This is a genomic window from Kocuria sp. UCD-OTCP (genome assembly GCF_000349605.1).
Taxonomy (GTDB): Bacteria; Actinomycetota; Actinomycetes; order Actinomycetales; family Micrococcaceae; genus Kocuria; species Kocuria rosea.
Genome location: NZ_AOSQ01000021.1, coordinates 1 through 81,912, shown reverse-complemented (window position 1 = coordinate 81,912; position 81,912 = coordinate 1). Strand labels below are relative to the sequence as shown.

Here is an 81,912-nt window from a genome sequence, read left to right as displayed (position 1 = left end):
CCCCGCCTGGGGCACGGACGGCGACCACCCGCACCTGACCGGGGAGTTCCTGCTCAACACCGTCGAGCTGGTCACCGGGGTGTGCCGGGACGTCGCCCACTCCACCGAGCAGCTGTCCACCATGCTGGACGAGATCCGCAAGGTCACCGACCCGCAGGGCCTCGAGGTCTTCGCCGCCGGCACCCACCCGTTCGCCCGCTGGCAGGACCAGCAGGTCACCGACAAGCAGCGCTACCACAAGCTCGTGGACCGCACCCAGTACTGGGGCCGGCAGATGGTCATCTACGGGGTGCACGTGCACGTGGGCCTCGACTCCCGGGCGAAGGCGCTGCCCGTGCTCGACGGGCTGCTGACCTACTACCCGCACCTGCTGGCGCTGTCCGCGAACTCGCCCTTCTGGGCGGGCGAGGACACCGGCTATGCGTCCCAGCGCTCCATGATCTTCCAGCAGCTGTCCACGGCGGGGCTGCCGTACCACTTCCCGTCCTGGGACGCGTACGAGCAGTGCATCACGGACATGATCGCCACCGGCATCATCGAGGAGATGAGCGAGGCCCGCTGGGACGTGCGCCCCGTGCCCCGGCTGGGCACCGACGAGGTGCGCTTCTGCGACGGGCTCTCGACCCTGTGGGAGGTCGGGGCGCTCACGGCGCTCACCCAGTGCCTCGCGGAGTCCATCTCCCGGGACGTGGAGGCGGGCCGGCCCCCCGCCCGCCTGAAGCCCTGGCACATCCAGGAGAACAAGTGGCGCGCCGCCCGCTACGGCCTCGACGCCGAGGTCATCACCGACCCGCGCAACGTCGAGCGGGACCTGCGCACGGACCTGACCGCGCTGCTCGACCGGCTGGAGCCCGTGGCCGCGCAGCTGGGCTGCTCCCGCGAGCTCGCCGACGTGGAGCGGATCCTGGAGCAGGGCGCCGGCTACCAGCGCCAGCGCGCGGTCGCCCGGGCCCACGACGGGGACCTGCACGCCGTCGCCCTCGACATCGTCCGCCGCACCCGGGAGAACGACTGACCCGCCCGCCCGGCACGCCCCGCTGGACGCGGGGACCTGTTCGTCCCTAGGTTGCAGGCATGACGAACACGACCGGCACCGGCCCGGACCCCTCCGCCCGCCACGCCCCGCAGGACCACGGGGTGCTGCAGCTCGGCGCCCTGCACCCCCCGCTGGAGGAGGCGCTGGCCGCCGAGTTCTCCGCCCTGCGCCTGCCCGAGGACCCCGCCGAGCAGGACCGCTTCCTCGAGCGGCACGCCGGCGACGTCAGGGTGGCGGTCGGCTCCGGGCGCACCGGCGTGGGCCCGGACCTGATGCGGCGGCGGCCCCGGCTCGAGGCCGTCGTCCACTTCGGCGTGGGCTACGACGGCACAGACGCTGCCGGGGCCGCCGCGCGCGGCATCGTGATGAGCAACACCCCCGACGTCCTGACCGACGCCGTGGCGGACACCGCGCTGGCCCTCTACCTCGACGTGCTGCGCCGCTTCTCCGCGGCGGACCGCTACGTCCGGCGCGGGCAGTGGGAAAGCACGGGGAACTTCCCGCTGGGCCGGCACGCCTCCGGACGGCGGGTGGGCGTGCTGGGCCTCGGCAGGATCGGCCGGGCGGTCGCCGTCCGGCTGGAGGCGCTGGGCTGCGAGATCCACTACCACAACCGGCGCCCGGCCACCGGCAGCGGATACGCCTACCACGGGTCCGCGGCGGAGCTGGCGGCCGCCGTCGATGTGCTCGTGGTCGCCGTCCCCGGCGGCCCGGACTCCGCCGGGACGGTCGGCGCGGAGGTGCTGGACGCCCTCGGCCCGGACGGGTTCCTCGTCAACGTCGCCCGCGGCTCGGTCGTCGACGAGCGGGCCCTGGTGGCGGCGCTGCAGGAGGGCCGGCTCGGCGGGGCCGGCCTGGACGTCTTCGCCGACGAGCCCCGCGTGCCGGCCGCCCTGCGCGAGCTCGACACGGTGGTGCTCCTGCCGCACGTGGGCAGCGCGACCGTGGAGACCCGCCGGGAGATGGCCGAGCTCGCCCTGCGCAACCTCCGCAGCTGGCTGGCCGTCGGCACCCTGGTCACCCCCGTGCCGTGAGCGGCCCCGGCCGGCTCAGACGGAGACGGTGGTGACCGGCAGCGACGAGTCGGCGGCGAAGTCCAGCCCGGAGGGCGCACGGCCCTCGGCCACGACCCGGGCGGCCAGCGCGGCGACCATCGCCCCGTTGTCCGTGCACAGGGGCAGCCGGGGGATCACCAGCTCGATCCCGTGCGCGGCGCAGCGCTCGGCGGTGAGCTCGCGCAACCGGGAGTTCGCGGCCACTCCCCCGCCGAGCAGCAGCGTCCCGAGCCCCTGCTCGGTGCACGCGAGCACGGCCTTGCGGGTGACCACGTCGGCCACCGACTCCTGGAAGGACGCCGCGACGTCGGCGACCGGCACCGGCACGCCCCGCGCCTCGTAGCCCTCGACGACCCGGGCCACGGCGGTCTTGAGCCCGGAGAAGGAGAAGTCGTAGCGGTGCGGGCCGGGCCGCTCGGCGGAGCCCATGTACTTGCCCGCGCTCAGCCCGCGGGGCAGGCGGAAGGCGGTGGGGTCCCCGTCCCGGGCGGCGGCGTCGATGGCCGGGCCGCCGGGGTAGTCGAGGCCCAGGACGCGGGCCACCTTGTCGTAGGCCTCACCGGCCGCATCGTCGATCGTGGCCCCGAGCAGGCGCACGTCCCGGGAGAGGTCCTCGACGGCGAGGATCTCGGTGTGCCCCCCGGAGACCAGCAGCGCCCCGAGGCCGGGCGGCAGCCCGTCGTCGAAGTCGCCCTGGAAGCCCTCGATCCCGGAGTCCTCGAGCAGGCCCACGCTGACGTGCGCCACGAGGTGGTTGATCGCGTAGAGGGGCTTGCCCGTGGCCACGGCGAGGGCCTTCGCGGCGGCCGTGCCCACCATCAGGGCCCCGGCCAGGCCGGGTCCGGAGGTCACCGCGAGCGCGTCGAGGTCCGCCAGGCCCACGCCCGCCCGGTCCAGGGCCTCGCGCAGGGCGGGGACGATCGCGTCGAGGTGGGCGCGGGAGGCGATCTCGGGGATCACGCCGCCGAAGCGCACGTGCTCGTCCATCGAGGAGGACACCACGTTGGCGAGCAGGGTGCGTCCCCGGACGATGCCCACACCGGTCTCGTCGCACGAGGACTCGATGCCCAGCACGAGGGGTCCGTCGGTCATGGGGTCTCCTCCGTCGGGGCGGCCGGGATGTCGGTGGCGGCCGGGGTGTCGGTTCCGGTGAGGTCGAGGCGCATGATCAGCGCGTCGGCGCCGTCCCGGTAGTAGCGGGGGCGGGTGTGGATCTGCTCGTAGCCGAAGCGGCGGTAGAGCTGCTGGGCGCGCGGGTTGTCGGCGCGGACCTCGAGCAGCACCTCGGTGGCCCCGAGCTCCCGGGCCTGCGCGTGCAGGGTGCGCAGCAGGGCGGAGCCGATCCCGCGTCCCTCGTGCTCGGGGACTACCGCGATGGTCTGCACGTCGCCCACTGGACGGATGCACATGAGCCCCGCGTAGCCGACGATCACGCCGTCCTGCTCGGCGACCCAGTACCAGCACACGGGCTGGGCGAGCTCGGCGAAGAACATCTCGAGCGGCCAGGCGTCGACCGGGAAGAGCCGCCGCTCGAGCGCGTGCACCGCCGCGACGTCCGCGGGGACCATCCGGCGCAGCGTCCAGGAGCCGGGGGCGGGGCTCACGCGCCCGCCCGCTTCCGGGGTCCGGGGACCTTCGCGTCGGACTCGCGCAGGTACAGCGGGGTCGTGTCCGGGGACAGCGCCTCCCCGCGGGCCGTGCGGCGCGCGGCGGCGAGGCCCAGGGACGACGCCGTGGGCTGCGCCGCGGCGAACTCCGGCACGGGCCGGGCCAGCCGGTCCGCGTAGATCCCCGCCCCGCGGCCGTAGGCGGGCAGCTCCGGGAGCTGCTCGGCGGCGGCCACGCCCGGGCCCCCGGTGCGCCGCGGGCCGTCCTCGGTCGCGGCGAACCGGGCCCAGTAGACCTCCCGGCGCCGGGCATCGGTGAGCACGAGGAACTCCTCGTGACCGGCCGCCCGGGCGGGCCCGGCCGCGTCCTGGGCGAGGGCCTCGAGGCTCATGAGACCGTGCAGCGGCACGTCCCACGCGAAGGCGAGCGCCCGCGCCGTCGCGATCCCCGCGCGCAGGCCGGTGAAGGGCCCGGGGCCGGTGCCGACGAGGACCCCGTCGAGGTCGGCGCCGGTGACGCCGCGGCCGGCCAGCAGGTCGCGGACCGCGGGGGCCAGGACCTCGGCGTGGGAGCGGGTGTCCGGGCTCGCGTAGGAGCCGAGGACCTCGCCCGCACCGGTGACGAGGGCGGCGGAGGCGACGGCGGAGGAGTCCAGGCACAGGAGGAGCACCCGACCAGTGTAGTGCCCGCCCCCGGGGGCGCCTCCCGGCTCAGTCGAGCCGCGGGGGCCCGTCCGCCCAGCGCGGGCCGATCCCCGTGAGGGTGATGCGGCGGGGCTCGTCGTCCTCGTCCGGGTCCTCGTCCCCGGCCGCGCCGGGGACGAGGGGGTCGGTACCCACGGCGCGCTCCAGCACGATCTCGAGGCGGGAGTCGGCCAGGTGCTCGACCTTCCCGGCCCCCCACTCGACCACGGTGACGGCGGTGTCGGCCGTGTCCTCCAGGTCGATGTCGTCGACCTCCGCCGCGGAGCCCAGCCGGTAGGCGTCGACGTGCACCAGGTCCGGGCCGCCGGGCCGGGGACCGTCCGGGACGTTGGGGTGCCGGCGGACCAGCACGAACGTGGGCGAGATGATCCCCGCGCGCACCCCCAGGCCCCGGCCCAGCCCCTGGGTGAACGTGGTCTTGCCCGCGCCGAGCTCGCCGGTGAGGACCAGCAGGTCCCCGGCGCGCAGCTGGGCGCCCAGCCGCTCGGCCAGGGCCTGGGTGCGCCCGGGCCCGTCCACGGTCACGGTCCGGGTCCACTCGCTCATGCCTGCTCCTCCGCCGCGCCCGCCGGGCCCTCCGCGGCGTGCAGGTGCACCCGGGGCACGCGGGGCGAGACGCGGGTGACGATCTCGTAGTTGATGGTGCCGGCGGCGTCCGCCCACGCGCTCGCCGAGGGGTTCTCCCCCGCCCCGAACAGCACGGCCTCCGCCCCGAGCAGCCCGTGCTCGGGGGCGGAGCGTCCCGGCGCGCCGAGGTCGACCACGATCTGGTCCATCGCGACCCGGCCGACCTCCGGGTAGGTGCGACCCTGGATCCGCACGGGTCCGCCGGTGCCGGAGCGCGGGACGCCGTCCGCGTAGCCGAGCGGGACGAGCGCCAGGGTGGTGGGGCGGTCGGTGACGTAGCTCAGCCCGTAGGAGACGCCCTGGCCCGCCGGCACCTCCTTGACCGCGCTGACCGTGCTCCGCAGCGTCATGGCGGGCACGAGACCGAGCTGCTCCGGGGTGCGGTCCGCGAACGGGGAGAGCCCGTAGAGGGACACCCCCACCCGGACCATGTCCAGGAGCATGTCCCCGGGGCGCTCGAGCCCGGCGGCGGAGAGGAGACCGGGCGAGTTCGCCGCGTGCCGCAGCCCGGGCCGGAGCCCGGCGGCCCGCGCCGTGGCCACGGCCGCGCGGAAGCGCTCGAGCTGCTCCCGGGTCTCGGGCCGGGACGGCTCGTCGGCGACGGCGAGGTGGGTGAAGACGCCGACCACCCGCACGAGCCCCTCGGTCTCGGCCTGCGCGGCGGCCCGCACGAGCTCGGGCCAGAGGGCCTCCGGCGCGCCGTTGCGGCCCAGGCCGGTGTCGATCTTGAGGTGGATCCGGGCGGTGGTCCCGAGCGCGCGGGCGGCCGCGGCGATCGGGGCGAGCTCCCAGCCGCTGACGCCCAGCTCGACGTCGGCGGCGAGCGCCGCCCGGAAGTCGGTGTCGACGGTGTGCAGCCACGCGAGCACGGGCGCCCCGATCCCCGCGGCGCGCAGGGCGAGGGCCTCGCCGACGTGGGCGACGCCCAGGGCGTGGGCGCCGGCCTCGAGTGCCGCCCGGGCCACGGGCACCGCACCGTGGCCGTAGGCGTCGGCCTTGACCACGGCCATGAGCCGGGCGGGGGCGGCGAGGTCACGGAGCCGGCGCACGTTGGCGCGGACGGCGGCGAGGTCGACCACGGCGCTGCGCTCGCACCGGGGCGGAGGGGGGAGGGCGGATCCGGACGGGGCGGCCGGGACGGGGTCTGGACGGTTCACGGCTCCCATTGTGGCACCGCCGCCCCCGGGCCCGGACCGGGGCCCCGGGCCCGGCGGCTAGAGTTGAGCCGTGTCCGCCGCGCCCCGCCACGTCCTGCTGATCAGCCTGCACACCTGTCCCCTCGAGCAACCGGGGTCGGGGGATGCGGGCGGGATGAACGTCTACGTGCGCCACCTCGCCGAGGCCCTGGTGGACGCCGGCCACACCGTGGACATGGCCACCCTCGACCGGGGCCGCGGCGCCCCGGCCGTCGCCGGCGTGCGGCGCACCCGCATCCGCGAGGGGCTGCGGCTGCTCACCGTCTCGCTGCCGGGTGCCGCCGGGGCGAGCAAGGAGGACCTGCCCGGGTTCACCGCGGCCTTCGCGGAGGTGCTCCGCGCGGAGGCCGACCGGCCCGACGTCGTGCACGCCCACTACTGGCTCTCCGGTGCCGCGGGCCGGGAGCTCGCCGACGGCTGGGGCGTCCCCCTCGTCCTGACCCTGCACACCACGGCGCTCGGGAAGAACCTGCGCGCCCGGACCGGGGAGGGCCTCGAGCCGGCCTCCCGCGCCGAGGCCGAGGCCGGGCTGATCGCCCGGGCCGAGGCCACGGTGGTGAACACCCGGACCGAGGCGCTGCAGATGATCGAGCTCTACGACGCCGACGCGGGGCGCCTGACCGTGATCACCCCCGGAGTCGACCTCTCGGCCTTCTCCCCGGACCCCGCCCCCGGCGAGCCGCGCCGCGCCGACGAGCCGCCCCCCGGCTCACCGGGGCGCCCGCTGCGGATCCTGTTCGCCGGGCGCCTGCAGGCGCTCAAGGGCCCGCACGTCCTCGTCGACGCGCTCGCGCGGATCCGGCGGACCGACCCGGGCCTGCCCGTGGAGCTGGACGTCGTGGGGGTCGGCACCCGGGGCTTCACGGCCGCGCTCCGGGAGCGCGTGCGGGAGCTGGGGCTGGAGGACGTCGTGCGCTTCGGGCCCGCCCTGCCGGCCCCGCAGCTCGCCGCCCGGATGCGCCGGGCCGACGTCGTGGCCGTCCCCTCCTCCTCCGAGACGTTCGGCCTCGTGGCCCTGGAGGCGCAGGCCTGCGGCACGCCGGTGCTCGCCACGGACGTGGACGGGCTGCGCACCGCGGTGCTCGACGGGCTCACCGGCCGGCTCGTGCCCGACCGCGACCCCGGCTCGTGGGCGCGGGCCGTGGTCGAGCTCGCCGGCGACCCGGCCGCCCTGGAGCGCATGGGCCGGGCCGCCGCCCGGCGCGCCGAGGGCCACTCCTGGGACCGCACCGCCCTGGCCACCGCGGAGGTCTACGCCCGGGTCCGCGCCCGGGCGGGGGTACGCGACGGTAGCGGCCGGCGCCTGAATACACTCGAACGGTGACGACCTCCCCCCTCTCCCCCGCAGACCTCGCCCGCCACCTCGACGACAACCGCATCACCGGAGCGGTGGCGACCTCCCGGGAGGCGAACCTGCGCAACATCCAGGGCTTCCTCGACGGCGACCAGCACCAGCACATGGGCGTGGTGCGCACCCGGGACTGGAGCTTCGACGACGTGTTCGCGCTGATGCGCGACCGCGTCGGCATCTCCCCCGACCGGGCCCATGCCGAGGGCCAGGACACGATCTCCGCGGAGCTGGCCGTCGCCGGGCTGGAGCGCTACGCGCGGGTCCTCGGCGAGGTGGTCGCCGCCGGCGGGCGCGTGCTCTTCGCCACCGGCCACCCGGCCGGCCTGTTCCCGGTCTACGCGCAGCTGGCCCGGGTGGCCCGCCGCGCCGGGGCGCACGTGGTGCAGGTCCCGGACGGCTTCCCGTTCGAGGACGGCGACGTCCGGCAGATCGAGAGCGTCGTGATGGTCGAGCAGTACGGCGGGCTGCGGCACACCCACTTCCCCGGGCCGATGTCCCTGACCCTGGAGAAGCTGCGCCGGGACGGGCAGAACCCGCCCGACCTCGTGGTCGCCGACCACGGCCTCGCCGGGGCGGCCGGGTCCCGGGGGCTGCGGACCATCGCGGTCGCCGACTGCAACGACCCGGGCGTGTTCGTGGCGGAGGCGCAGGGCCAGGTCGAGGTCGCCGTGCCGCTCGACGACAACCTCCCGCCGCGCGTCTACGAACCGGTCACGGCGTTCGTGCTCCACCGCGCCGGCCTGGCCGACTACCTCTGAGCCCCCGGAGCACGGGACCCCCGCACCGGCAACGGTGCGGGGGTCCCGTGCTCCGGGGGCGGCGGGCTCAGCGCTCGCGGTCGCCGCGGATGAAGGCCTCCAGGTCCGCCCTGGCCACGTCGTCGGGCAGCTGCTCGGCCGGGGACTTCATGAAGTACGCCGACGCGGAGGTGAGCGGGCCCCCGATCCCGCGGTCCGCCCCGATCTTCGCGGCCCGGATCGCGTCGATGATCACCCCGGCCGAGTTCGGGGAGTCCCACACCTCCAGCTTGTACTCCAGGGAGATCGGGGCGTTGCCGAACCCGTGGCCCTCCAGGCGCACGAAGGCGAACTTCCGGTCCTCCAGCCACGGCACGTGGTCCGAGGGCCCGATGTGCACGTCCTTCGTCCCGAACTCCTTCTCCACGTTGGAGGTCACCGCCTGGGTCTTGGAGATCTTCTTCGACTCCAGCCGGGTGCGCTCGAGCATGTTCATGAAGTCCATGTTCCCGCCCACGTTGAGCTGATACGTCCGGTCCAGCACGTACCCGCGGTCCTCCATGAGCTTCGCCAGCACCCGGTGGGTGATCGTCGCCCCGATCTGGGACTTGATGTCGTCGCCCACGATCGGCACTCCGGCGTCGGTGAACTTCTGTGCCCACTCGTCGGTGGAGGCGATGAACACGGGCAGCGCGTTGACGAAGGCCACCCCGGCGTCGATCGCGGCCTGGGCGTAGTACCGGTCGGCCTCCTCCGAGCCCACCGGCAGGTAGGACACCAGCACGTCCACCTGCGCCTCGCGCAGGGCGGCGGCCACGTCCACCGGGGGCACGGCCGACTCCTGGACCATCTCCCGGTAGTAGGATCCGAGTCCGTCCAGGGTGGGCCCGCGCTGGACGGTGACCCCGGTGTGCGGGACGTCGGCGAAGACCAGGGTGTTGTTCTCCCCGGCGCCGATCGCCTCGGAGAGGTCGTACCCGACCTTGGCGGCGTCGACGTCGAAGGCGGCCACGAACTCGATGTCGGACACGTGGTAGTCGCCGAAGACCACGTGCATCAGCCCCGGCACGGTGGCGGCCGGGTCGGCGTCGGCGTAGAAGTGCACGCCCTGGATCAGTGAGGAGGCGCAGTTGCCGACACCGGCGACGGCCACGCGAATGGGATGGTGGGACACGGGACTCCTTTGTCTGGTCGTCTGGGTCCCGTCCCCGGCGCCCGGCCGGGCAGGACCCAGCGCTCCAGTCTAGTGCCCGCCGCGGGCGGGTTCGGCCCCGGGGCCGGCCGGCGGGCTCACAGCGCACTGAGCAGCAGGCCGAGGGCCAGCACGAGGAACAGCACGCCGGCGGCGAGCTCCACGGCCGCCCCGTGCCGCCGGAAGCCCGCGGCCAGCCGCTCGACCGAGCCGACCCACGCGACCGCGGTGAACCAGGCGAGGCCCACGGCCACGAGCAGCGCGAAGACCAAAGCCGCCTCCCACCACAGCGCGCCCGCGGGGACCACGTTGGCGAACAGCGCCACGAAGAAGATGATGGCCTTCGCGTTCGAGAGGTTCGTCACGAGTCCGAGCACGAAGGCCCGGCCGGGGGTGACGGAGCGCCCCGGCGGGGCCTGCGGCTCCCCCGGGACGCTGCCGGGCCCTCCGCCCGCCGCGCTCGGCACCCGGTCCGGCACGGCCCGGGCGGCGAGACCCGCCCGGATCCCGCTCACCCCCAGCCAGCCGAGGAACAGCGCCCCGGCCACCTGGATGAGCCGCTGGAGCGTGTCCGCCTGGCCGATCAGGACGGTCACCCCGGTGAGGGAGAGCGTGATCCACACGAGGTTGCCGGTCATCACCCCCACCGCGGTGAGCACGCCGGCCGCCCGGGAGCCCAGCGACGCGTTGCGCAGGATCACCAGGACGTCCGGGCCGGGGGCGACGATCCCTGCGATCCACAGCCCGAGCAGGGCGAGGTACTGCGAGGCCTCCACGGCTACCGGGTCCCGCCGCTCACGCGGTCTTGGAGTCGCGGGCGCCCGCCCAGATGTTGATGTCGGAGTCCGTGGCCAGCCGGTCGATCGACTCCAGCTCCTCCGGGGTGAAGGAGAGGTGGTGCACGGCGCCCACGCTGTCCTCGAGCTGCTGCGGCGAGGACGCGCCGACGAGCGCGGTGGTGACCTGGCCGTCCGCCTGCTCGCGCAGCACCCACGCGATCGCCATCTGGGCCAGGCTCTGCCCTCGGGCGGCGGCGATCTCGTGCAGACCGCGGACCTTCTCCAGGGTCGTGCCGGTCAGCCACTCCGGGTTCAGGGACTTCTCCGCGGCGGCCCGGGAGCCCTCCGGGACGCCGTCCAGGTACCGGTCCGTGAGCATGCCCTGGGCCAGGGGGGAGAACACGATCGAGCCCATCCCCGTCTCCGTCAGGGCGCCCAGCAGGGAGGTCCCCGACGGTCCGGGGGACTCGATCCACCGGTTGAGCATCGAGTAGGACGGCTGGTGGATCAGCAGCGGCGTGCCCAGCTCCCGCATGATCTGCTGGGCGCGCAGGGTCAGCTCGGCGTTGTAGGAGGAGATCCCCACGTACAGGGCCCGCCCGGAGCGCACGATGTGGTCGAGGGCCCGCATCGTCTCCTCGAGCGGGGTGTCCGGGTCCGGGCGGTGGTGGTAGAAGATGTCCACGTGGTCCAGGCCCATCCGCTGCAGGGACTGGTCCAGGGAGGACACGAGGTACTTCCGGGAGCCGCCGAAGTGGTACGGGCCCGGGCCCATGGTCCAGCCGGCCTTGGAGGAGATCACGAGCTCGTCCCGGTACGGCGCGAGGTCCTGCGCCAGGATCCGCCCGAAGTTCAGCTCCGCGGCGCCGGCCGGCGGGCCGTAGTTGTTGGCGAGGTCGAAGTGGGTCACGCCGAGGTCGAAGGCCCGGCGCAGCGTGGCGCGCTGGGTGGCGAGCGGCTTGTCGTCGCCGAAGTTGTGCCACAGCCCGAGCGAGATCACGGGCAGCTTCAGCCCGGAGTCGCCCACGCGGCGGAAGGGCATGGTCTCGTAGCGGTCGTCGGCCGGGAGGTAGGGGACGTCGGGTCCGTAGGTGCGCACGGGGGCCTTTCGAGGGTCGGGGAGGTCGTTCGGTGGACGGCGGAGAGGGCTCAGTAGCGCACCACGGCGGCGCCGTGGGCGGGCAGCGCGGCGACGCCGCCGCCGCCGGAGCCCGCGGTCAGCGACACGTCGCCGGAGCGGTAGAGCACCTCGGCGTCCGGGCGGCCGGGGAAGGGCACCTGCGCGGGCCCGGCGCCGAAGTTCAGCAGCACCGCGACCCCGTGGTCGGAGCCCGGGGCCGTGGCACGGCGCAGCACGAACCAGCGGGCGTCCTCGTCGAGGTCGGTGCCGATCGTGTCGAAGCGCGGGTCGGTGAGCTCGGGCACGGCGCGCCGCAGCGCGATGAGCTCGCGGTAGGCGCTCAGCACCCGGGTGTGGTCGTCCCGGCCGAGTTCGTCCCAGTCGAGCTTCGAGTTCGTGAACGTGCTCGGGTCCTGGGGGTCCGGGACCGTGTCCTCGTCCCAGCCCATGGACGCGAACTCCGCCTTGCGGCCCTTGGCCACGGCCTCCCCGAGCTCGGGCTCGGGGTGGGCGGTGAAGAACTGCCACGGTGTGGACGCGCCCCACTCCTCCCCCATGAACAGCATGGGGGTGAACGGCTGGGTGAGGAGCAGTGCGGCGCCCAGCACGAGCTGGTCCGGCGTGAGGCTCGCGCTGATCCGGTCCCCCGCGGCGCGGTTGCCGATCTGGTCGTGGTTCTGGATGCACGTGACGAACTGCCACGGGCGCACCCGCTGCTTGTCGACCGGCCGCCCGTGGTGGCGGCCGCGGAACACCGACATGGTGCCGTCGTGGTAGAACGCGTCCCGCATCACCTTGTCGAGGGTGCCGAGGGCGGCGAAGTCTGCGTAGTAGCCCTGCGTCTCCCCGGTGAGGGCGACGTGCGCGGCGTGGTGGAAGTCGTCGAGCCACTGCCCGGTCATGCCGAGGCCGTGGGCCGTGGTCGGCGTGATCATCCGGTGGTCGTTGAGGTCGGACTCCGCGACGGTGAACAGGGGCTTGCCGGTCTCCACGCCCACGCGCTCCACGAGCTCGGCGATCTCCTCGAGGATGTGCACGGCCCGGTGGTCCTGCAGGGCGTGCACCGCGTCGAGGCGGAACCCGTCCACGTGGTAGTCGCGCAGCCACATCTCGACGTTGTCGAGGATGTAGTCCCGCACGCCGTCCGAGCCCCAGCCGTCGAGGTTGATGAGGTCGCCCCAGGTGCTGGAGCCGGGCTTGAAGTAGTCGGCGAACAGGGGCAGGTAGTTCCCGGACGGGCCCAGGTGGTTGTAGACGACGTCCTGGATCACGCCGATCCCGCGCTGGTGGCACGCGTCCACGAAGCGCTGGTAGGCCGCGGGCCCGCCGTAGGACTCGTCCACGGTGTACCAGAGGACACCGTCGTAGCCCCAGTTGTGCTCGCCGTTGAAGCCGTTGACGGGCAGCAGCTCCACGAAGTCCACGCCGAGCTCCACGAGGTGGTCGAGCCGCTCGACCGCCGAGTCGAGGGTGCCCTCCGGGGTGAACGTGCCGGGGTGCAGCTCGTAGACGACGGACCCGGCCAGGGTCCGCCCGGTCCACGCGGCGTCCCCCCACCGGTGCGCGGAGGGCTCGAACGTGCAGGAGAGGTCGTGCACGCCCTGCGGCTGGCGGCGGGAGCGCGGGTCCGGCAGGACCTCGGAGACCTGCGAGCGCTCCTGCGCCGTGCCCTCGTCGAAGGTCTTGCCCAGGAGGTAGCCGTAGCGCACGGTGCCCTCGGGGACGTCCGCGCCGTCGGGCAGGGTCCACCAGCCGTCGCGGCGTGCCGCCGTGCCCGCAGGGCAGTCCTCGGGCAGGTCCGCGGCGGGGATCATGTCGTGGTCGTCGCCCTCGATCCGCACGGTCACCGTCCTGGCGTGCGGGGCCCAGACGTCGAAGCGGTTCAGGTGCTCGCGGGTGTTCATGGGGCTCAGGAGTCCTTCCGGCGCAGCAGCGCCACGGGGTAGTCGGCGAGCAGCCGGGACAGCGCCACGGTGCCCGAGTGCGTGCGGCGGGTCAGCAGGTCCTCGAACCCGCCCGCGGGCAGCTCGAGGGTCTCGCCGTCGAAGCCGCCCGCGGCGGCGAGGCCGAGGGGCAGGCGGGTGGCCACGGTCACGGCGCCGCCGCGGTCGAACGCGAACACGTGCCCGGCCAGCGGGCCGGACGCGGTCAGCGGGGTGTAGCCGGTGAACAGCTCGGGATGGTCCCGGCGCAGCCGCAGGGCGCGGCTGGTGACGAGCAGCTTGGCCGCGCCGTCCGGTCCCACGGCGGGGATCCCGTCGGCGGTGCCGCCCACGGGGGTGTCCAGCCGGGCGAGCCCGGCGGCCCGGGCCCCGAAGTCGACGGGACGGCGGTTGTCCGGGTCCACGAGGGACTCCGCCCACAGCTCGGAGCCCTGGTAGACGTCCGGGACGCCGGGCATCGTGAGCTGGACGAGCTTGGCGGCGAGCCCGTTCGCCCAGCCGGCCGCGGTGACGTGCTCGGCGAAGCCCTCGACGACGGCCCGCATCTGCGGGTCGTGGTGGACGAGCTCGACGAACCGGGTGAGCCGCTGCTCGAACCCGGCGTCCCCGTCGACCCAGGCGGTGGAGTTGCCGGCCTCGCGAGCGGCCTTGAGGGCGTAGTCCAGCACGCGCTCCTGCGAGATGGGCCAGGCGCCCACCACGGCCTGGAGCACGAGATTCACGAGCGGGCCGTCGCCCACGAGGGCCCCGGCCTGCTCGGCGAGCTTCTTGACGGTGCCGACCACGCCGGCCCACTGCTCCCCCGCCTCGGCGAGCACGGTGATCCGTGCCCGCACCGCCTCGGAGCGCTTGGTGTCGTGCGTGGACAGCGTCGTCATCGCGAGGGGCTCCTCGGCGGCCCGGCGGGCGAGCTCGGCGTGCGCCTCCTCGGGGGTCACGGCGAAGTGCGACGGGTCGCCGCCCACCTCGGTCAGCGAGGTCAGGCGGGGGAAGCGGTAGAACGCGGTGTCCTCGACGCCCTTGGCCATCACCATCCCGGAGGTCTGCTGGAAGCGGCGGGCGAGCTCCCCGAGCCCGGCCTCGTCCGTGGCGTCGACCCCGAGCAGCCCGCCCAGGGTCCCGATCGCGCCGGCGAGGTCCGGGCGCTGCTCCCGGGCGGCGTCGAGGGCAGCCCACAGGTGCTCGGCGCCCTCGGGCAGGTAGCTGCGGTAGACGGGGAAGTTCGCGAGGATCTCCGCCAGGGCGTCCTCGGCGACGGCCCGGTCCAGGCCGGCGTCCCCGGGCACGAGGCGGGCGAGGCGCCGGACCTCGGCCAGCAGCGCGCCGTCGGCCATGGCGCGCTTGGTGCCGTGGATCATCTCGTCCCAGTGCACGGGCTCCCCGCCCCGCAGCCGGGCGTCCAGGCTGGTGAGCGCGTACTCCCCGGCCGGGTCGGTGAGCAGCCGGTCGATCACGCCGAGGGCGTCGTAGCCGGTGGTGCCCGCGGTGGCCCAGTCGCGGGGCAGCCGCTCGCCGGGCTCGAGGATCTTCTCGACGACGACGTAGGCGCCGCCCGTGAGCTCCTTCAGCTGCTCGAGGTACTGCCGCGGGTCGCGCAGCCCGTCGGGGTGGTCGATGCGCAGGCCGTCGACGAGGCCCTCGTCGATCCACCGCTTGATCTCCGCGTGGGACTCCTCGAAGACCTCCGGGTCCTCGACGCGCACGCCCGCGAGCGTGGCGACGGTGAAGAACCGGCGGTAGTTGAGCTCGGCGTCGCCGCGGCGCCAGTTCACCAGCTCGTAGTGCTGCCGGTCGTGGACGTCCTGCGGGTCGTCGCCCTCCGCCCAGGTGCCCTCGGCCAGCGGGTAGACGTTGTCGTAGTAGCGCAGCGTGCCGTCCTCGACCCGCAGCTGCGCGAGCTCGTCGTCGCCGTCGCCCAGCACGGGGATCAGCACCCGGCCGCCGCCGGACGCCCACTCGACGTCGAAGGCCTTCGCGTACGGCGAGGCCTGGCCCTGCGCGAGCAGCGACCACCACCAGGGGTTCTGCTCCGGGGCGGCGACGCCCTGATGGTTGGGGACGATGTCCACCAGCACGCCCATGCCGCGGGCGTGGGCGGCGTCGGCGAGCGCCTTGAGCCCGGCGGCGCCGCCCCGGACGGGGTCCACCTCGGCGGGGGACGCGACGTCGTAGCCGTGGTCGGAGCCGTCGACGGCCCGGAGGATCGGCGACAGGTAGACCCAGTCCGCGCCGAGGTCGTGGAGGTAGTCCACGAGCCCCGCGGCGCGGTCGAGCGTCAGGTCGGAGGTGATCTGGAGTCGGTAGGTCGAGATAGGTGTGCGCACCGCACCAGTCTGTCGGCCCGGCCCCGGAAACGCCAGCAGGCTGTCGACCCGTGTCCGGGTCGACAGCCTGCTGGGGCCGTCAGCTCACTGGTCCTGCGGCGTCTTCGCGTACGCGGCCACGGAGGCGGCGACCGACGCGTCGGGCTCCTCCTCGGGGGCCTCGTAGGCGCGCAGCACGACCATGGACTTGCCGTCCAGGGTGATCGAGGTGCGGGCCTTGCGGATCTGGCCGTCGGCGTACTTGCCCGCGGTGTCGATGACCTCCTCCCACTGCCGGCCGTAGCGCACCGGCGGGAGCTTGACCTTCACGGGCTCCGGGTTGGAGTTGAAGTACACGATGAAGTTCACGTCCGTGATGGGCCGCCCGCGCATGTCCACGCCGGCGATGCCGTTGCCGTTGAGCCACATCCCGAAGGACCGGGACAGGGGCTCGTCCCAGTCGGCGGGCTTCAGCGGCGCGCCGTCCGTGGTCAGCCACGCGATGTCGGGCATCGGGCGGCCGGTGTCGTCCGCGTCCATCTCGACGGGACGGCCGTCGAAGAACTCCGAGCGCCGGAAGGACGGGTGGTCGTGGCGCAGGTGGGTCACGGCGGCGACGAACTCGGTGAGCGGGCCGTCCATGGTGTCCCAGTTGATCCACGACAGCTCGTTGTCCTGGCAGTACGTGTTGTTGTTGCCGTCCTGCGTGCGGCCCAGCTCGTCGCCGTGCAGCACCATGGGCGTGCCCTGGGACAGCAGCAGCGTCGCGAGGTAGTTGCGCTGCTGGCGGGAGCGCAGGGCCAGCACCTCGGGGTCGTCGGTGGGGCCCTCCACGCCGCAGTTCCAGGAGCGGTTGTGGGACTCGCCGTCGTTGTTGCCCTCGCCGTTGGCCTCGTTGTGCTTCTCGTTGTAGGAGACCAGGTCCCGCAGCGTGAAGCCGTCATGGGCGGTGACGAAGTTGATCGAGGCGAACGGCCGGCGGCCGCTGTGCTCGTAGAGGTCCGCCGAGCCGGTGATCCGGGAGGCGAACTCGCCGAGGGTCGCGGGCTCCCCGCGCCAGAAGTCGCGCACGGTGTCCCGGTACTTCCCGTTCCACTCCGTCCACTGGGGCGGGAAGTTGCCCACCTGGTAGCCGCCGGGGCCCACGTCCCACGGCTCGGCGATGAGCTTCACCTGGGACACGACCGGGTCCTGCTGGACGAGCTCGAAGAAGGTGGCCAGCTTGTCCACGTCGTAGAACTCGCGGGCCAGGGCGGAGGCGAGGTCGAAGCGGAAGCCGTCCACGTGCATCTCGGTCACCCAGTAGCGCAGGGAGTCCATGATGAGCTGCAGCGAGTGGGGGTGGCGGACGTTGAGGGTGTTGCCGGTGCCCGTGTAGTCCATGTAGAACTTCTGGTCGCCCTCCACCGTCCGGTAGTAGGCCTGGTTGTCGATGCCCTTCATGGACAGCGTGGGGCCCATGTGGTTGCCCTCGGCCGTGTGGTTGTACACCACGTCGAGGATCACCTCGATGTCGGCCTGGTGCAGGGCGCGCACCATGGCCTTGAACTCCTGGACCTGGCCGCCGAGGTCGTTGGTGGAGTGGTACTCGTTGTGCGGGGCGAAGAACCCGATGGTGTTGTAGCCCCAGTAGTTGCGCAGCCCCTGGTCGAGCAGGGTGCTGTCCTGCACGAACTGGTGCACGGGCATGAGCTCGATGGCGGTGACGCCGAGCTTTTTCAGGTGCGCGATCACCGCGGGGTGGGCCACGCCGGCGTAGGTGCCGCGCTGGTCCTCCGGCACCTCGGGGTGCTGCTGGGTGAGGCCCTTGACGTGGGCCTCGTAGATCACGGACTTGTGGTACGGCGTGCGGGGGGTGCGGTCGCCCTCCCAGTTGAAGAACGGGTTGATCACCACGCCCATCATCATGTGGGGGGCGGAGTCCTCGTCGTTGAACGAGTCCTCGTCGCCGAAGTCGTAGGAGAACAGCGCCTGGTCCCAGTCGATCTGGCCGGAGACGGCCTTGGCGTAGGGGTCGAGCAGCAGCTTGGCGGAGTTGAAGCGCTGGCCCTCGGCGGGGTTCCACGGTCCGTGCACGCGGTAGCCGTAGCGCTGCCCGGGCTGGACGGTCGGGAGGTAGCAGTGCCAGACGTAGCTGTCCTGGGCCGCGACGTCGATGCGGGTCTCGGTGCCGAGCTCGTCGAACAAGCACAGCTCGACCTTCTCGGCGCCCTCGCTGAAGAGGGCGAAGTTCGTGCCGGTCCCGTCGAAGGTGGCTCCGAGGGGATAGGGCTGACCTGGCCAGACTTCCATGGGGGATCTCCTGTCGTACCGCCGGGCAGGGGTCACCGTCAGCGGGCTGGGTGTTGGGGCAAGTGGCATCGATCTTAGCCCGGACCGGAGGCGCCCGTGTCCCCGGGGCGGTCCGCCGGGGCCGGGACCGCCGGCTCAGCGGTCCCGGCGCAGGACCGTGCGCACGTTCGCGGACAGCGCCGTGGGGGGCACGGGGCCGAGGCCCTCCAGCCGGGAGGCGTAGCCGTGCACGGCCACGGCGAGGGCGGCGGCCACCGCGCGGCGGGTGTCCCCGCGGGCCCAGTCCCCCGCGGCGGCGAACGCGTCCGGGTCCTCGGCGCTGCCGGCGAGCGCTGCGCCCATGATGCCCGCGAGGGTGTCCCCGCTGCCGGCGGTCGCCAGCCACGGGCTGCCGTCGGCCTGGGAGAACAGCGTCCCGTCGGGGGACGCCACCAGGGTGGTGGCGCCCTTGAGGACGACGACGGCGCCGGTCGCCTCCGCGGCCGCGCGCGCCCACCGGGCGGGCTCGGCCTCGATCGCCGCCCGGTCCGGCGCCTGCCCGCCGCCGCCGAGGGCGGCGAGCCAGGCGAGCACCTGCTCGAGCTCCCCGGCGTGCGGGGTGAGGACCTTGCCGGGGCCGAGGGCGCCGTCGGCGGCCGCCCGGGCCGCCGCGTCGAGGGCGCCGGCGTCGACGACGGCGGGGATCGGGCCCGCGAGCACGGCGCCGATCCGGGACTCCTGGGCCGCGTCGCCCACCGCGCCGGGGCCCACGACCCACGCCTGGACGTGGACGTCGTCGGGGTGGTCCTCGGAGGCGACCACCTCGGGGCTGGTCAGGCACACCAGGGAGCGGGTGGCGGCGTCGCCGAGGTGGCGGACCATGCCGGCGCCGGCGTCCACGGCGGCGCGCGTGCACATCAGCGCCGCCCCGGGGTAGGTCGGGGAGCCGGCCACGACGCCCACCACGCCCCGGGAGTACTTGTGCGAGGCCGCCCCCGGCCGCGGCCACAGCGCCGCGACGTCGTCGGGCTCCAGGCGCCGCAGCGCGGGGGCGGGCAGGGCGTGCTCGATCCCGAGGGGCACGGTCCGCACCTCGCCGCACCACCGGTCCCCCGGCGGCAGGAACAGCCCGGCCTTGGCCCCGCCGAACGTCACGGTGACGTCCGCGGCCAGGACCGGCCCGGCCACCGCACCCGTGTCCGCCGAGACGCCCGAGGGGACGTCGCACGCCACGACCGCGGGGGCCCCCTCCGGGGGCCACCGGTCCAGGACCGCGCGGACGAGCTCCGCCGCCGGCCCGCGCAGCCCGCCCCGGGCGCCGGTGCCCAGCACGGCGTCGAGCACGAGGTCGGCGCGGAGCACCTGCTCGGCCGCCTCCTCGAGGGCGGGCCCGCCGTCCCCGGCGCGCAGCACCCGTCCCCCCGCGGCCTCGAGGGCGGCCCCGCCCTCGGGGTGCAGCCGGTCGCCGAGCGCCACGGCGAGCACGGAGGCGCCGCGGCTCGCCAGCTCCGCCCCCGCCCACAGCCCGTCCCCGCCGTTGTTGCCGGTGCCGGCGAGCACGACCACGCGCGCTCCGGCGACCCGCCCCCGGCGCCCGCGCAGGCGCTGCGCGCCGACGAGGGCCAGGCCGTGGGCGGCGCGCCGCATCAGCGCGGGGCCCTCCCCGCGCTCGAGGAAGGGCGTCTCGGCCGCGCGCACCTGCGCCCCGGTCCAGGCGGCGATCACGCCTGCGCCCCGTCCCCGGTGCGCTCGGCGATGACCATGGCCATGGCGATCCCGCCGTCGTGCGTCATGGTGAGGTGCCACCGGTCGATGCCCTGCCGGCGCGCCTCCTCCGCCACCGTTCCCTCGGTGCACAGCAGCGGGGCACCGGAGGGGTCCTTCTCGATCCAGCAGTGCTGCCAGATCATCCCGGGCGGCGCCTTGAGCGCCTTCGCCGCCGCCTCCTTGGCGGCGAAGCGCGCGGCGAGCGAGCGCACGTGCAGATCCCGCTCGAGCGGGGTGAACAGCCGGGCCACGAGGCCGGGGGTGCGGGCGATCTGCTCCTCGAAGCGGGCGATGTCCACCACGTCGATGCCGGTGCCGATGATCATGGTCCCCAGCCTAACGACCGCCGGCCCGCCGCCCGGGAGGAACCGGGGCGGCGGGCCGGCGCAGCGGCGGGCGCGGACTACTCGACGGTGACGGACTTCGCGAGGTTGCGGGGCTGGTCGACGTCGTAGCCCTTCGCCGTGGCCAGCTCGCACGCGAAGATCTGCAGCGGGACCGTGGTCAGCAGCGGCTGGAGCAGCACCGGGGACTGCGGCACGCGGAAGATGTGGTTCGCGTAGTCGGCGACGGCCTCGTCCCCCTCCTCCGCGATGACGATGGTCACGGCCCCGCGGGCACGGATCTCCTGGATGTTGGAGACCACCTTCGCGTGCAGCGAGTCCCGTCCGCGCGGGGAGGGGACGATGACGAACACCGGCTGGCCCTCCTCGATGAGGGCGATCGGCCCGTGCTTGAGCTCGCCGGCGGCGAAGCCCTCGGCGTGGATGTAGGCGATCTCCTTGAGCTTGAGCGCGCCCTCGAGGGCCACCGGGAAGCCGACGTGGCGGCCCAGGAAGAGCACGGACGAGGCGTCCTTCATGGACTGCGCGAGATCCTTGACCGCTGCCTGCGCGTCGATGACCTGCTGGATCTTGGCCGGCATGGCCTCCAGCTCGGCGAGGATCTCCCCGATCTCGTCCTTGTACTTGTTGCCGCGCAGCTGGGCCAGGTAGAGGCCCAGGAGGTAGGCGGCGGTGATCTGGGCCAGGAACGCCTTGGTCGAGGCGACGGCGATCTCGGGTCCGGCGTGCGTGTAGAGCGCGGCGTCGGCCTCGCGCGGGATCGTGGAGCCGTTGGTGTTGCAGATCGCCACGACCTTGGCCCCCTGCTCCTGGGCGTGCCGGACCGCCATGAGGGTGTCCATGGTCTCGCCGGACTGGGACAGGGCGACCACCAGGGTCCGCTCGTTGACGATCGGGTCCCGGTAGCGGAACTCGTGGGCGAGCTCGACCTCGGTGGGGATCCGGCACCAGTGCTCGATCGCGTACCGGGCGACCTGCCCCGCGTAGGCGGCGGTGCCGCAGGCCACGACGACGATCTTGTCCACGGCGCGGAGCACCGCCTCGTCGATCCTGAGCTCGTCGAGGACCAGGTTCCCGTCCGGATCGGTGCGGCCCATGAGGGTCTGCTCCACGGCGGCGGGCTGCTCGTTGATCTCCTTCTCCATGAAGGACGGGAAGCCGCCCTTCTCGGCGGCGGCCGCGTCCCACAGCACCTGGAAGGGCTTGCCGTCCGCGTGGTTGCCGTGGAAGTCGGTGATCTCGTAGTCGTCGGCCGTGATGGACACGACCTGGTCCTGCCCCAGCTCCACGGCGCTGCGGGTGTAGTCGATGAACCCGGAGACGTCGGAGCCGAGGAAGTTCTCGCCCTCGCCCAGCCCGAGCACCAGCGGCGAGTTGCGGCGGGCGGCGACCACGCGGCCGGGGTGGTCCACGTGCACGGCGAGGAGCGTGAACGCGCCCTCGAGCCGGCGGCAGGCGACCTGCATGGCCGCGGTCAGGTCCTGGTCGCCGAGGTCGTTGTAGGTGTCGGCCAGGAGCACGGCGGCGACCTCGGTGTCGGTCTCCGAGCGGAACTCGTGGCCCTTCTCGATCAGCTCGCGCTTGAGCTCGGCGAAGTTCTCGATGATGCCGTTGTGGATCACGGCGAGCCGGCCGCCGTCGACGACGTGCGGGTGGGCGTTGACGTCCGACGGTCCGCCGTGGGTGGCCCAGCGGGTGTGCCCGATGCCGGTGGTGGAGCGGGGCAGCGGGCTGTCGCGCAGCTCCTGCTCGAGGTTGAGCAGCTTGCCGGCCTTCTTGCGGAAGCCGACGGTGCCGTCCGCGACGACGGCCACGCCCGCGGAGTCGTAGCCGCGGTACTCGAGGCGCCGGAGGCCCTCGACGAGGACGTCCAGGGCGTCGTGCCCGGAGCCGGTGCCGGGCACGTCCGAGCGCTGGGAGGAGGGGCCCACATATCCAACAATTCCACACATGCGCTTCACAGTACCGCATGGATCTCGCCCGGCCGGGCGCACCGGACCCGGCGGGCCGGGCCGTGTTCTCGCCTCTTCTGGGGACACGGCCCGTCCCGCCTGTGGGCCCTTCCGTGGGGCTCGGTCAGCCCCGGCGCTCCCGGACGGCGTCGGCCACCAGCGCCTCGAGCGGCGGGAAGAGCGGGTGCCCGGCGTCCAGCCCCGTGATCTCCCGGACGGCGTCGGCCGGCTCCAGCGTGTCGAGGAGCTCGCCCAGCCGGACGGCCTCCGGGTCGTCGGCCGGGTCGAAGCGCAGGGCGGCCCCCACGGCCGCCTGCAGCCCGTCGGTGCCCAGGCCCCGTTCGGCCAGCTCGGCCGCCGGGCCCACGAACCGCTCGTGCCGGCCGAGCTTGCGCAGCGGGGCGCGGCCCACGCGCTCCACGGTGTCGGGGAGGTGCTCGTTGGCGAAGCGGTCGAGGATCTTCGCGACGTAGCGTCCGTGCTCCTGCTCGTCGAACCCGTGCTTCGCCACGAGCAGCGCCTGCGTCTCCGCGAGCGCTGCCGCGACCCGCTCCCGGATCCCGGGGTCGGCGATCGCCTCCGCGATGCGGTGCCGGCCGGCCCGGTAGCCGAAGTACGCGCACGCGGCGTGGCCGGTGTTGACCGTGAACAGCTTGCGCTCGATGTAGGGCACGAGGTCGTCGACGTAGGTCGCCCCCTCGATGGCCGGCTCGCCCCCCGCGAACGGGGTGCGGTCGATGACCCACTCGTGGAACTGCTCCACGACCACGTCGAGCCCGCCGCCGTCCTGCTGGGGCACGATCCGGTCGACGGCGGTGTTGGCGAACACCGCCCGGCGGTCGAGGTCCTCGCCGCCGTACTCGGCGCGGACGGCCTCGGCGAGCAGGTCCGTGGCGGACAGGGCGTTCTCGCACGCCATGACCGCCACGGGGGATGCGCCGTCCGGGCGCGCGGCGATGCCGCGCGCCACGAGCGGCGCCACGAACTTGAGGATGTGCGCGCCCACGGCCGTGGTGACCACGTCCGCCGTGGCGATCTCGGCGACCACGGACTCCGGGTCGTCCGCCGAGTTGAGCGCCCGGTACCCCTCGACGACCGTGTCGCGGGAGCCGGCGCCGACCTCGTGCACGGTGTAGCTGGGGGTCGACGCCAGCGCGTCGATCAGCGGGGCCGCCACGTCGGCGAACACGACCTCGTAGCCCGAGCGGTGCATGAGCAGGCCGACGAAGCCGCGGCCGATGTTGCCCGCCCCGAAGTGGACGCACTTCATCAGTCGTTCACCTTCCCCAGCAGGTCGAGCACTTCGTCGGCGGTCCTCGCCTCGTCCAGCTGGCGCACCTTCTCCTTGTTGCCGAAGATCTTCGCGACCCGGGAGAGGATCGCGAGGTGCTCGTTGTCCTTGCCGGCGATGCCGATCACCCAGGTGACGGGCTTGCCGTTCCAGTCCAGGCCCTCGGGGTAGCGCACGACCGACAGGGCCGAGGAGCGGATGCTGTCCTTCGCCTGGTTGGTGCCGTGCGGGATGGCCAGGCCGTTGCCCATGAAGGTGGACACCGACTCCTCGCGCTCGTGCATGGAGGCCACGTACGCGTCGGTCACGGCACCGGCCGCCACCAGCAGGCCGCCGGCCTCGTCGATGGCCTGCGCGGCGTTGCGCGCGCCGCCGTCCATGACGATCCGGTCCCTGGTGAGGATGGTGGCGTCCCCGGACGTCCCGGCGCCCTCGCCCGGGTCCGCGGCCACGGTGTCGCCGCCGGAGGCCGCTCCCCCGCCGCCGGCCGTGGCCGCCGCCGCGCCGCCGCCCGCCGGGACGGCGGCGCCGTTGCGCTGCTGCACGGCCTCGACGATCTCGTCGTAGCGGGGGCTGCCCATGAAGTTGTCGACGGTCACCACCGCGGCGCTGGGCACCTTCGGCCGGGCCCGCGTGGCCAGGTCCTGGTGGGTGACCACGATGTCGAAGTCGTCGGTGAGGTTGGCGATCGCCGCGTTGGTGACCTTGACGTCGGCGAACCCGGCCGCCTTGACCTTGTTCCGCAGCACGGAGGCGCCCATCGCGGAGGAGCCCATGCCGGCGTCGCACGCGAACACGATGCGCTGCACCGGTCCGCCGTCGGCCAGCTCACGGGCGGGGGTCCCGCCGGTGTCCGCGCCGCCGCTGGTGCCGACGATCGCGGAGGACACGGAGCTCTTCTTGCCCTTCATCCCCTCCATCCGGGAGGTGGCCTCGGTGAGGTCTCCCTCGCCCTTGTCCTTGGAGGCCTTGAGGATGATCGAGGCCACGAAGAAGGACACGGCGGTCGCGGCCGTCACCGCGAGGGCCACGCCCACGTAGCTGTCGGTGGTGGCCTGGGCGAAGATCGCGATGATCGAGCCCGGGGCGGCCGGGGCGCGCAGGCCCGCGTCGAAGAGGGTCAGCGTGAAGATGCCCGTCATGCCTCCCGCGATCGCCGCCAGGATCAGCGCCGGCTTCATCAGCACGTACGGGAAGTAGATCTCGTGGATGCCGCCCACGAAGTGGATCAGGGCCGCGCCGGGGGCCGAGGCGCGCGCGGCGCCGCGGCCGAAGACCGTGTAGGCCAGCAGGATGCCCAGACCGGGGCCGGGGTTGGCCTCGAGCAGGAAGAGGATCGACTTGCCCTCCTCCAGGGCCTGGGCGGTGCCCAGGGGGGTGAGGATGCCGTGGTTGATCGCGTTGTTGAGGAACAGCACCTTCGCGGGCTCGATGAGGATCGAGGTCAGCGGCAGCAGCCCCCGGGTGACCAGGAAGTCCACCGCCGAGGCGGCCGCGTTGGAGAAGGCCAGCACGGCGGGGCCGATCAGGAAGAAGCCGAAGATGGCCATGGCCGCGGCCAGGATGCCGGCGGAGAAGTTGTTCACGAGCATCTCGAAGCCGGGCTTGATCTTCCCGTCCCAGATGGCGTCGACCTTCTTCATCACCCACGCGGTCAGCGGGCCCATGAGCATCGCCCCGATGAACATGGGGATGTCGGTGCCCACGATCACGCCCATCGTCGCGATCGCCCCGACCACGCCGCCGCGGACGTCGTAGACCATCCGCCCGCCCGTGTAGGCGATCAGCAGCGGCAGCAGGTAGGTGATCATCGGGCCGACCAGGCCCGTGTACGGCTCGCCCTCGGCGTTCTCGCCGAACCCGCCCAGCGGGCCGAAGGGGGTGAAGCCCGCCTCGATGAAGAACGCGGTGATCAGCCCCCAGGCGATGAACGCCCCGATGTTGGGCATGATCATCCCCGAGAGGAACGTGCCGAAGCGCTGCACGTGCGCGCGGGCCGCCGTCGACCGCCCTCCCGCCGGTGCTGTGGTCTCTGAGGTCGTTGCCGTCGCCATGGTCCTGTCCTGACTCTCGAGCGGGGTGGTCCTCCACCGGCGGAGCGCACGCGCCGTGCACTGCTGTGAGTTCTCTCACGGCGAATACCGGATCGAGACCAAATCTACACCCGGGTACGGGGCCTGTCTCCGGTACACCTCGGGCGCCGGGGTGCGGTCTAGACTGTGGTCGATGACCGCATCTACGCTGAGCGAACGCGCCTCGCCCTTCGTGGAGCTCGACCGGCAGACCTGGTCGAGACTCTCCCACGAGATCGACGTTCCCCTCACCTCTCGGGAGATCGAGAACCTGCGCGGCCTCGGCGACCGGCTCGACGTCGCGGAGGTCCGCGAGGTGTACCTCCCCATCTCGCGGCTGCTGACCCTCTACGACGAGTCGTCGAACCGGCTCAACGCCTCGACCAACGCGTTCCTCGGCGAGGAGCACGCCCGGACCCCGTTCGTGATCGGCATCGCCGGCTCCGTGGCCGCCGGCAAGTCCACCACGGCCCGCCTCCTGCGCGAGCTGCTGTCCCGGTGGCCGTCCACCCCCCACGTGCAGCTCATCACCACGGACGGGTTCCTGTACCCCAACGCCGAGCTGCAGCGCCGCGGGCTCATGGACCGCAAGGGCTTCCCGGAGTCCTACGACCGCCGCGCCCTGCTGCGCTTCGTCGCCAAGATCAAGTCGGGCGCCCCCGAGGTGCGGGCGCCCAAGTACTCGCACCACAGCTACGACATCCTGCCCGGCGAGGAGGTCGTGGTGACCCGCCCGGACGTGGTCATCATCGAGGGGCTCAACGTGCTCGCCCCCGCCAAGGTGGGCCCCGGGGACCGGGCCGCCCTCGCCCTGAGCGACTTCTTCGACTTCTCGATCTACGTGGACGCCCGGCCCGCGGACATCGAGCGCTGGTACGTGGAGCGGTTCCAGGCCCTGCGCTCCTCCGCGTTCGCCGACCCCGGCTCCTACTTCCACCGCTACGCCGACCTCTCCGACGAGAAGGCCGTGGCCACCGCCACCGGCATCTGGCGGCGGATCAACGAGCCCAACCTGATCGAGAACGTGCAGCCGACGCGCGGCCGCGCCCGGCTGATCCTCTCCAAGGACTCCGACCACTCGATCCGGCGCGTGCTGCTGCGCAAGAACTGATGGACGCCCTGCGCGCCGGCGCCCTCCTGCTCACCGCCGCGGTGCTCGTGGCCGGGTGCGCACCTGATCCCGGGGCCGCTCCCCCGGCCCCGCCGGAACCCTCCGGCACCACCGCGGCACCGGCCGCGCCCGCCCCGCCCGGGTCCGGTCCTGCGTCCGTGCCGGCTCCGGCGTCCCCGTCCGGGCCGGCGTCCGCCTCCGGCACGGCGTCGCCGGCACCGGCGCCCACCACCGGCCGGGGGCCGGGACCGCGTCCGGAGCTGGACGACCCCGCCTCGCTCGCCGTGGTGGTCAACAAGCGTCGGCCCCTGGACCCGCAGGACTGGGCACCCGCCGCCCTCGAGGACCTCGAGGGGCACCTGCTGCGCCCCGAGGCGGCCGCCGCGGCGCGCACGCTGCTGGCCGCGGCCCGGGCGGACGGCGTGCCGGTCCGGATCGTGTCGGGCTACCGCTCCTTCACCGAGCAGTCCCGCACGTACGCCGGGTGGGTGGCGCAGAAGGGCCCGGAGGCCGCCGACACGGCGTCCGCCCGCCCGGGTCACTCGGAGCACCAGACCGGGCTGGCGGTGGACGTCGGCGAGGGCTCCGGGTGCGACCTGCGCGTGTGCTTCGACGGGACGGCCACCGCCGCGTGGGTGGCCGAGCACGGGCCGGAGCACGGCTTCGTGGTCCGCTACCCCTGGGGCGAGCACGGCACCACCGGCTACTGGTACGAGCCGTGGCACCTGCGCTACCTCGGGACGGAGCGGGCCCAGGAGCTCGCGTGCTCGGGCGCCGCGACGCTCGAGGAGTTCTCCGGCCTGCCGCCGGCCCCGGACTACGGACCACCCGCGCCCGGCTAGTCTGTGGCCATGCTCAAGGGATTCCGGGAATTCATCATGAAGGGCAACGTGCTCGACCTGGCCGTCGCCGTGATCATCGGCGCGGCGTTCGCCCAGGTCGTCAACGCCATGGTCGAGGCGGTGCTCATGCCGCTCATCTCCGCGCTGGTCGGCTCGCCCAACTTCGACTCGTTCGCGGTGCTCACCGTCAACGGCAACGACATCAGGTTCGGCGTGCTGCTCACCGCGCTCGTCAACTTCCTGCTCGTGGCCGCCGCCGTGTACTTCGCCATCGTGCTGCCGATGAACAAGATGATCGAGGCCCGCAACCGCCGGCTCGGCATCGATCCCACCCAGGAGGAGGCCGACGCTCAGGTGCAGCTGCTCACCGAGATCCGCGACGCCCTGCGCCGACGCACCTGATCCCGGTCCCGCCGGTCCCGCCGGACGCCGGAGGCCCGCACCGTGCGCACGGTGCGGGCCTCCGGCGCCCGGCGGGACCGGCTCAGACGGTGAGGGCCAGCTCGCGCTCCACGACGGACGCGAGGAACTCCGTCTCGGCCCGGGCGATCTCCTCGGAGGCCGCCTCGACCATCACGCGGACCACCGGCTCGGTCCCCGAGGGGCGCAGCAGCACGCGGCCCGTCTCGCCGAGGCGCTGCTCGACCTCCGCGACGGCCGCCTGCACCCCGGGGTTGGAGCCCACCGCGGTGCGGTCCACCCCGCGCACGTTGAGCAGCACCTGCGGCAGCCGCGTCATCACGCGGGCCAGCTCCGCGAGCGGTGCGCGGGTCTGGGCCACGCGCGAGGCCAGCATCAGCCCGGTCAGCAGCCCGTCGCCGGTGGTGGCGTAGTCGGACATGATCACGTGGCCGGACTGCTCGCCGCCCAGGTTGTACCCGTGCTCGGTCATCGTCTCGAGGACGTAGCGGTCCCCCACGGCGGTCTCCCGAACGTCGATGCCCGCGTCCCGCAGGGCCAGCTTGAGGCCGAGGTTGCTCATCACGGTGGCCACGAGCGTGTCCTCGACGAGCCGGCCCGCGTCCTTGAGCGCCAGGGCGAGGATCGCCATGATCTGGTCCCCGTCGACCTCGCGGCCGGTGGCGTCCACGGCGAGGCAGCGGTCGGCGTCGCCGTCGTGGGCGATCCCGAGGTCGGCCCCGAGCTCGACGACGGCCCGCTGGAGGGGCTCCAGGTGGGTCGAGCCGCAGCCGTCGTTGATGTTCAGGCCGTCGGGCTCCGCGCCGATGACGTGCACCTCGGCGCCCGCGCCGCGGAAGGCGTCCGGCGAGACCCCGCTGGCGGCGCCGTTGGCGCAGTCCAGGACCACGCGCATCCCCTCGAGCCGGTGCGGGATGGCCCCCACCAGGTGCAGGACGTAGCGGTCCTCGGCGTCCGTGAGCAGGTGGATGCGCCCGACCCCGGCGCCGGTGGGGCGCCGGAAGTCGCCGGACTCGAAGACCTGCTGGATCTCGTCCTCCACCCGGTCCGGGAGCTTCCGCCCGCCGTGGGCCAGGAACTTGATCCCGTTGTCGGGGGCCGGGTTGTGCGAGGCGGAGATCATCACGCCGAAGTCGGCGTCGAGGTCCGCCACCAGGTAGGCCAGCGCGGGGGTCGGCAGGACCCCGGCGTCGTGGACGTCCACGCCCGAGCCGGCGAGACCCGCGGTCACGGCGGCGCTGAGGAACTCCCCGCTGGCCCGCCCGTCCCGGGCGACGACCGCCGTGGGGCGCCGCCCCTCGCGTGCGTGGCCGTGGCCGAGCACGATCGCGGCGGCCTGGGCCAGGTCCAGGGTCATGTTGGCTGTGAGGAGGTCGTTCGCGAGCCCGCGCACGCCGTCCGTTCCGAATAATCTAGACATCGCCCCCATCCTACGTTCCCCGCGGCCCGGACACCGGCAGGCGGGCAGAAACGAAGGGACCCCGTCCGACACCGGTGTGCACCGGGTCGGACGGGGTCCGTGACGCTGGGGCGGGCCGGGAGGCCCTCCGATCAGCGCTTCGAGTACTGCGGAGCCTTGCGGGCCTTCTTGAGACCGGCCTTCTTGCGCTCGATGACGCGCGGGTCGCGGGTCAGGAAGCCGGCCTTCTTGAGGGTCGGGCGGTTGTTCTCGAGGTCGATCTCGTTCAGGGCACGCGCCACGCCGTGGCGCAGGGCACCGGCCTGGCCGGAGGGGCCACCGCCGTGGATGCGGGCGATGACGTCGTAGGCGCCCTCGAGCTCCAGCACCTTGAAGGGGTCGTTGACCTCCTGCTGGTGCAGCTTGTTCGGGAAGTAGTTCTCCAGGGTGCGGCCGTTGACGGTCCACTGGCCGGAGCCGGGGACGACGCGCACGCGGGCGACGGCCTCCTTGCGGCGGCCGACGGCCTGGCCGGAGACGGTGAGGGCCGGGCGCTCGGCGGCGGCCTCGGTCTCCTCCGCGGGGGAGGACTCGGAGGTGTAGCTGCTCAGCTGCTCCTCGCCGTCCACGATGTTCTGCTCTTCAGTATTCTGAGCCACGATTTTCCTCGCTCGTTTCTGTCGTAGGCCCGGTTACTGGGCGACCTGGGTGAACTCGAAGGTCTGCGGCTGCTGGGCACCGTGGGGGTGCTCCGGGCCGGCGTAGACCTTGAGCTTGGACATCTGCTGGGCGGCCAGCTTGTTCTTCGGGAGCATGCCACGGATGGCCTTCTCCACGGCGCGGACCGGGTGCTTCTCCAGCAGCTCGGCGTAGGAGCTGGACTTGAGCCCGCCCGGGTAGCCGGAGTGGCGGTAGGCCCGCTTCTTCTCGAGCTTGGAGCCGGTCAGGGCCACCTTCTCGGCGTTGATGATGATGACGAAATCACCGGCGTCCACGTGGGGAGCAAAGGTCGGCTTGTGCTTTCCGCGCAGCAGCGTTGCGGTCTGGCTGGCAAGGCGACCCAGGACGACGTCGGTGGCATCGATGACGTGCCACTGGCGCTGGATGTCACCGGGCTTCGGGGTGTACGTACGCACGTTAGTTTGCCTTCGTTCGGGTTATCTCGGTGGCGCTAGTTGGGATCACGCCGTTTCTCGGTGTGCCGTCCGGGGCTCGGGTGAGGGCCGAGCTGCATCCGGTGCCCGAGACCCCGGTGCACCGGACCGCCAGGCGTCCTGCAACGGGACAGCGGATCCGGGTACACGTGAACCGAGGCGGGACACGCACAACAGCACCCCACGGTACCGGATGGAGCGGCCAAAGACCACTCGGGCCATACACCCGGAGGGTGCGGCGGTCAATCTCCCCGCGGGCGCCCGGGCCCGCGGAGGCTCACGCTCCGCCGTGCCGGGGCGTCCCGGGAGCGTCGCGGGGATCTCCTCGGAGCTCCTCGCGGGCGGGGTCGCCGAGCGGGGCGCGTCGCGCCCGGGTGCGCTCGGCCCGCTCCCCCAGGGCGGCGTCCCCGGGATAGCGGACCTCCTCGAGCACGAGGGCGTGCGGCGGGGCCATCAGCGCCTTGGCGTCCCGGACCCGCTCCGCGAGCCGGCGGCCGAGCCAGTCGGGGTCCTCGCGGCCCGCGCCCACGCGGGCGGCCGCGCCCACGACCGAGCGGACCATGTGGTGGCAGAAGGCGTCCGCCTCGATGCCCAGCAGCACGAGCCCGTCCCGGTCCCGCTCGACGGACACGTCCAGGACCTCCCGCACCGTCGTGGCGCCCTCCCGGGGGCGGCAGAAGGACAGGAAGTCGTGCAGCCCCAACAGCTCCTGCGCCGCCCGGGCCATGACGGGGACGTCGAGCACGTCCTTCGACCACCACGTCAGGTGCCGGGTCAGCGGGTCCCGGCCCGCCGCGCCGTCGTCGATCCGGTAGCTGTAGCGCCGGGAGACGGCGGAGAAGCGGGCGTCGAAGCCGGCGGGGGCGGCGCCCGCGCGGCGGACCACCACCGCGCCCGGGCACTCGGGCAGGCCCTGCGCGCGGCGGCCGCGGCCCAGGACGTGGGCCAGGGCCCCGGTGAGGCGGCGTTCGAGCGCCCGTCCCGGGTCTTCGTCCCGGCCGCGGGCGAGACCGGTCCACTCCGCGGGGGCCAGGTCCAGGTGCGCCACCTGGCCGCGGGCGTGCACCCCGGTGTCCGTCCGGCCGGCCACCGCGACCCGCACGTCCCGGCGGACCAGCACGGCGAGGGCGTCCTCCACGGCCCCCTGCACGGTCGGCAGGCCCGGCTGACGGGCCCACCCGGCGAACGGCGCGCCGTCGTAGGCCAGGTCGATCCGCACGCGCACGGGGGAATCGGACGGGCTCATGGTCAGCTCCTGGGAGGGGGTGGTGGGGGGTGCGGCGGGCACGACGACGCCGCCGGGGACCAGGTCCCCGGCGGCGTCGCGGTGTCCGTCCGTGCGTCGTCCGGTCAGCGCAGCTTCTGCGCGGCGGCGCCGCCGGCCGGCTGGAAGCCGGCGGCCTCGGCGTTGGCCGGCGAGTCGAACCAGATCTCGGCGGTGGTGCCCGCGTACCAGCGGGAGCCGGGCACGTGGTACTTCATCGAGTTCTTGTTGCCCTTGACCTCGAAGCCCTCGGGAGCCTCGCCGGACTCGAGCGGGGCGCGCGAACCGGGGAACTCGGCGTCGGAGTTCTCGGCGGCGACCTCGGCGGCCTGCTCGGAGCCGACCTCGGGGGCCTGCTCGTCGGCGGGGATCTCCTCGGCGGCGACCTCACCGGCGGTGGAGTCCGCCGGGGTGTCGACCGGGGCGGCGGGGGCCGGGGCGGCCTTCTCGGTGGCGCGCTCGGCCTCGGCCACGGTGGCCTTGGTCGCGACGGGCTCCATCACGAGCTCGATGACCGCCATGGGGGCGTTGTCGCCCTTGCGGTTGCCGATCTTGGTGATGCGGGTGTAGCCGCCGTTGCGGTCCTCCATCGCCGAGGCGATGGTGGTGAACAGCTCGTGCACCACGGACTTGTCGGTCAGCTGCGCCAGCACGCGACGGCGGGCGGCCAGGTCACCGCGCTTGGCGAAGGTGATCAGGCGCTCGGCGTAGGGACGCATCCGCTTCGCCTTGGTCACGGTGGTGGTGATGCGCTTGTGCTCGAACAGCTGCTGCGACAGGTTCGCCAGCATCAGGCGCTCGTGCGCGGGTCCGCCTCCGAGGCGGGGTCCCTTGGTGGGAGTAGGCATGGTTGTTGATCTCCTGGAAGTGTGTCCCGGCCCGGGCGGGCACCCGTCGGGACGTCAGCGGGAAGGACTAGTGGTCGTCGTCGTCGAACGGGTTCTCGTCGTCGATCGCGGCGGCGCGAGCGGCGAGGTCGAAACCGGGGGGCGAGTCCTTGAGGGACAGCCCGAGGTCGACGAGCTTGGCCTTGACCTCGTCGATCGACTTGGCGCCGAAGTTGCGGATGTCCATCAGGTCCGCCTCGGAACGGCCCACGAGCTCACCCACGGTGTGGATGCCCTCGCGCTTGAGGCAGTTGTAGGACCGCACGGTGAGCTCGAGGTCCTCGATGGGCAGCGCCATGTCGGCGGCCATCGCGGCGTCCGTCGGCGAGGGCCCGATCTCGATGCCCTCGGCGGCCGTGTTGAGCTCCCGGGCGAGACCGAACAGCTCGACCAGGGTGGTGCCGGCGGAGGCCACGGCGTCACGCGGGGTGATGGCCTCCTTGGTCTCCACGTCCAGGACCAGCTTGTCGAAGTCGGTGCGCTGCTCCACACGGGTGGCCTCCACGCGGAAGGTCACCTTCAGGACGGGCGAGTAGATCGAGTCGACCGGGATGCGGCCGATCTCCGCGTCCCCGGCCTTGTTCTGGGCGGCGGAGACGTACCCGCGCCCGCGCTCGATGGTCAGCTCGAGCTCGAGCTGGCCCTTCGCGTTGAGGGTCGCGATGTGCAGGTCCGGGTTGTGGATCTCCACACCGGCCGGGGCCGTGATGTCCGCGGCGGTGACGACGCCGGGGCCCTGCTTGCGCAGGTAGGCGACGACGGGCTCGTCCTGCTCCGAGGAGACGGCGAGCTTCTTGATGTTGAGAATGACCTCGGAGACGTCCTCCTTCACGCCCTCCACGGTGGAGAACTCGTGGAGCACCCCGTCGAGCCGGATGCTGGTCACGGCGGCACCGGGGATCGAGGACAGGAGGGTGCGGCGGAGGGAGTTGCCGAGGGTGTAGCCGAAGCCGGGCTCGAGCGGTTCGATCACGAAGCGGGACCGGTTGTCGGCCACGACCTCTTCAGAGAGGGTGGGGCGCTGTGCGATGAGCACTGATGTTTCCTTTCAGCGGGCATCCGCTATATGACGCGCGCAAATGGTGGAAAACAGTTGATGGGTGCGGACCGGTGCCCGGTCCGTTGTCGGCATGCGCACCGGGACCCCGCAGGGTCCCGGTGGGCGTGCTCACATCAGACGCGGCGGCGCTTCGGCGGGCGGCAACCGTTGTGCGCGCTCGGGGTGACGTCCGAGATGGAGCCGACCTCGAGGCCGGTGGCCTGCAGGGAGCGGATGGCGGTCTCGCGCCCGGAGCCGGGGCCCTTGACGAACACGTCGACCTTGCGCATGCCGTGCTCCTGCGCGCGCTTCGCGGCGGCCTCGGCGGCCATCTGGGCCGCGAAGGGGGTGGACTTGCGAGAGCCCTTGAAACCCATCTCGCCGGCGGACGACCAGGAGAGGACGGCGCCGGAGGGGTCGGTGATGGTGACGATGGTGTTGTTGAACGTCGACTTGATGTGGGCCTGGCCCTGGGTGACGTTCTTCTTGTCCTTGCGGCGGGGCTTGCGGGCAGCCGCTGCGCGAGTCTTCGGGGGCATGGAGATCTCCTACAAAGTTCGGGAAGAGTGGTGGTGGGCCGCTCGGGGGACCGCGGGGTCCTGGCGCACGAGCGGCAGCGGGCTACTTCTTCTTGCCGGCGACCGTGCGCTTCGGACCCTTGCGGGTGCGGGCGTTGGTCTTGGTGCGCTGACCGTGCACGGGCAGGCCGCGGCGGTGCCGGATGCCCTGGTAGCTGCCGATCTCGACCTTGCGGCGGATGTCGGCGGCCACCTCGCGGCGGAGGTCACCCTCGACCTTGTAGTTGTCCTCGATGTAGTCGCGCAGCTCCACGAGCTGGGCATCGGTGAGTTCGCGCACGCGCAGGTCGCCCGAGATGCCGGTGGCGTCCAGGGTGGCGAGCGCGCGGGTGCGACCCACGCCGTAGATGTAGGTGAGCGCAATTTCCAGCCGCTTTTCGCGGGGGAGGTCGACGCCTGCGAGACGAGCCATATCGGCGGTTCTCCTTGTGGTGTTCCAGAGGTCTGGAGCATCGCTGTCCGGTCGGGGACGTCATGTCCCCTCCGGTCCCCGGCCTCTGTACCGGGGGCGCCCGCCTGGATCTCTCCGGTCGGGAGCGGTGCCTTTGTGGATCCACTTGCGTGGGCAGCTCGGGGCGGGTCAGCCCTGACGCTGTTTGTGGCGCGGGTTCTCGCAGATCACCATGACCCGCCCGTTGCGGCGGATCACCTTGCACTTGTCGCAGATCGGCTTCACGCTCGGTTGGACCTTCATCGCATTCCTTCGCGTCGTTCTCTCGAGTGGTGTGCGGCCCGGACGGCCGCCGGTCCTACTTGTAGCGGTAGACGATACGACCGCGGGTGAGGTCGTACGGGCTCAGCTCCACCACCACGCGGTCCTCGGGGAGGATCCGGATGTAGTGCTGTCGCATCTTCCCGGAGATGTGGGCGAGGACCAGGTGACCGTTGTTCAGCTCAACGCGGAACATCGCGTTGGGCAGAGCCTCGACCACAGTGCCTTCGATCTCGATGACTCCGTCTTTCTTGGCCATATCCTCCGCTAACTTCAGGTGCCCCCCGCCGGGGCGGCGAGCAGGGTTTCGGGTGTACATCGTCGTTAAACGCCGCAGCGGACCTGTACGCGCGCACCATCACCGTTCGTGGTGCACGGTGAGGGTCGGCGTGGTCCGAAGTGTGCGGAATCGCTGGAGCACAGACAACCAACAGGACACTCTACGGGATCGGGGGCGCCTCCCGCAACGCGGGAGGCGCCCCCGGGGAGCGGTGCCGGGGACGACGGCGCTCAGACGGTCGCGGCGAGCTGCCCGCAGGCCCCGTCGATGTCGGAGCCGCGGGTGTCCCGCACGGTGGTGGGGATGCCGTGGGCCCGGAGCCGCTCCACGAAGTTCTGCTCCACGCCGGGCCGGGACGCGGTCCACTTGGAGCCGGGGGTCGGGTTGAGCGGGATGGGGTTCACGTGCACCCACCCCCCGCCGCGGGCGTTGAGCTTCTCGCCGAGGAGGTCGGCCCGCCACCCGTGGTCGTTGATGTCGCGGATCAGGGCGTACTCGATCGAGACCCGCCGGCCGGTGGCCTGGTAGTAGTCGTAGGCGGCGTCGAGGGCCTCGTCGACCTTCCAGCGGGTGTTGATCGGGATGAGCTCGTCGCGCAGCTCGTCGTCCGGGGCGTGCAGGGACAGCGCCAGGGTGACCGGCAGCTTCTCCTGCGTGAACTTCCGGATCCCGGGCACCAGGCCCACCGTGGACATGGTGATGCCGCGGGCCGAGATGCCGAGGCCCTCCGGGGAGGGGTCGATGAGGCGGTGGATCGCCCCGATCGAGGCCTTGTAGTTGGCGAGGGCCTCCCCCATGCCCATGAACACGATGTTGGAGATGCGCAGCGGCTCCTGCTCGGCCCGGCCCACCCTGCCGCCGCGGAGCATCCGGGCGCCCTGCACGACCTGCTCGACCATCTCCGCGGTCGAGAGGTTGCGGGTCAGGCCCGCCTGGCCGGTCGCGCAGAAGGGGCAGTTCATCCCGCAGCCGGCCTGGGAGGAGATGCACATGGTCACCCGGTGGGTGTAGCGCATGAGCACGGACTCCACGGTGGCGCCGTCGAAGCACCGGTGCACGTTCTTGACGGTGTCCCCCTGGTCGGCCTCGAGGCTGCGCACGGTGGTCAGCAGCGTCGGCAGGGCCTGGGAGACGAGCTCCTCCCGGCCCGCCGCGGGCAGATCGGTCATGTCCTCGGGGGCCGTGGCGAACCGGTCGAAGTAGTGGCGGGAGAGCTGGCCCGCCCGGAAGGGCTGGTGCCCCAGCTCGGCGAGGAACTCCCGGCGGCCCGCCATGTCGAAGTCGGCGAGGTGGCGTGGGGGCTTGCCGCGCCGCGGCGCGGCGAAGGTCAGCTGACCGGGCCGGGGCTTCACGGTGAGCTCGACGGGTGTGCTGGTGGTGCTCTGCTGCGGCTGCTGGGCCACGGTGTTCTCCTCGCGGTGTCGCGGGTCCGGGGTGGTGGAGAGCCGGCCGGTCACGGCAGGTCCTCCGGGATCGGGACGGGGCGCACGCCGAGGGGCTCGAGCTCGGAGGCCCCGCCGTCCTCGGCGGTGAGCACCCAGACGCCGTCGGCGTGCAGGGCCACGGAGTGCTCCCACTGGCTGGAGCGGGCGCCGTCGGTGGTGACCACGGTCCACTCGTCGTCGAGCACGCGGGTGCCGATCCCGCCGCGCACGAGCATCGGCTCGATGGCCAGCGCCATGCCGGCGCGCAGGCGGGGCCCGCGGTCGGTGCTGCGGAAGTTGAGCACGTCGGGGGCCATGTGCATCTTGGACCCGATGCCGTGGCCCACGTACTCCTCGAGGATCCCGAAGCGGTGCCCGGAGGCCTTCCGCACGTAGTCCTCCACGGCCGCGCCGATGTCGCCGACGTGCGTGCCGGTGGCCGCCGCCGCGATGCCGTGCCACATGGCGTTGCGGGTGACGTCGGAGAGCTCGGCGTCCGCGGGGTCCGGGCGGCCCAGGAGCACGGTGCGCGCGGAGTCCCCGTGCCAGCCCTCGACCACGGCCCCGCCGTCCACGGAGAGGATGTCCCCCTCCTGCAGCACCTGGTCCCCCGGGATGCCGTGGACGACCACCTCGTTGACGGACACGCACACCGCGGCGGGGTAGCCGAAGTAGCCGAGGAAGTTGGAGCTCGCCCCGTGCGCGTCGAGGACGGAACGGAAGACGTCGTCGAGGGACGCGGTGGTCACGCCGGGCACGGCGGCCGCCACGGCGGCGTCGAGGGCGCGGGAGGTCACCACCCCGGCGCGCTGCATGGTGCGCAGCTGGGCGTGGGTCTTGTACTCGATCCGGCGGCGGCCGAACATGCGGTCTTCCTTCCGAGCCGCTCCCCCGGTCGGGGAGCTCGCGGCTGTCGTGGGTTAAACGTGAGACCCCCGGGGGTGTCCGGGGGTGTCACGGCGTTCGCGGTGCGGGACGGTGCGTCAGGACAGCGCTGTCATGATCCGCTGGGAGACCTCGTCGACGGTCCCGAGCCCGTCGACCTCGCGGACGATGCCGCGCCGGTCGTAGACGTCGACGACCACGGCGGTCTCGGCGTCGTACACGTCGAGGCGGTGCCGGATGACCGCCTCCGTGTCGTCGGTGCGCCCCTCCTTCTGGGCCCGCCCGAGGAGCCGCTGGACGAGCTCGTCGCGGTCGGCGGTCAGCTTCAGCACCACGTCGAGCTCCTGCCCCAGCTCGTCGAGGATGGCGTCGAGCTCGTCCACCTGCGCGGCGTTGCGCGGGTAGCCGTCGAGCAGGAAGCCGTCGGCGGTGTCCGTCTCGGCGAGGCGGTCGCGGACCATCCGGTTGGTCACGGAGTCCGGGACGAGGTCGCCGGCGTCGATGTAGCTCTTGGCCTCCTGCCCCAGAGGGGTCCGGCCCTTGATGTTGGCCCGGAAGATGTCACCGGTGGAGATCGCCGGGATGCCGAGCCGCTCCGAGATGCGCACGGCCTGCGTGCCCTTGCCTGCGCCGGGGGGTCCGATGATGAGCATGCGGGTCATGAAGTCTCCTTGCGGTCGGTGGTGGCTGCGGTCACAGTCTACCGGGGCGTGCCCGCCGTCCCCGGCGGGGGACGGCGGGGTGGGGTCAGCGCAGCAGGCCCTCGTAGTTGCGCTGCTGCAGCTGGGCCTCGATCTGCTTCACCGTGTCCAGGCCCACGCCCACCATGATCAGCAGCGACGGACCGCCGAAGGGGAAGTTCTGGTTCGCGTCGATCAGCACGAGCGCCACGAGGGGGATCATGGACACGATGCCCAGGTAGAGGGCGCCCGGGAACGTGATCCGGCTGAGCACGTAGGCGAGGTACTTCTCGGTGGGCCGTCCCGCGCGGATCCCCGGGATGAAGCCGCCGTAGCGCTTCATGTTGTTGGAGACCTCCTCCGGGTTGAACGTGATCGACACGTAGAAGTACGTGAAGAACACGATCATCAGGAAGTACATCGCCATGTACACGGGGTGGTCGCCGGTGACGAGGTAGGTGTTGATCCAGTTGACCCAGCCGGGGATGTCCGTGCCGTCGTCCGGCATGCCGAACTGGGCGAGCATGCCGGGGAGCATCAGCATCGAGGACGCGAAGATGATGGGGATGACACCGGCCATGTTGACCTTGAGCGGGATGTAGGTGGTGGTCCCGCCGATCGTGCGCCGGCCCACCATCCGCTTGGCGTACTGCACGGGCACGCGGCGCTGGGACTGCTCCACGAACACCACGCAGGTGATCACCACGAGCCCCACGGCCAGCACGGAGAGGAACACGCCCCAGCCGCGGGTGCGGAGGATCTCGCCCAGCGCGGAGGGGAAGGTCGCGGCGATGGACGTGAAGATGAGCAGCGACATGCCGTTGCCCACGCCCTTCTCCGTGATCCGCTCCCCCAGCCACATGATGATCGCCGTGCCGGCGGTCATCGTGATGATGATGATCAGCACGGTCAGCCAGGTGTCGTTCGGGATGATCGGCAGGGGGCAGTCCCCCAGCAGGGCGCCGGACCGGGCGAGCGAGACCACCGTGGTGGCGTTGAGCAGCGCGAGGCCGATGGTGAGGTAGCGGGTGTACTGGGTCAGCTGCGTCTGCCCCTGCGCCCCCTCCTCGTGCAGCTCCTGGAAGCGCGGGATGACCACGCGCAGCAGCTGCACGATGATGCTCGCGGTGATGTAGGGCATGACGCCCAGGGCGAAGACCGACAGCTGCAGCAGCGCGCCGCCGCTGAAGAGGTTCACCATGTCGTACACGCCGCCCGTGGTGGTCCCGAGGGCCAGGCACTGCTGCACGTTGCCGTAGTCGACGCCCGGCGCCGGGATGAACGTGCCCAGGCGGTAGAGCACGATGAGGGCGAGGGTGAACCCCAGCTTGCGTCGCAGGTCGGGGGTTCGCAACGCCCGTCCGAAAGCGCTGAGCACATGTCCTCCTAGAGACTGGGTCCGACCGGCATCCGGTGGCGGGGGGTGTGGTGGTGCGGGAGCTCGGTCCGGGGTCCCCGCGCCCGGTGGGCGCGGGCGACTCCGGCAAGTCTAGCGAACGCGGCCCGCCCGGGACTCACCGGGGGCGCGCGCCGACGGGGCGGGCTCGTGCCCGCCGACGGATCAGGCCCCGCCCACGCTGGCGTGGACGGGGCCTGATCCGTGGGTGCCGCGGGGCCGGGCGTGTTTTCGAAGCAGTTTTGGCCGGCCATGTNGGTCACATAGCTAAAAGCACTTCGAAAACGCTCACAGCGCGGTGGTGCTGCCGCCGGCGGCGGCGATCTTCTCCGCGGCGGAGCCCGAGAAGGCGTGCGCCTTCACGTCGACCGCGACCGCGATGTCGCCGGAGCCCAGGACCTTGACGGGCTGGTTCTTGCGCACGGCGCCGCGGGCCACGAGCGACTCCACGGTCACCTCGCCGCCCTCCGGGAAGAGCTCGGTGAGCTTGTCCAGGTTGACGACCTGGTACTCCACGCGGAACGGGTTCTTGAACCCGCGCAGCTTGGGCAGGCGCATGTGCAGCGGAAGCTGCCCGCCCGCGAAGCCCGCCTTGACCTGGTACCGGGCACTGGTGCCCTTGGTGCCGCGGCCGGCGGTCTTGCCCTTGGAGCCCTCACCGCGACCCACGCGGGTCTTGGCGGTCTTCGCGCCCGGGGCCGGACGCAGGTGGTGCACCTTGAGCGCGTGCACCTTCTCGTTGCTCTGAGCGGTGTTCTCAGCAGTGTTCTCTGCCATGGTTACTTGGCCTCCTCGACCTTGACCAGGTGGGCGACGGTGTTGACCATGCCCGCGGTCACGCCGTCGGCCTTGCGGACCACGACGTTGCCCGGCCGCTTGAGGCCGAGGGACCGCAGGGTGTTGCGCATGTTCTGCTTCTGGCCGACCACCGACCGGACCTGCGTGATGCGCAGCTCCGTGCCGTCGGGCTGGATACGCTTGCCGGACATCAGGCACCTGCCTTCTGGATCGAGCGCAGCAACGGACCGGGGACGACCTCGTCCATCGGGAGCCCACGACGGGCCGCGACGGCCGCCGGCTCCTCGAGCTGGCGGAGCGCCTCGATGGTTGCGTGCACGATGTTGATCTGGTTCGACGAGCCGAGGGACTTCGACAGCACGTCGTGGATGCCGGCGCACTCGAGCACGGCGCGGACCGGACCACCGGCGATCACACCGGTACCCGGGGTCGCCGGGCGCAGCATGACGACGCCTGCGGCGGCCTCGCCCTGCACGCGGTGCGGGATCGTGCGGTCCTCGATGCGCGGGACGCGGAAGAAGTTCTTCTTCGCCTCCTCGACGCCCTTCGAGATCGCCGCCGGCACCTCCTTGGCCTTGCCGTAGCCGACGCCGACCATGCCGTTGCCGTCGCCGACGACGACGAGGGCGGTGAAGCTGAAGCGACGACCACCCTTGACGACCTTGGAGACACGGTTGATGGTCACGACGCGCTCGAGGAACTTGTCCTTCTCCTCGTCGCGGCCGCCGCGGCCACCGCGGCCGCCGCGCTCGCCACGGCCCCCGCGCTCACCGCGGCCGCCGCGCTCGCCGCGGCCCCCGCGGTCGCCCCGGGAGTCCTGGGAGCGGTTGGCCTCGGTGGTCTGCTGGGCCCCGGTCGCCTCCGTGGAGGCAGTGCTGGCTTCGGTCACCTGGGTTTCCTTCTCGTTGTTCTGCTCGCTCACAGTGCCAGACCTCCTTCACGGGCGCCGTCGGCGACAGCCGCCACGCGACCGTGGTACTTGTTGCCGCCGCGGTCGAACACGACGGACTCGACACCGGCGGCCTTGGCGCGCTCGGCCACGAGCTCACCCACGCGCTTGGCCTTGGCGGTCTTGTCCGCGTCGGCGCCGCGCAGGTCGGCCTCCATGGTGGAGGCCGAGGCGACGGTGACACCCTTGGTGTCGTCGACGACCTGGACGAACACGTGGCGGGCGGAGCGGTTGACGACCAGGCGCGGGCGCGCGGCCGTGCCGGCCAGGTGCTTGCGCACCCGGACGTGGCGGCGGCTGCGGGCGGCGGCCTTGGACTTGCCCTTGATCTTCAGAGCCATGGTTACTTACCAGCCTTTCCGGCCTTGCGGCGGATCTGCTCGCCGGCGTACCGCACGCCCTTGCCCTTGTAGGGCTCGGGGGCGCGGAGCTTGCGGATCTTGGCGGCGACCTCGCCGACCTGCTGCTTGTCGATGCCGTTGACCGAGAGCTTGTTGACGCCCTCGACGGCGAACGAGATGCCCTCCGGCGCCTTGAAGGTGATCGGGTGGCTGTAGCCGAGGGCGAACTCGAGGTCCTGGCCCTTGGCCTGCACGCGGTAACCGGTGCCGACGATCTCGATGCCCTTGGTGTAGCCCTGGGTGACGCCCTGGATCATGTTGGCGATCAGGGTGCGGGTGAGACCGTGCAGCGAGCGGGACTCGCGCTCGTCGTCGGGTCGGGTGACGGTGAGGGTGCTGTCGTCGAGCGCGACGGTGATCGGGCTGGCAACGGTGTGCTGCAGCTCGCCCTTGGCGCCCTTGACGGAGACGACGTTGCCGTCGATCTTGATCTCCACACCGGCCGGCACAGAGATGGGGAGACGTCCGATACGTGACATGTTCTCTTCCTTTCTGTTCCGGGTTACCAGACGTACGCGAGGACTTCGCCGCCCACGCCCTTCTTCGCGGCCTGCTTGTCGGTCAGCAGCCCGGAAGAGGTGGACAGGATGGCGATGCCCAGGCCGCCCAGGACCTTGGGGAGGTTGGTGGACTTGGCGTAGACGCGCAGGCCCGGCTTGGAGATGCGCCGGACGCCCGCGATGGAGCGCTCCCGGTTGGGGCCGAACTTCAGGGAGAGCGTGAGGGTCTTGCCGACCTCCGCCGCCTCCTCCTTGTAGTCCGCGATGTAGCCCTCGGCCTTGAGGATGTCCGCAACGCGAGCCTTGAGCTTCGAGTACGGCATGCTCACGGAGTCGTGGTAGGCGGAGTTGGCGTTGCGCAGACGCGTCAGCATGTCCGCGACAGGATCTGTCATTGTCATTTTGGGGGCACGTGCCCTTCCTCGTCCCGGTTTCCGCACCTGGCGGCGCCCGTGGGCGCCCGGCCGGACCTGGAACGTAGCGAGATTAGTTGGTCTTGAAGGGGAAGCCGAGCGCCTTCAGCAGCGCGCGGCCCTCGTCGTCGGTCTTCGCGGTGGTGACCACCGTGATGTCCATGCCGCGGACCCGGTCGATGCGGTCCTGGTCGATCTCGTGGAACATGGACTGCTCGGTGAGGCCGAAGGTGTAGTTGCCGTTGCCGTCGAACTGGCGGTCGGACAGACCGCGGAAGTCGCGGATGCGCGGCAGGGCCAGGGTCACCAGGCGGTCGAGGAACTCCCACATGCGGTCGCCGCGCAGCGTGGTGTGCGCGCCGATCGGCATGCCCTCGCGGAGCTTGAACTGCGCGATGGACTTCTTCGCCCGGGTCACGAGCGGCTTCTGGCCCGTGATGGCGGTGAGGTCGCGGACGGCGCCGTCGATGAGCTTCGAGTCCTTCGCGGCGTCACCGACACCCATGTTCACGACGACCTTGACGACGCGCGGGATCTCCATGACGTTGCCGTAGCCGAACTGCTCCTGCAGCGCGGGCACGACGGTCTCCTGGTACTTGTCCTTGAAGCGCGGGGACACGCTGATCTCGGTGGTTTCGGTCATCACAGGTCCTTGCCGGTGCTCTTGGAGACGCGGACGCGGACGGTCTTCTGGCGTCCGTCGCGCTCCACGGTCTCGGTGCGGTGGCCGACGCGGGTCGGCTTGTTGGTCTCCGGGTCCACGAGCGCCACGTTGGACACGTGGATCGGCGCCTCGACCTTGTCGATGCCGCCGGCTTCGCCCTGCATGGAGGCCTTGCGGTGGCGGGTGATCACGTTGATGCCCTCCACGACCACGCGGGAGGTCTCGGGGATCACGCGCAGGACCTTGCCCTGCTTGCCCTTGTTGTCCCTGCTGCCGGAGATGACCTGCACCAGGTCGCCGGTCTTGATCTTGAACTTCGCCATGGTCAGAGCACCTCCGGGGCCAGCGAGATGATCTTCATGAACTTCTTGTCGCGCAGCTCACGGCCCACGGGGCCGAAGATGCGGGTACCACGGGGGTCACCGTCGTTCTTCAGGATCACTGCGGCGTTCTCGTCGAACTTGATGTAGGAGCCGTCCGGACGACGGCGCTCCTTCTTGGTACGGACGATCACGGCCTTGACCACGTCGCCCTTCTTCACGTTCCCGCCGGGGATCGCGTCCTTGACGGTGGCGACGATGATGTCGCCGATGCCTGCGTAGCGACGTCCGGATCCACCGAGAACACGGATGGTGAGGATTTCCTTCGCACCCGTGTTGTCGGCGACCTTCAGTCGCGACTCCTGCTGAATCACTGATTACTCCTGTCGTCACGCCGGTTCCAACACCGATCGAGAGCACGGTGCGGGCCTTGCGGAACAGCTTGTCGGATGATGTGCCCTCCCCCGGCGCGCACGCCGGACCGGGCCCAGCCCTCCATGCCAGGAGCATCTGAACCCGCCACCAGGTGGCACGGGGGCGCCCTGCACGCGGTCATTATGCGCTGGCACGAAGAGCTGTGGATTGCACGGACAGAGATTTCCGCCCATACAAGCTCACCAGCCTAGCACAGGCGGGGCGCCGTCCGTGCGGGCGGTGAACGGGCGACGGCCCGCCCCCTCGAGGAGGGGGCGGGCCGTCGGGGCCGTGGCCGGCTCTAGCGAGCTCGGGTCACTTGGCCTTCTCGAGGATCTCCACGATCCGCCACCGTTTGGTCGCGGACAGCGGGCGGGTCTCGGAGATCAGGACGAGGTCGCCGACGCCGGCGGCGTTCTGCTCGTCGTGGGCCTTGACCTTCGAGGAGCGGCGCATGACCTTGCCGTACAGCGAGTGCTTGACGTTGTCCTGCAGCTGCACCACGACGGTCTTGTCCATCTTGTCGGAGACCACGTAGCCACGACGGCTCTTGCGGTCACCGCGCTCGTCGGCCTGCTCGGCCTCGTTGTTGATCTGCTCGGTCACTTGGCGTCCTCCTCGGAGGTGGTCTCGGCGGTGGTCTCGGCGGAGCCCGCCTGGGGCCGGATGCCGAGCTCGCGCTCGCGCAGCACCGTGTAGATGCGCGCGATGTCGCGCTTGACGGCCTTGAGACGGCCGTTGTTCTCGAGCTGACCGGTTGCGGACTGGAAGCGGAGGTTGAACAGCTCCTCCTTGGCCTTGCGCAGCGCCTCACCCAGAGAGTCCTTGTCGAGGGCCGCGAGGTTCTCGATGCTCAGATCCTTGGATCCAACAGCCATTCTCATTCACCACCTTCGCGACGCACGATGCGTGCCTTCATCGGGAGCTTGTGGATCGCCAGGCGCAGGGCCTCGCGGGCGACCTCTTCGGAGACACCGGAGAGCTCGAACATCACGCGCCCGGGCTTGACGTTGGCGACCCACCATTCGGGGGAGCCCTTGCCGGAGCCCATGCGGGTCTCGGCGGGCTTCTTGGTCAGGGGGCGGTCCGGGTAGATGTTGATCCAGACCTTGCCGCCACGCTTGATGTGGCGGGTCATGGCGATACGGGCGGCCTCGATCTGACGGTTCGTCACGTAGGCCGGCGTGAGCGCCTGGATGCCCCACTCGCCGAAGGCGACAGTGGTGCCGCCCTTGGCAGCGCCCGACCGCTTCGGGTGGTGCTGCTTGCGGAACTTCACACGACGTGGGATGAGCATTTACTTACCACCCTCTGCGTTGGTCGCTCCCGCGGCCGGAGCCGGGGAGGCGGCGGAGTCGTTGCGCTCACGGCGTCCGCCACGGTCGTTACGGTCGGGACGACGACGGTCGCCGCCGCCGCCTCCGCGACGCTCGCCCGGACCGCCGCGACGGTCACGGTCGCCGCCGCGGCCGCGCGAGGGAGCGGCGGCCTGCTGGGCCGCCAGTTCCTTGGCGGTGAGGTCGCCCTTGTAGATCCAGACCTTCACGCCGATGCGGCCGAAGGTGGTCTTGGCCTCGAAGAAGCCGTAGTCGATGTTCGCGCGCAGGGTGTGCAGGGGCACACGGCCTTCGCGGTAGAACTCCGAGCGGCTCATCTCGGCGCCGCCGAGGCGGCCGGCGCACTGGATGCGGATGCCCTTCGCGCCGGCGCGCTGCGCCGACTGGATGGCCTTCTTCATGGCGCGGCGGAAGGCCACGCGGGAGGCGAGCTGCTCGGCGACACCCTGGGCGACCAGCTGGGCGTCCACCTCGGGGTTCTTGACCTCGAGGATGTTCAGCTGGATCTGCTTGCCGGTGAGCTTCTCGAGCTCGCCGCGGATGCGGTCGGCCTCGGCGCCGCGGCGGCCGATGACGATGCCGGGGCGGGCGGTGTGGATGTCCACGCGCACGCGGTCCCGGGTCCGCTCGATCTCGACCTTGGAGATGCCGGCCCGCTCCATGCCCGTGGACATGAGCTTGCGGATCTTGATGTCCTCGCGGACGTAGTCCTTGTAGCGCTGGCCCTCCTTGGTGGAGTCCGCGTACCAGTGCGACACGTGGTCGGTGGTGATGCCCAGCCGGAACCCGTGCGGGTTGATCTTCTGTCCCACTTAGCGGACCTCCTCGCTGTCAGGGCTCGCCACGATCACGGTGATGTGGCTCGTGCGCTTGTTGATGCGGTAGGCGCGGCCCTGGGCCCGCGGCTGGAACCGCTTCATGGTCGGACCCTCGTCGACGAAGGCCTCGCTCACGACGAGCTCCTCCTCCTTGAACGGCAGGCCGTCGCGGTCCGCCAGCTGGCGCGCGTTGGCGACCGCCGACTGGAGGACCTTGAACACCGGTTCCGAAGCACCCTGGGGGGCGAACTTCAGAATCGCCAGAGCCTCATTCGCCTGTTGGCCACGAATCAGGTTGACGACGCGCCGGGCCTTCATAGGCGTCACGCGGATGTAGCGCGCAGATGCCTTGGCTTCCATTGCTTTCCTTCTCTCGTCTTCTCGAAGTGCTCACGCTGCGGGATCCCGGAGGATCAGCGGCGCTTGCCCTTCTTGTCGTCCTTCACATGGCCGCGGAAGGTCCGCGTGGGGGCGAACTCGCCGAGCTTGTGCCCGACCATCGACTCGGTGATGAACACGGGGATGTGCTTGCGTCCGTCGTGCACGGCGATCGTGTGCCCGAGCATGTCGGGGACGATCATCGAGCGGCGGGACCACGTCTTGATGACGTTCTTGGTGCCCTTGTCGTTCTCCTTGGCGACCTTCAGGAAAAGGTGCTGATCGACGAAAGGGCCCTTCTTCAGGCTGCGTGGCATGTGTCAGGCTCCTTAGCGCTTGTTCTTGCCGGTGCGACGACGGCGGACGATGAGCTTGTCGCTCTCCTTGTTGGGGCGGCGGGTGCGGCCCTCGGGCTTGCCGTTCGGGTTGACCGGGTGACGGCCACCGGAGGTCTTGCCCTCGCCACCACCGTGCGGGTGGTCGACGGGGTTCATGACCACACCGCGGACGGTCGGGCGGACGCCCTTCCAGCGGTTGCGGCCGGCCTTGCCCCAGTTGATGTTCGACTGCTCGGCGTTGCCGACCTCGCCGACCGTCGCGCGGCAGCGCACGTCGACGTTGCGGATCTCGCCGGAGGGCAGCCGGAGCTGGCCGTACTTGCCCTCCTTGGCGACGAGCTGCACCGACGCGCCGGCGGAGCGGGCGAGCTTGGCGCCGCCGCCCGGACGGAGCTCGACGGCGTGGATCACGGTGCCGACGGGGATGTTGCGCAGCGGCAGGTTGTTGCCGGGCTTGATGTCGGCGCCGGGGCCCGACTCGACGACGTCGCCCTGGGACAGCTTGTTCGGCGCGATGATGTAGCGCTTGGAGCCGTCCACGAAGTGCAGCAGCGCGATGCGCGCCGTGCGGTTCGGGTCGTACTCGATGTGCGCGACCTTGGCGTCGACGCCGTCCTTGTCGTGGCGACGGAAGTCGATGACGCGGTACTGGCGCTTGTGCCCGCCACCCTTGTGCCGGGTGGTGATGCGGCCGGTGTTGTTCCGCCCGCCCTTCTTGGGCAGCGGCCGGACCAGCGACTTCTCGGGGGTCGTGCGCGTGATTTCTGCGAAGTCGGCAACGGAGGAGCCGCGACGGCCCGGGGTTGTCGGCTTGTGCTTACGGATAGCCATGTGTCAGTTCCTCGTTAAAGTGGTCTCCGCTCAGGCGAGCGGACCGCCGAAGATGTCGATGGTGCCTTCCTTGAGGGTCACAACGGCACGCTTGGTGCCCTTGCGCTGACCCCAGCCGAAGCGCGTGCGCTTCCGCTTCCCGGCACGGTTGATGGTGTTCACGGACTCGACCTTGACGCCGAAGATCTGCTCGACGGCGTACTTGATCTGGGTCTTGTTCGAGTCGGGCGCCACGAAGAACGTGTAGCGGCCCTCGTCGATGAGCCCGTAGGACTTCTCGGAGACGACCGGCGCGATGATGACGTCCCGGGGGTCCTTGATGGTGGTCGCGCTCACTTGGCGTCCTCCTGCTTCTTCTTGCTGGCGGCCGCCACGAAGGACTCGAACGCGTCCTTGGTGAAGACCACGTCGTCGGAGACCAGCACGTCGTACGTGTTGAGCTGGTCCGCGTAGAGGGTGTGCACGTCGTCGAGGTTGCGCACCGACAGCGCGGCCACGTCGTCCGAACGGTGCAGGACGACCAGCAGGTTCTTGCGGTCGGAGAGCCCGCGCAGCGTCGCCTGGGCGGCCTTCGTGTTGGGGACGGTGCCCTCGACGAGTGCCTCCACGACGTGGATGCGGTTGTTGCGCGCCCGGTCCGAGAGGGCTCCGCGCAGGGCGGCGGCCTTCATCTTCTTGGGGGTGCGCTGGCTGTAGTCGCGCGGGGTCGGCCCGTGCACCACGCCGCCGCCGGTCATGTGCGGGGCGCGGATCGAGCCCTGGCGCGCGCGGCCGGTGCCCTTCTGCTTGAAGGGCTTGCGGCCGGCGCCGGAGACCTCGGCGCGGTTCTTGGTCTTGTGCGTGCCCTGGCGGGCCGCGGCCAGCTGAGCGACGACGACCTGGTGCAGCAGGGGCACGTTGGTCTGGACGTCGAAGATCTCGGCGGGCAGGTCGACGTTGACGGTCTGAGTTGCCATGGTCTGATCAGGCTCCCTTCACTGCGGTGCGGACGAGGACGACCGAACCCTTGGGGCCCGGCAGGGCGCCCTTGATGAGCAGCAGGGAGTTCTCGGCGTCCACGGCGTGAACGGTGAGGTTCTGCGTCGTGTGACGGACGGCGCCCATGCGGCCCGCCATGCGCATGCCCTTGAACACGCGAGCGGGGTAGGACGCGCCGCCGATGGATCCCGGCTTGCGGTGGTTCTTGTGGGCACCGTGGGAGGCGCCGACGCCGGAGAAGCCGTGACGCTTCATCACACCGGCCGTGCCCTTGCCCTTGGTCTTGCCGATCACGTCGACCTTCTGGCCGGCCTCGAAGAGCTCGACGGAGAGCTCCTGGCCCAGCTCGTAGGTGTCGGCGTCGGCCGTGCGCAGCTCCACGACGTGGCGGCGCGGCGTGACGCCGGCCTTCTCGAAGTGGCCGGCCAGCGGCTGGGTGACCTTGCGGGGGTCGATCGCACCGAACCCGATCTGGACGGCCGAGTAGCCGTCACGGTCCTGGTTGCGCAGCTGGGTCACGACGTTGGAGTCCGCCTTGACGACGGTCACCGGCACGAACTTCCCGTTCTCGTCCCAGACCTGGGTCATGCCGAGCTTCGTGCCCAGCAGGCCCTTCACCTGGCGTTCGAAAGTGGTAGTCATTGGGATGCGATCCTCTTTACAGCTTGATTTCGATGTTCACGTCAGCCGGCAGGTCGAGGCGCATGAGCGAGTCGACGGCCTTCGGCGTGGGGTCGATGATGTCGATCAGCCGCTTGTGCGTGCGCATCTCGAAGTGCTCACGGCTGTCCTTGTACTTGTGCGGCGAGCGGATGACGCAGTACACGTTCTTCTCCGTGGGCAGCGGCACGGGGCCGACCACCGTGGCGCCTGCGCGCGTCACCGTCTCAACGATCTTCCGGGCCGAGACGTCGATGACCTCGTGGTCATAAGACTTCAGCCGGATGCGGATTTTCTGTCCCGCCATGGCGTCGTGACTCTCTTTCTTGAACGATCTTCCCTGTGACGGAGCCGAGGGCTCCTTGTGCATGGCGCCACCTGGTGGGCGCCCCTCCACGCAGACTGAATCCGGAAGGATCCGGGTTCCTCACCCTGCTGGAGCTCCGACCCCCGAACTCGGGCGTGTCGTCCCGTGCTGGCACGGGGGCACACCGATTCCGTTTCTCGGGGCGGGCTGTATGTGGTCCGTGCGTGGCAGCTTCCAGGAGCTGCTGACCCCGGTTCTGCTTCGGAACCCGATGGTGTCCTGGGGTCTGCCGGTTCGAACCGTTGGGAGCACGCGTCGGCGCTTGAACAACGTCCTCCATCCTGCCAGAGATGGCAGACCGGTGCAAACGCACGGCCGGGGGCAGGCCGTGCGCAACCGTGCCGGAACCGTGAGCCGACCGCGACCGGCGCCGGCACCCGCGGTCGTATCCTGGCCTCGTCCGCACCCCGACGTCCCAGGAGATGGGTCCCATGCTGTCCACCGCGAGACTGGTCGCGATCGTCCCCGTCCGGGAGCTCGACCGCGCCCGCCGGTTCTACCAGGAGACGCTGGGGCTCTCCCCCGCCCACGCCCCCGAGCCGGACAGCGTCCTGTTCAGCGAGGACGGGCACACCGGCCTGCAGCTGCTGCTGCGCCCGGACGCGCCGGCGTCCGGGCTGACGCAGGTCAGCTTCGAGGTCCCCGACGTCGAGGCCGCGGTCCGGGAGCTCGAGGGCCGGGGCGTGCGCTTCGAGGACTACGACCTGCCCGGCCTGCGCACCGTCGACCACGTCCTCACCGCCGACGGGATGCGCGCGGCGTGGTTCACCGACTCCGAGGGCAACGTCCTGTGCCTGCACCAGCTCACCGGCTGAACCCCGTCGTGGTTGCCCCGGAACGCACGGAACCCCCCGCCGCTGCAGGAGCGACGGGGGGTTCTGCGCAGATCGGCAGTCCGGGGACTACTTGATGATCTTGGTGACGCGGCCGGAGCCCACGGTGCGGCCACCCTCACGGATGGCGAAGCCGAGGCCCTCCTCCATGGCGATCGGCTGGATCAGCGCGACCGTCATCTCGGTGTTGTCGCCGGGCATGACCATCTCGGTGCCCTCGGGCAGCGTGATGACGCCGGTGACGTCGGTGGTCCGGAAGTAGAACTGCGGACGGTAGTTCGAGTAGAACGGGTTGTGACGCCCGCCCTCCTCCTTGGAGAGGATGTAGACGTTGGCCTCGAAGTCGGTGTGCGGGGTGATGGAACCCGGCTTGCACACGACCTGGCCGCGCTCGACGTCGTCACGCTTGAGACCGCGCAGCAGCAGGCCGCAGTTCTCGCCCGCCATGGCCTCGTCCATCTGCTTGTGGAACATCTCGATGCCGGTGACCGTGGTCTTCTGGACCGGACGGATGCCGACGATCTCGACCTCGGAGTTGATCGGCAGCGTGCCGCGCTCGGCACGGCCGGTCACCACGGTGCCGCGACCGGTGATGGTGAAGACGTCCTCGATGGGCATGAGGAACGGCTTGTCCATCTCACGGATGGGGTCGGGCACGTTCTCGTCGACGGCCTCCATGAGCTCCTCGACCTTGGCGACCCACTCGGGGTCGCCCTCGAGGGCCTTCAGCGCCGAGACGCGGACGACCGGCGCGTTGTCGCCGTCGAAGCCCTGGTCGGAGAGGAGCTCGCGCACCTCCATCTCGACGAGGTCCAGCAGCTCCTCGTCGTCGACCATGTCGGACTTGTTCAGGGCCACCAGCAGGTAGGGCACGCCCACCTGGCGGGCGAGCAGCACGTGCTCACGGGTCTGGGCCATGGGGCCGTCCGTGGCGGCGACCACGAGGATGGCGCCGTCCATCTGCGCCGCACCGGTGATCATGTTCTTGACGTAGTCCGCGTGACCCGGGGCGTCGACGTGCGCGTAGTGGCGCTTCTCCGTCTGGTACTCGATGTGCGCGATGTTAATGGTGATGCCGCGCTGCTTCTCCTCCGGAGCGGAGTCGATGGCACCGAAGTCGCGCTGCTCGTTCAGGTCCGGGTACTTGTCGGCCAGGACCTTGGAGATGGCAGCCGTGAGCGTCGTCTTGCCGTGGTCGACGTGGCCGATGGTGCCGATGTTGACGTGCGGCTTGGTGCGCTCGAACTTGGCCTTCGCCATGGTTGTTCCTCCTAGAACATTTGTCGAAACTTGCTCAGCACTACCCCACCGCGTGTTTCCGGGGGGAGCTTGAGGCGCTCAGCAGTACTGAAACCTCTGCAAGTCTACTTTGGCTGTGCGTGATTGATGAAATTCCCGGCCGGGGCCGAGGGGTGGTGCCTACTCGCCGCGGTTCTTCTGGACGATCTCCTCGGCGACGGCCTTGGGGACCTCCGAGTAGCTGTCGAACCGCATCGAGTACACGGCGCGGCCCTGGGTCTTGGACCGGAGGTCGCCGATGTAGCCGAACATCTCGGACAGCGGGACGAGGGCGTTGACCAGCTTGATGCCGCTCACGTCCTCCATCGACTGGATCTGGCCGCGGCGGGAGTTCAGGTCGCCGATGACCTCGCCCATGTACTCCTCGGGGGTGCGCACCTCGACCGCCATGAGCGGCTCGAGGAGGACGGGCTGCGCCTTGCGGGCACCCTCCTTGAACACCATCGAGCCGGCGATCTTGAACGCCATCTCGGAGGAGTCGACGTCGTGGTAGGCGCCGTCGAGCAGAGTGGCCTTGACGCCCACGACCGGGTACCCGGCGAGGACGCCGAGACGCATGGCGTCCTGGATGCCGGCGTCCACGGAGGGGATGTACTCGCGCGGGACGCGGCCGCCGGTGACCTTGTTGTCGAACTCGTAGAGCTCCTCGGCGTCCAGCGGGATCGGCTCGAACGCCATCTGCACCTTGGCGAACTGGCCGGAGCCGCCGGTCTGCTTCTTGTGCGTGTAGTCGATCTTCTCGACGGCCTTCTTGATCGTCTCGCGGTAGGCCACCTGCGGCTTGCCGACGTTCGCCTCGACCTTGAACTCGCGCTTCATGCGGTCCACCAGGATGTCCAGGTGGAGCTCGCCCATGCCGCCGATCTCGGTCTGGCCGGTCTCCTCGTTGAGGGACACGGTGAACGTGGGGTCCTCGGCGGAGAGCTTCTGGATCGCGATGGAGAGCTTCTCCTGGTCGCCCTTGGTCTTCGGCTCGATGGCCACCGAGATGACCGGGGCCGGGAAGGACATGGACTCGAGCACGATCGGCTTCTGCAGGTCGCACAGGGTGTCGCCCGTGGTGGTGTCCTTGAGCCCGATCGCGGCGTAGATGTGCCCGGCCTGGACGGTGTCGACCGGGTTCTCCTTGTTGGAGTGCATCTGGAACAGCTTGCCGATGCGCTCCTTCTTGCCCTTGGTGGAGTTGAGCACCTGGTCGCCGTTGGACGCCTTGCCGGAGTACACGCGGATGTAGGTCAGCTGCCCGTAGAACGGGTGGTTGGCCACCTTGAAGGCGAGCGCGGAGAACGGCGCGGTCGAGTCGACCGGGCGGGAGAGGATCTCCTCCTCGTTGTTCAGCGCGTGGCCCTCGACGTTCGGGACGTCCAGCGGGGACGGCAGGAAGTCGATGACGGCGTCGAGCATCGGCTGCACGCCGCGGTTCTTGAACGCGGAGCCGCACAGCACGGGGTACGCCTGCGAGGTGATGGTGAGCTTCCGGATGCCGGCCTTGAGCTCCTCGAGGGTGAGCTCCTCGCCGCCCAGGTACTTCTCCATGAGCTCGTCGTCGGCCTCGGCGACGGACTCCACCAGCTGGTTGCGGTACTCCTCGGCCCGCTCCTGCAGGTCGGCGGGGATCTCCTCGATCTCGTACTTGGCGCCGAGGGAGACGTCGCCCTTGGAGTCGCCCGGCCAGACGAAGGCCTTCATGGTGAGCAGGTCGACCACGCCGGTGAACTCGGACTCGGAGCCGATCGGCAGCTGCATGACCAGCGGCTTCGCGCCGAGGCGGTTGATGATGGTGTCGACGGTGAAGTAGAAGTCGGCGCCCAGCTTGTCCATCTTGTTGACGAAGCAGATGCGGGGGACGTCGTACTTGTCGGCCTGGCGCCAGACCGTCTCCGACTGGGGCTCGACGCCCTCCTTGCCGTCGAAGACCGCCACGGCGCCGTCGAGCACGCGCAGGGAGCGCTCGACCTCGACCGTGAAGTCCACGTGGCCCGGGGTGTCGATGATGTTGATCTGGTTGTCGTGCCAGTAGCAGGTCGTCGCGGCGGACGTGATCGTGATGCCGCGCTCCTGCTCCTGCGCCATCCAGTCCATGGTGGAGGCACCATCGTGGGTCTCGCCGATCTTGTGGGAGATACCGGTGTAGAACAGGATGCGTTCGGTGGTGGTGGTCTTCCCGGCATCGATGTGCGCCATGATGCCGATGTTGCGGACCTTCTTGAGGTCGGTAAGCACGTCAAGTGCCACGGTGGTTCCCTTTCGGAGATGGTGCCGGCGGCCTGTCGGCCCGGATGGGGCCGACAGGCCTGGAAGATTCTACCAGCGGTAGTGGGCGAAGGCCTTGTTGGACTCCGCCATCTTGTGGGTGTCCTCCCGGCGCTTCACGGCGGCACCGAGACCGTTGGACGCGTCCAGGATCTCGTTCTGCAGACGCTCGGTCATGGTGTTCTCACGGCGGATCTTCGAGTAGCCGACGAGCCAGCGCAGGGACAGCGCCTGGGCGCGGCCCGGCTTGACCTCCACGGGCACCTGGTAGGTGGCGCCGCCGACGCGGCGGGACTTCACCTCGAGGGCCGGCTTGACGTTCTCCAGGGCCTTCTTGAGGGTGGCGACGGGGTCGGCACCGGACTTGGCGCGGACGCCCTCGAGGGCACCGTAGACGATGCGCTCGGCGGTGGACTTCTTGCCGTCCTGGAGGACCTTGTTGATCAGCTGGGTGACGACCGGGGAGCTGTAGACCGGGTCGACGACGAGCGGGCGCTTGGGAGCGGGACCCTTACGAGGCATTACTTCTTCTCCTTCTTGGCGCCGTAACGGGAACGGGCCTGCTGGCGGCCCTTGACACCCTGGGTGTCGAGCGCGCCGCGGACGATCTTGTAGCGGACACCGGGGAGGTCCTTCACGCGACCGCCGCGGACGAGCACGATGGAGTGCTCCTGCAGGTTGTGGCCCTCACCGGGGATGTAGGCCGTGACCTCCACGCCGCCGTTGAGCTTCACGCGGGCGACCTTGCGCAGCGCGGAGTTCGGCTTCTTGGGGGTGGTGGTGTAGACGCGGGTGCACACGCCGCGCTTCATGGGGCTGCCCTTGAGTGCGGGCGCCTTGGTCTTGACGACCTTCGGGGTCCGGCCCTTGCGGACCAGCTGCTGGATTGTAGGCACAGTGTCTCCTGATCGGACGGGACGCGTCAGCGGCCCGCTGGGTGTTCGGCTCCCCCGCGACCGGCCGGGGCCGGGAGCGGGTGCGGCGCCTGTCGTGGGCCCGGCGGGCGGGCACCACGGTCGCCGCGCCGAAGGTAGCTGGGCAGACGAAAAGGATGGCATTTCGGTACACAACGCGTACCGGAGGACCGAGTCCGTTCTGCCATGATTTCTTCGGCCTCCAGGGGCGCGGGCGCCGAGGGATGACCGTTCAATTCCTCGACAGCCTATCAGACCCCGGCCGGGGCGGGGAAGCGGGGCCGGGCCGGCCCGCTCAGCGCCCGGTCGCGGCGAGGTCGGCGGAGATCCTCCGGGCGCACTCGAGCAGGGGCGGCACGACGTCGTCCACGGGGTCACCGGCGCTGGCGCCGGGCATCCCCACGCGCATGGAGACGTTCACGGCCGCGACCACGCGCCCGGTGCCGTCGGTGACGGGGGCGGCGACCGAGCGCAGCCCGACCTCGAGCTCCTGGTCGACGAGCGCCCAGCCCTGGGCGCGGACCCGGCGCAGGTCGGCCTCGAGGGCCGCGCGGTCGGTGAGGGTGTGCTCGGTCAGGCGCTCGATCCGCGCCGTGCGGAAGTACTCGTCGAGCTCCTCCGGGTCCAGCCCGGCCAGCAGCACCCGGCCCATGGACGTGGCGTGGGCGGGGAACCGGGTGCCCACGGCGATCGCCACGGTCATGATCCGGTGCGTGGAGACGCGGGCGACGTAGACGATGTCGGCGCCGTCCAGCACCGAGGCGGACGTGGACTCCTCGACCTGCGCCGAGAGGGTCTCGAGGTGCGGGGCGGCCAGGGCGGGCAGCGGCTGCGAGGAGAGGTAGGAGTAGCCGAGCTGGAGGACCACGGGGGTGAGCTCGAAGAGCCGCCCGTCGGTCCGGACGTAGCCCAGCTCCTCGAGCGTGAGCAGGAACCGGCGCGCGGTGGCGCGGGTCAGCCCGGTGCGCCGGGCCACGTCGCTGAGGGTCATCCGGGGGTGCCGGGCGTCGAAGGCCGTGATCACGCCGAGCCCGCGCGCCAGGGACTGCACGAACTGTCCGGGGGTGCCCCGCTCCCCCGCCGGGACGGTCGGGTCCTGCTTGGTCATCGGTGGCCTCCTGCGGGCCTCGTCCGGGGTGCGGCGGCCGGTGCCGGCCCGCCGCGCCCCGTGAGCGGTGCTGGGCTCAGCGGGCGGGCCGCAGCGGGACGTCGACGATCTGCTGGAGCTCCTCGAAGCTCGTGCCGAAGGTCTCGCGCACCGTCACGCCGTCCTCCGCGAGGAGGAACACGGCCTGGTCGGTGTAGATCCGGGAGACGCAGCCGACGCCGGTGAGCGGCATGGTGCACTGCTCCACGAGCTTGGACCGGCCCTTCTTGGTCAGCAGGGACATCATCACGAAGGTCATCTTCGCACCCGTGGCCAGGTCCATGGCCCCGCCCACGGCGGGGATCGCGTCCGGGCTGCCGGTGTGCCAGTTGGCGAGGTTGCCCGTCCGGTCCACCTGGAAGGCGCCGAGCACGCAGTAGTCCAGGTGCCCGCCGCGCATCATGGCGAAGGAGTCCGCGTGGTGGAAGTAGGAGCAGCCCGGCGTCTCAACCACGGGGATCTTGCCGGCGTTGATGAGGTCGGCGTCGACCTCGTCGCCGTGGGCCTCGGGGCCCATGCCGAGCATCCCGTTCTCGGTGTGCAGGGTGACGTCGTCCTCGGCGCTCAGGTAGTTGGAGACCAGGGTGGGCTGGCCGATGCCGAGGTTGACGTAGGAGCCGGCGGGGATGTCGCGGGCCACCACGCGGGCCAGCTCCTCCGGGGCGAGGGGCGTCTCGGAGGTCCTGGGCACGGTGTCCACGGTGTTCTCGCTCATCTCAGATGTCCTCTCGGGGGTCGGTCTGGGCGGGTGCGTCGATCCGCACGACGGTGTCCACGTAGATGCCGGGGGTCACGACGGCCTCGGGGTCCAGCCCGCCGCGCTCCACGAGCTCCGCGACCTGCACGATGGAGGTGGCGGCGGCGGCGGCCATGATCGGGCCGAAGTTGCGGGCCGTCTTGCGGTAGACGAGGTTGCCGGCCCGGTCGGCGACGTGCGCCTTGGTCAGCGAGAAGTCGGCCTTGATGGGGTGCTCGAGCACGTAGTGGCGGCCGTCGATCTCGCGGACCTCCTTGCCCTCCGCGAGCAGGGTGCCGTAGCCGGTGGGGGTGAAGAACCCCCCGATGCCGGCGCCGGCGGCGCGGATCCGCTCGGCGAGGTTGCCCTGGGGGACGACCTCGAGCTCGATCTGCCCGGCGCGGTACTTCTCGTCGAAGTGCCAGGAGTCGGACTGGCGCGGGAAGGAGCAGATGATCCTCCGCACGCGGCCGAGCTGGATCAGCCGGGCCAGGCCCACGTCGCCGTTGCCGGCGTTGTTGTTCACGACCGTCAGGTCGGTGGCCCCGTGCTCGATGAGCGCGTCGATCAGCTCGACGGGCTGGCCGGCCACGCCGAAGCCGCCGATCATGACGACGGCGCCGTCGTGGATCGGGGCCACGGCCTGCGCGCAGCTCTCTGCGATGTTCAGCATGCGTTGTGCCTTCCTTCGGTGGTCTTCTCCGCCCGGGTCCCGCGCGGGTCTCAGGCGTTCTGGTTCTCGAGCACGACGGCGAGGCCCTGGCCCACGCCGATGCAGATGGCCGCCACGCCCCAGCGGGCCCCGGAGGCCTGCAGGGACTTCGCGAGCGTGCCGAGGATGCGGGTGCCCGACGCCCCGAGGGGGTGGCCGATGGCGATGGCGCCGCCGTGCCGGTTGACGATCGCGGGGTCGATCCCCCACGCATCGACGCAGGCGAGGGACTGGGCCGCGAAGGCCTCGTTGAGCTCGACGGCGGCGACGTCCTCCCACGTGATCCCGGCGCGGCGCAGCGCCAGGTTCGCGGCCTCGACCGGGGCGAAGCCGAAGAACTGCGGCTCGTTGGCCGCGGCGGCCCGCCCGGCGATGCGGGCGAGGGGCTGCAGGCCGGTCAGCTCGGCGGCCTTCTCGGAGCCCAGCAGCGCCGCGGAGGCGCCGTCGTTGAGGGGCGAGGCGTTGCCGGCGGTGACGGTGCCGCCCTGGTCCGCGGGGCGGAAGACGGTCTTGAGCCCGCCCAGCTTCTCGACCGTCGAGGACGCACGGACGGACTCGTCCCGGGTCAGCTCGGTGCCGGGGACCGGGACGGTGAGGTCGTCGTAGAAGCCCTCGTCCCACGCCTGCTGGGTGAGCTGGTGGGAGCGGAACGCGAACTCGTCCATCCGCTCGCGGGTGATGCCGTGGCGCTCGGCGAGCTGCTCGGTGGCCTCGCCCAGGGACACGGTCCACTCCGGGTTCATCGCCGGGTTCACGAGGCGCCAGCCCAGCGTGGTGGAGGCGAGGGTCAGGTCGCCGGCCGGGTAGGGCTTCTCCGTCTTCGGGAGCACCCAGGGGGCCCGGCTCATGGACTCGACGCCGCCGACGAGCATCAGGTCGGCCTCGCCGGCGTTGATCTGCCGGGACGCGATGATCGCGGCGTCCAGGGACGACCCGCACAGGCGGTTGACGGTGGTGCCGGGGAGCTCGACGGGCAGGCCGGCCAGCAGCGTGCCCATGCGGGCGACGTTGCGGTTCTCCTCGCCGGCGCCGTTGGCGTTGCCGAGGATCACCTCGTCGATCGCGGCGGGGTCCAGCGCGGACGCGCGCCGGACCTGCTCGCCGATCACCAGGGCGGCCAGGTCGTCGGGGCGCACGCCCGCCAGGGCGCCGCCGAAGCGGCCGAAGGGGGTCCGCACGGCGTCGTAGATGTAGGCCTCGGTCATGGTGTTCCTCACTTGCGTCGTTGCACGTCGGTCACGGGGTGCCGGAATGGGGTGGTCGGAGGGCCGGCAGGTCAGGGGGCCGGGGGCGCCGCGGAGTCCTCGGCGTCGAGGGCGTCGAGGACCTGCTTGGCGTGCTTGAAGGCGTTGTTGGCGGAGGGCACGGAGAGGTAGATCGCCGACTGGAGCAGGATCTCCTTGATCTCGTCCCGCTCCAGGCCGTTGCGCAGGGCGGCGCGCACGTGCATCTCGAACTCCTCCCAGTGCCCGGCGGCGATCAGCGCGGTCAGGGTCACGGCGCTGCGCATCCGCCGGTCCAGTCCCGGCCGGGTCCAGATCTCGCCCCACGCGTAGCGGGAGATGAAGTCCTGGAACTCGGCGGTGAAGGCGTCCTTGCCGGCCTCGGCGCGGTCCACGTGGGCGTTGGAGAGCACCTCGCGGCGCACGGCCATGCCGTCCGCGTGGGCCTCCTGCTCGGTGCGCCGGGGGTTGCCGCTCATGCTCGTGCTCCTTCGTGGTGGGGTGGGTGGGCGCCGATGTGCTCCTCCAGCAGGCGTGCCACGTCCTGCGGGGCCTCGGCGGGCACGAGGTGGCCCGCGCCCTCGACGACCACGAGGCGGCCGCCGGTCGCCCCGGCCAGCTCCGCCACGGCGTCGGGCGGCGTGGCGGCGTCCTGCGCGCCGACCACGGCGAGCACGGGGACGTCGACGGCGCCGAGGCGCCCGGTCGCGTCGAAGCCCGCGAGGGCCTCGCAGGCCCGGGCGTAGGAGAACCGGTCCGCGTCTTGGAGGGCGTGCAGCAGCCCGGTGGTCGTGACCGCGTCCCGCTCGATGAAGCCCAGGGCGAACCACCGCTGCGCGGAGCCGACGATCTGGGTGGGGGTGCCGGCGGCGGCCACGAGCCGGGCGCGCTCGGACCACGCGGCGGGCTCCCCCACCCGGGCGGCGGTGCCCACCAGCACGGCCGCCGCCGGCCGGTGCGGCGCGTCGAGCAGCAGCTGGAGGCCGACGCAGCCGCCGAGGGAGGTGCCCGCGTAGTAGAACGGACCTCCGGTTTCGAGGCCGGCGGCCTCCTGGTACCGGTCCACGGCGTCGAGCACGCCCCGGGCCAGCTCGGCGGTGCCGAACGGCTCGTCGGCGGGCGCGGAGCCGCCGTGGCCGGGGAGATCCCAGCCGACCACGCGCAGGTCGGCCTCCAGCAGGTGCGCCGCGGCGGACCACAGCGAGGCGGCGGAGGTGCCGAGCCCCGGGCCCAGCACCAGCAGGGGCGCCCGCGGCGACGGGGCCCGGCGGGTCGAGAACTCGACGAGGGTGAGGACGGGGACGGTCATGCGGATGCTCCTGGGCCGGTCCGGGTGATGGACGGACGGTCGTTCGCGGACCGGCGGTGCTGCGCGAGCACGCGGTCGATCAGCAGGTCGTTGGCCCCGAGGTACCCGTCGGGGTCGAGCAGCCCGGCCACGACGTCCCGGTCCACGGGGGTGCCGTCGGCCAGGGCGGTGCCGGCGGCGAGGCCCACGAGGGCGTCGAGCATGCCCGGTCCGTCGGTCGCGTGCTCGCGCACGACCTCCTGCACGCGCTGCCGCCCCGTGGCGCCGTCGGCGGCGGGCGGCAGCAGGGGCGCGAGCTCCGCGCTGATCCGCTCGGCGAGCACGGCGGGACCCGACGCGTCCAGGTTGGCCCGCATCCGGGCGCTCTGCACGGTGAGCCCGGCCGTGAGCTCGGCCGCGTGCGACGACGCCGCGACGGCGAGCCGGGCGAGCTCCCGCAGTGCCGGCCACTCCGTGTGCCAGGCGCCGTCGGGGCGCTCGTCGACGAACTGGGCGGCGGCGACGTGGAGCTGGGCCACGAGCTGCGGCGCCGTCAGGGCGGTGCGCTTGAGCAGCACGGACAGCACCGGGTTCTGCTTCTGCGGCATCGCCGAGGACACGCCGCGCCCTTCGACGGCCGGTTCCCGCAGCTCGCCGAGCTCGGGGCGGGAGAGCAGCAGGACGTCGTTGGCGATCCGGCCGAGGGCCGCGCAGACCGCCGCGAAGGTCTCGCCGGTGCGCAGCACCGGCCGCCTGGTGGCGTGCCACACGTGCGGCGGCAGGCTCAGGCCGAGCACGTCGGCCCAGCGGCGGGCGAGCTCGAGGGCCTGCTCGGCGGCGTCGGGGGCGCCCGGGAAGAGCGCGAGGCTGCCGGCGAGGGTGCCGGCGGCGCCGCCGCAGGACACCGGGAGCCGGGCGAGCCCGGCGAGGTCCGCCTCGAGGTCCTGCAGCCCGGCCAGCCAGCCGGCGGCCTTGAGCCCGAAGGTGGTCGGCAGCGCGTGCTGGGTCAGGGTGCGGGCGGCCTGGACGGTGCCGCGGTGGGCGTCCGCCAGCCGGGCCAGGGCGTCGGCCGTCTCGGACAGTCGCTCAGCGAGGGGGACGGCGGCGCGCCGGGCCAGCAGCATCATGGCGGTGTCCATGACGTCCTGGCTGGTCAGGCCGCGGTGCACGAAGCGCACGGCGCCGGGGTCGAGCTGCCCCAGCCGGCGCCGGTAGTCGGCGAGGAGCGGGATGACGGGGTTGCCGCCGCCCTCGGCGCGCCGGGCGATGTCCCCGGCGTCGTAGTCGGCGGCGCGGGCGGCCGCACGCGCGGACGCCGCGGCGGCGCGCGGGGCGAGCCCGGCGTCCGCCTGCGCGGCGACCCAGGCGGCCTCGACGTCGAGCAGCGCCTGGAGCACCGCGGTGTCGTCCGTGTGCGCGTCACCCCGGTGGGCTCCGGGGCGGAGCAGCCCGGCGTCGGTCATGCGCGTCCTCCTTCGGTGGTCGTCGGGTCGTCCGTGGCGGGGTGGTGCCGTGCGGGGGCCCCCGGGCGGCCGGGGCCCGCGCACGGAACGGTCACGCCTGGAGGTTCGGGTAGGTGAGGAAGACGGTCTCGCCCTCGCCCTGGAGCCGGAGGTCGAAGCGCAGGGAGCCGTCGGCCTCCCGCTCGGCGACCAGGGTGCGGCGGCGGTCCTCGGGCAGGGAGCGCAGCAGCGGGTCGTTCGCGAGGGCCTCGGTGTCCTCCGGCAGGTAGATGCGGGTGAACAGCCGGTTCGTCACGCCCCGGGCGAAGACGGTCAGCGTGATGAACGGCGCCTTGCCGGGCTCGGTCGGCCCCGGGTCAACGGTGGTGAAGGTGTAGTGGCCCTCGTTGTCGACGGACGCGCGGCCGAAGCCGGTGAAGGTGTAGCCGTCGCGCACGAGCGAGCCGGTCGCGGTGGGGACGTCGCCGTTGCCGTCGGCCTGCCAGATCTCGAGCATGGCGTCCGGCACGAGGTCGCCGTGGCCGTCGGTCACCGTGCCGTGCAGGCGCACCGCCTGCGGGTGCCCGAGCGGGACGAGCAGCTCGCCCTTGTCGTAGGGCAGCGCGTAGCCGAAGAACGGCCCGATGGTCTGGCCGGGGGTGGCCGGGAGTGCGGGGGTCGCGGGGGTCTCAGACATTGGAGTCGCCTTCCGTCCAGGTGCGGTTCGAGCCGCTGAGCACGATGTCCCAGGTGTAGCCGAGCAGCCACTCGTGCTCGGACGCCTCGTGGTCGTAGTCGGCCACGAGCCGGCGGCGGGCCTCGGGGTCCACGATCGACTGGAAGATCGGGTCCAGCGCGAACAGCGGGTCCGAGGGGAAGTACATCTGGGTGATCATCCGCTGGGTGAAGTCCGTGCCGAACAGGGAGAAGTGCACGTGCGCGGGCCGCCAGGCGTTGTGGTGGTTCTTCCAGGGGTACGGCCCGGGCTTGATGGTGACGAACTCGTAGGATCCGTCGTCGCCGGTCAGGCAGCGCCCCACGCCGGTGAAGTTCGGGTCGATGGGAGCCGGGTGCTGGTCCCGCTTGTGGATGTACCGCCCGGCCGCGTTGGCCTGCCAGATCTCCACGAGCTGGCGGCGCACGGGCCGGCCGTCGCCGTCGAGGACCCGGCCGCGGATCTTGATCCGCTCGCCGATGGGCTCCCCGCCCGACTGGATGGTCAGGTCCGACTCGAGCCGGTGCACGTCCCGCTCGCCGAAGGCGGGCGCGTGCAGCTCGATGGTCTCCGGGTCCGCGTGGTGCAGGTCCTTGGTGGGGTGCCGCAGGATCGAGCTGCGGTAGGGCGCGTAGTCCAGCCGCGGCTGCGTCTCGGTGCGGCCGGACGCGCTGTAGTCGGCGCTGATGCCGGCCATCTCGCGGTCGAGGTCGGCCTGCGTGTCCGCCGCGTCGTCGGGGCCCTTCGGGGTGAGGTGCACGAAGGACTCCTCCGGCCCCTGGTCCTGGTCGGTCATGGTTCAGCTCCTTTGTTGCGAGGTGGCTGCCGCACCGGCGGGCGTGGTGCCCGCGGCGAACTCTCCGAGGCTAGCGCATTCGGTGCAGCATTCGCACATGTGTTCACTGTGCGAACTTATTGTGGGGTCACAGTGGGGAGGTCCGGCGGGGCCGGGGGTCAGCGGTCGTCGGGCCAGCCGGTGTAGGACTCCGCGAAGTAGGCGGCGCCGCGCTCGGAGCCGGTGATCGCCTTGAACTCGCCGCGCCGGCGCTTCTGGTTGAAGGGGTTCTCCCCCGGCTGGGTGTGCATGAGGTGGGTGGCCCAGTAGGAGAAGTTCTGCGCCTTCCACACCCGCTCCAGCGCCGTGGCCGAGTACCCGGCCAGCCCGGTGCCGTCGCCCGTGCGGAAGAACTCGACGATCGCCGGGGCGAGCACGCGGACGTCGCAGAACGCGAGGTTCAGGCCCTTGGCGCCGGTCGGGGGGACGGTGTGGCCGGCGTCGCCGACGAGGAACAGGTTGCCGTGGCGCAGGGGCTCGCAGACGTAGGAGCGGAACTTCAGCACGGTCTTGTCGAAGATGGGGCCCTCCTGGAGCCGGAGCCCGTCGGGGCCCTCGACCCGGCGCTGGAGCTCGGCCCAGATCCGCTCGTCGCCCCAGTCGTCGACGTCCTCCTCCGGGTCGCACTGGAAGTACATCCGCTGGACGGTCCCGCTGCGCTGGGAGATGAGGGCGAAGCCGTGCTCGGAGTTCGAGTAGATGAGCTCCGGGGCGCTCGGCGGGGCCTCGGCGAGGATGCCGAACCAGGCGAAGGGGTACTCGATGAAGTTGTCGGTGCGCTCCTGCTCCGGGATGGCGCGGCGGCAGATGCTCTGCGAGCCGTCGGCGCCCACGAGGATCTCGCAGCGGACCTCGAAGTCCTCGCCCGCGGCGTCGGTGAAGCGGATGCCCGGCCGGTCGGTGGTCAGGTCGACCACCTCGGTTTCCGTGACGGACCAGCGGACGTCGCCGCCGTCGCGCTCCCGGGCGTCGGCCAGGTCCAGGAACACCTCGTTCTGCGGGTAGAGCCACACGGACTCGCCGACGAGCTCCTTGAAGTCGATCCGGTGGCTCTCCCCCTCGAAGCGCAGCACGGTGCCCTCGTGCTCGTGGCCCTCCGTGAGCACCCGCCCGTCGACGCCGGAGTCGGTCAGCATCCGCACCGTGGGCGCCTCGAGGATGCCCGCCCGGTGGGTGGCGTGGATGGTGTCTTTGTCGCGCTTCTCGACCACGATGCTGTCGATGCCGGCGCGGCCGAGCAGGTGGGCCAGCATCAGCCCGGCGGGGCCGCCGCCCACGATGCCGACCTGCGTGCTGAGAACGGTGCGCTGTGCGCTCATGAGTGCTCCTGGTGATACGACGGGAATCGTGTCCAGTGTCTCAGCGGCCTGTGGGCGGCACCACAGTTGTCCCGTTGAACGGGATGCTGGAGGCGACGGGCGCGGTGTGCCCGGGAGCCGGTGCCGCGGCCCGTCTCAGCGGGGGGCGTCCCGCAGGGTCCGGCGGATGCCGTGCGCCGCGGTGTGCAGCGCCTGGACGATCGCCCCGGCCCGCGCGGCCGGGTCGCCCGCCGGGGTGATGACGCCCAGGCCCGCCACCACCTGGTCGCCGCGCCCCCGCACGGGGACGGCGATCCCCGCCGTGCCGGCCTCGAGATAGCCGGTCTGCAGGGCGTGGCCCGCGCCGCGGATCCGCTCGAGCTCCGCGGCCAGCACCGCGGGCTCGGTCGGCGAGAGCTCGGTGAACGCGGTGAGGGGCCCCTGCAGGTACTCCTCCTGGTAGTCCTGGGGGGCGTGCGCCAGCAGCACGAGGCCCGTGGCCGACAGGTGCAGGGGCAGCCGGCCGGCCACCTCCGACCGGACGGGCACCGCCCGGGGGTGGGAGAGCCGCTCCACGAGCAGCACCTCGCGGCCCTCCACGATGCCGAGCTGCACGTGCTGGCGCAGCACCGCGTGGATGTCGCCCATGAAGGGGCGGGCGGCGCGCGCCAGGCCGAGCTCGCGCGAGGAGCGGTTGACCAGCTCCCACAGCCGGGTGCCGACCACGTAGTGCCCGCCCTCCACCCGCTCGAGCCAGCCCTGGCGGGCCATGTCCCGGGCGAGCCGGTGCGCGGTGGCGGTGGGCAGCCCGGTGAGGGCCGCGATCCGGCCCCCGGTCAGCCGCGAGTCCTCCGCCGTGAACGCCGCGAGGATCCGGTCCGCCCGCTCGAGCACGGACTCCCCGGTGGGTGAGTTCGCCATGGTGACTCCTGGGGCTCCTTCCTGGTCCGCGGCCCGGCCCCGTGACCGGCCGCGGGACGGGGGCAGCCCCGCCCCGGAAGACGCTACTTCCGGAACGGGGCTGCCGTGGTGACCACGAGGGTGATCACGTCCTGCGCGGGACGCCGACCTCAGTTGGAGCCGAAGTCGTAGTCCTCCAGCGGGATCGCCTGGAACTCGGCGGGCGAGGAGTTCTCCTCCGCGTAGCTGAAGTCCGAGAACGAGCCCGGCTCCGTGAACAGCGAGGCCTTCGCCTCGTCCGTCGGCTCCACGTCGATGTTGTTGTACCGCGCGAGCCCGGTGCCGGCCGGGATCAGCTTGCCGATGATCACGTTCTCCTTGAGGCCCACCAGCGGGTCGGACTTGCCCTCCATGGCCGCCTGCGTGAGCACGCGGGTGGTCTCCTGGAAGGACGCGGCCGACAGCCACGAGTCGGTGGCCAGCGAGGCCTTGGTGATCCCCATCAGCTCCGGGCGGCCGGCGGCCGGCCGGCTGCTCTCGGCCACGGCCTTGCGGTTGGCCTCCAGGAAGCGCACGTTCTCGACGAGCTCGCCCGGCAGCAGGTCCGTCTCGCCCGACTCGATGATCGTCACGCGGCGCAGCATCTGCCGCACGATGACCTCGACGTGCTTGTCGTGGATGCCCACGCCCTGGGAGCGGTACACGCGCTGCACCTCGTCCACGAGGTGCTTCTGCGCCTGCCGCGGACCGCGGATGCGCAGCACCTCCTTGGGGTCGACGGCGCCCGAGACCAGCTGCTGGCCGACCTCGACGTGGTCGCCCTCGGTCACGAGCAGCTTGGCGCGGCGCAGCACCGGGTACCCGATCGCCTCGTCCCCGTTGTCCGGGGTCACGACGAGCTTCAGGGCCTTCTCGGTGTCCTCGATGCTGACCCGCCCGGCGACCTCCGAGATCGGCGCGACGCCCTTGGGCGTACGGGCCTCGAAGAGCTCCTGGATACGGGGCAGACCCTGGGTGATGTCGCCGTCCGAGGACGCCACACCACCGGTGTGGAAGGTGCGCATCGTGAGCTGCGTGCCCGGCTCGCCGATGGACTGCGCGGCGATGATGCCGACGGCCTCGCCGATGTCCACCAGCTGGTTGGACGCCAGCGAGCGGCCGTAGCAGGCCGCGCAGACGCCCACCGCGGACTCGCAGGTCAGCACGGAGCGCACGCGCACCGTGTCGGCCCCGCCCGCGAAGAGGGCGCTGATGAGCCCGTCGGAGAGGTCCGTGCCGGCCTCGGCCAGGATCTCGCCGTTGGCGTCCACGACGTCCACCGCGAGCACCCGGCCGTGCACCGTGTTCTCGATGTCCTCGTGCAGCACGCGGGACCCGCTCTCCTGCACGTCGGCGAGCGGCAGGTTCAGGCCGCGCTCCGTCATGCAGTCCGCCTCCCGCACGATGACGTCCTGGGAGACGTCGACGAGACGACGGGTCAGGTAGCCCGAGTTCGCCGTGCGCAGCGCGGTGTCGGCCAGGCCCTTGCGGGCACCGTGGGTAGCGATGAAGTACTCCAGCACCGACAGGCCCTCGCGGTACGAGGACTTGATCGGGCGGGGCATGATCTCGCCCTTGGGGTTGGACACGAGCCCGCGGATGCCGGCGATCTGGCGGACCTGCATCCAGTTGCCTCGGGCGCCGGAGGACACCATGCGGTTGATGGTGTTCAGCGGCGACAGGTTCGCCTGCATGGCCTGGGCGACCTCGTCCGTGGCCTTGGTCCAGATGTCGATGAGCTCCGAGCGGCGCTCGTCGTCGTCGATCAGACCACGGTCGTACTGGCCCTGGATCTTCGCGGCCTGCGCCTCGTAGCCCTCCATGATGGCGGGCTTCTCCGGCGGGGTCGCGATGTCCGAGATCGCCACGGTCACGCCCGAGCGGGCCGCCCAGTGGAACCCGGCGTCCTTGAGCTCGTCCAGCGTGTGCGCCACGGTGACCATCGGGTACCGCTCCGCGAGATCGTTGACCAGCGCGGACAGGTGCTTCTTGTCCGCGACGGCCTCGTCCCAGGGGTAGTCCTCGGGCAGCGTCTCGTTGAACAGCACGCGGCCCAGCGTGGTCTGCACCAGCACCGGCTGACCCGGCTCCCAGCCCTCGGGGGCCTCCCAGCCCTCGAACGGCACGAAGTCGTCCAGCTCGATCCGGCACAGCGCGTTGAGGTGCAGCCGGCCTGCGTCGTGGGCCATGATCGCCTCGGCCACGGAGGAGAACGAGCGGCCCTCCCCCTCCTCGCCCTCGCGGACGGTGGTGAGGTGGTACAGCCCGATGATCATGTCCTGCGAGGGCAGGGCGATCGGCTTGCCGTCCGAGGGCTTCAGGATGTTGTTCGAGGACAGCATCAGGATGCGCGCCTCGGCCTGGGCCTCCGGGGACAGGGGCAGGTGCACGGCCATCTGGTCGCCGTCGAAGTCGGCGTTGAACGCGCCGCACACGAGCGGGTGGAGCTGGATGGCCTTGCCCTCGACGAGCTGCGGCTCGAACGCCTGGATGCCCAGACGGTGCAGGGTGGGGGCACGGTTGAGCAGCACGGGGTGCTCGGTGATGACCTCCTCGAGCACGTCCCACACCTGGGGGCGGTAGCGCTCGACCATGCGCTTGGCCGACTTGATGTTCTGCGCGTGGTTGAGGTCCACCAGCCGCTTCATCACGAACGGCTTGAACAGCTCCAGCGCCATCTGCTTCGGCAGACCGCACTGGTGCAGCTTCAGCTGCGGGCCGACCACGATGACCGAGCGGCCGGAGTAGTCGACGCGCTTGCCGAGCAGGTTCTGCCGGAACCGGCCCTGCTTGCCCTTGAGCATGTCGGACAGCGACTTCAGCGCGCGGTTGCCCGGCCCGGTGACCGGGCGGCCGCGGCGGCCGTTGTCGAACAGCGAGTCCACGGCCTCCTGCAGCATCCGCTTCTCGTTGTTGACGATGATCTCCGGGGCGCCCAGGTCCAGCAGGCGCTTGAGCCGGTTGTTGCGGTTGATCACGCGCCGGTAGAGGTCGTTGAGGTCCGACGTGGCGAAGCGGCCGCCGTCGAGCTGGACCATCGGGCGCAGCTCCGGCGGGATCACCGGGACGGCGTCCAGGACCATGCCCAGCGGCGAGTTGTCCGTGGTCAGGAACGCGTTGACGACCTTGAGCCGCTTCAGGGCGCGGGTCTTGCGCTGACCCTTGCCGGTGGCGATGGTCTCCCGCAGGGACTCGGCCTCCGCCTCGAGATCGAAGGTCTCGAGGCGCTTCTTGATCGCCTCGGCCCCCATCGAGCCCTCGAAGTACATGCCGTAGCGGTCCACCATGACGCGGTAGAGCGCCTCGTCTCCCTCGAGGTCGTTGACCTTGAGGTTCTTGAAGCGGTCCCAGACCTGCTCGAGGCGGTCGATCTCCAGGTTGGCGCGCTTGCGCACGTTGGCCATCTGGCGGTCGGCGGAGTCGCGGAGCTTGCGCTTCTCCGCGGCCTTGCCGCCCTCCTCCTCGACCCGGCCGAGCTCGGTCTCGAGGTCGCGGGCGATCGCGGCGATGTCGGAGTCGCGGGTGGACTCCATCTGCGCCTTCTCCCGGTCCACGGCGGCCTGCAGGTTCGGCAGGTCGTCGTGGCGGGCGTCCTCGTCCACCGACGTGATCATGTACGCCGCGAAGTAGATGACCTTCTCCAGGTCCTTCGGGGCGAGGTCCAGCAGGTAGCCGAGCCGCGAGGGCACGCCCTTGAAGTACCAGATGTGGGTCACGGGAGCGGCGAGCTCGATGTGGCCCATGCGCTCACGGCGCACCTTGGCCCGGGTGACCTCCACGCCGCAGCGCTCGCAGATGATGCCCTTGTAGCGCACGCGCTTGTACTTGCCGCAGTAGCACTCCCAGTCCCGGGTGGGACCGAAGATCTTCTCGCAGAACAGGCCGTCCTTCTCGGGCTTGAGCGTGCGGTAGTTGATGGTCTCCGGCTTCTTGACCTCGCCGTAGGACCAGGTCCGGATGTCCTCCGCGGTCGCAAGACCGATCCGCATGAGGCCTAGTGAAGATTCGTTGGACATGAGGGTCCTTTATCTCTTTCTCTGGAAAAGTTGACGTCTCGTCGGGGTGGACCGAGCGGGATCAGACCTCTTCGACCGAGCTGGGCTCGGAGTGCGAGAGATCGATGCCCAGTTCCTCGGCCGCCCGGAAGACCTCGTCATCCGAATCGCGCATCTCGATGGTGTTGCCGTCCGCCGAGAGCACCTCGACGTTCAGGCACAGCGACTGCATCTCCTTGATGAGGACCTTGAAGGACTCGGGGACACCCGGCTCGGGGATGTTCTCGCCCTTCACGATGGCCTCGTAGACCTTCACGCGCCCGTGCACGTCGTCGGACTTGACCGTCAGCAGCTCCTGCAGCGTGTAGGCGGCGCCGTACGCCTCGAGCGCCCAGACCTCCATCTCGCCGAAGCGCTGGCCGCCGAACTGCGCCTTACCGCCCAGCGGCTGCTGGGTGATCATGGAGTACGGGCCGGTGGAGCGCGCGTGGATCTTGTCGTCCACCAGGTGGTGCAGCTTCAGGATGTACTGGTAGCCCACCGACACCGGGTCCGGGAACGGCTCACCGGAGCGGCCGTCGAACAGCCGGGCCTTGCCGGACCGGTCGATCAGCCGCACGCCGTCGCGCGTCGGGTTGGTGTGGTCGAGGAGGTCGAAGATCTCCTCCTCGCGCGCGCCGTCGAACACCGGGGTGGCCACGTTCGTGGGGCCGGACTGCTTCGGGAAGTTCGGCAGCCGGTCGAGCCACTCGGGGTCGCCCTCGATGTTCCAGCCCTGCTTCGCGAGCCAGCCGGTGTGCACCTCGAGGACCTGCCCCAGGTTCATGCGGCCGGGCACGCCCAGCGGGTTGAGGATGATGTCCACGGGGGTCCCGTCCTCGAGGAACGGCATGTCCTCCAGGGGCAGGATCTTCGAGATGACGCCCTTGTTGCCGTGGCGGCCGGCGAGCTTGTCGCCGTCCGTGATCTTGCGCTTCTGCGCCACGTACACCCGGACCACCTGGTTGACGCCCGCGGGCAGGTCGTCGTCCTCGTCGTCGCGGTCGAAGACGCGCACGCCGATGACGGTGCCGGACTCGCCGTGGGGCACCTTCAGGGACGTGTCGCGCACCTCGCGGGACTTCTCGCCGAAGATCGCCCGCAGCAGGCGCTCCTCCGGGGTCAGCTCGGTCTCGCCCTTCGGGGTGACCTTGCCCACGAGGATGTCGCCGGCCTGGACCTCCGCGCCGATGTGGATGATGCCGCGCTCGTCGAGGGCGGACAGCACCTCCTCGGACACGTTCGGGATGTCCCGGGTGATCTCCTCGGCGCCCAGCTTCGTGTCGCGGGCGTCGATCTCGTGCTCCTCGATGTGGATCGAGGTGAGCACGTCCTCCGAGACCATGCGCTGGGACAGGATGATCGCGTCCTCGTAGTTGAGGCCCTCCCAGGACATGTAGGCGACCAGCAGGTTCTTGCCCAGGGCAAGCTCTCCCTGGTCCGTGGAGGGGCCGTCGGCGATGACCGAGCGCTCCTCGACGCGATCGCCCTCGGAGACGATGACGCGCTGGTTGTAGGTGTTGCCCGGGTTGGAGCGCGTGAACTTGTTGATCGGGTAGACCGTGGTCGTCCCGTCGTCGTTGAGCACGCGCACGAGGTTCGCCGAGACCTCCTCGACCACGCCGGCCTTGCGGGCCAGCACGGAGTCCCCGGCGTCCAGGGCCGCGTAGCGCTCCATGCCGGTGCCCACGAGCGGGGCCTCGGACTCGAGCAGCGGCACGGCCTGGCGCTGCATGTTGGCGCCCATGAGCGCGCGGTTGGCGTCGTCGTGCTCCAGGTACGGGATGAGCGCGGTCGCCACGGACACCATCTGGCGCGGGGAGACGTCCATGAACTGCACGGCGGTCGGGTCGACCAGCACGGCCTCGCCCGAGCCGTCGGCGGCGCGCGCGAGGACGGCGTCCTCGGCGAACCGGTTGTCCGGGCCCAGCGGGGCGTTGGCCTGGGCGATCGTCACGCCGCGCTCGTCGTCGGCGGTGAGGTACTCGACCTCGTCGGTGACGAGGCCGCCGACGACCTTGCGGTACGGGGTCTCGATGAAGCCGAACGGGTTGATCCGCCCGTAGGTCGCCAGCGAGCCGATGAGGCCGATGTTGGAGCCCTCGGGGGTCTCGATCGGGCACATGCGGCCGTAGTGCGACGGGTGGACGTCACGGACCTCCATGCCGGCGCGGTCGCGGGAGAGACCGCCCGGGCCGAGCGCGGACAGGCGGCGCTTGTGGGTCAGGCCCGCGAGCGGGTTGTTCTGGTCCATGAACTGCGACAGCTGCGAGGTGCCGAAGAACTCCTTGATCGCCGCCACGACGGGACGGATGTTGATCAGGGTCTGCGGGGTGATCGCCTCGACGTCCTGGGTGGTCATGCGCTCGCGCACCACGCGCTCCATGCGGGACAGGCCCGTGCGGATCTGGTTCTCGATCAGCTCGCCCACGGCGCGGATGCGGCGGTTGCCGAAGTGGTCGATGTCGTCGACGTCCACGACGACCTCGCGGGGCTCGCCGTCGCGCACGCCCTTCATGGTGCCGCCGCCGGCGTGCAGGGTGACGAGGTAGCGGATCATCGCGACGATGTCGTCGACCGACAGCACGGAGGCGTCCTCGTCCTCGAACGCCTTGTCGAGGCCCAGCTTCCGGTTGATCTTGTACCGGCCGACCTTCGCGAGGTCGTAGCGCTTGGAGTTGAAGTACATGTTGTCGAGCAGCGCCTGCGCGGCGTCGACCGTGGGCGGCTCCCCCGGGCGCAGCTTGCGGTAGATGTCCAGCAGCGCGTCCTCGCGGGACTCGACGGTGTCCTTCTCGAGGGTCGCCCGGATGGAGTCGAACTCCCCGAACTCCTCGAGGATGCGGGACTCGCTCCAGCCGAGGGCCTTGAGCAGCACGGTGACCGACTGCTTGCGCTTGCGGTCGAGGCGCACGCCCACCTGGTCGCGCTTGTCGATCTCGAGCTCGAACCACGCGCCGCGCGAGGGGATGATCTTCGCGGAGTAGATGTCCTTGTCCGAGGTGCGGTCCTGGCCGCGCTCGAAGTAGGCGCCCGGCGAGCGGACGAGCTGGGACACGACGACACGCTCGGTGCCGTTGATGACGAAGGTGCCCTTCTCGGTCATCAGCGGGAAGTCGCCCATGAACACGGTCTGCTGCTTGATCTCGCCCGTGTTGTTGTTCATGAACTCGGCCTTGACGTACAGGGGCGCCGAGTACGTGGCGTCCCGGTCCTTGCACTCGTCCATGGTGTACTTCGGGTCGTAGAACTCCGGCTCCGAGAAGGACAGGGACATGGTGCCCTGGAAGTCCTCGATCGGGGAGATCTCCTCGAAGATGTCGGACAGCCCGGAGGTGCGGGCGATGCCCTGCTCCCCGGTCTCGATGGCCTGCTGGACCCGGGCCTGCCACCGCTCGTTGCCCACGAGACGGTCGAAGCTGTCCGTCTGGAGGGCCAGCAGGTTCGGCACGTCCAGCGGTTCATGGATCTTGGCGAAGGAGATGCGGCGCGGGATGTTCCCGTCGGCCGGTCGGTTAGCGGTTACGTTCGAATCGGTGCTCGAGGCGACCAAGATGGATTCCTTCCACAGACCTGCAGTTGAATCGCGCAGTTCCCGAATCGGGGATACGGGTGGGCGAGGGCCAGCGGACTCGAGATGCTGGTTCGCTCCCCGGGGGCGCCCACCGCTATATGAAGGCACGCAGAATGAGGGACAACGCAAAGATCCAGCATAGACGCGAAGTGCGGCTCTGTCCACACGACCGGTGGACGCGGGCGTCCACCGGTCGTAGGATGGGAAATTTCGTGCTCCGGGTCTCACCGGCACCGGGGGCGCCGGGCCCGCGGGTCAGCCCGCGGCCGCGAACGCCTCGACCGGCGGGCAGCTGCAGACCAGGTTGCGGTCCCCGGCGGCGTTCTCCACCCGGCCCACGGGCGGCCAGAACTTGGCGCGGCGCAGCTCGGGCAGCGGGTAGGCGGCCCGGGACCGGGGGTAGGCACGGTCCCACTCGTCGGCCGTGAGCACCTCCGCGGTGTGCGGCGCGCGGCGCAGGACCGAGTCCTCGAGTGCGACCTCGCCGTCGGCCACGGCGGTCATCTCCGCGTGGATCGCGCGCATCGCGGCCACGAACCGGTCGAGCTCCGCGAGGTTCTCGGACTCCGTGGGCTCCACCATGAGCGTGCCCGCCACCGGGAACGCGAGGGTGGGGGCGTGGAAGCCGTAGTCGACGAGCCGCTTGCAGACGTCCTCCGCGGTCACCCCGGAGGCCTTCGTGAGCGCGCGCAGGTCGAGGATGCACTCGTGGGCCACGAACCCGCCCGGGCCGGTGTAGAGGGTCGGGAAGACGTCGGCCAGCCGGGCGGAGACGTAGTTCGCGCTGAGGATCGCGGTGCGCGACGACGCGGTGAGCCCCTCCGCGCCGGTCATGGCGATGTACATCCAGGAGATCGGCAGCACCCCGGCCGACCCGTGGCGGGCCTGGGACACGGGGAAGGAGTCCTCCCCGCCGTCCGGGGCCGCGGGGTCCCCGGGCAGGAACGGCACGAGGTGCTCCGCCACGGCCACGGGCCCCACGCCGGGCCCCCCGCCGCCGTGCGGGATGCAGAAGGTCTTGTGCAGGTTCAGGTGGGAGACGTCCCCGCCGAAGCGGCCCGGCCGGGCGAGGCCCATGAGCGCGTTGAGGTTGGCGCCGTCCACGTAGACCTGGCCCCCCGCCGCGTGCACGGCCTCGCACACGGCCGTGATCTGCTCCTCGAACACGCCGTGCGTGGAGGGGTAGGTGACCATGATGCCCGCCAGCTCCTCCCCCACGCTCCCGATCTTCGCGGCGAGGTCGTCCAGGTCCACGGAGCCGTCCCCGGCGGTGGCCACGACCACCACCTTGAGGTCCGCGAGCACCGCGGAGGCGGCGTTGGTGCCGTGGGCCGAGGACGGGATGAGGACGGTGGTGCGCTGCCGGTCGCCCCGGGAGAGGTGGTAGCGGCGGATCGCGAGGAGCCCGGCGAGCTCGCCCTGGGAGCCGGCGTTGGGCTGGACGGAGACCGCGGCGTAGCCGGTGATCTCCGTGAGCCAGGACTCGAGCTGGGCGATGAGCTCGCGCCAGCCGAGGGTCTGGTCCTCGGGGGCGAGCGGGTGGATCGAGGCGAACTCGGGCCAGCTGATGGGCTCCATCTCCGCGGCGGCGTTGAGCTTCATGGTGCAGGAGCCGAGCGGGATCATGGTCCGGTCGAGGGCCAGGTCCTTGTCCGCGAGGGAGCGCAGCCAGCGCATCATCGCGGTCTCGGAGCGGTGCAGCGTGAACACGGGGTGGGTCAGGTAGGAGTCGGTGCGCAGCAGCTCGGCGGGCAGGTCCCACGCCCCGCCCGCGTCGTCCGTAGCCGCGGCGCCGAAGGCCGCGAGCACGGCGTCGACGTCGCGCTCGTCGTGGGGCTCCCCCACCGACACGGAGACGTGGTCCGCGCCGGCCCGGCGGACGTTGATCCCACGCTCCGCGGCGGCGGCCACGACGGCGTCGGCGCGGCCGGGGACCTCGGCGAGCACGGTGTCGAAGAACCGGTCGTGGACCACGCGCACGCCCGCCGCGGCGAGCCCGGCGGCCAGGCGGGCGGCCAGCCCGTGCACGCGCTCGGCGATGGCGCGGAGCCCGTCCGCGCCGTGGTAGGCGGCGTAGGCGCCGGCCACGACGGCCAGCAGCGCCTGGGCGGTGCAGATGTTCGAGGTGGCCTTCTCGCGGCGGATGTGCTGCTCGCGGGTCTGCAGGGCCAGCCGGTAGGCGGGCCGGCCGGAGGAATCGGTGGAGACGCCCACCAGGCGACCGGGCAGGTTCCGCTCGAGGCCCTTGCGGCAGGCGAGGAACGCGGCGTGGGGCCCGCCGAAGAACAGGGGCACCCCGAAGCGCTGGGCCGAGCCCACGGCGATGTCCGCGCCCTGCTCCCCCGGGGAGCGCAGCAGGGTCAGGGCCAGCAGGTCGGTGGCCACGGCCACGAGCGCCCCCCGCGCGTGCGCCTCCTCGGCGCGCTCGGCGAGGGGGACGACCTCGCCGTCGACGCCCACCTGGGTCAGGACCACCCCGAAGAGCTCGCCCTCGGGCAGCCCCTCGGCGAGGTCGGCGACGACCAGCTCGATGCCCACGGCCCGGCAGCGCCCGCGCAGCACGGCGAGGGTCTGCGGGAGCGTCCGGGCGTCGACGACGACGCGCCGGCTCGTGGCCTTCCGGTTGGCCCGGCGCATCATGAGCACGGCCTCGGCCACCGCGGTGGCCTCGTCCAGGAGGGAGGCGTTCGCCAGGTCCAGGCCGGTGAGGTCCATGACGGCGTTCTGGAACGTGAGCAGGGCCTCGAGGCGGCCCTGCGAGATCTCGGGCTGGTAGGGGGTGTAGGAGGTGTACCAGGCGGGGTTCTCGAGGATGTTGCGGCGCAGCGCGGGCGGGGTGACGGTGTCCGCGTAGCCCTGCCCGATCATCTGGGTCATCACCCGGTTCTTCGCCGCGACCCGGCGCAGCGCCGCGAGGGCCTCGTGCTCGGACATCGGGGCGGGCAGGCCCAGCGGCTCGGAGGAGGCGATGGTCGCGGGGACGGCGCGGGCGACGAGCTCGTCGAGGTCGGCCGCGCCGACGGTCTCGAGCATGATCGCGGTCTCGGCGGCGTCCGGGCCGAGGTGGCGTGGCAGGAAGGACAAGGTGAGCTCCTCGTGGTCCGAGGCCCGGTGGGGCCCGTCCGCCCTCCCCCGCCCGGACTCTCCCGCTGCGCGTGGGCGGCCGATGTGGTCGTGCCCCCAGTCTCCCACAGACCGTCCGGGCCCGGCACGGCACGAGGCCCCGGACGCCGTGCGTCCGGGGCCTCGCAGGAGCGTCCGTGAAGGGACGCGTCCGGGGTCCTACTTGAGGGTGACGGTGGCGCCGGCGCCCTCGAGGGCCTCCTTGGCCTTGTCCGCGGCCTCCTTGGTGGCGCCCTCGAGGACGGCCTTGGGGGCCGAGTCCACGAGGTCCTTGGCCTCCTTGAGGCCGAGGGAGGTCAGCGCGCGGACCTCCTTGATGACCTGGATCTTCTTCTCGCCGGCGGCCTCGAGGACGACGTCGAACTCGGTCTGCTCCTCGGCCTCCTCGGCGGCGGCGGCCGGAGCGGCGGCACCGGCGACGGCCACGGGGGCGGCGGCGGTGACGTCGAAGGTCTCCTCGAAGGCCTTCACGAACTCGGAGAGCTCGATGAGGGAGAGCTCCTTGAACGCGTCGATCAGTTCAGCGGTGGTGAGCTTGGCCATGGTTGTGGCTCCTTTTCGATGGTGTGCCCCGGCCGGGTTCGTCGGCGCGGGACGGTCTGGTTCCGTGGTGAGAATGTGCCTCGCGGCGGGGATGCTGGTCAGGCGTCCTGCTCCTCGACCTTGGCGCGCAGCGCCTCGGCCGTGCGGACGGTCTTCGACAGCGGTGCCTGGAACAGCGCCGCGGCCTGGGACAGGGACGCCTGCGCGGCACCGGCCACCTTGGCCAGCAGCACCTCGCGGGACTCGAGGTCCGCGAGCTGCTTGATCTCCGCGTCGCTCAGGGCCTTGCCCTCGAGGTAACCGCCCTTGACGACGAGCTGCGGGTTCGCCTTGGCGAAGTCACGCAGGCTCTTGGCGGCCTCGACGGGGTCCCCCGAGATGAAGGCGATCGCGCTCGGGCCGGCGAGCTGGCCGTCGAACGCGTCGATCCCCAGCTCCTTGGCCGCGATCGCGGTCAGCGTGTTCTTCACCACGGCGTATTCGGCGTTCTCACCGAGCGAGCGGCGCAGCTCCTTGAGCTGGGCCACGGTGAGGCCGCGGTACTCAGTCAGGACAGCGGCGTCCGAGTTGGAGAACAGTTCCTTCAACTCGGCGACCGCGGCTGCCTTTTCCGGGTTCGCCATGGTACTCCTTCCGGTCTTCGATGCCGGTCGCTGCCGCAAGGGCCCGGGCACAGAAAAAGCCCCGCGCAGATGCCCGGGGCTCGGCGTCGCACCCCGTGCAGGACGGGACGTGCTCGCTGTGCTGGTTCACCTGCGCTGGCGGTTCCTGGCGGAACTCTTACGGCTGTCCTCCCGCTTCGCGCACTCCGAAACGGGGCGCACGGGGCAAGGGGACCACGACCGGCGGTCTTTGGTGTCTCCCAGGCTACCGGAGGCCCCCGCCGCGGCCAAATCGGCTCCGGGGCGGCCCCGGACCCGGCTCAGGCGGAGGGGAAGTCGCGGGCCCACACGCCGCTGCGCCCGGCCACGCGGAAGCCCAGCCGGGCGTTGACCCGGCTCATCCGGTCGTCGCCGCTGTGGCTCCAGGAGTAGACGGTGCGCACGCTCGGGGCCAGCCGCTCGAGCTGCTGCAGGTTGGCCAGCTTCAGCCGGGTGGCGAGCCACCGGCGGCGGTGCTCGCGCAGGACCACGGTCTCGTCCTGCATCCCGATCGGCGGCTCCTCCCCCGCCAGGACGATCTCGGTCATCCCGACGAGGCGTCCGGTGGGCTCGTGCTCGGCGACGGCCACGAGCGAGAGGTTGCCCGCCTCGGCGCGCAGCTGCTCGGTGCGCCGCACGCGCTCGGCGCCCCAGGGCTCTGGCTCGGCGGCGGCCACGGGGGCCAGGAACGAGTCGGTCGCCATGCGCGAGTGCAGGGCGGCGAGCTCGTCGAGCCGGTCCTCGGGGGCCGGGCCGCTCCAGACGTGGATCCGGTACGGCTCCTGCGCCGGCGAGGCCGCGACCTCGTCCAGCAGGGCCGCGACGCGCTCGGGCGGCAGGGGGACGTCCAGCACCCCGAAGTCGCTGACCGACTCGAGCCGGTAGCCGGCGCTGAGGGCGAAGCGGGTCTGCCGGTTGGACACGGGCAGCCGGCCCGAGCCGTCGGCGGCGTCCACCCACTCGACCATCCCGGGCGTGACCAGCGGGAAGACCCCGGTGACGCTGCCGTCGCCCTGGATCTCCTCGGGCCCGGGGTGCTCGGTCTGGATCCGCAGGTGCCGGCGGGACTCGCCCACGGCGAGCTGCTCGGCGGCGGCCAGCAGCTCGCTGCCGGTGCCCTGCGAGGTGACGTCGGGGTCCACGTCGACGGTGATGTGGGCGGAGTCGGTGAGCGTGACCAGGGGCATCCGCACCTCGGCCCGTCCCGCCAGCCGGTCCCCGGCCCACGCCAGCAGGACGACCACGCGCTCGAAGGGGTCCAGCAGGTCCCGGTAGAGCTCCTGGGCGTCACCGGTGAGGTCCGAGATCCCCCACACGTGCTGCCGGGACCGGCGCACGAGCTCCGCGACGCGCCCCAGCAGCTCCTGCGCGGCGTCGTCGAACTCGTCGGGGATGCGCATCTGCTCGATGCGCACCGGGGGGTGCTCGCTCACGTGGGGGGTCTCCGTTCCGTGGGCGCCGGCGGACGCCCGCCGGCTGCTGGGTCGTGGGAGGAATGGTCCCGTCGGACGGGAAGGGGCCCGGCCGCATCGGCCGGGCCCCCACCCGTCGGAGCCCCGCGGGCTCCGGTGCACGGCGTCAGGCGCCGACGACGACCTCGGTGGCGTTCGGGTCGACCGGGATGCCCGGTCCGAACGTGGTCGAGACGGTCGCCTTCGTGATGTAGCGGCCCTTCGACGCGGAGGGCTTCAGGCGCAGGATCTCCTCGAGGGCGGCGCCGTAGTTCTCCGCCAGCTTCTCGAGCTCGAAGGACGTCTTGCCCACGATGAAGTGCAGGTTCGAGTGCTTGTCGACGCGGAAGTCGATCTTGCCGCCCTTGATGTCGTTGACGGCCTTGGTCACGTCCATGGTGACGGTGCCGGTCTTGGGGTTCGGCATCAGGTTGCGGGGGCCGAGGACCTTGCCCAGCCGGCCGACCTTGCCCATCATGTCCGGGGTGGCCACGGCGGCGTCGAAGTCGGTCCAGCCGCCCTGGATGCGGGCGATCAGGTCGTCGGAGCCGACGTAGTCCGCTCCGGCCTCCTCCGCGGCGGCGGCCTTGTCGCCGGTCGCGAAGACGACGACGCGGGCGGTCTTGCCGGTGCCGTTGGGCAGGTTCACGGTGCCGCGGACCATCTGGTCGGCCTTGCGGGGGTCGACACCGAGGCGGAGGACGACCTCCACGGTGGAGTCGGTCTTCGCGGTGTCGAGCTCCTTGGCCAGGGCCACGGCCTCGGCCGGGGCGTACAGCGTGCCCGCGTCGATCTTGGCGGCGGCCGCCTGGTATGCCTTGCTGCGCTTTGCCATCTGCTTCTTCTCCTTGTGCAGTTGTGGTCTGCGGGCCGCGCTCGGCCCTGCCACGTCAATAACGGTGGGTGGTGATCAGCCGAGGCTGGTCACTCGACCTCGATGCCCATGGAGCGGGCGGTGCCGGCGATGATCTTCGCGGCGGCGTCGATGTCGTTGGCGTTGAGGTCTTCCTTCTTGGTCTCGGCGATCTCGCGGACCTGGTCCATGCTGAGCTTGCCGACCTTCTGGGTGTGCGGGACACCCGAGCCCTTGGCGACGCCGGCGGCCTTCTTGATCAGCTGCGCGGCGGGCGGGGTCTTCGTGACGAAGGTGAACGAGCGGTCCTCGTAGACCGTGATCTCCACGGGCACGATGTTGCCGCGCTGGGACTCCGTGGCCGCGTTGTAGGCCTTGCAGAATTCCATGATGTTGACGCCGTGCTGACCGAGGGCCGGACCCACGGGAGGAGCCGGGTTGGCGGCGCCTGCCTGGATCTGCAGCTTGATCAGGCCGGAGACCTTCTTCTTCTTGGGAGCCATGTGCTGGTCCTTCTTCTGCTGGACGTACCGGCGCACAGGAGCGTACGACGGCGGGTGGCCGCCGTGGCGCGGCGGCCGGGCGGCCCGGCGGCGAAGCATGCACCGCGGGGCCGGGAACTGGGGCGGGCCGGAGCGGCCCGCGGGGCTCAGATCTTGGAGACCTGGTTGAAGCCGAGGGTGACGGGGGTCTCGCGCTCGAAGATCGACACGAGGACGACCAGCTGCTGGGACTCCACCTTGATCTCGGAGATCGTGGCGGGGAGGGTCTCGAAGGGGCCCTCCTTGACGATGACGGACTCGCCGACCTCGAAGTCGACGTCGATCTGCGGCTGCGCGCTGGGCTGGGCGGAGGACTCGGCCCCCGCGCCCTGCGGCGCCTCGAAGACCGGGTTGAGCATCTCGAAGACCTCGTCGAGGCGCAACGGCACCGGGTTGTAGGCGTCCTGGCCGACGAAGCCGGTGACGCCCGGGGTGTGGCGGACCGCGCCCCAGGAGGCGTCGGTGAGGTTCATGCGCACCAGCACGTAGCCCGGGATCCGCACCCGGCGCACGATCTTGCGCTGGGCGTTCTTGATCTCGACGACCTCCTCCATCGGCACCTCGATCTGGAAGATGTCGTCCTCCATGTTGAGGGACTGGATGCGGGTCTCGAGGTTCGTCTTCACGCGGTTCTCGTAGCCGGCGTAGGTGTGGATGACGTACCAGTCACCCTCCTGGCGGCGCAGCTTCGACTTGAACTCCTCGACGGGGTCCACGGCGGGCGCCTCGTCCTCGGCCGCGGGGGCCTCCTCGTCGGCCGGGGCCTCCGCCTCGAGCGGGGCCTCCTCGTCGGCGGGCGCGGCGGGAGCCTCGTCGGCGACCGGGGCGTGCTCCGGGTCGTGGGCGGCCGCGAAGTCGTCCTCCTGCACGGAGGTCTCGGCCTCCGGCAGCTCCGGAGCCTGCTGGTCGACCTCGGCCGGTGCCTCGGTGCCGTTTTCGAGCTCGTGCTCGGTCACTGGATCTCCCTCAAAGTTCTTTCGTGGATGTCGTGCTCTGCTGGGTCACGGTGGCCGGCCGCGCCGGTCCGTGCGCCGCCCGGATCAGCCGGCGGCGTCCCCCTGCCCGAAGATCCACAGGGCGGCCTGGCCGAACGCCAGGTCCAGGACCGAGATGAGCACCATCATGAACGCGACGAACACGAGGACGACCAGGACGTAGTTGACCAGTTCGCGCCGGGTGGGGGTGACCACCTTCCGGAGCTCGCCGACGACCTGGCGCAGGAACAGGAACAGGCGCCCGAAGACGCCGCGGGGGCTCTCCGCGCCCTGCTCCGGGGGCTGGCCCGACGCGCGGCCGGCGGTGGTCTGCGACATCGGCTCTCCCTGTGTGGACTCGTGCGTGCCGCGCAGTGCTGCCGGCCCGCCGTCGCCGCGGCGGCTCCCGGCACCCCGTGGGGGTGCCGGGGACCACCCCGGACTGGAGCAGGGCAGACAGGACTCGAACCTGCAACCTGCGGTTTTGGAGACCGCTGCGCTACCAATTGCGCCACTGCCCTACGTGCCTCGCGGCCTCGGCCGGCGTGGGGACGCCGGCCTCGATCGCTCGGACCCGGTCACCGACTCTACCATCCGGTCCCGCCGTGACGGCGCGGCCGAGCAGGCGCCGATGACACCAGTCGTCCATCCTAGGCGACCCGGGCGGCGGGGTGCAATCCGGGCGGGCGCGGCCGCCGGGGCGCCGGGCCCGCGGTGCGGACGCCCGAGTAGCATGGGGGCGTCCGCACCGCCGTCCCCGCACCCGGCGGAGACCGCCCGTTCCCCTCCAGGAGGCCCCCGGTCATGACCACGTCCCGCATCTCCCGGCGCGTCGGCGCCATCGCAGAGTCCGCGACGCTCGCCGTGGACGCGAAGGCGAAGGCCCTCAAGGCCGCCGGCCGGCCCGAGATCGGAAGAGCACACGTCTGAACTCCAGTCACGTCCGCACATCTCGTAT

The 81,912-nt window shown here is 71.7% G+C and carries 83 protein-coding genes and 1 tRNA gene; 8 read left to right on the top strand and 76 right to left on the bottom strand.

Going from position 1 to position 81,912, the window contains the following annotated elements; genetic code table 11:
* Both H488_RS27360 and H488_RS27355 read left to right on the top strand, forming a co-directional pair.
* Positions 1 to 1,015 (top strand): glutamate--cysteine ligase (locus H488_RS27360; RefSeq protein ID WP_017833351.1); only part of this gene is annotated, 1,015 nt, incomplete at its 5' end.
* A gap of 59 nt (positions 1,016 to 1,074) precedes the next feature.
* Entirely contained in the window at positions 1,075 to 2,070 is a 996-nt protein-coding gene (locus H488_RS27355) for a 2-hydroxyacid dehydrogenase (protein WP_017833350.1), read from the top strand.
* 15 nt (positions 2,071 to 2,085) lie between these two features.
* Here the strand turns inward: H488_RS27355 and tsaD are convergent, their stop codons facing one another.
* Genes tsaD through alr form a run of 5 tightly spaced genes read right to left on the bottom strand, consistent with a single transcriptional unit; the run spans position 2,086 to position 6,187 of the window.
* Positions 2,086 to 3,183 carry a tRNA (adenosine(37)-N6)-threonylcarbamoyltransferase complex transferase subunit TsaD gene (gene tsaD / locus H488_RS27350; RefSeq protein ID WP_017833349.1) on the bottom strand — a complete coding sequence of 366 codons (1,098 nt, stop codon included), beginning with the start codon at positions 3,181 to 3,183 and terminating at the stop codon, positions 2,086 to 2,088.
* A complete protein-coding gene (gene rimI / locus H488_RS27345) occupies positions 3,180 to 3,659 on the bottom strand; it encodes a ribosomal protein S18-alanine N-acetyltransferase (RefSeq protein ID WP_051063762.1) in 480 nt (159 codons plus the stop codon). The genes tsaD and rimI overlap by 4 nt, the downstream gene beginning before the upstream one ends.
* A gap of 32 nt (positions 3,660 to 3,691) precedes the next feature.
* Complete coding sequence (tsaB, locus tag H488_RS27340; RefSeq protein WP_017833347.1) at positions 3,692 to 4,369, bottom strand: tRNA (adenosine(37)-N6)-threonylcarbamoyltransferase complex dimerization subunit type 1 TsaB; 678 nt, start codon at positions 4,367 to 4,369, stop codon at positions 3,692 to 3,694.
* Between the two features lie 40 nt (positions 4,370 to 4,409).
* Entirely contained in the window at positions 4,410 to 4,949 is a 540-nt protein-coding gene (gene tsaE / locus H488_RS27335) for a tRNA (adenosine(37)-N6)-threonylcarbamoyltransferase complex ATPase subunit type 1 TsaE (RefSeq protein WP_017833346.1), read from the bottom strand.
* Positions 4,946 to 6,187 (bottom strand): alanine racemase, encoded by a 1,242-nt coding sequence (alr, locus tag H488_RS27330; RefSeq protein WP_232035269.1) that lies wholly within the window; start codon positions 6,185 to 6,187, stop codon positions 4,946 to 4,948. Before alr ends, tsaE begins: the two co-directional genes overlap by 4 nt.
* 70 nt (positions 6,188 to 6,257) lie before the next feature.
* On the opposite strand from alr, the gene H488_RS27325 reads away from it, so the two are divergent.
* Positions 6,258 to 7,550 (top strand): glycosyltransferase, encoded by a 1,293-nt coding sequence (locus H488_RS27325; protein ID WP_237740437.1) that lies wholly within the window; start codon positions 6,258 to 6,260, stop codon positions 7,548 to 7,550.
* Positions 7,547 to 8,335: a phosphatase gene (locus tag H488_RS27320; RefSeq protein WP_017833343.1), complete on the top strand. Its 789-nt coding sequence runs from the start codon at positions 7,547 to 7,549 to the stop codon at positions 8,333 to 8,335. The genes H488_RS27325 and H488_RS27320 overlap by 4 nt, the downstream gene beginning before the upstream one ends.
* 67 nt (positions 8,336 to 8,402) lie before the next feature.
* Here H488_RS27320 and H488_RS27315 read toward each other — a convergent pair whose 3' ends face one another.
* The 11 genes from H488_RS27315 to H488_RS27265 form a co-directional block, all read right to left on the bottom strand.
* Positions 8,403 to 9,488 (bottom strand): inositol-3-phosphate synthase, encoded by a 1,086-nt coding sequence (locus H488_RS27315; RefSeq protein ID WP_031282967.1) that lies wholly within the window; start codon positions 9,486 to 9,488, stop codon positions 8,403 to 8,405.
* Positions 9,489 to 9,604: 116 nt separating this feature from the next.
* Positions 9,605 to 10,282: a LysE family translocator gene (locus tag H488_RS27310; RefSeq protein WP_017833341.1), complete on the bottom strand. Its 678-nt coding sequence runs from the start codon at positions 10,280 to 10,282 to the stop codon at positions 9,605 to 9,607.
* 19 nt (positions 10,283 to 10,301) lie between these two features.
* On the bottom strand, positions 10,302 to 11,327 hold the full coding sequence (locus H488_RS27305) for an aldo/keto reductase (RefSeq protein ID WP_051063761.1): 1,026 nt from the start codon (positions 11,325 to 11,327) through the stop codon (positions 10,302 to 10,304).
* 107 nt (positions 11,328 to 11,434) lie between these two features.
* Positions 11,435 to 13,309 (bottom strand): malto-oligosyltrehalose trehalohydrolase, encoded by a 1,875-nt coding sequence (gene treZ, locus H488_RS27300; protein WP_017833339.1) that lies wholly within the window; start codon positions 13,307 to 13,309, stop codon positions 11,435 to 11,437.
* 5 nt (positions 13,310 to 13,314) lie between these two features.
* A complete protein-coding gene (treY, locus tag H488_RS27295; protein ID WP_017833338.1) occupies positions 13,315 to 15,672 on the bottom strand; it encodes a malto-oligosyltrehalose synthase in 2,358 nt (785 codons plus the stop codon).
* A gap of 84 nt (positions 15,673 to 15,756) precedes the next feature.
* Positions 15,757 to 17,943, bottom strand: coding sequence for a glycogen debranching protein GlgX (glgX, locus tag H488_RS27290; RefSeq protein WP_017833337.1), 2,187 nt, complete (start codon positions 17,941 to 17,943; stop codon positions 15,757 to 15,759).
* A 135-nt stretch (positions 17,944 to 18,078) separates the two neighbouring features.
* Positions 18,079 to 19,647: an NAD(P)H-hydrate epimerase gene (locus tag H488_RS27285; protein ID WP_017833336.1), complete on the bottom strand. Its 1,569-nt coding sequence runs from the start codon at positions 19,645 to 19,647 to the stop codon at positions 18,079 to 18,081.
* A complete protein-coding gene (locus H488_RS27280; protein ID WP_017833335.1) occupies positions 19,644 to 20,015 on the bottom strand; it encodes a holo-ACP synthase in 372 nt (123 codons plus the stop codon). The genes H488_RS27285 and H488_RS27280 overlap by 4 nt, the downstream gene beginning before the upstream one ends.
* A 77-nt stretch (positions 20,016 to 20,092) precedes the next feature.
* Positions 20,093 to 21,985, bottom strand: coding sequence for a glutamine--fructose-6-phosphate transaminase (isomerizing) (gene glmS, locus H488_RS27275; protein ID WP_031282964.1), 1,893 nt, complete (start codon positions 21,983 to 21,985; stop codon positions 20,093 to 20,095).
* 124 nt (positions 21,986 to 22,109) lie between these two features.
* Positions 22,110 to 23,255, bottom strand: a complete 1,146-nt coding sequence (locus H488_RS27270; RefSeq protein ID WP_017833333.1) for a mannitol-1-phosphate 5-dehydrogenase — start codon at positions 23,253 to 23,255, stop codon at positions 22,110 to 22,112.
* Positions 23,255 to 25,330 (bottom strand): PTS mannitol transporter subunit IICBA, encoded by a 2,076-nt coding sequence (locus H488_RS27265; RefSeq protein ID WP_031282963.1) that lies wholly within the window; start codon positions 25,328 to 25,330, stop codon positions 23,255 to 23,257. The genes H488_RS27270 and H488_RS27265 overlap by 1 nt, the downstream gene beginning before the upstream one ends.
* A gap of 172 nt (positions 25,331 to 25,502) precedes the next feature.
* Between H488_RS27265 and coaA the strand changes: the two genes are divergently transcribed.
* From coaA to mscL, 3 genes are read left to right on the top strand one after another with little or no spacing between them, the layout of a single operon-like run.
* Positions 25,503 to 26,459 (top strand): type I pantothenate kinase, encoded by a 957-nt coding sequence (coaA, locus tag H488_RS27260; protein WP_031282962.1) that lies wholly within the window; start codon positions 25,503 to 25,505, stop codon positions 26,457 to 26,459.
* Entirely contained in the window at positions 26,459 to 27,301 is an 843-nt protein-coding gene (locus H488_RS27255) for a M15 family metallopeptidase (protein ID WP_017833330.1), read from the top strand. Before coaA ends, H488_RS27255 begins: the two co-directional genes overlap by 1 nt.
* Positions 27,302 to 27,310: 9 nt before the next feature.
* A complete protein-coding gene (gene mscL, locus H488_RS27250; RefSeq protein WP_031282960.1) occupies positions 27,311 to 27,703 on the top strand; it encodes a large conductance mechanosensitive channel protein MscL in 393 nt (130 codons plus the stop codon).
* Between the two features lie 82 nt (positions 27,704 to 27,785).
* Here mscL and glmM read toward each other — a convergent pair whose 3' ends face one another.
* From glmM to rpsJ, 34 genes are all read right to left on the bottom strand, one after another.
* Complete coding sequence (gene glmM / locus H488_RS27245) at positions 27,786 to 29,141, bottom strand: phosphoglucosamine mutase (protein WP_031282958.1); 1,356 nt, start codon at positions 29,139 to 29,141, stop codon at positions 27,786 to 27,788.
* Positions 29,142 to 29,272: 131 nt separating this feature from the next.
* Positions 29,273 to 29,779 (bottom strand): 30S ribosomal protein S9, encoded by a 507-nt coding sequence (gene rpsI, locus H488_RS27240; RefSeq protein ID WP_031282957.1) that lies wholly within the window; start codon positions 29,777 to 29,779, stop codon positions 29,273 to 29,275.
* A gap of 33 nt (positions 29,780 to 29,812) precedes the next feature.
* Positions 29,813 to 30,256: a 50S ribosomal protein L13 gene (gene rplM / locus H488_RS27235; RefSeq protein WP_017833326.1), complete on the bottom strand. Its 444-nt coding sequence runs from the start codon at positions 30,254 to 30,256 to the stop codon at positions 29,813 to 29,815.
* A 295-nt stretch (positions 30,257 to 30,551) separates the two neighbouring features.
* Positions 30,552 to 31,520 (bottom strand): tRNA pseudouridine synthase A, encoded by a 969-nt coding sequence (locus H488_RS27230; RefSeq protein WP_017833325.1) that lies wholly within the window; start codon positions 31,518 to 31,520, stop codon positions 30,552 to 30,554.
* A gap of 104 nt (positions 31,521 to 31,624) precedes the next feature.
* Positions 31,625 to 32,386 carry a 50S ribosomal protein L17, sunset domain variant gene (gene rplQ / locus H488_RS27225; RefSeq protein WP_031282955.1) on the bottom strand — a complete coding sequence of 254 codons (762 nt, stop codon included), beginning with the start codon at positions 32,384 to 32,386 and terminating at the stop codon, positions 31,625 to 31,627.
* Between the two features lie 67 nt (positions 32,387 to 32,453).
* On the bottom strand, positions 32,454 to 33,461 hold the full coding sequence (locus H488_RS27220; RefSeq protein WP_017833323.1) for a DNA-directed RNA polymerase subunit alpha: 1,008 nt from the start codon (positions 33,459 to 33,461) through the stop codon (positions 32,454 to 32,456).
* Positions 33,462 to 33,598: 137 nt separating this feature from the next.
* Positions 33,599 to 34,003, bottom strand: coding sequence for a 30S ribosomal protein S11 (gene rpsK, locus H488_RS27215; RefSeq protein WP_017833322.1), 405 nt, complete (start codon positions 34,001 to 34,003; stop codon positions 33,599 to 33,601).
* An 82-nt stretch (positions 34,004 to 34,085) separates the two neighbouring features.
* Positions 34,086 to 34,454 (bottom strand): 30S ribosomal protein S13, encoded by a 369-nt coding sequence (rpsM, locus tag H488_RS27210; RefSeq protein WP_017833321.1) that lies wholly within the window; start codon positions 34,452 to 34,454, stop codon positions 34,086 to 34,088.
* Between the two features lie 168 nt (positions 34,455 to 34,622).
* Positions 34,623 to 34,736, bottom strand: a complete 114-nt coding sequence (rpmJ, locus tag H488_RS27205; RefSeq protein ID WP_017833320.1) for a 50S ribosomal protein L36 — start codon at positions 34,734 to 34,736, stop codon at positions 34,623 to 34,625.
* Between the two features lie 55 nt (positions 34,737 to 34,791).
* Positions 34,792 to 35,013 (bottom strand): translation initiation factor IF-1, encoded by a 222-nt coding sequence (gene infA / locus H488_RS27200; RefSeq protein WP_017833319.1) that lies wholly within the window; start codon positions 35,011 to 35,013, stop codon positions 34,792 to 34,794.
* A 251-nt stretch (positions 35,014 to 35,264) separates the two neighbouring features.
* Positions 35,265 to 36,437: a 23S rRNA (adenine(2503)-C(2))-methyltransferase RlmN gene (rlmN, locus tag H488_RS27195; protein WP_031282953.1), complete on the bottom strand. Its 1,173-nt coding sequence runs from the start codon at positions 36,435 to 36,437 to the stop codon at positions 35,265 to 35,267.
* A gap of 50 nt (positions 36,438 to 36,487) precedes the next feature.
* Positions 36,488 to 37,324 carry a type I methionyl aminopeptidase gene (gene map / locus H488_RS27190; RefSeq protein WP_017833317.1) on the bottom strand — a complete coding sequence of 279 codons (837 nt, stop codon included), beginning with the start codon at positions 37,322 to 37,324 and terminating at the stop codon, positions 36,488 to 36,490.
* A 117-nt stretch (positions 37,325 to 37,441) separates the two neighbouring features.
* Positions 37,442 to 38,005 (bottom strand): adenylate kinase, encoded by a 564-nt coding sequence (locus H488_RS27185; RefSeq protein WP_017833316.1) that lies wholly within the window; start codon positions 38,003 to 38,005, stop codon positions 37,442 to 37,444.
* A gap of 85 nt (positions 38,006 to 38,090) precedes the next feature.
* Positions 38,091 to 39,401 (bottom strand): preprotein translocase subunit SecY, encoded by a 1,311-nt coding sequence (secY, locus tag H488_RS27180; RefSeq protein ID WP_031282952.1) that lies wholly within the window; start codon positions 39,399 to 39,401, stop codon positions 38,091 to 38,093.
* Positions 39,402 to 39,707: 306 nt separating this feature from the next.
* Positions 39,708 to 40,196 (bottom strand): 50S ribosomal protein L15, encoded by a 489-nt coding sequence (gene rplO, locus H488_RS27175; protein WP_017833314.1) that lies wholly within the window; start codon positions 40,194 to 40,196, stop codon positions 39,708 to 39,710.
* A gap of 2 nt (positions 40,197 to 40,198) precedes the next feature.
* A complete protein-coding gene (gene rpmD, locus H488_RS27170) occupies positions 40,199 to 40,408 on the bottom strand; it encodes a 50S ribosomal protein L30 (protein WP_017833313.1) in 210 nt (69 codons plus the stop codon).
* A complete protein-coding gene (gene rpsE / locus H488_RS27165; protein ID WP_017833312.1) occupies positions 40,408 to 41,139 on the bottom strand; it encodes a 30S ribosomal protein S5 in 732 nt (243 codons plus the stop codon). The genes rpmD and rpsE overlap by 1 nt, the downstream gene beginning before the upstream one ends.
* The gene (rplR, locus tag H488_RS27160; protein ID WP_017833311.1) at positions 41,136 to 41,507 is read right to left on the bottom strand and encodes a 50S ribosomal protein L18; all 372 of its coding nucleotides are present in this window, start codon (positions 41,505 to 41,507) and stop codon (positions 41,136 to 41,138) included. The genes rpsE and rplR overlap by 4 nt, the downstream gene beginning before the upstream one ends.
* A gap of 2 nt (positions 41,508 to 41,509) precedes the next feature.
* Positions 41,510 to 42,046: a 50S ribosomal protein L6 gene (rplF, locus tag H488_RS27155; protein ID WP_031282950.1), complete on the bottom strand. Its 537-nt coding sequence runs from the start codon at positions 42,044 to 42,046 to the stop codon at positions 41,510 to 41,512.
* A 23-nt stretch (positions 42,047 to 42,069) separates the two neighbouring features.
* Positions 42,070 to 42,468 carry a 30S ribosomal protein S8 gene (gene rpsH, locus H488_RS27150; RefSeq protein WP_017833309.1) on the bottom strand — a complete coding sequence of 133 codons (399 nt, stop codon included), beginning with the start codon at positions 42,466 to 42,468 and terminating at the stop codon, positions 42,070 to 42,072.
* An 85-nt stretch (positions 42,469 to 42,553) separates the two neighbouring features.
* A complete protein-coding gene (gene rplE / locus H488_RS27145) occupies positions 42,554 to 43,123 on the bottom strand; it encodes a 50S ribosomal protein L5 (protein ID WP_017833308.1) in 570 nt (189 codons plus the stop codon).
* Positions 43,123 to 43,467: a 50S ribosomal protein L24 gene (gene rplX / locus H488_RS27140; RefSeq protein ID WP_017833307.1), complete on the bottom strand. Its 345-nt coding sequence runs from the start codon at positions 43,465 to 43,467 to the stop codon at positions 43,123 to 43,125. The genes rplE and rplX overlap by 1 nt, the downstream gene beginning before the upstream one ends.
* A 2-nt stretch (positions 43,468 to 43,469) precedes the next feature.
* Positions 43,470 to 43,838 (bottom strand): 50S ribosomal protein L14, encoded by a 369-nt coding sequence (gene rplN, locus H488_RS27135; RefSeq protein WP_017833306.1) that lies wholly within the window; start codon positions 43,836 to 43,838, stop codon positions 43,470 to 43,472.
* A 355-nt stretch (positions 43,839 to 44,193) separates the two neighbouring features.
* Positions 44,194 to 44,484, bottom strand: coding sequence for a 30S ribosomal protein S17 (gene rpsQ / locus H488_RS27130; protein ID WP_017833305.1), 291 nt, complete (start codon positions 44,482 to 44,484; stop codon positions 44,194 to 44,196).
* Entirely contained in the window at positions 44,481 to 44,756 is a 276-nt protein-coding gene (rpmC, locus tag H488_RS37935; RefSeq protein WP_017833304.1) for a 50S ribosomal protein L29, read from the bottom strand. The genes rpsQ and rpmC overlap by 4 nt, the downstream gene beginning before the upstream one ends.
* A 2-nt stretch (positions 44,757 to 44,758) precedes the next feature.
* Positions 44,759 to 45,175 (bottom strand): 50S ribosomal protein L16, encoded by a 417-nt coding sequence (gene rplP, locus H488_RS27125; RefSeq protein ID WP_017833303.1) that lies wholly within the window; start codon positions 45,173 to 45,175, stop codon positions 44,759 to 44,761.
* Positions 45,176 to 46,027 carry a 30S ribosomal protein S3 gene (rpsC, locus tag H488_RS27120; RefSeq protein WP_017833302.1) on the bottom strand — a complete coding sequence of 284 codons (852 nt, stop codon included), beginning with the start codon at positions 46,025 to 46,027 and terminating at the stop codon, positions 45,176 to 45,178. It abuts the gene before it with no gap.
* Positions 46,028 to 46,393, bottom strand: a complete 366-nt coding sequence (rplV, locus tag H488_RS27115) for a 50S ribosomal protein L22 (protein ID WP_017833301.1) — start codon at positions 46,391 to 46,393, stop codon at positions 46,028 to 46,030. It abuts the gene before it with no gap.
* Positions 46,394 to 46,446: 53 nt separating this feature from the next.
* On the bottom strand, positions 46,447 to 46,728 hold the full coding sequence (rpsS, locus tag H488_RS27110; protein WP_017833300.1) for a 30S ribosomal protein S19: 282 nt from the start codon (positions 46,726 to 46,728) through the stop codon (positions 46,447 to 46,449).
* A gap of 12 nt (positions 46,729 to 46,740) precedes the next feature.
* Positions 46,741 to 47,580: a 50S ribosomal protein L2 gene (gene rplB / locus H488_RS27105; RefSeq protein ID WP_017833299.1), complete on the bottom strand. Its 840-nt coding sequence runs from the start codon at positions 47,578 to 47,580 to the stop codon at positions 46,741 to 46,743.
* Positions 47,581 to 47,610: 30 nt separating this feature from the next.
* Entirely contained in the window at positions 47,611 to 47,916 is a 306-nt protein-coding gene (gene rplW, locus H488_RS27100; RefSeq protein WP_017833298.1) for a 50S ribosomal protein L23, read from the bottom strand.
* Positions 47,913 to 48,536: a 50S ribosomal protein L4 gene (rplD, locus tag H488_RS27095; protein WP_017833297.1), complete on the bottom strand. Its 624-nt coding sequence runs from the start codon at positions 48,534 to 48,536 to the stop codon at positions 47,913 to 47,915. Before rplD ends, rplW begins: the two co-directional genes overlap by 4 nt.
* A 7-nt stretch (positions 48,537 to 48,543) precedes the next feature.
* Positions 48,544 to 49,200: a 50S ribosomal protein L3 gene (gene rplC, locus H488_RS27090; RefSeq protein ID WP_017833296.1), complete on the bottom strand. Its 657-nt coding sequence runs from the start codon at positions 49,198 to 49,200 to the stop codon at positions 48,544 to 48,546.
* A gap of 16 nt (positions 49,201 to 49,216) precedes the next feature.
* A complete protein-coding gene (rpsJ, locus tag H488_RS27085) occupies positions 49,217 to 49,525 on the bottom strand; it encodes a 30S ribosomal protein S10 (RefSeq protein WP_003803825.1) in 309 nt (102 codons plus the stop codon).
* A gap of 491 nt (positions 49,526 to 50,016) precedes the next feature.
* Between rpsJ and H488_RS27080 the strand changes: the two genes are divergently transcribed.
* A complete protein-coding gene (locus H488_RS27080) occupies positions 50,017 to 50,400 on the top strand; it encodes a VOC family protein (protein WP_017833295.1) in 384 nt (127 codons plus the stop codon).
* A gap of 87 nt (positions 50,401 to 50,487) precedes the next feature.
* Here the strand turns inward: H488_RS27080 and tuf are convergent, their stop codons facing one another.
* The 26 genes from tuf to H488_RS26950 all read right to left on the bottom strand — a co-directional run bounded on the left by tuf (position 50,488) and on the right by H488_RS26950 (position 81,475).
* Positions 50,488 to 51,678 (bottom strand): elongation factor Tu, encoded by a 1,191-nt coding sequence (gene tuf / locus H488_RS27075; protein ID WP_017833294.1) that lies wholly within the window; start codon positions 51,676 to 51,678, stop codon positions 50,488 to 50,490.
* A 159-nt stretch (positions 51,679 to 51,837) separates the two neighbouring features.
* Positions 51,838 to 53,952 carry an elongation factor G gene (fusA, locus tag H488_RS27070; protein ID WP_031282946.1) on the bottom strand — a complete coding sequence of 705 codons (2,115 nt, stop codon included), beginning with the start codon at positions 53,950 to 53,952 and terminating at the stop codon, positions 51,838 to 51,840.
* Positions 53,953 to 54,021: 69 nt separating this feature from the next.
* The gene (gene rpsG, locus H488_RS27065) at positions 54,022 to 54,492 is read right to left on the bottom strand and encodes a 30S ribosomal protein S7 (protein WP_017833292.1); all 471 of its coding nucleotides are present in this window, start codon (positions 54,490 to 54,492) and stop codon (positions 54,022 to 54,024) included.
* Positions 54,492 to 54,866: a 30S ribosomal protein S12 gene (rpsL, locus tag H488_RS27060; RefSeq protein ID WP_017833291.1), complete on the bottom strand. Its 375-nt coding sequence runs from the start codon at positions 54,864 to 54,866 to the stop codon at positions 54,492 to 54,494. The genes rpsG and rpsL overlap by 1 nt, the downstream gene beginning before the upstream one ends.
* Positions 54,867 to 55,179: 313 nt before the next feature.
* Entirely contained in the window at positions 55,180 to 55,992 is an 813-nt protein-coding gene (locus tag H488_RS27055; RefSeq protein WP_017833290.1) for an IclR family transcriptional regulator, read from the bottom strand.
* A gap of 76 nt (positions 55,993 to 56,068) precedes the next feature.
* Positions 56,069 to 56,746 carry a 3-oxoacid CoA-transferase subunit B gene (locus H488_RS27050; RefSeq protein ID WP_017833289.1) on the bottom strand — a complete coding sequence of 226 codons (678 nt, stop codon included), beginning with the start codon at positions 56,744 to 56,746 and terminating at the stop codon, positions 56,069 to 56,071.
* Position 56,747: 1 nt separating this feature from the next.
* Complete coding sequence (locus H488_RS27045) at positions 56,748 to 57,440, bottom strand: 3-oxoacid CoA-transferase subunit A (RefSeq protein WP_017833288.1); 693 nt, start codon at positions 57,438 to 57,440, stop codon at positions 56,748 to 56,750.
* Positions 57,441 to 57,490: 50 nt separating this feature from the next.
* Complete coding sequence (locus H488_RS27040; protein WP_017833287.1) at positions 57,491 to 58,684, bottom strand: thiolase family protein; 1,194 nt, start codon at positions 58,682 to 58,684, stop codon at positions 57,491 to 57,493.
* Between the two features lie 71 nt (positions 58,685 to 58,755).
* Positions 58,756 to 59,181 carry a 4-carboxymuconolactone decarboxylase gene (gene pcaC, locus H488_RS27035; RefSeq protein WP_017833286.1) on the bottom strand — a complete coding sequence of 142 codons (426 nt, stop codon included), beginning with the start codon at positions 59,179 to 59,181 and terminating at the stop codon, positions 58,756 to 58,758.
* Complete coding sequence (locus H488_RS27030; protein ID WP_017833285.1) at positions 59,178 to 60,011, bottom strand: alpha/beta fold hydrolase; 834 nt, start codon at positions 60,009 to 60,011, stop codon at positions 59,178 to 59,180. Before H488_RS27030 ends, pcaC begins: the two co-directional genes overlap by 4 nt.
* A complete protein-coding gene (locus H488_RS27025; protein WP_017833284.1) occupies positions 60,008 to 61,453 on the bottom strand; it encodes a lyase family protein in 1,446 nt (481 codons plus the stop codon). The genes H488_RS27030 and H488_RS27025 overlap by 4 nt, the downstream gene beginning before the upstream one ends.
* 91 nt (positions 61,454 to 61,544) lie before the next feature.
* Complete coding sequence (gene pcaG, locus H488_RS27020) at positions 61,545 to 62,129, bottom strand: protocatechuate 3,4-dioxygenase subunit alpha (RefSeq protein ID WP_017833283.1); 585 nt, start codon at positions 62,127 to 62,129, stop codon at positions 61,545 to 61,547.
* Positions 62,122 to 62,943, bottom strand: coding sequence for a protocatechuate 3,4-dioxygenase subunit beta (gene pcaH, locus H488_RS27015; protein ID WP_017833282.1), 822 nt, complete (start codon positions 62,941 to 62,943; stop codon positions 62,122 to 62,124). The genes pcaG and pcaH overlap by 8 nt, the downstream gene beginning before the upstream one ends.
* Positions 62,944 to 63,101: 158 nt before the next feature.
* Positions 63,102 to 64,301: a 4-hydroxybenzoate 3-monooxygenase gene (locus H488_RS27010; protein WP_017833281.1), complete on the bottom strand. Its 1,200-nt coding sequence runs from the start codon at positions 64,299 to 64,301 to the stop codon at positions 63,102 to 63,104.
* Between the two features lie 135 nt (positions 64,302 to 64,436).
* The gene (locus H488_RS27005; protein WP_017833280.1) at positions 64,437 to 65,201 is read right to left on the bottom strand and encodes an IclR family transcriptional regulator; all 765 of its coding nucleotides are present in this window, start codon (positions 65,199 to 65,201) and stop codon (positions 64,437 to 64,439) included.
* 149 nt (positions 65,202 to 65,350) lie between these two features.
* Positions 65,351 to 69,235 (bottom strand): DNA-directed RNA polymerase subunit beta', encoded by a 3,885-nt coding sequence (locus tag H488_RS27000; protein ID WP_031282944.1) that lies wholly within the window; start codon positions 69,233 to 69,235, stop codon positions 65,351 to 65,353.
* 61 nt (positions 69,236 to 69,296) lie between these two features.
* Entirely contained in the window at positions 69,297 to 72,806 is a 3,510-nt protein-coding gene (gene rpoB, locus H488_RS26995) for a DNA-directed RNA polymerase subunit beta (RefSeq protein ID WP_017833278.1), read from the bottom strand.
* A 276-nt stretch (positions 72,807 to 73,082) separates the two neighbouring features.
* Positions 73,083 to 75,911, bottom strand: a complete 2,829-nt coding sequence (gcvP, locus tag H488_RS26990) for an aminomethyl-transferring glycine dehydrogenase (RefSeq protein WP_017833277.1) — start codon at positions 75,909 to 75,911, stop codon at positions 73,083 to 73,085.
* 198 nt (positions 75,912 to 76,109) lie between these two features.
* Positions 76,110 to 76,493 carry a 50S ribosomal protein L7/L12 gene (gene rplL / locus H488_RS26985; RefSeq protein ID WP_017833276.1) on the bottom strand — a complete coding sequence of 128 codons (384 nt, stop codon included), beginning with the start codon at positions 76,491 to 76,493 and terminating at the stop codon, positions 76,110 to 76,112.
* Positions 76,494 to 76,591: 98 nt separating this feature from the next.
* Positions 76,592 to 77,116, bottom strand: coding sequence for a 50S ribosomal protein L10 (gene rplJ, locus H488_RS26980; protein WP_017833275.1), 525 nt, complete (start codon positions 77,114 to 77,116; stop codon positions 76,592 to 76,594).
* Between the two features lie 299 nt (positions 77,117 to 77,415).
* The gene (locus tag H488_RS26975; RefSeq protein WP_017833274.1) at positions 77,416 to 78,567 is read right to left on the bottom strand and encodes a GNAT family N-acetyltransferase; all 1,152 of its coding nucleotides are present in this window, start codon (positions 78,565 to 78,567) and stop codon (positions 77,416 to 77,418) included.
* Positions 78,568 to 78,712: 145 nt separating this feature from the next.
* The gene (rplA, locus tag H488_RS26970) at positions 78,713 to 79,420 is read right to left on the bottom strand and encodes a 50S ribosomal protein L1 (RefSeq protein WP_017833273.1); all 708 of its coding nucleotides are present in this window, start codon (positions 79,418 to 79,420) and stop codon (positions 78,713 to 78,715) included.
* Between the two features lie 89 nt (positions 79,421 to 79,509).
* Entirely contained in the window at positions 79,510 to 79,941 is a 432-nt protein-coding gene (gene rplK, locus H488_RS26965; protein ID WP_017833272.1) for a 50S ribosomal protein L11, read from the bottom strand.
* A gap of 146 nt (positions 79,942 to 80,087) precedes the next feature.
* On the bottom strand, positions 80,088 to 80,936 hold the full coding sequence (nusG, locus tag H488_RS26960) for a transcription termination/antitermination protein NusG (RefSeq protein WP_017833271.1): 849 nt from the start codon (positions 80,934 to 80,936) through the stop codon (positions 80,088 to 80,090).
* An 84-nt stretch (positions 80,937 to 81,020) separates the two neighbouring features.
* Positions 81,021 to 81,293, bottom strand: coding sequence for a preprotein translocase subunit SecE (gene secE / locus H488_RS26955; RefSeq protein WP_017833270.1), 273 nt, complete (start codon positions 81,291 to 81,293; stop codon positions 81,021 to 81,023).
* Between the two features lie 109 nt (positions 81,294 to 81,402).
* Positions 81,403 to 81,475, bottom strand: a tRNA-Trp gene (locus tag H488_RS26950).
* Positions 81,476 to 81,912 lie beyond the last annotated feature (437 nt).

Coding starts and splice junctions, on each gene's coding strand:
- H488_RS27355 (WP_017833350.1), top strand. CDS start 1,075: ATGACGAACACGACCGGCACCGGCCCGGACCCCTCCGCCCGCCACGCC.
- tsaD (WP_017833349.1), bottom strand. CDS start 3,183: ATGACCGACGGACCCCTCGTGCTGGGCATCGAGTCCTCGTGCGACGAG.
- rimI (WP_051063762.1), bottom strand. CDS start 3,659: ATGGTCCCCGCGGACGTCGCGGCGGTGCACGCGCTCGAGCGGCGGCTC.
- tsaE (WP_017833346.1), bottom strand. CDS start 4,949: ATGAGCGAGTGGACCCGGACCGTGACCGTGGACGGGCCCGGGCGCACC.
- H488_RS27305 (WP_051063761.1), bottom strand. CDS start 11,327: ATGCCCTTCCGCCGCGTGGGCGACTCCGGGCTGAAGCTGCCCGTGATC.
- treZ (WP_017833339.1), bottom strand. CDS start 13,309: ATGAACACCCGCGAGCACCTGAACCGCTTCGACGTCTGGGCCCCGCAC.
- glgX (WP_017833337.1), bottom strand. CDS start 17,943: ATGGAAGTCTGGCCAGGTCAGCCCTATCCCCTCGGAGCCACCTTCGAC.
- H488_RS27280 (WP_017833335.1), bottom strand. CDS start 20,015: ATGATCATCGGCACCGGCATCGACGTGGTGGACATCGCCCGCTTCGAG.
- glmS (WP_031282964.1), bottom strand. CDS start 21,985: ATGTGTGGAATTGTTGGATATGTGGGCCCCTCCTCCCAGCGCTCGGAC.
- H488_RS27270 (WP_017833333.1), bottom strand. CDS start 23,255: ATGAAGTGCGTCCACTTCGGGGCGGGCAACATCGGCCGCGGCTTCGTC.
- H488_RS27265 (WP_031282963.1), bottom strand. CDS start 25,330: ATGGCGACGGCAACGACCTCAGAGACCACAGCACCGGCGGGAGGGCGG.
- coaA (WP_031282962.1), top strand. CDS start 25,503: ATGACCGCATCTACGCTGAGCGAACGCGCCTCGCCCTTCGTGGAGCTC.
- H488_RS27255 (WP_017833330.1), top strand. CDS start 26,459: ATGGACGCCCTGCGCGCCGGCGCCCTCCTGCTCACCGCCGCGGTGCTC.
- mscL (WP_031282960.1), top strand. CDS start 27,311: ATGCTCAAGGGATTCCGGGAATTCATCATGAAGGGCAACGTGCTCGAC.
- glmM (WP_031282958.1), bottom strand. CDS start 29,141: ATGTCTAGATTATTCGGAACGGACGGCGTGCGCGGGCTCGCGAACGAC.
- H488_RS27230 (WP_017833325.1), bottom strand. CDS start 31,520: ATGAGCCCGTCCGATTCCCCCGTGCGCGTGCGGATCGACCTGGCCTAC.
- rplQ (WP_031282955.1), bottom strand. CDS start 32,386: ATGCCTACTCCCACCAAGGGACCCCGCCTCGGAGGCGGACCCGCGCAC.
- rpsK (WP_017833322.1), bottom strand. CDS start 34,003: ATGCCCCCGAAGACTCGCGCAGCGGCTGCCCGCAAGCCCCGCCGCAAG.
- rpsM (WP_017833321.1), bottom strand. CDS start 34,454: ATGGCTCGTCTCGCAGGCGTCGACCTCCCCCGCGAAAAGCGGCTGGAA.
- rpmJ (WP_017833320.1), bottom strand. CDS start 34,736: ATGAAGGTCCAACCGAGCGTGAAGCCGATCTGCGACAAGTGCAAGGTG.
- infA (WP_017833319.1), bottom strand. CDS start 35,013: ATGGCCAAGAAAGACGGAGTCATCGAGATCGAAGGCACTGTGGTCGAG.
- map (WP_017833317.1), bottom strand. CDS start 37,324: ATGTTCGGCCGCCGCCGGATCGAGTACAAGACCCACGCCCAGCTGCGC.
- H488_RS27185 (WP_017833316.1), bottom strand. CDS start 38,005: ATGACCCGCATGCTCATCATCGGACCCCCCGGCGCAGGCAAGGGCACG.
- rplO (WP_017833314.1), bottom strand. CDS start 40,196: ATGGCAGAGAACACTGCTGAGAACACCGCTCAGAGCAACGAGAAGGTG.
- rpmD (WP_017833313.1), bottom strand. CDS start 40,408: ATGTCCGGCAAGCGTATCCAGCCCGACGGCACGGAGCTGCGCATCACG.
- rplR (WP_017833311.1), bottom strand. CDS start 41,507: ATGGCTCTGAAGATCAAGGGCAAGTCCAAGGCCGCCGCCCGCAGCCGC.
- rplF (WP_031282950.1), bottom strand. CDS start 42,046: ATGTCACGTATCGGACGTCTCCCCATCTCTGTGCCGGCCGGTGTGGAG.
- rpsH (WP_017833309.1), bottom strand. CDS start 42,468: ATGACAATGACAGATCCTGTCGCGGACATGCTGACGCGTCTGCGCAAC.
- rplE (WP_017833308.1), bottom strand. CDS start 43,123: ATGACCGAAACCACCGAGATCAGCGTGTCCCCGCGCTTCAAGGACAAG.
- rplX (WP_017833307.1), bottom strand. CDS start 43,467: ATGGCGAAGTTCAAGATCAAGACCGGCGACCTGGTGCAGGTCATCTCC.
- rpmC (WP_017833304.1), bottom strand. CDS start 44,756: ATGGCTGTTGGATCCAAGGATCTGAGCATCGAGAACCTCGCGGCCCTC.
- rplP (WP_017833303.1), bottom strand. CDS start 45,175: ATGCTCATCCCACGTCGTGTGAAGTTCCGCAAGCAGCACCACCCGAAG.
- rplV (WP_017833301.1), bottom strand. CDS start 46,393: ATGGAAGCCAAGGCATCTGCGCGCTACATCCGCGTGACGCCTATGAAG.
- rpsS (WP_017833300.1), bottom strand. CDS start 46,728: ATGCCACGCAGCCTGAAGAAGGGCCCTTTCGTCGATCAGCACCTTTTC.
- rplB (WP_017833299.1), bottom strand. CDS start 47,580: ATGGCTATCCGTAAGCACAAGCCGACAACCCCGGGCCGTCGCGGCTCC.
- rplD (WP_017833297.1), bottom strand. CDS start 48,536: ATGGCAACTCAGACCGTCAACGTCGACCTGCCCGCCGAGATCTTCGAC.
- rplC (WP_017833296.1), bottom strand. CDS start 49,200: ATGACTACCACTTTCGAACGCCAGGTGAAGGGCCTGCTGGGCACGAAG.
- rpsJ (WP_003803825.1), bottom strand. CDS start 49,525: ATGGCGGGACAGAAAATCCGCATCCGGCTGAAGTCTTATGACCACGAG.
- H488_RS27080 (WP_017833295.1), top strand. CDS start 50,017: ATGCTGTCCACCGCGAGACTGGTCGCGATCGTCCCCGTCCGGGAGCTC.
- tuf (WP_017833294.1), bottom strand. CDS start 51,678: ATGGCGAAGGCCAAGTTCGAGCGCACCAAGCCGCACGTCAACATCGGC.
- rpsG (WP_017833292.1), bottom strand. CDS start 54,492: ATGCCTCGTAAGGGTCCCGCTCCCAAGCGCCCGCTCGTCGTCGACCCG.
- H488_RS27055 (WP_017833290.1), bottom strand. CDS start 55,992: ATGACCAAGCAGGACCCGACCGTCCCGGCGGGGGAGCGGGGCACCCCC.
- H488_RS27050 (WP_017833289.1), bottom strand. CDS start 56,746: ATGAGCGAGAACACCGTGGACACCGTGCCCAGGACCTCCGAGACGCCC.
- H488_RS27045 (WP_017833288.1), bottom strand. CDS start 57,440: ATGCTGAACATCGCAGAGAGCTGCGCGCAGGCCGTGGCCCCGATCCAC.
- H488_RS27040 (WP_017833287.1), bottom strand. CDS start 58,684: ATGACCGAGGCCTACATCTACGACGCCGTGCGGACCCCCTTCGGCCGC.
- pcaC (WP_017833286.1), bottom strand. CDS start 59,181: ATGAGCGGCAACCCCCGGCGCACCGAGCAGGAGGCCCACGCGGACGGC.
- H488_RS27030 (WP_017833285.1), bottom strand. CDS start 60,011: ATGACCGTCCCCGTCCTCACCCTCGTCGAGTTCTCGACCCGCCGGGCC.
- H488_RS27025 (WP_017833284.1), bottom strand. CDS start 61,453: ATGACCGACGCCGGGCTGCTCCGCCCCGGAGCCCACCGGGGTGACGCG.
- pcaG (WP_017833283.1), bottom strand. CDS start 62,129: ATGTCTGAGACCCCCGCGACCCCCGCACTCCCGGCCACCCCCGGCCAG.
- pcaH (WP_017833282.1), bottom strand. CDS start 62,943: ATGACCGACCAGGACCAGGGGCCGGAGGAGTCCTTCGTGCACCTCACC.
- H488_RS27010 (WP_017833281.1), bottom strand. CDS start 64,301: ATGAGCGCACAGCGCACCGTTCTCAGCACGCAGGTCGGCATCGTGGGC.
- H488_RS27005 (WP_017833280.1), bottom strand. CDS start 65,201: ATGGCGAACTCACCCACCGGGGAGTCCGTGCTCGAGCGGGCGGACCGG.
- H488_RS27000 (WP_031282944.1), bottom strand. CDS start 69,235: ATGTCCAACGAATCTTCACTAGGCCTCATGCGGATCGGTCTTGCGACC.
- rplL (WP_017833276.1), bottom strand. CDS start 76,493: ATGGCCAAGCTCACCACCGCTGAACTGATCGACGCGTTCAAGGAGCTC.
- rplJ (WP_017833275.1), bottom strand. CDS start 77,116: ATGGCGAACCCGGAAAAGGCAGCCGCGGTCGCCGAGTTGAAGGAACTG.
- rplA (WP_017833273.1), bottom strand. CDS start 79,420: ATGGCAAAGCGCAGCAAGGCATACCAGGCGGCCGCCGCCAAGATCGAC.
- rplK (WP_017833272.1), bottom strand. CDS start 79,941: ATGGCTCCCAAGAAGAAGAAGGTCTCCGGCCTGATCAAGCTGCAGATC.
- secE (WP_017833270.1), bottom strand. CDS start 81,293: ATGTCGCAGACCACCGCCGGCCGCGCGTCGGGCCAGCCCCCGGAGCAG.